This is a genomic window from Nocardiopsis sp. FR4, from assembly GCF_009830945.1.
Taxonomy (GTDB): Bacteria; Actinomycetota; Actinomycetes; order Streptosporangiales; family Streptosporangiaceae; genus Nocardiopsis.
The window spans coordinates 1-113,904 of sequence record NZ_VWVV01000013.1 but is presented as its reverse complement, the minus strand read 5'-3'; the positions used below and the strand labels follow the sequence as shown (position 1 = coordinate 113,904).

Genomic DNA, 113,904 nt, shown 5'->3' with positions numbered 1-113,904 from the left:
CGAGGACTCGGAGAAGTACTCCCGGTTCAGGGACTCGGGAGGGAAGTAGTGGTTGCCCTCGACCATGACGGTGTGCTCTGCCTCGGCCAGCACGGTGCCGCCCCATACGGCTCGAATCATCCTCGCCCCCTCTTCTTCGGACACCAGCCGTTCCCGGCCGTCGTCGACCGGAACCAGTACAGCCGCTCCCGGGCCCGGGGAGTACCGGAGTGTCAGCCACCTGACAGCGCCGTGCGGTCCGCTCCGGGCCGCCCCGTTCCACGGTTTCCCACGCCGGTCGTCAGCGGGTCTTTGACAGGGAGTGTCAGCACGGGAACAGTGCCGAACGGGTCACCTCCTCCTCATGGTTGTGTCGGGGGAGGCCTGAGAAGCCTGACCGACGAGTGACAAGGAGACGACCGATGCCGAGAATTCCGGTACACACCGTCGAGGACGCCCCCGCCGAGGCGCGCGAGGGCCTGCGGTCACTGGCCCAGAAGATGGGCAAGGTGCTGAACATCCACGGGGAGATGGCGCACGCCCCGGTCGTCCTGGCCGCCTACCAGGGAATCCAGAAGGCCATCGAGGAACACGGCACCTTCGACGCGCGCACACGCGAGGCCATCGCCCTCGCGGTGGGCGCCGCCAACGACTGCGCCTACTGCCAGTCCGCGCACACCGCCGCGGGCCGCGCCGCGGGCTGGAGCGAGCAGGAGACCGTGCGGATCCGCTCGGGCCGCGTCGACTTCGACCCGGACCTGGACGCGCTGCTCTCCGTGGCCCGCGAGATCACCTCACAGCGGGGCGAGGTCGAGGAGAGGACCTGGAAGAGCGCCCGGGAGGCGGGCTGGAGCGAGACCCAGCTCACCGAGCTGTTCACCCACGTCGCGCTCAACCTGTACACGAACTACTTCAACCACTACGCGCAGACCGAGCTGGACGTGCCCAAGGCCCCCGGCCTGGACTGAACCGGGGAGCCCACACGGCCCGCGCCCCTCCGGCCGGGGCGCGGGCCGGTTGCCGCAGGCGGGCCGGGGGTAGGCGGATCCCATGGCCGCTGTCAGCGAATACGCCCTGCTGGGGGACTGCCACAGCGCCGCCCTCGTGGCGAGGGACGGTTCGGTCGACTGGTGGTGCCCCTCCCGGTTCGACGCGCCCAGCGTGTTCACCCGCCTGCTCGACCCGGACGCGGGGCACTGGTCCATCCGGCCGGACGCCCCGTACACGGCGGCGCACCGCTACGTCGGGGACACCATGGTCGTAGAGACCGAGTTCGACACCGGCGCGGGCCTGCTGCGCCTGACCGACGCGCTGGCGCTGGGCCCCGGCGAACGCGGTCACGGCATCGGGCGCGCCTCACCGCACGTCCTGGTGCGCCAGGTCGAGGCGGTGCGCGGTGAGGTGGAGGTCCTCCTCGACCTGACCCCGCGCCCCGAGTACGGCCGCATCGTCCCGCACCTGACCCCGGCACCGCACGGTATCGAGATCGTCGGCGGTGCCGACCGGCTGCTGCTGACCGGGGACCGCCCCCTGCGGGCCGACGACGGGAACGCCACCGGGCACTTCACCCTGCGCGCGGGGGAGAGCGCCTCCTTCGCCCTGCACCACCGCCACGCCGCCGACGCCCCCGTCGCCCCGCTCGACGCACGCGCGGCCCTGCGCGAGACCGTCGCCGGATGGCGGTCGTGGACCGCTCTGCACCGGGGCTACGAGGGGTCCTACCGAGCCGAGGTGACGCGCAGCGCCCTCGTGCTCCAGGCCCTGACCTACCAGCCCACCGGCGCGGTCATCGCCGCCGCCACCACCTCGCTGCCCGAGGAGGTCGGCGGCGGGGCGAACTGGGACTACCGGTTCGGCTGGCTGCGCGACGGCGGATTCACGCTCAGGGCCCTGTGGGTGGCCGCCTGCCCCGACGAGGCCGACCGCTTCTTCGAATGGATCGCCGCCTCGGCCGGCGCCCTCGGAGACGGGCCCCCGCCGATCATGTTCGGGGCCGGCGGCGAACGCGACCTGACCGAACACACCCTGGAGCACCTGGCCGGGTACCGGGGCAGCAGGCCCGTACGCGTCGGCAACGACGCCTGGGACCAGAAACAGCTCGACGTCCTCGGCGAGGTCCTGGAGTGCGCCTGGGTACTGCGCGACCGGCTCGGCGACCTGTCGCCGACGACCGCCGCGTTCCTGTGCGGGCTCGCCGACCGCGCCGCCACCACCTGGACCGAGCCCGACGCCGGCATCTGGGAGGGCCGCGAGGGGGAACGCCACTACCTGACCTCCAAGCTGATGTGCTGGGTCGCCCTGGACCGCGCCGTCAGGCTGGCGGACCGCCTGGGGGCGTGCGCCCACACGCGGCGCTGGGAGGCCGCGCGCGAGGAGATCCGGACGCGGATCCTCACCCGCGGCTGGGACGCGTCGGTCGGAGCCTTCACCGGGGCGTTCGGCTCCGACCACCTCGACGCCGGAGTACTGCTCATACCGATCGTCGGCTTCCTGCCGGGCGACGACGAGCGGGTCGTGGCGACCCTGGAGGCGGTCGAACGGGAACTGGCCACCGGCCACCTGGTACAGCGCTGGACGGGCGCCGGGGACGAGGGCGCCTTCGTCATCTGCTCCTACTGGCTCGCCGAGGGATGGGCGCTGGCCGGGCGGGTCGACCGGGCGACGGAGGTCTTCGAGGCCACGACCGCCCACGCCAACGACGTCGGACTGCTGTCGGAGGAGATCGACCGCCGTGACGGCGCCCTCCTCGGCAACTTTCCCCAGGGGCTGTCCCACATCGGTCTGATCAACGCCGCCTGGGCCATCTCCCAGGCCCACGGGCGATCCTGACCGGGCCCTTCGGGACGCGCGCTGGACCCCGAACGGGCTGGGAAAACCGCCGCGGAGCGCACCCGCCCGCGGGTGCGCTCCGCGTGCCGTGCCGGACCCGTCGGAGGGGCCACCGCACGCCCTCAGTCGCTGGCGGAGGGAGGCGGGGCGGTCCCCGCCCTCGCGCGCCACGCACGTCGCAGCGCCGCGGCCGCGCCGCCGGTGACGAGGACGGCCAGGGCCAGGGCGACCCACCCGGGGCCGACCTCCTCCAGCAGCCGCAGGAGTTCGGCCTGCAACCGGGTGGCGGCGTCGATGACGGGGTCGGCGGTGGCGCCGCCGGAGAACACCCGCAGTTCGTACCAGCCGTAGTAGGCGACATAGCCCCCGGCCAGCACGAGCAGGGCGCCCCCGGCCCGGGTCACGTAGGGCAGGGCCCGGCGCAGGCGTGCGGCCACCGAGTCGCGGGCCAGCGCGGTGGCCACCGTGACCACCCCGACGACCAGGCCCATCCCGGCCGCGTACGCGCCGAACATCCCCAGCACCCCGAGCACGCTGGTGGAGCGCAGCGCGCTTGTGGTCAACGCCAGGAACGGGCCGATGGTGCAGGACAGGGACGCCACGGCGTAGGTGGTTCCGTAGACGGCGGCCCAGCGCAACGACCGCACCGGCCTGCCGGGAGTGGGCTTGGGCAGCAGCAGGACGATCTCGCGCCCGCTCAACAGCCACGCTCCCAGAGCGACCAGCGCCACGCCGAGAACGACCGTGACCCAGGGCAGGTACCGCTCCACCGACAGCGCCAGCGGCGTGACGAGCAACCCGAAGCCCGCGAAGACGGCGACGAATCCCGCGGTCATCGCGGCGGTCGTGCCCAGCGCGCGCCCCAGGGAACGCCACCGCCCGTGCCCGCCGTCCCCGGGCCGGTCCTCCTCCGAGGCGACCAGGAGCGCCAGGTACCCCGGGAGCAGGGCGAAGCCGCACGGGTTGAGCACGGCGAGCATGCCCGCCACCAGGGCGATCGCGTACGGGAGCTGGCTCACGAGTCGGGCCCGTCCGCGCTCAGGAGTTCCGCTTCGACGTACTCGTCCAGGTCGTCCTCGGTGAGGGTGCCCGACACCGTCAGGTGGGTTCCGTCCGCACGCACGAACGCGAACGCGGGCTGGCTGGCGACCCCGAACCCCGACCAGAGCGAACCGTCGTCGTCGACCAGGTGCCGCATCTGTCCGGTTCCGGTCTCGTCAACGAACGCGCGCATGGCCTCGACCTCGCCGCGTCCCGCCACCCCGAGGAACTCCACCCGGTCGCCGTGGCGTTCGGCTGCCTCGGCCACGCCGCCCGCCTCGGCGCGGCAGACCGTGCACCAGGGGGCCCAGAACCACAGCACCACCGGTTCGCCCTGGAGGGAGGAACCGGTGACCTCCTGCCCGTCCAGGGTCTGGGCCTGGAAGTCGAGCGCCGACGCGGCCCGCTGCCCGCCGGCCGCGCTGTCGGCGCCCTCCGAGGCCGCTCCGCCCCCGGCGTCCCCACCGGAGTCGGGGGACCCGCAGGCGGTCAGGGCGAGAAGGGCCGCCGACGCGGTCGCCAGGATCGGACGGGGAGGAAATCGCATGGTCACCTCATGATCTCTGTCTGCGGTGTGAACGCCACCCAGGCGAACCAGAAGGTATCGACGTGGTCGACGGGTGGCAGTCTCTGGCCCGTGAGTTCACCCTCCACCGCCTGGCCGAGGATGTTCCAGCGGCTCCCGGTCTGGTGATCGGTGAACCCGCCGTCGGCGGGTTCGAAGGTCAGGCGGTCCTCGCCCAGGTGGGGGCGGAAGGCTCCGGTCGCGGCGATCTCGCGCCCCTGGGCGACCTCGGAGTCGTCCAGCGCCGAGGCCACGCCGGGCTCGGCCCACACGGTCACCGGTTCACCCGCCACGTCCACGTCGACCACTCCCCGTTCGGTGAGGTGGTCCAGGGGGACGGCGAGCGCGTCCGCGCCCTCGCCCAGTCCGACGACGCGTGTCTTGGCGGGCATCCGGGCGTCGGCCTCCTCGTCCAGCAGGAAGGGCTCGCTGTCGGGGTCGTCGTAGCCCGCGTAGGGGTTGCGGCCGTAGTCCCGGGTGTGTCCGGTGTCCTGGCTGAGCACGCCTCCCTCGGGATGAGTCTCGCGCCACCGGTCCCACGGCAGCACGGTGACGCTGACGCGCTCCAGTTCGGTCCCGGTCAGGGTTCCGGCCACGGCCCGGCCCTCGATCTGGGGCCACAGCGAGTGGGTCTGGCGGTCGAACATGACCAGGTCGGAGTTGTACAGCATGCCGGACACGCCGAAGTCCAGGGTCCGGTCGCCCGCCCTTCGGTCGAAGGCCAGCGCCGAGTCGCACAGCGGGCAGTAGGTGATGGCCACCGGTACGCCGTCGACGGTGTCGTTGACGATCTCGTGCCAGATGAGGATCCGCACCGGGTAGGCCCGGTGGTCCTCGCCCAGGGAGAGGGCCAGGACCGGCTCGGCCCCCTCCAGCCAGTCCACGTCCCCGGCCGTCTCGAACCGGGGGTCGTCCAGGGCCGGGATGCCGTCGGGCGGGGGACCGCCGTCGACCAGCCGGTCCACGTCCACCAGGGGTTCGGGGAGTTCCTCGGCTCCGGGGTCGTCCAGTGCCGAGACCACGTCCTCCAACGGTCCCGTTCCCGAGGGGACGGAGCGCGTGCCCTCCTCCCCCTCGGGAGGCGGTACCCGGCATGCGGCCGCACCGAGCACCAGCACGGCCGCGACGACGGCCGCGCGTGCCATGGTCCCCGTGCGTGTCAGGGTTCGCCGCATCCTCACCAACCTGCCCCGGTCGTTTCCGGTACGGCCTCGGCCGAGGCCGTACGTCCAGCCTGCACCGTGTACGGGAAACAGGGCGTGATGTGTCAGCGGACGAACACTTCTGAGGGGGAGGCCCGCGAAGGGGCCGGTGCCCGCTCCGCGCCGTCGACCCGTTCCGTTCCGGACGCGTGGCCCGGCCGGCGAAGGTACGCACGGCGACCGTCACCCACTGTTCTTCGCGAGGCCCTCCGGGTCGAGTATCTCGATGGCGCCGTACCGCACGTGGATCAGCCCCGGTGCTCGAACTCCTGGAGGACCTTGTTCAGGGAGGGGCGGCGAACCCCCAGCGTGCCCGCGAGGGAGGCCTGCGGGATGTCGAGGACACCGCCGGTGGCCTCGACGAGCAGCTACGCTCGCTCCAACAGCCCGGTGTTGCAACGACCGGTTGAACCTACCCTGGCTTCTCTCCAGTCGCACGGCGATGCCGGCCATCCAGCGGCGGGCGAGGGCCGGATGCCGCCTCAGGAGCCGTGCGAAGTGGTCCGGAGCCACACACAGGCAGACACTCTCCTCCACCGCCCGAGCGGTGCAGGGCATGGGCGTGCGCAGCAACGACTGGATGTCCCCGTCCACGTCGCCGGGACGCAGTACGCGTAGGACCCCCTGACGCGAGCCGTTGGAGCCGGTCTCCGGTTCGAGTCGGCCGGACCGGACGATCCAGGCACCGGTGCTGGGCCCGTGGGACTCGAAGGCGGTCTCGCCGCGCCGCAGCCGTCGCGTACCCAGGCTGGCGGCCAGCGCGGAGATGTCCGACCTGCTCAGCGGGGAGGACGTGCCGCCTCCCACGTGTTGGGCGATCCACACCGCTTCCTGGGGGAGCCCCGCACCGCTGGGTGTGTGCTGCCGCTCCGGCATGGTCACCACCGCGTCCTCACCTGGTTGATGGTCACAGCGGGCGGTGTTCCCCCTGGGCACACGCGTCCACGAGGACTGTCACGTCGCTGACAGTGAGAGACCGCCGCTGGTATCCGGGCCGCCAGGGTGATGCCGAACCTGTCCTCGGGGACGTGGTCCCCGCTCTCCGTACCAGGAGGTACACCTCATGCCGTCGACCACGCGGTCCGCCTCGGACACCGGAACGAACATGGTCACCCGCGCCTGGAAGGGTGTGGTGGCCGGAATCGCGGGCGGAATCGTGTTCGGGATGCTCATGGCGATGATGGGCATGCTGACGATGATCGCCTCGATGGTGGGCAGCGACAGCGCCGTGGTCGGGGCGGTGGTCCACCTGATGATCTCGGCCTTCATCGGCCTGGTCTTCGGGCTGGTCGCCGCTCCTCTCGTCGATCGGTTCTGGGCGGTGCTGGGCGCGGGGGCCCTGTACGGGATGGTGTGGTGGGTGCTCGGCCCACTGGTCGCCATGCCGATGATGGCGGGCATGCCGCTGTTCACGGTGGACCAGACCGCGGTGATGAGTCTGATGGGCCACATCGTCTACGGGATGGTGGCCGCGGTGGCGCTGTTCTTCCTCAACCGCCGTTCCGCGTGACCCTCCTCGCCCCGGGGATGCTGTCAGCCGTCTGACACTTCCCCTGGACCCGCGACGAGGCGCAGGCGAGGGTGCGGGAGCGGGAACACCGACAAGGGGCCGTTCCAGAGGAGGAGGAACGCTGCCCGGGGAAGGCGGGAACATGGCCGAGGCGGTCGACGTCGTGGTGATCGGGATGGGACCCGGGGGTGAGGCTCTCGCCGGCACGCTCGCCTCAGCCGGGCTGAGTGTGGTCGGCGTCGAGGAGAGGCTGGTCGGCGGTGAGTGCCCCTACTGGGGTTGCGTCCCGAGCAAGATGATGATCCGCAGCGCCGGCCTGCTCGCCGAGGCCCGCAGGGTCCCCGGGATGGCCGGGGAGAGCCGGGTCCGCCCCGACTGGTCCCCGGTCGCACGGCGGATCCGGGAGGAGGCGACCACTGACTGGGACGACCGGGTCGCGGTCGACCGCTTCACCGGTCAGGGAGGGCGGTTCGTGCGCGGTCGGGGGCGCCTCGCGGGACCCGGAACCGTTGTCGTCGACGGAGAGCACACACGGGAGTTCAGGGCCTGCCGGGCGATCGTGCTGGCCACCGGAACCGAACCCGACGTGCCTCCGATCCCCGGACTGTGGGGCAGCGGCTACTGGACCAACCGTGGGGCGGTGGAGACCACCGAGGTCCCCGAGAGCCTGTGCGTACTCGGGGCGGGCGCGGTAGGAGCGGAGCTGGCCCAGGTCTTCTCCCGCTTCGGTAGCCGTGTCACCGTGGTGGAGGCGGCCGACCGCCTCCTGCCCGCGGAGGAGCCCGGGGCGGGCGATCTCGTGTCGCGCGTGTTCGAGGCCGAGGGGATCACGGTGCGCACCGGGTCCCCGGCACGGAAGGTCTCCCACGACGGCACGGGCTTCGTCCTCGATCTGGACGGTGAGCGGGTCCGGGCACGGCGTCTGCTGGTGTCCACGGGGCGTCGGACACGTCTGGAGGACCTCGGTGTGGAGACGGTGGACGTGGACTCCCGGAAGAGGTTCGTCGAGGTCGACGAGCGCATGCGCGCCGCACCGGGTGTGTGGGCGGTCGGCGACGTGACCGGTAGGGGCCAGTTCACCCACGTCTCCGTCTACCAGGCGCGGATCGCGGCGGCCGACATCCTCGGTGAGGACGTCGGCGGCGCGGAGTACCACGCACTTCCGCGCGTCACGTTCACCGATCCCGAGATCGGGTCCGTGGGGCTGACGGAGGCCCAGGCGCGTGAGCGGGGCGCTGATGTGCGCACCGCCCGTGCCGAGGTGGCCTCGTCGGCACGGGGGTGGATCCACAAGGCCGGTAACGAGGGGTTCGTCAAGCTTGTCGTCGACGCCCGGAGCGACACGCTCGTCGGGGCGACGTCGGCCGGCCCCACCGGGGGTGAGGTGCTCGGCGCTCTGACTCTGGCCGTCCACGCCAGGATCCCGGTGGAGCGACTGCGCTCGATGATCTACGCCTATCCGACCTTCCACCGTGCGATCGAGGACGCCCTCGGCGAACTGGGCTGAGGGCCCTGTTCCGCGACCGGCCGCTGACGCCCCCGTGGCCGGGTGCGGCACGGGGAGGCGGCGGGAGGGCACGGCCTCAGCCCAGGGGGAGGTACTGGTAGCCCAGCCCCAGGACGAGACCGTAGACCAGGTGTCCCATCAGGCTGCCGGGCGGGGTCATCGACCCGAAGTTGCGGGCCGCGGCACCGGGGTCTCCCTCCCGACCGCGGCGCATCGCCGGGTGGACGGCGCCCACGCTGCTCAGCATCACCAGTGCCAGGACGGTCAGGAGCACCCCCCCAGCCCAGTCCGCTCACCCACGTGGCCGCGACGCCGAACAACAGTGTGGCGTACACCCAGGCGGCGGCCAGAACCACACCGTCGGCGAGGTGGATCGCCGTTCCGGCGGCACGGGCCCGTGTGGTTCCGGGCTCGGCGACGGTACTGCCGAGCAGGTCGAGGATGTCCAGGCGCGACACCCCCATCCTGCCGCCCATGACCATGAACAGGGTGAAGGCGGCCATGGCGACGAGCCCCCAGACCACCACACCGGGCCAGGAGACGGCCCCGGGGCCGTTCCGGAGCGAACAATGGTGAACCACCTCTCGGTCCGTGTCGGCCGCGTCCTGTGAGGGGCCGATACCGGTCGTCTACCCCACGGGTGGTACCCCCCATACCGGCCCGCGGCCGCTCGGCCGTCCACCGTGCGAACGGCCGCCTCCACGGGTGTCGCCTCCCCGTCGGTGACCGACAGCCGTCGCGCGCGTCCGGGGAACGGGCATCGGGTTCTGACGTGCAGTAGCGTCGAGGGGGACAGGGTCGTGCACAACGGCGTCCGCCGCCGCGTGGCGCCTTGGAGTGAGGAACCGCCATCCCATGCCCGCTGAGATGCCGCCGACGATGAACCGCGCCCTGCACCTGCTGGGTGGTCGGGAGGACCCGCGCCTGCAACAGGCCGCGTGGGTGGCCCGCTGCGTGGGCCGCGGCGCCGCCGCCCCGCTGACCGGCGAGGACGTCTCGGCCCTGGCCTCCACCCTGCGCAGGCGCAGCGTGCCCCGCGCGGGGGTGGTGTTCGGGGCCGGGGCCGGCGGGGCGGGGGTGTGGATCGTGCGCTCGGGGCACGTGGAGCTCGTGGCCGGAGCCGGGACCAGACGGGTCGTGGTGCAGATCCTGCGGGCCGGGGACGTGGACGGCGACATCCAGCTGTTGCTGGGCATGCCCCTGCCCTACACCGGGCGCGCGGTGGAGGACGTGGAGCTGCTGGAGCTGGATCCGCAGGAGTTCGAGCGCCTGCTGGCCACCCATCCGGCCATCGCCCGGCGCTGGCTGTCCAGTGTCGCCGAGCGCCTCAACACCAGCCACATGCGGATCCTGGGTCTGCTCGGCCGGTCCCTGGCCCAGCAGACCGCCCAGTTGCTGTTGGACGAGGCCGAGACCGACGTGATCGCCCTGCCGCAGCGCACCCTGGCCGCGATGCTGGGCGTGCGGCGGCCCTCGCTGAACAAGGTGCTCAAGGAGTTCGAGCGGGAGGGGCTGGTGGCGGTGCGCTACGCGGCGATCGACCTGCTCGACCGCCCGGCCCTGGCCAGGCGGACCAGGGGACGGGGCTGACACGCCCGCGGAGCGTCTTTCCGCCGACGAGGGGCATGGACGGTGCGCCCCGGCGCGGTTGACGGCTTCCGTGGAGTGGAAAGTCCAAGGGGAGGAGGAAGTCCGGATCCGATCCGATCCATAGGGGAGGCGTGATGCGCATCGGAGAGCTGGCGCGCCGGGGTGGGGTGAACCCCGGGACCGTCCGTTACTACGAGCGGATCGGGTTGTTGCCCGCTGTGCGGCGTACGAGCGCGGGCTACCGTGTCTACGACGAAGCCGACGTCGAACGGCTGGGGTTCGTCAGGGCCGCCCAGCGGCTGGGAATGCGCCTGGACGAGATCGCCGAGGTCCTGGCGCTGCGCGACGCGGACCAGCGCCCCTGCGCCTATGTCCGCGGCGTGCTTCATGACCACGTCGCCGACATCGATCGCCGTCTCGGCGAACTCCAACGCCTGCGTGAGCAACTGTTGGACCTGGACGCCCGAGCCGACCAGTTGACCCGGGAGGCCGACGCGGCTTCCGCCTCGTGCCCTCTGATCGACCACGTCCACCGACAGGGCGGGACACACACTTGACCTTCCACCCGACTGGAAGGTCTAGCGTGCCGACCAGGAGGTGAGAACCATGGCGAAGAGCCAGGTGGAGGTGTTCACGACCGGATGCGCGGGCTGCGAGCCCGTGGTCGGGATGGTCAGGGAACTGGCCGGGCCCGGTTGCCGGGTACAGGTGCGTGACCTGCGCCAGGACCCTGAGGCGGTGACCAGGGCGGCCGAGTACGGCCTCACCGGCATCCCCGCCGTCGTGGTGGACGGCCGGGTGGCCCCCTGCTGCCGGGAACGGAGCGGCCCGACACGTGAGGGCCTGCTGGCCGCGGGGGTCGGCGGTTGTTCCTGACCGGCCCTCCGGTACGACACGAGCGGTTCGGCCGCGGCGACGAGAGCGACCGCGGCCGAACCGGGATCGGCGGGCGCGGAACGCGTGACCGTCTCCCCGCGTGAGGTCAGTGGTCGTGGGCGTCGATGCGTTCGCAGCAGGTCAGGGCGGTGCGGTTGTCGGCGGCCAGAGCGCGGGCGAGCACGACCAGGTCGGCCACCCGTGGGTCGACGACGCGGTAGTAGGCGCGTCGGCCCTGGCGGCGCGCCCGCACGTACCCGCAGTCGGCCAGGCAGGACAGGTGTGTGGAGACCCGCCCCTGGGACAGACCCACGTGCTCGACGCACTCGGTGACCGTGTGTTCGGTGCGCAGCAAGAACTCCAGCAGGCGCAGCCGGGTGGGGTCGCCCAGCGCGCGGAAGAACTTGGCGACCGTGTCCACGGCCGCGCCCTCCTCGGGCAGTAGCGCCTGTGGCCCGACCGGTTCGGGAGTGGTGGTCTCTCGTGTGCTGTCCAACGTGCTGACACGCCCTCTCCGCTTCTCCGTCGTATTCGCTCAAGCAGATACTATGCTGGCGGAATAACATCCGCAAAAGCGAATATGAGCAGGTGGCAGGGGTAGAGGGCCTGCGGAGGAGGAACGATCATGGGATTCGATCTGGCGGTCATCGGCTCAGGTGGGGCGGCTTTCGCCGCCGCCATCGCCGCGCGCCGCAAGGACCGCTCGGTGGTGATGGTCGAGCGCGGCACGGTCGGGGGAACCTGCGTCAACACCGGATGCGTGCCCTCCAAGGCGCTGCTGGCCGCGGCCGAGGCACGCCACGTCGCGCTGAGCGCGGAGCGCTTCCCCGGTGTCCGCGCGAGCGCCGAGCAGGTGGACTTCGCCGCGCTGATCGGCGGCAAACGCGCCCTGGTGGAGGGCATGCGCGCCGACAAGTACGTGGACCTGGCCAAGGAGTACGGCTGGGACATACTCACCGGACAGGCGCGGTTCGTCCAGGGGCCGGCGCTGGAGGTCGACCTGGCCGAGGGCGGCACCCAGCGCGTCGAGGCCGACCACTACGTCATCGCCACCGGCTCGGCCCCCTGGGCCCCGCCCGTCGACGGACTGGACGAGGTGGACTACCTGACCTCGACCACCGCCATGGAACTGGACCGACTGCCGGAGTCACTGCTGGTGGTGGGCGGCAACTACATCGGCCTGGAACAGGCCCAGCTCTTCGCCCGCCTGGGCACCCGCGTCACCGTGGTGGAGGCCCTGGAGCGCCTCGCACCCCACGAGGAACCCGAGGCCAGCCAGGCCATCGAGGGGATCTTCGCCGACGAGGACATCACCGTGCGCACCGGCGCCACCCTGACCCGGATCCGACGTGAGAACGGCCAGGCCGTGGCCGACCTCGGCGGACAGGAGGTGCGCGCCGAGCAGGTGCTGGTCGCCACCGGACGCCGCCCCGTCACCGAGGGCCTGAACCTCCAGGCCGTCGGTGTGGAAACCGGTGCACGCGGCGAAGCCGTGGTCGACGAGCACCTGCGTACCGCCAACCCCCGGATCTGGGCGGCCGGGGACGTGACCGGGCACCCCCAGTTCGTCTACGTCGCCGGAGCCCACGGCGCGGTGGTGGCCTCCAATGCCCTGGAGGGCGCCGACCGGGTCCTGGACTACACCCACCTGCCCAGGGTGACCTTCACCAGCCCCGCCATCGCCGGGGTCGGACTCACCGAAGCCCAGGCCGAGGGACAGGGGTTGGACTGTGAGTGCCGCGTCCTGCCGCTGGAGAACGTGCCGCGCGCGCTGGTCAACCGCGACACCCGGGGCCTGGTCAAGATCGTCGCCGAACGCGCGACCGGCCGCGTGGTCGGAGTCACCGCGGTGGCCGAGGGGGCCGGGGACGTGATCGCCGCCGCCGTCTACGCGGTGCAGGCCCAGATGACGGTGGAGCACATGGCCGAGACCTGGTGTCCGTACCTGACCATGGCCGAGGGGCTCAAGCTGGCCGCCCAGACCTTCACCCGCGACGTGGCCATGCTCTCCTGCTGCGCCTCCTGACCACCGAGAGAACGATCATCGGCTTGTCCCGGACTCCGGGGGCCACCGCGGAACTCCGAGTGAACAACGAGGAGGGAAATGGATCCCATGAAGAACAGGCGGGGGCCACGTGATCGACGACGGTGGAAGCACGCGGCGAACGCGCTACTGGCGGCAGCGGCGACCGCCCCGCCCGCCTACGTGCTGTCCGTACTGTCCACACCCCGGCTTATGGTCCGCCCACCCGGCTACGGTGAGCTGTACATGGTCTACCGCCACCGGCGAAACCTGCTCGCGGTCTCCGCCACGGCGACCCTCATTCTCGCCGCCCGGACACGCGATGGACGCGCCTCCCCGACCGCGGCCATAGCCGCGGGGTTGCTGCTGGGAGCCATGGTTGCGGTGGGGCCCCTGATCTACGACCCGTTCCTGTTCTCGCGGCGGCGTGACCGGCTCCGGCTGCGTCCGGGGTCGGAAGCGGACCGGGTCTTCGTTGACGCGGACACCGAGGTGCTGGGGCTGTTCCTGGGGGGTGAGGCCCGGGCGTACCCGGCACGGGCCCTGGCCCGCCCACACGCCGTGACGGACTCGCTGGGCGGTGAGCGGGTCACCGTCAGCTACTGCGGGCTGACCAACAGCGCTATCGCCTACCGTCACTCCGAGACCGGCTCCAGCCGAGACCTGTCCGTTGTCTCCGCCCCCAACGACAACATCCTGTACTGGGATGCGACGACGAAGAGCCTCGTGCAGCAGCTCCTCCCCGAGCGCCCCTACGGCGGGAGCCAGGGTGATCCGGTCACGGTTGTACCGGTTACCTACACCACTTGGTCGGCGTGGCACCGCCTGGTGCCAGAGTCCACCATCGCCGAACCGGTGACGATGTCACCGCGCGACCGGCTGATCACCCGTGTCATGCGAGCCGCCCATATGCGCACACGCACCGGGGAATGGCCGTTCTTACCAGTACGCGGCGGCGCGGACACCACTCTCCATCCCAAGGCCCGCGTGTTCGCCCTGCGCCAGGGAGACGACGCCCGCGCCTACACCCGCGGGTTTCTCGACCGCCACCGGGCGGTCAACGACACCGCGGGCGGGTGCCCCGTCGCGGTCCTCTACGATCCGGCCACCGACATCGCGGCGGGCCACCAGCGCCATCATGACGGACGGACGCTGACCTTCGACCCCGGCGACGCCAACCAGTTCCGCGACCGGGAGACCGGCACGGTCTGGAACGTTCTGGGCCGTGCCGTCCACGGCCCCCTGGCCGGACAACGGCTCGAACCCGTCGCCTTCTCCTTCGACAAGGTGTTCTGGTTCGGCTGGCGGTACCACCACCCAGGAACGGCGTTGCACCGCCTCACTGACGAGCGCGCCGAGCCCGAGTCCGCCCACACAGGGCCCGGTGTCGGGACGGCACCGCGGCGCTTCACCAGCGACTGACACCGGGGTCCGCCGGTCCGCCCACCCCTTCTTCACCTGTCCTGGTCCCACACGAGGAGAAAGGTAAGGAGCTATGAAGAACCTGGTAACGGAGTTGGCCAAGGACTTGGTCACCGCGCCGCTGGCCGGTTACCTGGCCTCCAGGGTGGTGGAGCCGGTCAGCATGAAGCTCTACGAGCACGAGAGCGAGGCCGACCGCGCGTGCGAGGACCAGGCACGGCCTGGCATGCCCTTTCGCATCGCTGCCGAGAAGACCACCCGTCTACTAAGACAGGATCTGAGCGAGCCACAGCTCGATAAGGCGGGCATGGCCTTCCACTACGGACTCGGCGTCTCCTGGGCACCCGTCTACGCCCTGATCCGCCGCACTACCCCTCTGGGCCCCGTCAACGCCGGTCTGGCCTCCGGTGCGGCGATGTCTCTGAGCGTCGACGAAGGGCTCACTCCGCTGCTGGGATTTTCCGCGTCCAACCGCGACTATCCCCTGGTCACCCATGCCCGGGGCTTCTTCACCCATCTGGCCTTCGGGCTGGCCACCGCCGCGGTCACCGAGACCGTCTGGTGCCTGACTCGCCGACGGCCGTGAGCGCTCGCACAACCGGCCCATGTAACCGGTCACCGAAGAAGAGAGAACGGAAGAGGGAGCGAAGGCCATGTCACCATGATCGACGGTCGGCCCAGCGGGGAACGCCTTATCGGACCCGCACCGCCTCCCAGGAGTAGCCAGACACCGTGTGGCGATCTGCTCGCCGGATGATCGAAAGGAGGTGGTGACCGTGATGGACGGCATGGGCGTGGGGATGGCCTTCATGGTGCTGTGGGCCCTGGTCGGAGTGGCGCTGCTGGTGCTCATTGTGCTGGGAATCATCTGGCTCCTGCGGCGGTAGGGGGCCGGTGCGGTTCCCTGACCGGAGTCGGCAGACCACTGACCGACACGGCAGGAGCTCGACCGGCTCCCGCACGCGCGGACCAGAAACAGCTGGTCGACAGCGGGCAATCACGCGGGGAGATCCGTTGAATCCAACACCACCAAGCGGTGTCGGCGGAGCGGTGCCGGCGCTGCTGGCCTGCTGCGGGGTGCAGCTGCTCGTGCTGGCCGCGCTGTTCGTGCCCGCGGGCTTCCTCGCCCGTCATGCCGTCATCGGCACAACGGGGTCTGTCTTCGCCACTGGCTTGGTGTGGTGGGCGGTGCGCGACCGCCGCCCACGTCTCACCCGCACCGACGACAGCCTTCCAGGCGGCAGCGGTGAGACAGGCGTCCACCACTGGACAAGGACGGTCAGCGGTCCGCCCGCCCGCGCCGCCGCGGCCGTACCGTCCACGACAGGACACGAGACACCGCACAACCTGGCCTCACAAAGGAAGGGAACGAGGGCATGTCTGTGGATTTCGACGTGATCGTCATCGGAGCCGGACCGGGAGGGGAGGCCGCCGTCTCCCGACTCGCCGAGGGAGGGCTGCGCGTGGCCCTGGTCGAGCGCGAACTGATCGGCGGGGAGTGCGCCTACTGGGCCTGCATCCCCTCCAAGACGCTGCTGCGCCCGCCCGAGGCCCGTGCCGAGGCCGCGGGCGCGGCCGGTCTGGAACGCCCGGACCTGGACTGGTCGGACCTGCGTGAGTACCGCGACTACATGATCCGCCACCTGGACGATTCCGCCCAGGTCGAAGGCTACCGCGAACAAGGCGTCACCGTCGTCAAGGGAGTGGCCCGCCTGGTCGGGCGGAACCCGTGGCGTATCGAGGTGAACGGCCAGCGGCTGAGTGCCGAGCACATCGTGGTCGCCACCGGCTCCGATGCGCTGCGCCCGCCCATCGACGGCCTGGACCAGGTGGAGGTGTGGACCAACCGGGAAGCCACCACCCTGCGGGAGATCCCCCAGCGAGCCGTCATGGTCGGTGGCAGCGCGGTCGGTGTGGAACTGGGCCAGTTCCTGGCCCGTATGGGCACCCGCGTCACCATCGTCCAGCGCGGCCCGCGCCTGCTGGACCGCGAGGAACCGCGCCTGAGCGAACTGGTCGCCGAACGGCTCGGCAAGGACGGTGTCGACCTCCGCCTGGGCCGACAGGCCACCGCCGCCCACCGCGACGGTGACCACACCGTGGTCGAACTCGACGACGGCACCCGGGTGGACACCGACGTGATCATCCTGGGCACGGGCCGCCGTCCCCGCACCGACGACCTGGGCCTGGACACCGTCGGTGTCGAGACCGACGACCGTGGCGCCCTCGGCGTCGATGAGTACTGCCGTGCCACCGAGGACGGGCTGTGGGCGCTCGGCGACGTCACCGGCATCGCGATGTTCACCCACGTGGCCCTATACCAGGCCCGTGTGGTCGCTGACACCATCCTGGGCAGATCCCGCCGCACCGACTACACCGCCGTTCCGCGGGTGGTCTTCGCCCAACCCGAGATCGCCGCCGTCGGACTGACCGCCGCACAGGCCCGCGACCAGGACCTCTGCCTGGCCACCAGCGAACTCGACATCGCCGCGTCCCTGGCCCGTCCCTGGACCTATGAGACCGACCCCCTCGGCACGCTCGGCCTGCTCGCCGACCGCGACCGCCGCCTCCTCGTCGGAGCCTGGGCCGTCGCACCGCTGGCCGGGGAGTGGATCCACCAGGCCGCTCTGGCCATCCGCGCCCAGATCCCGATCGACACCCTGCTCGACGGCATCGCCCAGTTCCCCACCTACAGCGAGGCCTACCTCAAAGCGATCGAGCGCCTTGGGTTGTGATCCGACAGACCACCGTGGCGGCACCCTCCCCCAACCACCCAACGGGCTGTCACGGCCTCTCCCGAAGCCTTTTACTGAAGGGACCTGTGGCGGTGTAGCGCGCCGCCACCCACTGGACGCACCGTGAATGCGCCCATGCGTTTCCGCCCGTGACGTTGAGGGAAGCGCGGAAAAGAGCTCTACGGGAGGTGGACATGGTCCAGGTTCCACAGGTCGTGGTCTTCGACGTGAACGAGACGCTCAGCGATCTGACCCCGCTGGGGAACAGGTTCGAGGAAGCGGGGCTGCCCGCGCACCTGATGCCCGTGTGGTTCGCGGGTGTGCTACGTGACGGCTTCGCGCTGACCGTCTCGGGAGCCTACGCCGACTTCGCGGACGTGGCCGCCGACGTGCTCCGGGACATGCTGTCCGGAGCCGACGATCGGCACAAGGATGTGGAGGCGGTGGTGCGCCATGTCCTGGACGGTTTCGGGGAGTTGCGCTGCCACCCCGACGTCGCACCGGGGATGCGGCGGCTGTGTGAGGCGGGGATCCGCCTGTTCACGCTGACCAACGGCGCTGCGGCGCTGACCGAGCGCCTACTGGAAAGCGAGGGCTTGTTGGCGTTGGTGGAACGACGGTTGGACGTGAGCGCTCCCCGGGCGTGGAAGCCCTCCCCGGCCGCGTACCAGTACGTGGCCGGGGAAGCCGGTGTGCGGCCCGAGCTGATGGCGCTGGCCGCCGTGCACCCGTGGGACGTGGACGGCGCCCAACGTGCGGGCCTGGTCGGCGCCTGGCTCAACCGAGGCGACAAGCCGTACCCTCGCGTCATGGCCGCCCCGCGGGTCCAGGCACCTTCCCTTCCGGCCCTGGCGACCGCGCTGCTCCAGGAGTAGGTCCTCCGTCCTCCGGTGCCCTCCTATTGGGCCGACGCGTCAACCGAGACCGGGGGCCGCCACACGAGTGGAAAACCCGAGAGTGAGGTGTCGCAGATTCCCGGTTCTGAACGGCCGGGGCCGCAGTGCGGGGTCCGCTGCCACGGTCAGGTGATGGTTGGACACAGCGGAGGGTTTTGTAACCGTCGTCGGCTCCACTCCGGTCTAAGCTGTACAGAACCTCGTAAGAGGTTGAGGACAAGTACCTGAGTTATCGACTCGCCGCCTGAAGTCATCACAAAGACGCTGTCCGGAAACCTCGGGGCACCTCACCTGGAGTGTTGCCTGGCTCCAGAGCGGCACCTAGTCGTGAACACGCAGCCTTGGTGAAGCTCCCCTCTCACCCATCATCGGGGCGAAAGCAAGACTCGTTCAGCCCAGAGTCAACTGATACACGGCTCGGCTACGGCCAGGCCCCTTGAAGTCGCTGATGACCGAGACGCCGTTGACCTCGTGGTCACCGGGGACGTTCTCGAAACCGAGGGCGGTCCAACTGGTGTGTGCCGCCTCGTTCTCAGGTTCGGACGTGAGGTACAGGCGTTGACAACCCCACGTCTCAGCCTGGGAGCGCACGCTCTCCAGGAGTGCTCGTGTGATGCCGCGGCGTCGGTGCTGCGGATGGGTCATGACATCTTGCACGTAGATATCCGCAGGGTCGTCCTGGCTACGGAAGGCGATCACCGCTCCGGCGACGGTGTCATCGTCCTCGACGGCGATGGGACAGGTGGAGGAGAACAGCGTGGCGTAGAGCCAGTAGTCGGACAGGGTACGAGCGGAAATGTACGGATCGCCGAGTTCCATCAGGCGCAGGACGTCGCCAATTCGCTCAGGTCGGAGGGGCGTGATGATCACGGGCGTTCCTCGGTATGGATCTTGTGGACGATGGTGGTCAACTGCTGCGCCATGTCAGCAGGGGCGACGGCGTCGGCGACGCTACGGCCGACGATGACGATATCCCAGTCGTTGCTGGTCGTAAGGGTGTCATCGGCGGTGCTGAATCCGCCGGAGACCGCGACGGGGAGCCGGCTGCATGCACGGATTGTTCTGGCGGCGGCCAGGGGGTGGTTACCGCCGACGCCGAGATCGATGTTGGTGGTGATGACGAATCCGTCGACACCGGTACGTTCCATGTCGCGCAGCCAGGAAGGGGTGAGGTGCTCAGGTGTCACGTCGAGTGTGAGCGCGACTCCGAGGCGACGCGCGGCCCCGACTGCGGCGGACACGCTGGCTATCGAAGCCGGTCCGATGAGAAGGACGACGTCGGCGCCCGCCTCGGCTGCGAGTTCGACTTGATCGCGGCCCCAGTCGGCGGACATCATTTCGGCTACCACAGCTGTTTCCGGTGCATGCCGCTTGATCGTCTCGATCGCGGTGACGCCCGCTCGCTTGATCAACGGGTCGCCGACCTCCAGGAAGTCGACCCCGGCAGCAGCTGAGGCGGTGGCGATCTCCACAGCACGGTCGAGGCTGTGAACGTCGAGAGCGATCTGGACGGAGTGCTGGCCGCGGCGGCGCCGGTACCGTTCACGAGCGTTCATCGCTCCTGGACAGGGCTCGTTCAGTCGCTGAACGGCGTGAGCCTCCTTGGCGGTGAGCCAGTGAGGGGAGTCCATTCCCTGAGACACCAGGGGTTCTTCAAGATAGGACGGCAGCTTGATCCAGCCTGTCTGGATCTCTCTGAGCAACCCAAAGAGGGCCCTGTCATCGGGCGGGGGCGCTTCGTGGGTCGATTCCCCGCTGAGGAGCCGAATTCTCGTCAGGAGTTTCACGGCGGAGCCAGGGGCAGAGCCCCAACTCCTGTCACCGTTGACGCTGGTGATCACGGCGTGTGCCAACTCCGGGTTCGGCAGCGGAGCCTGAGGGCCTGCCAGGAGTCCCTGCAGGGCGCGTTCGCGAACATGCCAGTTGCCGTCCGCGAGTAGGACTCGGACATGATCCCGCGCGGCTACCGCGTCGAGGGTCCCGACCGCTCGGGCAACGGCGGCACGGACCTTGTAGTCGTCATCGCTCACGAGGCGTTCGACGATGCGGTGCACATGCCCTGGACCAAGTGCACGGCGTTCCAGTAGAGCCTCCGCGAGCCCTGCGCGTACTCGCCAGTCCAGGTGGTTCAAGAGCTGCCGAAGCAGACCTGCGTCGTCGCGCCCCGCGCCGATGAACAGATCGAAGTGCCGCGCCAGGAATGCGGCCTCCTCGGTACGGTCCAGGTCGATGCAATCCGCGATGCGTGTGCTGACACGGATGTCGAGAGCTTGCTCAACATGGTGGGCGACGTCGTTCCAGATCTCGAACCCGTGGGTCCGCAGTTGCTCGACGATCCAGGGTGCGTACTGGCCGCCGAGCGCCTCCGCGATATTCGGTGTCGCGAGCAGCGCACGGGTGAGCTGGTGCGTCGGCGCCTGAGCACATCGGTGGGCACAGGATCGAACGACCTCGGCGGGGAGGAGAACTCCGTTGACCGCAGCGGTCTCGAGCAGCATTGGCAACGTGGTGTTCAAATCGATCGACGGTGCCATGGCGATGACCTCGATCAGCTTCGGCGTAGAGCAGTCGAGGGCGCACACGAGGAAGTCGAATACGCCCCGACCCGATGCCGAACGAGTGGCCTGGTCAGCCAGGTCGTTGAAGGCCGTAACCGTCGCGACGGACCGCCCGAGGGCTGTCATCCGGTCGGCGATGTGGACAGCGAGAAAATACTCCTGGAACACGTCATGTGTGAATCGTGTCCGTCCATCGGGCCTGTGCTCGACGAACGCAGACGCCGACTCCTCATCGGGAGAAGTAAACCTCCAAACTGGTTCGGGCTTTTGACTGGGGTCGATCAGCGGGCCCGGAACCACCTCGGGTATCAGTTCGCAGGCCAGTTGCGTGAGGCGATCCATGTCCGCGCCAACGTGGCGGGAAGTCCGGCTGAGAACCGTGCGAACGCAGTGGTCGACGAGCCGGAACGCATTGATCGTGCCGAGCCTCGTCTGTGTTTGTGCAGCGCCTCCAGCGCTCCGCAGCATCTGCAAGTACAAGGGTGTTCTCGCCAGAAACTGCAGCGATTCCGGCAGGTCGGCGAACGGGACCTGGTCCACGTGAAGCTCGTGATCCCACAGTTCTCGCGCCTCGGCCACTGTCCATGGCGCAAGGGTGTGGGATGCCTCGGATGATTGCGTCAAGGCCCCGAAGACGGCCGCCGACAGGACGGGAAAGGGCGATAGATCGGGGATGGGAGGCGTCCTCGCCACCATGAGAAACCGCAGGTGATGGGAATTAACCTGTCGCAGAATGCCGTCGACCAGACGACCGATGACGGTGAGCTGTTCCTCGGTGTCGACTCCGTCGATGACCACGACGCACGTGCGATCGAGAGTGTCTGACATGCGCTCCAGGGTCAGCAGAGCATCTTCACCGCTGGGTAGCGAGGCGTATCTCAGTATCTCTGTGGCCAGTCCTGTTATGGGGAGCGCTCTTGAGGAGCAGCTGTGGAGCTGGAAGTCCACCTGCTCCGACCACCTGCGCGCTAGGTGCTGAGTAAGCAGCGTCTTTCCACTGCCAGTGCCTCCGGTGAGGAAGAAGACCCGCGCTTGGGAATCAAGGAAGTGCCTGAACCGTTCGACGGCAGTCTGGTCGGGTCGGTACGTCGGCTCCATGGCAGTGGTTCGAGCAACGGCCAGGAGAGCGGCCGTCCGTTGCCCTGAGCGGTTACCGAGACGGGCGGTGCCGTCCTCCGTCGCTCCGCCTTGTGGCACGTTCGGGGCGGTTGGGTTGTCGGTGGTCTCGGAACGAAGGATGAGTTCGAATCGATCGGCCACCTCCGGTTTGGATCGGGTGAGATCCGTGTCGAGGAGCTGCTGTGTGTCGTAACGCAGCTTCGCCTTGCTGCCGCGCCGCTCCCAGTTCGACACGGCCGCGTCGTTGACCCCGAGATGGGCGGCGAATTCGCGAACGCTCATGCGCTTGGCCTCACGAAAGGCGCGCGCCTCGCGGCCGGTCCATCGGGCCACCACCGAACCCATGGGTTCGAATCCCTTCCGTTTCACACCGCGCCGTCATCGTGCACCTTACGGTAGCCAGCCGACAACGTAATTAGGGCAGGACTAGGACGGCACCCCATAGCCGTGATCTCCGCCGCGGTGACAGCGTGGGCTTGTTCGGTCGGAGTCGAGCCGAACAGCCCCACCCCCGAAGCTCTTCAGGCCTGCACCGTGCGAGTCACGTTGGCCTTGTCGAACCACTGCGAAGGAGTTGCGCCTGTGGTCTCACCCGGAGCCCGCTCATCGCCGACCACGCCTCTGACGGCGTCGGCGCATCCCACAGAACAACCGTGTTCCGCCCGTAGGGAGCCGTTTGTACAGACGGGGCGATTCGTCGTGTTGGAAGGGCTGTCTGGCGTCGGTAAGAGCACCACCGCTCCACTGTTGGCCGCTGCGCTCGGCGCGGAACTGGTGGACACACAGCTTTCCCACCTCGCAGAGGCGCGCCGCCACATCGACCGCCAGCGGTCGGTCAACGCTCGCCTGCACTTTTGGATGACGGTCAACTATTCCGTATCCGACGTCGTGGACAAGCACCTGCGGACAGGCCGCAACGTCGTGATCGAGAGCTACTTCTACCGCACGCTCGCCACCCACGCGGCGATGGGGGCACGGTATCTACCGCCGGTCGACTGGGACCGGGCCGTCGTCCCGGACCTGGCGATCGAACTGACCTTGCGCGAACCATACCGTCAGCGACGCCTAGCTGGACGCGAACGTTCAGGGACAAGCCGTTACTGGGACAGGCTGGTCGAATCGGGGCTGGCCACGCTGCGCAGCGTCTACGACTCGTTCGACCTCACCCCGGTCGACACGACGGGACTCACACCCGTGCAGGTGGTCGACAGGATCGAACGCCTGTTGACCAAGCCGCGCTCCATGACACTGACTGGAGCGGGCGATGCCGACTGAGATCCCCGCACGTGCGTTCGAGCTCGCAGAAATCCACGGAACGCCGCTGTTGATGTTCTCACCCGATCGACTTCAGTCCGCAGCGGACAGACTACGGACCTTCACGGACCGATTGCCGCTCCCCACAGAGATCTACTACTCGTACAAGACGAACTACCTGCCCCATCTGTGCGCTCTGCTCGCAGAGCAGGGGATCGGCGCGGAAGTCACCTCGACCCTTGAATACGAGCTGGCCCGCCAATACCGCACCCCCCAGCGGATCGTGGTGAACGGCATCGGCAAGGTGACGGGCCTTCTCCAGCGCGCCACGACCGGTGACCTACCGCGACTGGTGAACCTGGAGACGGACACCGAGATCGAACACCTGAACACACTCACACGCGAGGGCGAGCTCCTGGCGGTCGGGCTGCGCGTGTGCTTGCCAGGTGTCTCGGGTGAGCGCGGCAGCGACCCCTCGATCCACTGGCGGCGCGGCACCGCCAAATTCGGCTGGAGTAGTTCCGGTAGTGAGATCATCCGCGCAGCGGGCGCCGTGGCATCCACCCCTGGAACGGTCTTGGAGGCACTCCACGTACACGCTGGCAGCCAGATCGTGTCCCCTGGCTTCTACGACACCGTCTTGACCAAGACTCGCACCCTGCTCCAGCGGCTACGCGCCGCGGGCGTCACCACGGTCACCACACTCGACATCGGAGGCGGCCTCGCCTCCGGGCGGGTCGGCAAACGCCGGACAGGGCCGCTGTTCGAAACGCTACACGCGGCTGGGTTCCGGATCCCTGTCCGGGAGCAGCGGGAACCCGACCTGGACGGCATCTCCGCTGTGTTCCAACGACACATTGATCGACTGAGTCGACTCGGTATCCGCCGCCTCGTCCTGGAACCCGGCCGGTTCCTCGCCGAACCCACGATGACCGCGGTCGCCACCGTCGTCGCCATCCGGAGAGACGGACCTCGGCAGCATGCTGTCCTCGACCTCGGCACGAACGCGTTGCACTGTTGGCGCGCGGACGAGAGGAGGCCGATCATCTTCGACCACCCCGACACATCTGGTTCCACGGTTCCGTGGACCGTGGTCGGACCTCTGTGCCACCGCGGCGACAGCTTCGGCACCGTATTCGGCCCCACTGAGCTTCGCCCCGGTACCCGCGTGTGCCTCGATGCCGTCGGCGCCTACTCGGTCGGCGACTGGATTGCCAACACCTGGTTGCGTCCCCCAGTGGTCTCCACCGACGGAACCGTGCTGTGGCGACGGCAGGACACGACTGACTTCTTCGCTTTGGCCCAGGGCAGGGGAGGACCGGTCCATGTCGGATGATCCGCAGCCCACCGCCGTTGAGCTGAAACGCCTGCTCGAAGCCTGCCGAAGCGCTTTCCAGATGTGCGCACACCCGAGCGTCAAGGTGGCCGCCGCCGTCAGCGACAGCGAGGGCGCGATCCACAACGGAGTGCAGGTGCGGTCGACCAACTGCAGTCACTGCGCCACCTGCGCCGAACCGGTTGCTCTCGGCGCCGCCCTGGCCGTCGGCGCCACCACTTTCACGGCTTGCGTGGCCATGGTCCGCGACAACACCGGCATTCATGTCTGGTCACCGTGCGGCACCTGTCGGGAGCTCCTGCGCGACTTCGGCGTGCGCACCGTCGTGGTCGCCCAGACCCCGGACGGACACCCGATCACCGCCACACCCGACGAACTCCTGCCCTGGCCTTGATAGCCACCACCGGAGGAACCAACACGATGCTCACCGAGATCACCGGGATTCACCGGATCCGCATGCTGTACCTGCAGCTGTTGTACCGCTGTAACTTCAGCTGCCGCCACTGCTTCCATGGCGAACTGCTCGCCGACCCCGAGCACTACACGCTCGAGCAGGCGCAGACGATCCTGCGCCGCTTCCGAGACACCTACCAGCTCGAGGCCGTCACCCTCCTCGGCGGCGAGCCTCTCCTCTACCGCGACATCGTCGACCTGTGCCGCTACGCCAAGAACGACCTCGGCCTACGAACCGAGATGTGCAGCAACGCTCACCGCGGCTTCCGCAACACGGTGACCCGCCTCGCCCCGGTCCTGGACAAGTTCCGGGTCTCCCTGGATGGCCTGGCCGACACGCACGACAGGATCCGTCAGCGGGGCAGCTTCACCGGCGCCATCGAGATGATCGACCACGCCCGAAACCTCGACGTCCCCACCAGCGCCACCATGACCGTCACGGCGCACAACCTCGACCAGATCGTCCCCCTCGCGCGACTGCTTCAACAGCACGGAGTCACCGAGCTGAAACTGCACGCGCTGCGCCTGGTGGGCAACGCTGTCGACAACCCCGACCTCGAAGTGGCCAGCACCTCCCGCTACGGCCGGTTGCATGAGCAGATCGCCCAAGCCGACCTGGACATCGCGATCATCTACGACTCCGACCTCTCACCCGCCCCCGCCGGGACCGCCTGTTCGAACCTGGTCACCGACGGCTGGCTCGACCGCATCGAATCCGATCCGCGTGGTGGACTGACCGTGTCCTGTAAGGCCGTGGGTCGCGACGCCAACGCCTTCCGATGGGACAAGCACGCCGAGGAGATCGTCCACGAGCCCCGAGAGAACGACGAATTCGCCCTGGCCATCCCCGACGTGGTCTATGTTGGTGGCTGAACGTGACCGCGCCGCCATACAGAGACCCGATGACTCATGCCGTGGCTGCCTCCCCCACTGAGAGCGTCTGGCAGGCGACCAAGACGTTCTTCCCGCTGTTCCTCGACCAGATCGAGATGTGTAGGGCGAAGACGGTGTGTGTGGTCGGCGCGTCCGACGGCAAGTACGTGCTCCCCCTCGCCCGGCGCGGGCTGCGCGTGATCGCCATCGAACGCGATGCTCTCGCGCTCGACGGCGGTCCTATCACCCTGCCCGGACCTATACCAGGCACCATGGCTGGTCTTCGCAGGCGCCTGGCTGCCGAAGACCTGAACCATCAGGTGACCATCGTCGAGACCGACATCCTCGAGCCCTCCGAGACTGTCGAGACCGTCGACGCTGTGTGGACCAGCTGCTCCTGGCACTACAGCGTCAACCACCGCCGCTCCCTGGCCGACTTCGTCGCAGCCATGCAAAACCTCACCCGCGCGGACGAGGGGCTGTTCGGAGCCGAGTACATGATGCCCGTCGAACCACGCCACTTCGCCTGTGAGCACTACCCAGAGGCCGGAGAGCTGCGCCGCTACTTCACCGACTGGGACATCGCCTGGGAAGCGTACACGCCCGCCTTCGTCGAAGACCCCCACGTCGAGCAACTACACCCGCATGTCCATCGCATGGGACTGCTCATCGCCTCACGACCGACCAAGGAACCGATCTCAACATGACTCCTGAATTCGAAGCCCGCTTCCTGGCCATCAGCCCCGACGCCATCGCCACCCGGCTCCGTGACCGTGGGGCCACCTGCACGATGCCGCGCACGCTCATGCGGCGCGTGGTCCTGAAGAACCAGGACATCAGTGACCGCGGCGGATGGCTGCGGCTGCGTGAGCAGGGCGACAGGACAATGCTCACCTACAAACAGGTCAACGACGCCGACGGCGCCTCCGGTATCGACAGCATCCTGGAGGCCGAGGTCGAGGTCGCCGACTTCCACGCCGCCCAACACCTGCTGGAGGCCATGGGGTTCGCGGCACTGCGCTACCAGGAGAACTACCGCGAGGAATGGCAGCTCGACGGCGTCACCTACGACATCGACACCTGGCCGGACCTGCCTACCTACCTCGAGGTCGAAGGCCCCGGTGAGGAGGCTGTTCGCGCCGCCGCTGCCATGCTCGACCTCGACTACGCGACCGCGACCTTCGGCAGTGTCGACGAGGTCTACCTCAAGGTGCTCAACCGCGACATCCTCGCCGAGTCCCGCCTCGTGTTCACTTCACCGCTTCTGGACGCTGAAAGCGCTCTGAGCGCTGACTGACCAGAGCATCCGCCAATCGTGCAGGGCGCGTTCAGCGAGTTGCTAGCCGAGCCACCAGCATGGCCCACCTTCGGTGAAGGTGAGGTTCACATGGGGAGCGTGGGGCTGAGTGGACGACGGAGACCGCAACGCCTTGAACGCGGATAAGCCTCTGGTTCGGTTGAAGGAGACCTTGACTGAGGTCGATTCCCGCTTCGGGTTCATCGAGGAGTGCGCTGGGGGAATTCAGGCCCGCGATACGCGCTTCCTAAACGGATTCACGCTGAAAAAGTATGAGGAAGGAGATGCGAATGGGGTGTTCATAGTTTTGTCTGTCGACTGGCAGACACGCTAGAGCGACCAGTATGTTCGTGGCGATAATGAACGAGAACCGGCTGGCTCTGTAGCTCCGCTGCGCAGAGAAGGGCGCCCGGGCGGGACGGGCGCCCTTTCACCGCTCCCAGTCGCGGGTCCACCCAGGTCGGTCACGGTACGCCTGAGCGATCGTGCGGATGGCTTCTCCGAGACCGTTCGCCCGGCCGTGGGCGCCGCTGAAGCTCCAGTCTTCGCTGTCGAGGTCCATGACCCCTTCGTAGAGCTCTAGAAGCGTCAGCTTCGCCTGAACATCCGCGAGGATACTCGTGGGGGTGACCATCAACCGGTAGTGGTCGTAGGCACCGTCGTGTTCGGTATTGACGTCGGAGTGCGCGGCCGCGATGGTCACGCTATGGAAGGCGTTGGCGGCGCGCTCGTCGGCTTCGATTTGTGAGCGCAGCCAGCTGATGAGGTCCTGCATCAGTCCTCCAGTGTAATGAGGACACGCGGCACCTCGTAGCTATCGATAACCCATGTCACGGACTTGACCCGATACTTTTCGCTGTTGATCTTCACTCGGTCTCCTTGCCGAGGAACGGCGGGGAGATCGATCTTGTGGTTGAGGTATCGGTCGGTGTGCTCGAACTGGACTTGTATGTCCCCTCCTCTGATTGGCGGTCGGAGTCACCGGTGACCGGAAGGTCAGCCCTTCTCGCCGTGCTCGAACCGCGCCGAACGGGCAGCACGGTAAGCCTCGAGGAGGCGGGGTGTCCGATGCGCAAAGCGTGGGTACAGACCTTCGTCTACCCAATCCCCCACATGGTGCTGAGGGCAGACACCGATTTGGCCGTACAGCTTGAGAATCACTCGACCACAGAACCAGCAGTCGGTCCACCACCAGCTATCGCTCCTAGGCTTGCGGGCGAACCCGGGGTTGCTTCCCAGTAGGAAAGCCGTGGGCTTGAGCCCGACCTGCCACTGTGGCGGACCTCCGCCTATGTTGAGCCACCCTTCTTGGTTGTCCCAAACCCATTTTCCAGGTCCATCCATGTACTCGCTCATGGTTGTTATTTGGGACATTTCTGGTGCTGGAACTTCAAGTTTGGTGAAGTAAACGAAGGCTCGAATTCCGGTGCCTTCCGCTAGTCCTTGAGCCTTCTCGATCTCTTCGTCAGAGGGAAAGGTGCCCTTGATTTCGAGCCAGAATTCGAGGTCGGTGTTGGGATAGACCAGGAAGTCGGGCAGGTAGGGTTTGCCGTCGATGAGGTATCCCTCGGGTTCGTACTCCCAAGTGATGCCGAGGTGGTCGAAGAACACTGCCCAGCGCGCTTCAATGCGGGATCGGAACCGATATCCGGCGTAGTGGGTTTCGATGGGTCTGATGTTCATGGCCCCTCCTGCGTCCATAGTGCTGACGGAGCAAGGCAAGTTAGTCCTGACGGTCCGGGAAGCCGCTGTAGACCTCGCAGGTGAGGACTCCATGAGTATCCCGTTCGCAGACCTCATTCAACCGCTCGCCGGTGACATCTTCCAGACCCGTCCGACCAGCAGCGGCCATGACGGGACTGTCACCGCCGTTATCACCAGTGACGAGGGGTGTTTCTTCGTCAAGGGTGTGCCCAACAGGCCGGCTCGACTCGGCCAAACGGGAAGCGCGGATCAACCCGTTCATCCGTGAGATCTGCCCGACGATACCAAGCAACTCGCCACCGGAAGTGTGCTCGACTTGGACCAAGGCGGCGCGGTCCCTGAACTCCAGCAACCTGAAAGCTCCAGTCGAGCCCAAAGCAGGCTCTCAGGACTGGCGTGTCTCCCAGTAGTGCCTGAGCATTTCCCCGGGCCAACGGGGTTGCCTCACCTTTCCCCGGGGGCCGAACTCGACGAACCACGGGGCGATATCCAGAACAGGCGTTCCATCGACCGCGTCCAAGTCCTCAACATGAAGGTCGTGCCCTTCAATCCGGAGCAGGCGCGGTTGAGAGATGGCGATCCTCGCGGGCCGCCGGTGGTTGCGGTGGACGAACGTTCCGGTCTCCGGCCAGTCCGTGTTCCCCCTCGGGTGCCGTGCACCGAGGTGAACATCGGCCTCCGACCCCTGGCTGAAGCGCCACACCACCTGAATATGGGAGAACTCGTCCAGACCCTTGAGGGTGCTCACCGGCAAGTCCTCGTTGAGGCGGATGATCGACCGGACACCTCCCCAGTAGTCATCCGCGACCTCGGTGCGTCCTCCGACCACGGTCGCGACGGGGGTGAGCGTGATCTCCACGAGTAGTCCTCCGGAATCGACGGCTGTAAGGCCGGATCAGGCTACACGGAGCATCTCAGCGGCCTTGCTGTCGACTTCGCGCACCGCGTCGATTCCACGTCCGCGCACGCTGCTGAGCACCGTGCGCATGGTCTGTACCGTGTTCCTGGCCCGACCCGACCGCACACCCTCCATCGCGTCCAGCGCCTCCGTCCATGTGGCGCAGGCCGCTTCGATCTCTCCGCGAGCCGCCTGGATCTCGCCCAGATATCCGAGGGTCACAGCGTGGGTCCGGGAGAACTCCGCGGGGCGCAGCCGCACACTGCGCTTGAACTCGCGCTCCGCAGAACCGAGATCACCCATGACTTGCAGGGTTCGGGCAGTCTCATGAGCCAGGCTGGCCTGGGTGAAGAACCACACCCGGCCCGGCTCGTCATCGCCCTCACCGGCGTCGGCAAGGTCGTTCTCAGCGATGAGGAGGGCCTTCGCTGATGCCTTGTGCTCACCCACCGCGGCCAGACTGCGGGCGTGCACCACTCCGAGCAAAGCCCGTTCACGTGGACCAGCAGCGCGATAGCAAGCGCAGTCTATGGAAGCCGACGTCAACTTCGCTGCCTGGGGGAAGTGCCCGAGATCCATGGCCTGGTGTGCCAGCGCTCGGAGTACGTGACCGGCCAGGGCCCGGTCTCCGGCTTCGGCGGCGAGCTTGACCGAAAGCTGCAAGAAGCGCTGGGCCGTACCGTGCCGGTTGGCATCGAAGGAGGACCAACCAAGGACGTACACCAGTTCACTCGCCGCGGCGAACAGATCGCTGCGGATCCGGTCGGGGGCACGTCTACGCAGTGCCGGGAGGACCTCTTCGGTCAGGAACATGGTGGCGGCCGAAGCTCCATAGCCTCCACCCCGTTGTTGGTCCAAGCGCTGGAAGAGACGGGTCGCATCCTGGATCGCCTCGACGTCTCCTCGCGTCACCACCCCCTGCTTGGCCGGGCGGGCCCTCGCACGGTCCACACTCTCCCGCCACCAGGACTCCCCAGGGAGAGTGAGCCCAGCAACTGAATAGACAGCGGTGCCGATGAATTGCCTTCTGTGCACGTCGCTCCCAAGCTCGGCCAGCGCGGCCAGAGTATCGGCCTCCCAGGAGCTCTGGGTCGGCCACTCGTCGGGGCGGCCCAGCCCGATGTCCTCCAGGCTCAAGGGACGCCCGAGCCCTCGAGAGAGCGTCTCGCACAGCACCTCTGGGGCGCGGCCCTGCGGTCGCGTGCCCGTGACCCACATGGAGATGGTGGAGCGCCCCACACCCAGCAGGTCAGACTGCCTCATCTCTCTCGCGACGCGCAAGAAACGGGCAGCGACTTGCTGCTGTGACCAGCCAAGCTCGGCGATCACAGCCTTCAATTTCACGTTGGGGCTGCGCATTCCACCCTCCGAAACACCTTTGGCAGCTTTGGCAGGGTCCGTAACCACGCACCCATACCGGCGGGAGCGTGGAAATGGTTGTCTCACCGTAACGGCCTGTGTCGCTGGCATGCGGGGTTTTTTTCTAGCTCTCCGTGGCCAGTACCGGCCGCACGCTTTGGCCTCGTTGCACGACGCGTGATGCGGAAGCCCTCGCTTCACCCTCTTCACAAAAGAGGTGTGAGGAGGGCCTAGACAACAGAAAACGCCCCGGTGCCGGTTAGCGGCGGCTCCGAGGCGTGAGGCCCCACCTGACCTGAAATGACCTGAGGTGAGACATGTCCGAGCATAGCGAACCCGCTACCTACGGCACCACACGACGGCAGTTCGAGGACGCCAACCCCGGCTGGACCATCGAACGAAGGCCCCAGGCGGTACCGGGGCGGCGATGGGTCGCCCAGCCCCTGGCTCTGCTCACCGCCCGCCAGATCGAGCGGGGATGGTGCGGAGCGGTCTACGGGCCCGACATCCCCACCGTCCACAAGCGGCTCACCAGGGAACTGGCGACCCGCGGTGTGGAGGAGCGCTGATGTTGGCCCCACCACGCGAAGACCTCCTCTGGCAGGGACGCAGCAGCTTCCCCGGAACCCCCACCTCCATCGGCGACAGCCGCGCATGGGTGCGCACACGGCTGGTCGAGCAGGGCATAGAGCCGCCCGCAGACCTGGAAGTGGTCCTGTCGGAGCTGGCGACCAACGCCATCCGGCACACCCGCAGCGGCACCCCGGGCGGTCGGTTCGCCCTCCGGGTCCTCGCCTACCCCGACCGGGTCCGCATCGAGGTGCGCGACGGCGGCCCCTTCGAGGACATCCATCCCCTCCATCCCGCCACCCCCGCCCTGTTGGACGAGCACGGGCGCGGCCTCCTCCTGGTGGAGGCGTTCTCCACCTGCTGGGGGCGCCTTCCGAGTCGGCGCGGCGTGTACGCGGAGGTGGCCCGGTGACCCCCACCCTCACCATGGTGCCCCTACACGCCCAACCACCCCGCCCCTCCACAACGGCGCAGACCGCCATGCGGCAGATGGAACAAGCCGTGACCACCGCCGGATACACCCCGCTGGTCGACGCGGCAGGCTGGTCGATCGACGCCCGCCTGTACACCCGCAGGGCCTGGGAACAGGGCTCCCCCGTCGGCATCGGCGCACCCGTGGCCGCGGTGTGCCTGCGCCTGCACCAACCCACCCACGGCCGCCTGGAATGGGTGGCGGAGTTCCCCGCTCGCGCTCCAGGCGCATGGGAGATGCCCGACCCCACCAGGTCCACCCGGCGCCTGGCGATCCTGGGCGACGCCACGCTTCCCGTGCACCCTATGGACCTGTGCCTGGTGGACTACCTGGTCAACCAGATCCGGGAGGGGCACACGTGACCATCAGGTTCCCCCGCCCAACCCGTACTTGGGCTAGGCCCCTCCTGCTTCGCAGGGACTTCGAGGCCACACGCTGGCGAGCAGCCCAACAAGGGTTCGTCCTCACCCGCGAGCGCCGCCTCCTGGGCGCCCTGTACGCCCTCACCTCTCTGGGTGGGGTAACCGAGATCTTCCATGACCTCGCCGAGGTCCGCGCCTACCTGGATGGCCACGACCCCGACCGGGCTCCAGCCCCTTGAGCTGGTGCGGCGATGACGCATCCCTTTCCGTCCCGAGCTGAGGGGTTTCCGCCGTCGCACCTGGCCCGGGTTCCGCCACGGCCTGGCGGGACCCGGGCCCCCAACCACGAAGGACCACAGGTGTCACCACCACACACATGCCCCAGGCCAGCCCAAGCGCCCCACGGGCACAGCACTGCCATGCCTGCGGCCCGGCCTCGCTCACGAACGCTCTCCACCCCAGCCGCCTACGCCACCACCGCCCTGCTCGGAATCTTGTTCGCCCCCGCGGCCCTGGCGATACCGTTCACTCGGTGGCCCCTTGCCACCGAGGCCTGGATTCTGGTGTGGGGCGCGCACGCGGTGATGCTCGCGGCGACAGTCACCGCGGCCTGGCAGATCACTCACCGCCTGGGGACTGGTGTCCGCGACGGCCTGGGACTGTTCCCCTCCTGGGCCAGGACCAGCCGCCTGTTGCTGCGCATGGAGTACCAGCACCAGCCGATGCTGGTGTTCTCAGTCGGGGCGTGCGCCTTCCTCTTGGTGCGGGTGGGCTTCTTCCCGCTGCTCCTCAACGCCTGCGCCCCTGAAGCGTCGGGCACGCTCCTGCCCACCCTGATCTTCCTCGTGCCCGTGCAGATCAGCACTGCACTCATCACCGAGTTGGTGCTCGTCGGCCTGGTCGTCACCCTCCTGGGCGCCGCACACAGACCAGCGTGGGAGGCCTACCTGGTGTCGGCCCTGGCCCGGGTCGCGCTCGGCCTCGGCGCGGGATGGGCCGCCCTGGCGCTGGCCCCACTCGGCCTGACCTCGGTATGGCTCTACCGGCGCACCCGCAGGCTGACCCCGCTCATCATCGCCCACGCCAGCATCGCCCTGGCCCACACCCTGACGGTGGTGTGGATCAGCTCGATCAGCGACCTCGCCCACACCCCGGCCCTCACCCCGTTCATGGCCTTCCCCCTGCTCTGACCGCCCTACCGGAGAAAACCCCTATGCCCACACTCACCTCCCACCCCTACACACCGCTCCTGGACCGCGCCCAGGCCCTGGCCGCCACACAGGACCAGGACTGGGTCACTCCCGCCCAGGCACGCGACATCACCGGACTCACCCGCCGCCAGCTCACCACCGCGGCCGACACCGGTGCCATGACCGTCAACCGCCCCCGACCCCGCAGCCCGCGCTCCTTCCTCCGGGCGTCCCTGATCGAGCACGTGGCCCAGACCCTGGGCCAGCCGTTAACGGTGTTCGACGCGGTGCTGCACCAGGCAGCCGAGGACGGCATCCGCATGGACCACGCCACCTACCGCATCGACGAAGCAGCCCTACGCTCCTGCGAGGGACACACCGGGACCTGCTGGCGTGGAAACCCGTGACCACCTCGTGGACCCCACCGACAGCGCCCTGTGCGCATGGCACCGAGGAGACCACCAGCGCCCTCAACCTCCTCCAAGGCGAGCGCCCGGCCATGGAAGCCCGCCGTGCCCTGCACCAGGAGATGGGAACCACCGTCCGCACCCTGTGGGCCACCAGCTTTCCGCTGACCTCCTACCAGCGCTTCCAGCTCCACGTCCACCGGCTACGCGCAGCCTCAGGGTTCTCCACCCGCGTGCTGGTGCCCCAGCACCGCAGGTACCTGGAGTGCGCGGGACCGCTCTCCGAACTCGTGGTCTACGAAGGCCATGCCGTCTACCTGCCCCACTTCACACCGCAGGGCCACCCCAACGGCGCCACCCGCGTCAACGACCTCGGCTTGGCCGACGCGCTCACCGAACAGCTCGATGCCCTGGACACAGCTGCGCTCGCCCTCGACGTCTTCGCCCGCCCACACAGGTAACAAGGGCTGAGCACTACAGACCGCCAGCTCACCCCCAGAGCAGGCTCCGACTCCGCCGGTGGCGCACACCCGCCCCACTGACCGGGCTCCTGCTCAGTGGGACCGACTTCGTCCCGCTGACCTCGGATGAGGAACCCACCGCTTCATCATCCGCACACCCCGTTACTCCCGGAAAGCGCATGTGCCACGAACGTTTGACCACGCACCTTCACCGGCTACTCGACATGATGCCCGGACCGGACTTCACCGCGCAGGCCGTCGCCGCACTCGCTGACCTACCGACCCCTCACGCGGCGGCGGATCTGAGCGAACTGGTCGACGCGACCCTCCTCGGCAAAGAGGACGACCATTGCCAGCACTGCTGACGAAAGCGGCCTCCTCCAACCATCGGACACCGAAGAGACGACCACGACCACGACCACCCGAGGACGCATCCTCAGAGCGCGTACGCCAAGTCCTGCGCACAGATAGGATCGAGATCGTGAATGACGCGCACGAAACCACCTACGGCGACCTGCCCGAGCAGATGCGGGTCCGGCGGCAGAAGCTGGACCGGCTGCGCGAGGAAGGCATCGACCCCTTCCCCGTGGCCTTCCCCCGCACCACGTCGATCAAGGCCGTGCGCGACAAACACACCAACCTCGACCCGGACACCCGCACCGGCGAACACGTTGCCATCGCCGGTCGGGTCATGCTCTACCGCACCGGCGGCAAGCTGTGCTTCGCCACCCTACGCGACGAGACCGGCGACCTGCAGATCATGCTGTCGCTGGATCAGGTCGGCCAGGAGCGCCTGGACGCCTGGAAGGCCGACGTCGACCTCGGCGACCACGTGGGCGTGGAGGGCGAGGTCATCACCTCCCGCCGCGGCGAGCTGTCCATCATGGTCAGCTCCTGGACGCTCACCGCCAAGTGCCTGCGCCCGCTGCCGGAGAAGCACAAGGGCCTGACCGACCCCGAGGCCCGGGTGCGCCAGCGCTACGTCGACCTCATCGTCAACCCCGAGTCCCAGCAGATGGTCCGCAGCAGAGCGCGCATGGTGCGCACCCTGCGAGCGGAGCTGGAGCTGCGCGGCTTCATCGAGGTTGAGACCCCCATGTTGCAGCAGGTGCACGGAGGCGCGACGGCACGGCCGTTCATCACCCACATCAACGCCTACGACATGGACCTCTACATGAGGATCGCCCCCGAGCTGTTCCTGAAGCGGCTCGTGGTCGGCGGCCTGGAGCGGGTCTTCGAGATCAACCGCAACTTCCGCAACGAGGGCGCGGACTCCACGCACAACCCCGAGTTCACGATGCTGGAGTTCTACCAGGCCTACGGCGACTACAACGACGGAGCCGCGATCACCCAGGCCCTGATCCAGGGAGCGGCCCAGTCCGTTTTCGGATCCACCGTGGTCGAACGACCTGACGGGGAGTTCGACCTCGGCGGGGACTGGCCCCACATCACCCTCTACGGATCGGTGTCCGAGACGCTGGGCCAAGAGATCACGGTTCACACCCCTCTGGAGAAGGTGCGCCAGCTCGCCGACGCACGCGGCATCGAGTGGAACCCTGAATGGGGCCCCGGCAAGCTGGTGGAGCACCTCTTCGAGGAGCTCGTGGAGCACACCCTCGTGCAGCCCACGTTCGTGCGGGACTTCCCGCTGGAGACCAGCCCGCTCACCCGCCAGCACCGGGACGAGCCGCTGCTCACAGAAAAGTGGGACCTCATCGGCTTCGGCATGGAGCTCGGCACGGGCTTCTCGGAACTGATCGACCCCGTCGAGCAGCGCCGCCGCCTCACCGAGCAGTCGCTGAAGGCGTCCGGAGGCGACCTCGAGGCGATGCAGTTGGACGAGGACTTCCTCCGAGCGCTGGAGTACGGGATGCCACCGACCGCTGGTGTGGGCGTGGGCATCGACCGCCTGCTCATGGCCTTCACCGGTAAGAACATCCGGGAAACCGTGCTCTTCCCGATCGTGAAGCCCGCCGGAGACTGACCAGGGGCACAGGCGGACAGGCCTACACCGGGTGGTTCCTCGGACTGCACTCACAGCAGCACCCGTGAACCCGAAGGGGTACTCACCGTCAATACCACCGTGGCCTGGTGCATCACATGGTCCGAAGGCGGTGCTCCAGGTGCACAAACTCTGGAACGGGCGGTGACACACGCTGGCCGTAAGAGAGGCCCAGGCCATCGCCGGGTGACGCTCCGGAAAGCGGTGACTTGCCGAGACAAGGTGTTCGGCGGAGACACGGTGGTCCAACGGACCAACACGGCTCATCCTCCGCTTTCCGGCAAAGAGGCGGCACACGGCGTGTACGGGTGTTTCGGCAACCCTTCCGGAGAGTAAGTCCTCCAGGCTTGCCGGCCTGTCCCTCTCCTTGCCGGGAGTTTGCCGACGCCGTTTGCCGACAAGCCGGTAAACCTTTGTGACCAGCGCAGATGCCCTTGTCGGCCCGTCGTGGAGCAGAGTGGTACAGGGGTGTGCCACGGTGGTACACGTGCACGGTCAACCTGGTACGTCTGTGAACACAGCCGCCGAGCAGTACGGTGCGACTGCCCGTCGAGGGGCGTTCTTCGAACGCCGTGTGGGCCAGGCTGTACAGGACTGGTTGCAGAGTCTGCCTGGGGTGTACCACCTCTTCCATGACCTGGTACACCTGGACCGCCTCACCGGGGCGGGGTTGCCTCCGCTGTCGTTGGGGTCCACCAACATCGACCACCTTGTGCTCACCGGGGCGGGCTGGTTGCTCATCGACGCGAAGGGGTGCGGCGCCGGAGTTCTGGGCACCGACGACGAAGGCAGGGGCCAGTTGATCGCGCCCAACGGGGAACGGGTAGCCCAACCGTGGATGGACACCAGTCGCTCCTACTCACAAGCCGGGGCCGCCTACCGCCTTACCGACGGTAGGAAGGGCCAGTTGGTATGGGTGGTCCCTGCGGAGACCGTCATCGACGAGACCTCGGCCGCTCGGGCGCGCATCTTCGAAAAAAGCGGAACGCTGTGTGACCTCGGAGAGGTCGTCTCCGGGGCCTTGACCACGATGTTGCCCGAGCCTGCGCCAGTCGACCCCCAGGTGTTGGAGCGCTTGAACGGTCATCTCGCCGTGTCTTGACCCAGAAAGCCCTCCTGCCCACGGCTCCAAGGCCGGTAGGTGTCACAGGGCGGACGCTCTCAGAGGGTTGACACCACGGTTGTCCCCGCGGTTGTCCCCACGGTTGACTGAGGGCTACAGGTACCACTACAAGAACGGGTTCAACCTTTCTGTAGCCATCGAACGTGTCAAAGCCTGGTGGGACAAGGGATGAGGCGCTGTCGGCAAACCCCGACATCTTCCTTTTCTACTTATACAAAAGAGGAAGGCCTTCATCCTTATCCTTCCTCTGCCACACCCAGACCGCGCTCCCACTCTGACTCCCCTGCATCCATGATCGTGCTGTACTGCCTTCCTTCTGCCCTTCTTGCGTACTCGTCCAACCAGCCGGGACTCATCGCTTCTCACCATCCCCGCTCTGTCTCTTGCTCCGTATCTCCACCGGTAGATGCCCATCCAGGGGACCATCCCTGTCACCGTTCACTGGAACTCCTGTATGACGACACTCGGCCCACGAGGCCCGATGTTTCCATGGAGCCGTCAGATGAACGCTGTCATGCCACCCGGGTCACGCCTGAGGGGCGAGCTGACAATGAGGAAAGTAAGCTCCTGAGGATCGACCTGAGAGCTTCGTGGAGTGAGGGGAAGCTTCTGGCCGTCCGAGGCGCGTCCTCTGTGTTCAGTGGGCGAAGGCAGGACATTTCTCCCCCCTGAAAAAACCTTCATCTTCAAAGGCAGAGGGGAACTCTCGACCTGTTCGGTCACATGCTTACCTTCGTTGGGCTTCCTCCTTATGACGGACTTGTGTCTACATCGAGGAGGACCACGGTTTGCCGATCCGCACCATCGAAGCCAGCGAGCTGGCGCAAAACACCCTGGCGGTGCTCTACCAGCACCGCCTGGTCGCGAGTCATCAGCTGGCCCGCCTGCTCACACCGGAGGCGGCCTCACACCGGTACATGCTCCACCTCCTGAAGCATCTGGAACGGAAGGGATTGGCTGACCGTGTGGTGCCCCCGGGCCGCCGACCGCACCGGTGGTTCCTCACCCCTGTCGGGGCGCGCGCGGTGCAGGAAGCTGATGAGGTGCTGGTGCGCCCCTACCGGATGAGCCCCGAACGCGCCGCGGGTCCGCTCGCCGAGCACATGCTCGCGGTGGTCGAAACGGGCCTGGCCTTCTTTGAGCACGCCCGCCTACTGGGAGACGACTTCGAACCTCTGTACTGGGTCCCGGAGGTGGCGCACCGTTACGTCAAGGGCAACGGCAGGTTCAACGACACCCACGTGATCAGCGACGCCCTGCTGCACTACGTCATCAACGGCTCCGACGGGGTGCGCTGGCAGATCCAGTTCCTGGTGGAGGTGGACCGCGCCACCATGCCCGTACACCGGCTGGCGGGCAAGCTCGTGTCCTACGCCCGCTACTTCGATTTCCATCCTCTGCGCAAACTCAGGAGCGCCGCGGACGGGCCAGCACGTCCCGCGTGGCAGGAGCGGTATCCGCGCTTTCCGCGGGTGCTCCTGGTCCTGGACGGAGCCAACAAGCGGCGCTTGGCCAACCGGCGAACCGACCTGGCGGCCTACGTGCGCTCCTCGCAGTACCTGATCGTTCCCCGGCCGGGATTCTCGATCGGATGCGCGACGATGCCTGACCTGGTGGAGCAGGGGCCCCGAGCCCGGATCTGGAGAAACCTGGTCAGTGAACACGAGGATGAGCAACGGACGGATTTCGCCCTGGGCGCGGGACCACGCCGATGACCCTGTAGAAGCCCTCCTGACCGGATAGTGCGGTCAGCCGGATTCAGCAGCGGGGGTACAGGATGGGCCTGTACCCCCGCTGTGCCGTCAGATCACCTCGCTGTCAGGAGTCAGGCGGTGATCATGGTCGCGCTGCGGTGACGGATACTGCTCAACGCCTCGAGGGCGGTGTCGTCGGCCTCCGGCAGGGTGTGCAGGTAGCGCTCGGTGGTGGTGATGGAGGCGTGTCCCAACCGGTCCCGGACCACGGTGAGGCTGGCGCCTCCGGCAAGCAGCCACGACGCGTGCGCGTGTCGGAGCTGGTGCGGGGTCACCACCTTCGGCAACCCGGCCTTCTCCCTTGCCGGGTGCCAGATGTTCTTGCGGAACCAGTCCGCTGGAATGTGTCCATCTGTGGTGACCTCGCGCCTGCGTCTGGGCTTGTCCTTGCCCTCCGCGCGCCGGACAGCCCGGTAGCGGGCGAACGCGGCACGGCAGTACTCACAGCGGCACCTGCCGTTCGTATAGGCCGTGGTCGTACCGTGCTGGTACCTGCGCCCCCGGTCGTTGGGCGCCGTGAGCCCCAGGTCAACACCGTCGGGGACCCCGGGCACCGGGGCGTTGTCGTCCTGCTTCGGGAAGGAGAAGAGCAGGTCGTCATCGCGGATGCCGTGCGCCAGGGCGAAGGCGAGAACCTTCGTGATGAGGGGGCGGCTGAGCTTGAAGCGGCGGAACTTGCGGTCCTTCGGGTAATTCTTGACCAGGAATCGCCCGCCGGTCGGGTGCGACTTCGCGGTGAGTTCCACGACGGACCGGCTGACGGTGAGGATGCCCGTGGCCCGGTCGATGTCCTTGAGCCGGATCTCGCTCAGCTCTCCCCAGCGCAGCCCCGACTCGATGTCGAACTCCACCAGGAGCCGGAACCGCTCGCCCTCGATCGCGTCGTGGAAGTCGGAGAACTGCTCGGGGGTGATGATCTCGAACTGCTTCTTGCCGACCGTCGGCAGCACCACGCCCTTGCAGGGGTGGGTGAAGATGACCTGGTTGACGACGGCCGAGGTGAAGATGGCCGACAGGATGGTGGTCATGCGGTGGATGGAGGAGGCGGCCAGGCCCTCCTTCTGGCACTGCCGGACCCAGCTCTGGACGTGCTGGGGCAGGATCTCGTTCATGCGCATCTTGCCGAACTCGGGTACGAAGCGTCTGTTGACGGCGTAGGTGACGTTCTGTCGGGTGGACTCCTCCATGACGTGGTTGGGCAGCCAGGTGTTCAGGACGAAGTCGGCGAACCGCTGTCGTCCGTGCTTGGTGCTGGTGACGCGTCCCTCGGCGACCTTGGCCTCGGCGCGCTGCCACGCCCTGTCGGCTTCCTTCGCGGTGGCGAAGGTACCCGCTGAGCGCTCCTCCCCCTTGATGTCGGTGTAGTACGCGGTGAAGCGTGTCCCGCCCTTGGCGCTGGTGCGGGCGCGTGAGAACCCCATGTGGGCAGACCCCGTTCCTGACCGTGATCTGACCGTGTGACCGTGCGGTGGAGCGCGGCACCCGGCGTCACTTGGCGAACGGCAGAAAGCCGCTCAACAGGGGTAAGCCCGTTTCGGGGAGTCTCGTGACAGGTCGTTCCAGCGGTCGGATGATCGCTGATAAGGATGAGGCCCCAGGTTCAAGTCCTGGTACGCCCACACGGTTTGTGTAGTTCAGAGCCTTGTTCTCCCATAAGGAGAGCGGGGCTCTTCCTCTTTCGGCCCTCATTTGCCCCTGGGGCCCACGGCGTCCCTGTCAGAAGCGCACTCCCCCGGCGCCGGGCGGTACCGACGAAACGCCAAGTCGACAACGGACCGAATCGCCATGTCGACCCGACCGTAGCCGCCCCTCCCCGCTCGGACGGGGTACGCCCATAAGCTCCGGGAGTTCCGCGGCGGCCACCCGGTGGGCCCGGGGCCAGTCGGCGGGGAACCCGTGCCTCCGGGGTTCCGTGAGCCGTGGTCCGACCCGTGTGCGAAGTGGGACCGGTCGTCGTCCAGACCGGCCGAGGCGGGCGGCTCGACAAAACCCGGGAGTGGGAAAAGGCCTTCTCCTCCCCGGCCGTTGGTCCCTTTTGTATTGATTTCACCATCAGGAGAAACAAGCCTCCACAGCCACGTCCCGTGGCGGGGACACCGCCGCCGGCACGCCGGTCGTCGCAGGAAGGGGAGCAGGTGTTCCTCCCGTGCTCGGAAAGAGGAGAAGCTCAGTGATCTTTCCGTGTACCCCGACGCGGGGCGTTTCGGCGGCGGCCTTTTCTCGGCCTCGCCACGGATTCCTCGAACCATGCAAGGCACCCATGATGCCCGCTGTCCTGTCGGTGCCTTCGCTCAACACGATCACACCGACGTCCCATGAGGAATACGAGGGGTTCATCGGCTGGGTCCTGAGTCTGATCTCCGCACTGGGGGAGGTGGGCGTCGGCCTCGCCCCCGCCATCGAGACGCTTTCCCCCCGGTGCCCAGCGAGCTCGTCCTGCCGGTCGCCGGTTACCTCGCCTACTCCGGGGAGATGAACTTCGCCCTCGCCCTGTTCTGCGCGACGGTCGGCTCCATGGTCAGCGCGTGGATCCTCTACGCCGTGGGCGCCGACCCGGCCGTCCGCGCCCGCGGAGACCACGCCGAAGTTCACCCCGGCCTTCCCCGAGCCCTCCTTGTGCAGTTCCAGGAGGAACTCGACCTCGGCCTCGACGACCTCGATGCCGATCTCGTGGCCCTCACCCTCCTTCCTCGCGGTGTCGAGTTCCTGACGCAGCCGGCCGATGGCTTCGGCCAGTCCGATGCTGGAGGACATGTGCTGACTCCCGGGGGTGCGGCTGTCGGGCCTACGACGCGAAGGGTGAGTGTTATGGATCACACCGTCATGAATAGTCTTGCATGTCGGCCTGCTGTTAACGGGACGTCTTCGCCTGTGCCTAACTGATCTCGGACGCTTCGCGCGGACCCGGGCGCACCTCCGGGTCGACCCGGTGACATGTCGATTCGCCGACAGCGGCCGATCATGGCTGGTCACGAGGCCCACGCCACTGAAAGTGCCCTCCATCTAACCGACCGTTCGGTTGGTACATGCGCTCCGAGCTGCGAAAAACCGCCCCCGGTGTAGAAAGTGCCCTGAGTCACATGGCATGGTGTCCTGAGGCTCAGGCCGATGGTCGCCCCCGTCGCCGCGTGCGGCTCCGGGGGACGGGAGGCCCCACCGTCGTGGCCGCCCCGGCCGGGAGCCGCGAGAGGAACCCGACCCCGGTCGGCAGAGAACATACGGAGCACCCATGGCACATTCCGATCCCCCGGCCACCCAGCCGGCCGGCGCCGCCGACACCAGGGAACGGCGCCGCGTCCTCGCGGGCACCATGGTCGGAACCACCATCGAGTGGTACGACTTCTTCATCTACGCCCAGGCCGCGGGCCTGGTGCTCGCCCCCCTCTTCCTGGCCCCGCTCTCCGGTGCCAACCCCGCGCTGGCCCAGGTGCTGTCCTTCGCGACGATCGGCATCTCCTTCCTCTTCCGCCCCCTCGGCGCGATCGTCGCCGGTGCCCTCGGGGACCGGTTCGGCCGCAAGCGGGTCCTGGTGGGGACCCTCGTCATGATGGGCCTGGCCACCTTCCTCATCGGCGTCCTGCCCACCTACGCCCAGATCGGCGTGGCCGCGCCCGTCCTGCTGATCCTGCTGCGCATCGCCCAGGGCTTCTCCGCGGGCGGCGAGTGGGGCGGCGCGGCGCTGATGTCGGTGGAGCACGCGCCGGTCAGCAAACGCGGCTTCTTCGGCGCCTACCCCCAGATCGGCGTCCCCTGCGGCATGATCCTGGCGACCTTCGTCGTGTGGGTGCTCACCGCCACCATCGGCGCTGACGCGTTCCTGGCCTGGGGCTGGCGCATCCCCTTCCTGCTCTCCTTCGTGCTGATCATCGTCGGCCACCTCATCCGCAAGTCGGTCGAGGAGTCGCCCGTCTTCCAGCTGATGCAGAAGCGCCGGGCGCAGGCCTCCGCGCCCCTGGGCCGACTGCTGCGCCGCAACAGCCGCGAGGTGGTGCTGTCGGCGCTGATCTTCGTCGCCAACAACGCCGCCGGGTACCTCGTCATCGCCTACCTGGCCACCTACGCCTCCCGGCCGGTGGAGGAGTTCGGCCTGGGCATGGAACGCGGCCCCGTGCTGCTGGCCACCACCCTCGCCTCGTTCGGCTGGCTCGCCTCCACGCTGTACGGCGGCATCCTGAGCGACAGGCTCGGCCGGGTGCGGACCTTCCAGCTCGGCTACGTGCTGCTGGCAGCCTGGGCGGTGCCGATGTGGTTCCTGGTCGACACCGCCAACATCTACCTGTACTTCGTGGGCCTGCTCGTCTTCACGCTGACCCTCGGCTTCAGCTACGGACCCCAGTCGGCCCTGTACGCGGAGATGTTCCCGGCCGAGATCCGCTACTCCGGCGTCTCCATCGGTTACGCCCTCGGCGCGATCCTCGGCGGCGCCTTCGCGCCCATGATCGCCGAACTCCTGCTCACCGAGACCGGGGCCTCGTGGTCCATCGGCGCCTACATCGTCGTGCTCGCCGCGGTCTCCTTCGCCGGCGTCTCGTTGGTCAAGGAGCCCAAGGGGGTCGACCTGCACGTGGAGGGCACCGACCCCGACCCCACGCCGTAGCGCGCCCGCGCGGGGCGACAGGCCGGTTCGCCGACCTGTCGCCCCGTCGTCATGTCGACTCGTCGACTCGTCGGTCCCGCGGCGCGGTCACCCGCCCCCCGGTCCCCGACCTCTGCCGCGACGGACCGCGGCGGCCCCGCTCCAGTTCGAAGGCGGTGTCGACCAGGGCGATGTGGGACAGGGCCTGGGGGAAGTTGCCGATCAGCCTTCCGGTGTCGGGGTCGTACTCCTCAGACAGCAGCCCCAGGTCGTTGCGCAGGGACAGCAGGTGCTCGAAGCGGTCCCTGCCCTCCTCGGCGCGGCCCTGCATGATGAGGTTGTCGGCGAGCCAGAAGGTGCAGGGCAGGAACACGCCCTCGCCCGGCGGGAGGCCGTCCACCCGCCGCGTCGCCTCCTCCATGGAGTAGCGCTGCACCAGGCCGTCGCGGCACAGCTCGCGTTGGACGGCCGCCACGGTCCCCCTCATGCGTTCGTCGGTGGCGGGGAGGAACCCCACGCTGCTGGTCATCAGCAGCGCGGCGTCCAGGGACGAGGACCCGTAGTACTGGGTGAAGGTGCGGCGCTCGGCGTCGTAGCCGTTCGCGCACACGTCCCGGAAGATCTCCTCGCGCAGGCGCCGCCAGTCGTTCACCGGGCCCTCCAGCCCGAACATCTCGATCCCCTTGACGGCTCGGTCCACGGCGGTCCACGCCATGATCTTGGAGTGCGTGAACTGCCTCCGGGGACCGCGCATCTCCCAGATCCCGTTGTCGGGGTCGCGCCAGTGCGACTCCAGGAAGTCCATCAGGGAGCGCTGGAGCCGCCAGGCCGGCTCCTGGGGCGGGATCCCGTGGATCCTGGACTGGTGGAAGACGTCCATCACCTCGCCGTAGACGTCGAGCTGCCACTGGCGGGCCGCCTCGTTGCCGATCCTGACGGGGACGGACCCCTCGTAGCCGGAGAGCCACTCCAGCTCCAGTTCGGGCAGCCTGCGCTCCCCCTCGATGCCGTACATGATCCGCATCTGCGCGGGCTCGCCCGCGACGGCGCGCAGCAGCCACTCGCGCCACGCGACGGCCGCCTCCGTGTACCCGGACTCCAGGAGGGTGAGCAGGGTCAGCGTCGCGTCGCGCAGCCAGCAGTACCTGTAGTCCCAGTTGCGCACGCCGCCGAGCTGCTCGGGCAGCGAGGCGGTGGCGGCGGCCACCATGCCGCCGCCCGGGGCGTGTGTCAGGGCCTTGAGGGTGATCAGGGACCTGACGACCGCGTCGCGGTACCGGCCCTCGTAGCCGCACCGGGACGCCCACCCCCGCCAGAACAGGTCCGTGTGCGCGATGACCGCACCGACGTCGAACGGTTCCGGCTCCGGGGAGCGCGGCGGCACCCAGGTGAGGCCGAAGTCCGCGCGGTCCCCCGCCGCGATCGTGAACTCCGCGGCCGGATCCGCCCCCGGCCCGAACCCGAACTCCACGTCGGAGTCCAGGTAGCAGTCGTCGGGGCCGGCGACGAGGTGCAGCCGCCGCCCGTCCCGGCGCACCCACGGCACGACCGAACCGTAGTCGAAGCGCACCACCGCCTCGGAACGCATGCGCACGCGTCCCTCCACACCCTCCACACGGCGCACCATGCCCGTGCGGTGAGTGCCCACGGGCATGCAGTCGACGACTCGCACCGTGCCCTCGGCGCAGCGGAACTCGGTCTCCAGGACCAGGCTGTCGGGCCGGTACCGGCGCGCCGACATCCGGTGCTCCCCGACCGGGGCCATGGTCCAGCGGCCGTTTCCCGGGCCGCCCAGGAGCGCCGCGAAGCAGGCCCCCGAGTCGAACCGCGGTAGGCACAGCCAGTCCACGCTCCCGTCCGCGCCGACCAGGGCGGCGGTCTCCATGTTTCCCAGGAACGCGTAGTCCTCGATGGGAAGGGCCAACCGGTCCTCCGTTCCCTCGCTCCGCGGCCGGGGCGGTACCGTACCACCGCCCCGGCCGCGATCTCACGGACGTGCGCGGGACCGTGACGGGTCCCGCGACGCCACCGTCACCGTCCGCCCGGGATGAAGTCCTGGGCCTTGGACTTGACCCCCTGCTTGACCACATCCCAGGCCTCCGGGTCGCCCTTGGCCAGGGCCTTGGCCACGCTCTCCATCTGCTCCAGCGTCGCGTGCGGCGGGATCGGCGGGATGGTCGGGTCGGTGACGAACTCGACCACGCAGGGCCGGTCCGCGGCCAGCGCCCGCTCCCACGCCCCCCGGACGTCGCCGGGGTCGTTGACCTTGATCCCCAGCATCCCGATGCTCTCGGCGAACCCGGCGTACGGGAAGTCGGGGATGCGCTGGGAGGGGATGAACTGGGGCGCGTCGCCCATGGCGCGCAGCTCCCACGTCACCTGGTTGAGGTCGCCGTTGTTCAGCACGGCGATGATCACCCGGGGGTCGTCCCACTCCTTCGCGTAGTGGTTGATGGTGATCAGCTCGTTGAGGCCGCTCATCTGCATGGCGCCGTCGCCGACGAACGCGATCACCGGACGTTCCGGGTGGGCGAACTTCGCCCCCGTGGCGTACGGGGCGCCGGGGCACATGGTGGCCAGCGTCCCCGACAGGGAACCGCGCATCCCCTTGCGGAACTTCAGGTGACGCGCGTACCAGTTGGCCACCGAGCCCGAGTCCGCGGTCACGACGACGTCGTCGGGCAGCATCGGCGACAGCTCGTGGAAGACGCGCTCGGGGTTGACCGGGTCGGCGTCCACGTGGGCCCGCCGCTCCATCACCTCGTACCAGCGCCTCACGTCCTCCTCGACCTTCTCCCGCCAGGAGCGGTCGGCCTTGCGGTCGACCAGAGGCAGCAGCATCCGCAGCGTCTCGGCGGCGTCGCCGACCAGGTTGCACTCGAACGGGTACCGCATACCGACCATGGCCGGGTCGATGTCGATCTGGACGGCGCGCGCCTGGCCGAACTCCGGCATGAACTGGGTGTAGGGGAAGCTGGAGCCCACCATGAGCAGGGTGTCGCAGTCCCGCATCAGCTCGTAGGAGGGCCGGGTGCCCAGCAGTCCGATCGCACCGGTGACGAAGGGCAGGTCGTCGGGCAGCGCGTCCTTGCCCAGGAGGGCCTTGGCCACTCCGGCGCCGAGCTTGTCGGCCATCTCCGCGACCTCGTCCGCCGCGCCCCTGGCGCCCTGGCCGATCAGCATCGCGACGCGCTCGCCCGAGTTGAGGATCTCGGCGGCCTGGGCCAGCCCCTCGGCGGACGGGGTGGACTGCGGTGCGGGCATCCCCAGGCTGGAGGGCACCATCTTGAACTCGTGCTCGGGCGGGGAGTACTCCAGCTCCTGGACGTCGCCCGGAATGATGATGGCCGTCACCGTCCGCCTGCTGGCGGCGATCCGGAACGCCCGGTCCAGCACGTTGGGCAGCTGCTCGGGAACGGTGACCATCTGGAGGTAGTCGCTGGCCACGTCCTTGTACAGCGACATCAGGTCGACCTCCTGCTGGTAGGAGCCGCCCATCGCGCTGCGGTCGGTCTGGCCGATGATCGCCACCACCGGCACGTGGTCGAGCTTGGCGTCGTAGAGGCCGTTCAGCAGGTGGATGGCCCCCGGTCCGGAGGTGGCCGCGCACACGCCCACGCGGCCGGAGAACTTGGCGTACCCGGTGGCCTCGAAAGCCGCCAGCTCCTCGTGTCTGGACTGGATGAAGCGGGGGTTGTTCTCGGCTCTGTCCCACGCCGCGAGCAGGCCGTTGATGCCGTCGCCCGCGTAGGAGAAGACGTGCTCCACCCCCCATTCCCGCAGACGCTTCAGTACGTAGTCGGACACCAGTTCCGCCATGACCGTTTCCCTCCTGGGATCGACACCGTGATCGGCTCCGCGCTCGCGGCGTCCCCGCCCGCTACCGCGGGCGGGTCCACCCGCACCGTCTCCTCCGGTCACGGGAGCCCTTCGCTGCCGCGACTACCCGACCGCTCTCGGTGTCATTCACCTTCGGGGTCATCGCCGCGTCATCTCTGTCCCACGGGACGCGGACACGAGGTTTCGTCGGAACGGAGACGGTTAGGGGCGGCGGGTGGCTCCGCGTCCGCCGCGGAGGCCGCCTTCCGCGTTCCCGGATCCGATGGACGGACACCATGCCGACGGAATGGACGGCCCGAGAGGCCGTGAACCTGCCAACGCCCCGGCGGGAATCCGCGCCGACGGTCACCGGCGTCGACGCCGAGGCACTCGCCCGCGACCTCGCCGCGAGGGTGGACGGCGAGGTCCGCTTCGACACGGCTTCGCTCGCCACCTACGCGACGGCCGCGTCCAACTACCGACAGGTCCCCGTGGGGGTCGTCGTGCCCCGCACGGTCGAGGCCGGGGCCGAGGCCGTGGCGGTGTGCCGCGAACACGGCGCCCCCGTGCTCTCCCGGGGCGGCGGCACGAGCCTGGCGGGACAGTGCAGCAACGCGGCGGTCGTGATCGACTGGTCCAAGTACTGCACGCGCGTGCTCAGCATCGACCCCGACGAGCGCACCGCCGTCGTCGAACCGGGCATCGTCCTGGACCACCTCAACGAGCGGACGAGCCGGGTGGAGGAGGGACTGGTCTTCGGCCCGAGCCCCTCCACCCACAGCCACTGCACGATCGGCGGCATGATCGGCAACAACTCCTGCGGGTCCAGCGCGCAGGCCTACGGCAAGACCGTGGACAACGTGCTCCGGCTGGAGGTGCTCACCTACGACGGGTGCCGGATGTGGGTGGGGCCCACCTCCGACGAGGAGTACGAGCGCATCGTGGCCGAGGGCGGGCGCCGCGCCGAGATCTACCGCGGCCTGCGCCGGGTCCGGGACCGCTACGCCACGGCCGTCCGGCGCAGGTTCCCCGACATCCCCCGCCGCGTCTCCGGCTACAACCTCGACTCCCTGCTGCCCGAGAACGGGTTCGACCTGGCCGCCGCGCTCGTGGGCTCCGAGGGCACCCTGGTGACGGTCCTGCGCGCCGAGGTGAGCCTGGTCACCGAACCCGCGGCCATGGCGATGGCGGTGTGCGGCTACTCCGACATCTTCGCCGCCGCCGACGCCGTCCCCGAGGTGCTGGAGTACGAGCCCTACGCGCTGGAGGGGCTGGACGACAAGCTCATCGGCTACGAGAGGCGCAAGCACCTGTACCCCGACGCGGTGGCCCGGATGCCCGAGGGCCCCGGCTGGCTGATGGTGCAGTTCGGCGGGGAGAACCGGGAGGAGGCCGCCTCCCGTGCCCGGGACTTCGCCGACGCCGTGCGCTCCTCCGGCAGCACGGGGGACACCAGGGTCTTCGACGACCCCGAACACGTGGCCGAGATGTGGAAGGTGCGCGAGGCGGGCCTGGGCGCCACGGCCCGGGTCCCGGCCGAACGCGACACCTGGGAGGGCTGGGAGGACTCCGCGGTGCCCCCCGACCGCTTCGGGGACTACCTGCGCGACCTGCACAGGCTGATGGAGGAGTTCGGCTTCGCGGACCGCTCCTCCCTGTACGGGCACTTCGGGCACGGGTGCCTGCACACGCGCATCCCCTTCGACCTGCGCACGCGCGAGGGGATCACCGACTTCCGGGGGTTCGTCGAACGCGCCGCCGACCTGGTGGTCTCCTACGGCGGTTCGCTCTCGGGCGAGCACGGGGACGGCCAGTCCCGCGCGGAGCTGTGGCCGAAGATGTTCGGGCCGGAGCTGATGCCCGCCTTCTCCGAGGTCAAGCGGATCTTCGACCCCGACGACCGGATGAACCCGGGCAAGCTCGTCTCCCCCGACGGCGGCGGTCCCCGCCGGCTCGACGAGGACCTGCGGCTGGGCACCGACTACCAGCCCGCCCCGACCGACACCTACTTCGGCTACCCGCACGACGACGCCGACTTCAGCAGGGCCGTCCTGCGCTGCGTGGGCGTGGGAGAGTGCCGCAAGGACAGCGGCGGGGTCATGTGCCCCAGCTACCGGGTCACCCGGGAGGAGGAGCACTCCACCCGGGGCCGCGCCCGGCTCCTGTTCGAGATGCTCGAAGGCGACGTGGTCGAGGGCGGATGGCGCTCCGAGGAGGTCGACCACGCCCTGGACCTGTGCCTGGCCTGCAAGGGGTGCAAGACCGACTGCCCCGTCAACGTCGACATGGCCACCTACAAGGCCGAGTTCCTCGCCCACCACCACGCCGGGCGTGTGCGTCCCGCCGCGCACTACAGCCTCGGCTGGCTCCCCGTGTGGGCCCGGGCCGCCTCCCTGGCGCCCGGGCTGGTGAACGCGCTGAGCTCCCGACCGCTGCTGACCCGTCTGGGCAAGCGCCTCGGCGGTGTCGCGGCCCAGCGCCCGGTGCCGCCGTTCGCCCCGGTCCGCTTCAGCGACTCCCTGCGCAGACGGGGTTCGCGCGGCGGTGAACGCGGCGAGGTGATCCTGTGGCCGGACACCTTCACCGACAACTTCCACCCCGCCGTCGGATCGGCGGCGGTCCGGGTCCTGGAGGCGGCGGGTTTCCGAGTCCGGGTGCCGCCGCGGACCCTGTGCTGCGGACTGACCTGGATCTCCACCGGCCAGTTGGGCGTCGCGCGCCGGGTCCTGCAACGCACGGTGTCCACCCTGCGCGACGACATCCGCTCGGGTACGCCCGTCATCGGCCTGGAGCCCTCGTGCACGGCCGTCTTCCGCGCCGACGCACCCGAGCTGTTTCCGCACGACCAGGACGTCGAGCGGCTGCGCTCCCAGGTCTTCACGCTCTCGGAGTTCCTCAACCGGTACGCCCCCGACTGGGATCCGCCCCGCCTGGGCCGGGCGGCCGTCGCCCAGCCGCACTGCCACCAGCACGCGGCCCTCGGCTTCGAGGAGGACGCCCGCCTGCTGGAGCGCGCGGGCGCCGACGTGGACGTCCTCGACGTCGGCTGCTGCGGCCTGGCGGGCAACTTCGGCTTCGAGGAGGGGCACTACGAGGTCTCCATGGCCGTCGCCGAGTCGGGTCTGCTGCCCGCCGTGCGCGGGGCCGACCGGGGGGCCGTCCTGCTCGCCGACGGGTTCAGCTGCCGCACCCAGATCGAGCAGGCCGGTACCGGACGCGAGGCGGTCCACCTCGCCGAGGCGCTGGACCTCGCCATGCGCGACGCCCTGCCGGAGCAGCGGCCCGAGCGCGCCGCGACCCGCTTCGCGCCCCCGCGCCGCGTTCCCCCCTACGACGCGCACGAGATGCGGGAGGCGGCCGAACGCGTGGGCCGCGCCTCCGTCCGCGTCCCCGAGCCCGAGGAGGGGAGATGATGATGCGGGACGCGGCCGATCCGTCCGTCAGCGGGGTGGGCGCGGCCGTCTACACGGTCCCCACCGACCGCCCCTCCGCGGACGGTACGCTCACCTGGGACTCCACCACGATGGTGCTCGTCCGCGTGAGCGGGGGCGGACACGAGGGGCTGGGCTGGACCTACGGGCCCGCCGCCTGCGCCTCCGTCGTCCGCGACCTGCTCGCCGACCGGGTGCGGGGCCGTCCCGTGCTCGACGTCCCCGCCTCCCTGGAGGCCATGGTCCGCGCCGTGCGCAACGCGGGCAGGCCGGGCGCGGCGGGCTACGCCGTCTCCGCCGTCGAGACCGCGCTGTGGGACCTCAAGGCGCGCCTGCTCGGCCTGCCCCTGTACCGGCTGCTCGGCGCCGTCCACCGGAGCGCGCCGCTGTACGGCAGCGGCGGCCTGACCAGCTACACCGACGACGTGCTGCGCGAACAGCTGGAGCACTGGGTGCACGGGCAGGGCTTCACCAGGGTCAAGGTCAAGATCGGGGAGTCGTGGGGCGCGCGCGAGGACCGCGACCTGGAACGGCTCCGCCTGGCCCGGGAGGCGGTCGGAACCGGGACCGAGCTGTTCGCCGACGCCAACGGCGGCTACACCGCCAAACAGGCGATCCGGTTGGCCGGCCCCCTGGCCGACCTGGACGTGCGCTGGCTGGAGGAGCCCGTCTCCTCCGACGACCTCGACGGCCTGCGGCGGGTGCGCGACTCCGTCACCGCCGACGTGGCCGCCGGGGAGTACGGCTTCGACCTGGCCTACTTCCAGCGGATGTGCGCGGCCGGGGCCGTGGACTGCCTCCAGGCGGACATCACCCGGTGCGGCGGCGTCCTGGAGCTGCGGCGAGCGGCGGCCGTGGCCGCCGCGCACGGTCTGGAGGTCTCCGCGCACTGCGCCCCCTACCTGCACCGCCACGCGGTGCTGGCCCTGCCCAACCTGCGCCACGTGGAGTGGTTCCACGACCACGTGCGCATCGAGTCCCTCTTCTTCGACGGCGCCGACCCGCCGGCGGAGGGCGTCCTGCGGCCGGATCCCGACCGGCCGGGACACGGGCTCACCCTCCGGGAGGCCGACGCGGAACGCTACCGGACGGGTTGACCCGGAGCCGGCAACACGCGCGCGGCGGGGCGGAAGCCGGTTCCGCCCCACCGCGCGCGTCCCGTGGCCGCCGCGGAACCCCTCACAGCAGCGCCAGGACCGGTCCTGCGGCGATCCCCGCGCCGAGGGAGACCGCCGCCGCGGCGACCGCGACCCCGGTGCTCCACGGAGCGGCCCCCCGCTGCCGCGCCCCCGCCTCCTCCGGGGAGGAGAAGAGCGGCAGGACCCACCGCAGGTAGTAGAAGAGGCTGGCCAGGGTGTTCACCGCGGCCACCACCATGAGCCAGCCCAGCCCCGCCTCCAGCGCTGCCGCGAACAGGATGAGCTTGCCGACGAACACCGCCGTGGGCGGGGTCCCCACGAACCCCAGCAGGCACACGACCAGGCTCAGCGCGAGCCAGGGCCGATCGCGGAAGAGGCCCCGGTGATCCTCCAGCGTCCGGGTGCCGAGGGCGCACACGACCGCGAACGCCCCTAGGTTGGCCGCCGCGTAGGCGCCCAGGTAGAACAGCAGGCCCGGCCGGGCGAGCTCCGCCCCGCCGGCCGCGGCGGCCATCAGCAGGTAGCCCGCCTGGCTGACCGTGGAGTAGCCCAGCAGGCGGCGCGCGTCGGTCTGGAGGAAGGCGGCCAGGTTGCCCAGGGTCATCGACGCCGCGGCCAGGATCGCGAACAGCACGGCCCAGTCCGGAGCCGACCCGGGCAGGACCCCGTCCGCCAGGCGGTACAGGGCCGCCAGCGCGCCGACCTTGGGCACGGTGGTGACGAAGGCGGCGACGGGGGCCGGAGCGCCCTGGGCCACGTCGGGCACCCAGAAGTGGACGGGCACTCCTCCCGCTTTGAACAGCAGTCCCGCCAGCACCGCGACCGCACCGGTTCCGACGAGGGCCCGGGGAGCCCCGGGCAGGGCGTCGGCCAGGCCCGCGTATCCGGTCGTGCCGCCCGCGCCCAGCAGCAGGGCGGTCCCGGTCAGCAGCAGGATCCCCGCCAGGGCGCCCAGCAGGTAGACCTTCAGGGCGGCCTCGGTGCCCGTGCCGTCCTTGGCGAAGCCCACCAGGGCGTAGAGGGGGATGCTCGCCAGCAGGTAGGCCGCGGCGAGCACCAGCAGGTCGTCGGCGCCCGCCAGTGCCACCGTTCCCAGGGCGGCGAGCAGCGACAGGACGTGGAACTCCGACGCGCGCGGATGGGAGGCGGGGGAGTCGGCGGCCAGGAGCACCGTCGCCAGGGTGCCCGCGATCACCGTGACGCGCACCGCGTGTGTGACGGTGTCCACCGTGTAGCCGCCCGAACCGGAGGGGGGCGCCGCGGCGGCGGCCAGTGCCGCGGCCAGCGCGGCCAGCAGTGCCGCGACCACCAGCAGGCGGACGCGCCCCTGCCGTTCCCGGGGCGTCCAGCTGCCGAGCAGGAGCGCGCCCACCGCCGCGAGCGCCATGACCAGCTCGGGCAGCAGGGAGAGCGGGTCCGTCATCTCCATGCCGCTCACCCGGAGACCAGGGCGGCGACGGCGTCGGCCGCCGGCGCGATCAGGTCGAGCAGGAAGCGCGGCGTCAGGCCGATGAGCACGGACAGGGCCAGCAGCGGAGCGATCGCTGCGGTCTCGCGCAGGGACAGGTCGCCGACCCGGGGGGTGAGCGGCCCCGGTCCGCCCAGGAACAGCCGCTGCAGCGCCCGCAGCAGCAGGGCGGCCGTGACGAGGACGCCCAGCAGCGCCAGGGCCGTGGGCACCGGGACGGCTCCGAGGCTGCCCGCGAAGATCTGGAACTCCGCGATGAACCCCGACAGGCCCGGCAGCCCCAGCGATCCGAAGGCGGCCACCGCCGCCAGCGCGGCGAAGCGCGGCGCGCCCGCGGCCAGGCCGCCGTACGATCCCATGTCGTAGCTGTCCCCGCGGGCGCGCAGCACCCCGGCCAGCAGGAACAGCGCGCCCGTCAGCAGGCCGTGGCTGACCATCTGCGTGACGGCGCCGGTGACCGCCAGGGACGCCGCGTCGGCCTGCTGCCGCGTGGCCAGTCCCGCAGCGCCCAGGCCCAGCAGGACGTACCCCATGTGGTTCACGGACGTGTAGGCGACCATGCGCTTGAAGTCGGTCTGCGCGAGCGCGACGAGCGCCCCGTAGAGGACCGAGACCACGCCGACCACCACCGCGACCATGGCGTACTCCCGCCAGGCCCCGGGCAGGACCGGCATCGCGATCCGCACGAACCCGTAGGTGCCCATCTTCAGCAGCACACCGGCCAGGATCGCCGAGCCGGCCGCGGGCGCGTCCGTGTGCGCCGGGGGCAGCCAGGTGTGGAAGGGCACCGTGGGCGTCTTGACCGCCAGGCCCGTCCCGACCGCCAGCAGTACCAGCCCGGCCGCCGCTCCCCCGCCCGCCAACGGGGTCTGCTCCGCCAGTTCGACCATGTCGAAGGTGCGCGGGTCGGAGGCCGCGTACAGGCCGATGAAGCCCAGCAGCAGCGCCAGGGACCCCAGGAAGGTGTAGAGGAAGAACTGCAGCGCCGAGCGGGCGGGCCGCCCGTGGCCCCACCCGGCGATGACGAAGTACATCCCCACGATGGACAGGTCGAAGAAGACGAAGAACAGCAGCAGGTCCAGGGCGCTGAACACCCCCAGGGACACCGTCTGCAGGAACAGGAAGAGGACGGCGTGGGCCCGGGCGCGCCTCCTCTGGTGGAGCGAGTACACCGCGCACGCGAGGAAGAGCACCGACGTCATCGCCATCAGCGGCAGGGAGATCCCGTCGGCGCCGACGTGGTACGACGCGCCGACGCTGGGGATCCACAGCAGCCGCTCCTCGTAGGCCGGTCCGGATCCGCCGACGCCGGGTGCGCGCACGGCGGACGGGTAGGCCGCCCACAGCCCGAGGACGAGGACCAGGTCCAGGGCCGCCGCCCCGACCCAGGTCCAGGCGACCACCGTGTCACGCGGACGCGGGAGGGCCAGGAGCGCCAGGCCCGTGAGCAGGGGAAGGAACACGACGACGGAGAGCACGCCTCACCTCAGCAGGACGACGACGGCGGCCAGGACCACGAGTGCGACGACGGCCTGGACGTAGTACTGGTGCAGCAGGCCGGTCTGGGGGCGCAGCGCCCACGAGGCCAGCACGCGGGTGCCGGAGACGACCGAGCGCACCGCCCCGTCGGCGCCCGCCTCACCCCGGCGTCCGGCCAGCGAGGCGGCGCGCGCCACCAGCCCGGCGCAGGAGCGCACGCCCCGGGCGAGCACCCGGTCGTCGAGCACCGCCAGGCCGCCGGACAGTGACGCGGCCGCGCGGACGCCGCCACGTACCCCGCCCGCGACCACGCGGTCGTCGAAGGCGGCCAGAGCCCGGGCGAGGACGACCACGGGGCGCACGACCAGCGCGCGCGCCACCGCCTCCAGACCGAGCCACCCCGCCAGCAGCCGCCGGCCGGGAAGGGGCGCGGTGCGCTCCCGGACCACCGCCCACGCCGTCACGCCGGCCACCGAGGCGACCAGCAGCCCCGACAGGGCCGTCCCGCCGGCCGTGGGCCCGGGTTCCTCCGCGGCCCCCAGCAGGACGTGCCACCACCGCGACACCGGGGGCAGGGCCATGGCGCCGAGGCCGACCGCGGCGGCGGCCAGAGCGGCGAGCGGGACCGCCTCGGCGGCATCCGGGCGGCCGGGGCCGGGCCGGGCGCCCTCCCCGCGCACCGGGGACCAGACGACGGCGAGCACCCGGGCGGCGTAGGCCGCGCTGACCGCCGACGCCGCCAGCCCGGTCGCGTACAGGGCGGGGCCCAGTTGCTGCGCCGCGGCGAGCGTCTCGTCCTTGGCAGTCCACAGCGGCAGCGGCGGCAGCCCGGCCACCGTCAGCGCGCCGACCGTGAAGGCGGCACCGGTCCAGGGTACGCGCCGTGCCGCGCCGCGCAGGTCGCGCAGTTCCTGGGTGCCCAGAGCCGCGAGCCATGCTCCGGCGCACAGGAACAGCGAGCTCTTGGCCGCGGCGTGCGCGGTGAAGTGCAGCATGCCGCCGCCCACACCGCCCGCGCCCGCGGCCAGGACGACGAACCCCATGTGGGAGGCGGTCGAGGCCGCGAGGAGTTGTTTGAGCCGGGACTGGTGCAGGGCCACCGCTCCCAGTGCCAGCGCGGTCGCCGCCCCGGTCCAGGCCAGGACCGGCCCGGCCCACCCCGTGGCGGCCAGGGCGGGTTCTGACCGCAGCAGCAGGTAGGCGCCGGCGGCGACCATCGTGGCCGAGTGCAGGAGGGCCGAGACCGGGCTGGGACCGGCCATCGCCCGGGAGAGCCAGAAGCTGAACGGCAGCTGCGCCGACTTGCCCAGCGCCGCGAGGACCACGCCCGCCACGGCCGCGTCACGCCATCCGCCCTCCAGCGCCGCCAGGCCGGAGAGCCGCAGGCCCTCGGCTCCCCCCGCCAGCGCCGCTCCCGCGGCCAGGTACAGGCCGAGGTCCCCGGCCCGCGTGGTGACGAAGGCCAGCGTCGCCGAGCGGACGCGGAAGGCCTCCTTCCACCAGTAGCCGATGAGGGCGTAGGAGAGGGCGCCCATGACCTCCCACGCCGCGAGCAGAGTGAACAGGTTGGTGGCGGTCACCGCGGTGAGCATCGCCGCGGTGAAGAGCAGCATGAGGCCGAAGAAGCGCCCGCGCGCCTGGTCGGCCCCGATCTCGGCGGTGGCGAAGAGCACGACCGCCAGCGCGACGGCGGACACGGTGAGCACCGCGACCGCCGACAGGCCGTCCACCGCCAGACCCGCCGGGACGCCCGCGAGCATCGGAACGGCCGTACCCGGACGGGTCACCGCCGCGGCGGCGGACGCGGCCAGGGCCAGGGCGAGGGCGCCGACGGCGCAGGGCGCGGCGACCGCGTCCGCCCGGCGTCCCGACAGCAGCAGGGCCGCGCCCGCCACGGCGGGTACGCCCACCAGCGCCCACAGCGCTGCCGTCACCGTTCACCACCGCCCCCGTGACCGCCGTGGTCACCCGGGCCTCCGCGGTCGGCGAGGTCGGCGGCCATGTCGACCATGTCGACGTCGCGCGCGCGGAACAGCGCGGTGGTGACGGCGAAGCCCATCGCCATCTCCACCGCCATCGCGGTGACCGCGACCAGGACCAGGACCTGTCCGTCGGGGCTCTGCGGCGAGGTGTACAGCCACAGGGCGGCCGCGGTGACGATGACGGCGTTGACCATCAGCTCCAGGCCCATCATCACCATGACCACGGACTGCTGGCTGAGCGCGCCGAACAGGCCCACCGAGAACAGGGCCGCCGCCAGCAGGAGGTAGGCCTCCAGCATCATCGGCCCAGCCCCCCGCCGATCGGGTCGTCGGGGTGCTCGCGCCGGAGGTCGTCGCCGTAGCGGTCGTAGCGGCCCCGGGAGGTGGCGAGCACGGTGGCGGCCACCATGGTCGCGAACAGCACCATGCCCACGAGCATCATCACCAGCATGTGCCGCCCCATGACCGCCTCGCCCAGCGCGAACGCCGGGTCGGCGGGGGGCGCTCCCCCCGCCTCCGGCCAGGGCACGAGCACGACCCCCGCGGCCAGCAGCAGGAACACCCCGGCGGACACCGCCAGGGCGCCGTTCCTGTTGTGCACCATCGACATCGGCATGAGCCCGGCCGGGTTCATCATGTACATGACCATGAAGACGGCCATGACCATCATCTCCATGACCATCATGAGGACCACCAGCACACCCAGGTAGGACAGCCCCAGGAGCAGGACCGCCGTGCCGGTGAACAGGAACGAGGCCAGCAGGGCGAAGGTCGCCCGGGCCATGGAGTCCACCGCGAACACCGCGGCCCCGGACGCGACCGCGCCCACGGCGCAGACCGCAAACACCACCGTCTCGGTCACCGTTCCTCCTAACGCACGAGTACGTACACGGCGACCGCGAGCGCCTGCAGCAGGGTCACCGGGACGAGGACCACCCAGGCCGCCTCGGCGAACCGGTCCATCCGCACCGCGGGCAGCCGGTGTCCCAGCCAGACCAGGAGCCCCAGGACCCCGGCCGTCTTGGCCAGCGTCCACACCCAGCCGGGCAGCAGCGGACCGGCGTCGCCGCCCAGGAAGAGCGGCACCGCCATCGCGGCCACGAGCGCGAGGAACATGTACCGGCCCACGCCCAGGACCAGCCGGTCCACCCCCGACAGTTCGGCGACCGCGCCGCCCGCCAGGTCGCGCCCCACCGGCGCTCCGAAGGGCCCCCAGAAGGCCATGGCCATCGCCGAGACCAGGTAGACGGCGAAGGCGGCGGGCATCAGCGCGGCGAACCACACCTGCTCCTGGGCGGCCACGACGTCGCCCACGCGCAGTGAGCCCGCGCCCAGGGCCGCGCACGTCAGGGCGAACATGTGCGGCAGTTCGTAGGACAGCCCCTGGACGAGGAACCGGTAGCCGCCCACCAGGCCCCAGACCGAGTTGGACCCCCAGCCCAGCATCCACAGCGCGGCCCAGACCAGCACCTCCATGGCGTTGAACCAGACCACGCCCACGGACAGGTCACTGACGGCGGTCGGACCGAGCGGAACGACCAGGGCGCCGAGGACGGCGGCCACCGGGACCAGGGCGCCGCCCAACCGCCACAGGAGCACGTCCGCACCGGGAACCGTGCGGCGCCGCTGCACCAGCAGGCGGGCCGACTCCCGGGCCGGAGCGGCCAGCGCCGCCGAGGGAGCGGCTCCGGCGGCCCGCGCCCGCAGCGCCGCCGTCCCGGCGGCCGCGCCGTAGCCCAGGGCCAGCAGCAGGGCGGGGACGAGCGGGGCCGCCCACAGCGGCGCGGTCGTACCGTTCACGCGCTCCCTCCCGGGGCGTAGGCGCCGACGGCTCCGGTGTCGGGTGCCAGGGAGGCCACGATGAGCCGCACCGCGGCCAGCTCCTGCCCGATGACGAGTCCCGGAAGGAGGTCCAGGGCGGCCCGGGAGGCGTCGGCCCGGTAGGGCGGGAATCCCCCGTCGGGGTCCAACCAGCGCGACCAGCGGTCCGCGACGTCGCCGCGCAGCCCGGCGGGCGCCCGGCCGTCCGCCTCCCCCAGCCCGGCGGTGGCCCAGCGCAGTAGGCGGGAGCGGCGCACCCGGAGCGTCCAGCGGCGCAGCCGCTCCCGTGTCCGGGGGCCGTCCTCCCCGCGCAGGAGGGCGTCGCGCAGGCGGCGCCCCTCCAGCGCGGCGGCGGGCCACCCCGCGACGGCCAGCAGGTTCTGCGCGGCGTCCAGGGAGGCCGCCCGAGCGGGCTTCCCCTCCCAGAAGGAGGAGGAACCCCCCTCCCGGGCTCCGACCAGCCGGACGCGCGCCTCCTGCACCACGTCCCCCTGGACCACCGTGCTCAGGGACAGTCCGGCTGGCCAGGCGGGCAGGGCCGGGCCCAGGGAGACGTGCAGGCGGTCCAGGGTGAGCCCGTCGCGGTCCTCGCCCCGGTCGGCCATGGGCAGACCGCCGGGCATGTCCTCCCCGCCCTCCTCCCGGGCCCGTCCGCGGGCGGCCCCGTCCCGCTCCTCGGCGTCGCGGCGCTGGGCGGCGGTGTCCAGGAGCTCGGCGCGGGCGCGGTCCAGGACCCCGGCCGCACGCTCCGGGGCGGCGGCGGCCGCCCGGACGCGCGGACCGGGCATCTGGTCCCAGACTCGGTCCAGCACCGGCGACAACTCGGCGCAGGGGTGTCCGCAGGCGACCAGCATGTCGGCCTCGGCAGGGGAAGCGGCCTCGTACCAGCCGCGTTCGCGCAGCTCCGCCTCCACGGCCAGCCGCGCGCCGGTGCCCCCGACAGCCGTCACGACGAACGCGCGCGGAACGGCGCGGCGCAGCAGCCATCCGGTCACGTCCATCGGAACGCCCCCTCCCGCCACGCGTAGACGACGGCGGCCACCAGGACCGCCAGGAAGGCGAACATCTCCACGACCGCGGGCACGCCCTTGTGCGCCACGACGAGCACCCACGGGTACATGAAGACCATCTCCATGTCGAAGGCCAGGAAGAGCAGCGTCACCGTGTACCAGCGCACGTGGTACCGGGAGACCGCGTGCTCGGTCACGGGTGCGCCCGACAGGAACGGCTCCACCGTCACAGGGCCGCGGCCCGGGCGCAGCGCGGCCGAGAGCCCGTAGAGCCCCAGCACCAGCGCGATGGCCAGCCCGCCCAGGACGAGCACCGGCGCGAAGGCGTCCACGCTTCCTCCTCTCCACGCCGGGGGCGTCTGCCCGCAGGAGGTGGGGTGAAACCCGGCAGGGCACGGTGTCGGTGCGTGGTGCCCGTCCGCGGTGGAGGCGCCGTCCGGCGCCAGATTACGGGGGTGCGGGCGCGGATCCGGGGCGGGAAACGCGCTGACCGGGGAATTCTTCGGTCGGTGGATTCCGGTGCCCGGCTTGTCCGGGCCTTTCGGGGCATGAGTACGAGTGACGGGCGTAACTGCGGGTAGGGGAGTTGCCACTGTCTCTGTGACCACGGGGACCCAGAAGACGGAAGTGACCACTGTGGAGGGAACCATGTCCAACCGGACACCGGCCCAGGGTGAAACCCGACTGACCCGGCAACCGATCCGCCTCGCCGCGCTCGTCGTCGGTATCGTCTTCCTGCTGGTGGGAGTGATGGGGTTCATCCCGGGTCTGACCACCAACTACGGCCAGATGCAGTTCGCCAGCCACGACTCCGAGGCCTACCTGCTCGGGATCTTCCAGGTGTCGATCCTGCACAACCTGGTCCACCTGGCCTTCGGCGTGGCCGGGGTGGCGATGGCGCGCACCGCTGCGGCGTCGAGGATCTTCCTCGTCGGGGGTGGTGTGCTCTACCTGGTGCTGTGGCTGTACGGCCTGGTCATCGACCTCGACAGCGAGGCCAACTTCGTGCCGTTCAACACGGCCGACAACTGGCTGCACCTGTTCCTGGGGCTGGGCATGATCATCCTTGGAACCCTTCTGAGGCCCACGACCACGACGAGGCGCTGACCACCGCGACGGCACGGCACCCGCCCGCCGCCCCGGCCCCTTGAGGGCACCGGGGCGTCGGGCGGCCGCTTTCCGGTCACCCGAGCCGGGAACCACGGATCCGGGCCCCGGCCCTCCTCAGGAGGACCGGGGCCCGGACTCGTGTGCCCGCCGGTTCAGGACCGGTCGAGCCACTCATAGGCGGCACTGGTGGCGCAGGCGTAGACCGCGTGGTGCAGCAGGTCCACCGCGACCTCCTTCGCCCCCCAGTCCCAGAAGGGCGGCGAGGTGCCCGTGGCCGGGAGGGCGACCTGTTCGCCGCCCCACACCAGGGCCAGGTGGGCGGCGGTCGCCGCGGGGCCGTGCAGTCCGGCGGCACCGAGCAGTCCGCGGACGGCCCCCCACGCGGTCCCGTACCCCCAGTGCACCGCGGTGGCGAACCGCTGCTCGCCCGCGTCGTCGCTCGGCCGCACGCCGAGCACCCTCCCGGCCGCGTCGGCCGGTGCGGAGCTGCCTCCCCGGCCGCGCAGCCTGGCCTCGGCGGTGCTGGAGACCGTCATGGCGGCGGTGCCCGCCAGCCCGGCCAGCAGACCGCGGCCGACGGCGGACGAGGTGTGTGCGAGTGCTCCGGCCAGTTCCATGCCGTCCGCCTCAGCGCTGGGTCACGTGCCGCTGGTTGGGCACGCAGTGGGTCATCGTCAGGCCCGACACGTCCCGGGGGCCGTTCTTGCCCAGGTTGGCCAGGCGCTGGCGGTCCTCGTCGGTCAGGTCCTGGCTCTGCAGCGGCTCCAGGTGGGTCACGTCGCTGGGGCTGATGCCCAGGCCCTCGCCCACACGCAGACCCAGCTCGTCCTCGACCATGAGGAAGTGCCACACCATCCGCTCCTGGATGGGCCGGTCGCACTGGGAGAGCAGAGCCGTGAAGTTGTGCACGAGGTCGTCGCGCTCCCACTGCTCCATCAGCAGGTAGCGCTGTCCGGCCTGCTTGTAGTCGTTGGTGCGCGGGATGCGCTTTCGGGTGAGCCTGCCCCGGATCTCCGGCCCCTGCTCGTCGTGCGTGGGGTACTGCCCCTCGCGCAGGCCGCCCGTGATGGACGGCTCGTAGTTGACGTGCGGGTTCTCCCCGGCGGTGTCCTGGTAGTAGGTCATCAGGCCGTCGCGCTGGTTGGTGCGCACGTTCGCGTTCTTGGCCTGGTTCACCGGGAGCTGGAGGTAGTTGGGCCCCACCCGGTAGCGCTGGGTGTCGCTGTAGGAGAAGGTGCGGCCGACCAGCATCTTGTCGTCGGAGAAGTCCAGGCCGTCCACGAGCACGCCGGTGCCGAAGGAGATCTGCTCGTTCTCGGCGAAGTTGTTCGACACGTTGCGGTTGAGCACGATCCGGCCCACCGGCTTGGGCGGGAAGTCCTGCTCCGGCCAGGTCTTGGTGTCGTCCAGGGGGTCGAAGTCGAGTTCGGGGTGCTCCTCGTCGCTCATCATCTGCACGAGCAGCTCCCACTCGGGGTAGTCGCCCCGGTCGATCGCCTCGTGCAGGTCCCTGGTCGCGTGCCCGGTCTCGTGCGCCTGGATGTTGGCGGCGTCGGCCTCGGTCATGCTGCGCACGCCCTGCTTGGGCATCCACGTGTACTTGACCAGGACGGTCTCGCCCACGTCGTTGACCCACTTGTAGGTGTTGACGCCGAAGCCCTGCTGGTGCCGGTAGTCCGCCGGGATGCCGCGCGGGCTGAAGAGGTTCACCAGCATGTGCATGGACTCGGGGGTCTGCGACATGAAGTCGAAGATGCGGTTGGGCTCCTGGCGGAAGGTCACCGGGTCCGGCTTGAGGGCGTGGATCACGTCGGGGAACTTGATGGCGTCGCGGATGAAGAACACCGCGAGGTTGTTGCCGACCAGGTCCCAGTTGCCGTCCTCGGTGTAGAACTTGACCGCGAACCCGCGCGGGTCGCGGGCGCACTCGGAGGAGTCGCGGCCGCCGATGACGGTGGAGAAGCGCAGCGCGATGTCCGTGCGCTTGCCCTGGCCCTGGAAGAGCTTGGCCCGCGTGTAGCGGCTGATCGGCTCGTCGCCCCACTTGCCGTAGGACTCGAAGTAGCCGAAGGCGGTCGCGCCGCGCGCGTGCACCACCCGCTCGGGGATGCGCTCCCGGTCGAAGTGGCTGATCTTCTCCAGGAACTGGTAGTTCTCCAGCGTGGCGGGCCCCCGCTCGCCGACCGTCCGCTGGTTCTGGTTGTCATAGACGGGGTGGCCCTGGCGGTTCGTGAGCACCTCGCGGTCGTCTCCCGGCGCCGAGCCCTGGCTGGATACGTCGGTCATGTGACTGGTCCCCCCACCACGTCGTCACTTTCGGTCTCCAGAGTCCCCCTGCCCATCGGTAGACCCGGCGATTCACCCGAGGCGAAGTTCTTACCAAGCGAAGACCGGGAGGGGAGGTTCGCGCTGCTCGGATCCGCTTTCGGGCGGCCGCCGACCGGGGTTTCACGTGAAACACCCCCGCCCCGGCCCGGGGCTCCCGCCCCGACCGCCGGAGCCTCTGCCCGCCGCCACGGGATCCCCACGGATCCGCCAGGTGCGGCGTGTCCTCCCCGGCGGGGGACGACTTCCGCGCCACGGTGGAAAACCGGGTTGTGTCCCCTTTGTCCGTGGGTGGCGTGTCCGCGGGCGGCGGCGGGCCAGGAGGCGTCGACGGCCCCCGAGGGCCGGTTTCGGAGGCGAGCATGGGCGTACGCACGTGGATCGGGTCGTGGCCGGTGTACCGGCAGCTCACCGGCGAGGACCGGACGGGCCGCGGGGCCGCCGTGCGGTCCGCCCGCACGGAGAACCTGCGCGCCCGCACCGAGGAGGCCGACCGGGTCGTGCGGTCCGTCTGCCCCTACTGCGCGGTGGGCTGCGGGCAGAACGTCTACGTCAGGGACGAGAAGGTCGTCCAGATCGAGGGCGACCCCGACTCCCCCGTCAGCCGGGGCCGCCTGTGCCCCAAGGGGTCGGCCAGCCTCCAGCTCACCACTGGCTCCAGCCGCCAGGAGAAGGTCCTCTACCGCCGCCCCTACGGCACCGACTGGGAGGAGATCGACCTCGACACCGCCATGCGCATGGTGGCCCACCGGGTGGTCCGCACCCGTGACGAGACCTGGGAGGACGAACACGAGGGGCGCCGCGTCGCCCGCACCCTGGGGATCGCCAGCCTCGGCGGCGCCACGCTGGACAACGAGGAGAACTACCTCATCAAGAAGCTCCTCACCGCGCTCGGCGTCGTCCAGGTGGAGAACCAGGCCCGGGTCTGCCACAGCTCCACCGTCGCCGGGCTGGGCACGAGCTTCGGCCGCGGCGGTGCGACCATGTTCCTCCAGGACCTGCAGAACTCCGACTGCATCGTCATCGAGGGCTCCAACTTCGCCGAGGCTCACCCCGTCGGCTTCCAGTGGGTCATGGAGGCCAAGGCGCGCGGCGCCGTGGTCATCCACGTCGACCCCCGCTTCAGCCGCACCAGCGCCCTCGCCGACCTGCACGTCCCCATCCGCGCGGGCACCGACATCGCCTTCCTCGGCGCGATCATCAACCACGTCCTCACCGAGGAGAAGTACTTCCGCGACTACGTGCTCGCCTTCACCAACGCCGCGACCATCGTCGGCGAGGACTTCCGGGACACCGAGGACCTGGACGGGCTGTTCTCCGGTTTCTCCGAGCAGGACAGGACCTACGACGCCAGCAGCTGGGGCTACGAGGGCGCGGAGGTGGCCGCGGCCTCCGGCAACCGCGACCAGCGGCGCGAGGAGCGGCTGGGGGAGCAGACCGACACCAGCAGGTCCGGGCGCCCCGAACAGCAGGGCTCCGGGGGCGCGGTGGTGCGGAAGGCCCCCCGGGAGGACCCCACGCTCACCGACCCCCGCTGCGTGTTCCAGGTCCTCAAGCGCCACTACTCCCGCTACACGCCGGAGATGGTCGAGGAGGTCTGCGGCATCCCCCGGGAGACCTTCCGGCGGGTGTGCGACCACCTCACCGGCAACTCCGGCCCGGACCGCACCAGCGCCTTCTGCTACGCCGTGGGCTGGACCCAGCACACCGTGGGCTCCCAGTACATCCGCGCCGCCTCCATCCTCCAGCTGCTGCTGGGCAACATCGGCCGTCCGGGCGGCGGCATCCAGGCGCTGCGCGGCCACGCCAGCATCCAGGGCTCCAGCGACGTGCCGACCCTGTTCGACCTGCTCCCGGGCTACCTGCCCATGCCGCACGCCCACGAGGAGCAGAACCTGGACACCTACGTCCTGGCCGCGGGCAACCCGCGCAAGGGGTTCTGGGACGGCATGCGCGCCTACACCGTCAGCCTGCTCAAGGCCTGGTGGGGCGACCACGCGACCGCCGAGAACGACTACTGCTTCGACCACATCCCCCGGCTCACCGGCTCACACAGCCACTACGACACCGTGATGGCCCAGATCGACGGGAAGTGCAGGGGCTACTTCCTCATGGGGGAGAACCCCGCCGTGGGGTCCGCCAACAGCCGGGCCCAGCGCATGGGCATGGCCGAGCTGGACTGGCTGGTCGTGCGGGACTTCTCGCTGATCGAGAGCGCCACCTGGTGGAAGGACGGCCCCGAGATCGAGTCCGGGGAGAAGCGGCCCGAGGACATCGGCACCGAGGTGTTCTTCTTCCCCGCCGCCGCGCACACCGAGAAGTCGGGCACCTTCACCAACACCAACCGGCTCCTGCAGTGGCACGACCGCGCCGTGTCCCCCAGGGGCGACCAGCGCAGCGACCTCTGGTTCATGTACCACCTGGGCCGGATCATCCGCGAACTCCTCGCCGACTCCGACGACCCCAAGGACCGCCCCGTCCTCGACCTGACCTGGGACTACCCGCTGGAGGAGGACGGCGAGCCGGACGCGGCGGCGGTCCTGCGCGAGATCAACGGCCACGACTCCCGGGGGCGTCCGCTCAGTGCCTACACGGAGTTGCGCGACGACGGGTCGACCTCCTGCGGCTGCTGGATCTACTGCGGCGTCTTCGCGGACGGGGTGAACCAGGCGGCGCGCCGCAAGCCGCACACCGAGCAGGACTGGATCGCCGCCGAGTGGGCCTGGGCCTGGCCGGACAACCGGCGCGTGCTCTACAACCGGGCCTCCGCGGACGCGGACGGCCAGCCGTGGAGCCCCCGCAAGAGCCTGGTGTGGTGGGACGCCGAGAAGGGGCAGTGGACCGGGCACGACCGGCCCGACTTCGAGAGGGACAAGGCCCCCGACCACCGACCGCCCGAGGACGCCGAGGGGGCGGCGGCGCTGACGGGTCGGGACGCCTTCATCATGCAGTCCGACGGCAAGGGGTGGCTGTACGCGCCCGCGGGGCTCAACGACGGGCCCCTGCCCACCCACTACGAGCCGCAGGACACGCCGTTCCGCAACCCGCTCTACGGCCACCAGCGCAACCCGACGCGCCTGACCTACCCGCACCGGTACAACCCCTACCACCCCGAACCCGGCACGCCGGGCTCGGAGGTCTTCCCGTACGTGGTGACCACCTACCGGCTCACCGAGCACTTCACCGCGGGCGGCATGAGCCGGTGGACGCCCTACCTGGCGGAGCTGCAACCGGAGTTCTTCTGCGAGGTCGGCCCCGAACTGGCCGAGGAGCGCGGCCTGGAGCACGGCGGCTGGGCCACCATCGTCACCGCTCGCAACGCCATCGAGGCCAGGGTCATGGTCACCGACCGGATGGCCCCGCTGCGGGTGCAGGGGCGGATCGTCCACCAGATCGGGATGCCCTACCACTGGGGGCCCAACGGGTACTCCACGGGCGACTCCGCCAACGAACTGGCCTCCATCTCCCTCGACCCCAACGTGCACATCCAGGAGGTCAAGGCGCTCACGGCCGACATCCGGCCGGGGCGGCGGCCCCGGGGGCACGAACGCCTGGAACTGGTGCGGGAGTACCGGGAGCGGGCCGGAATCACGGAACTGACGGGACTGGAGGTGTGAGCGTGTCCCCGGAGAGCAGCGGCAACGGACAACCCGCACGCGTCGGGTTCTTCACCGACACGAGCGTGTGCATCGGCTGCAAGGCCTGCGAGGTCGCCTGCAAGGAGTGGAACACCGTCCCCGAGGACGGCCTGGACTTCACGTCCATGTCGTTCGACAACAGCGGCGGGCTGAGCGCCGACACCTGGCGCCACGTGGCCTTCATCGAGCAGCGCGAGCCCCTGGGCCACCAGGACCCGGGGGTGGGCCGCCCCGGAACCGTGGACCTCGGCATGCCCTCCTTCGAGCTGCCCGGCGCGGGCACCGGGGCCGACGGGCGCGGCGAGTTCCGCTGGCTGATGTCCTCGGACGTGTGCAAGCACTGCACCAGCGCCGCCTGCCTGGACGTGTGCCCCACCGGCGCGCTGTTCCGCACCGAGTTCGACACCGTGGTGGTGCAGGAGGACATCTGCAACGGCTGCGGGTACTGCGTGCCCGCCTGCCCCTACGGGGTCATCGACCTGCGCGAGGACGACGGCCGGGCCTGGAAGTGCACCCTGTGCTACGACCGGATCGGCGACGGCCTGGAGCCCGCCTGCGCCAAGGCCTGCCCCACCGACTCCATCCAGTTCGGCGACCTCGACGAACTGCGCGAGCGCGCCGAGAGGCGCGTGACGGCCCTCCAGGAGGCCGGGGTGTCCTCCGCCCGCCTGTACGGCGAGGACCCCGGCGACGGGGTGGACGGCGCGGGCGCGTTCTTCCTGCTGCTGGACGAACCCGAGGCCTACGGGCTGCCGCCGGACCCGGTGGTGACCACCCGCGACCTGCCGTCGATGTGGCGGCACGCCGGGGTCGCGGCCGCCGCGCTGCTGGTCGGAGCCGTCGCGACGTTCGCCGGGAGGCGCTGATGAACACCTCGGACGCGACCAAGGACGGCATCCGCGGCCAGCGCCCCGGCCGCGAGGCGATCACCGGGGCCGCCGGCGTCGTGGGCGAGGAACAGCGGCGTCAGCGCGGGAACGGCCGCCGCCGGGGCGAGCCCACCCGGGTGCCCGAAGCCGAGTTCCGGTCCTACTACGGCAAGCCGGTGCTCAACCAGATCGTGTGGGCGGCCCCCGACATCGGCGGGTACCTGTTCCTGGGTGGCCTGGCCGGGGCCTCGTCGGTGCTCGCCGCGGGCGCCGAGCTGACCGGCCGCCCCGGCCTGGCCCGTCCGCTCAAGTACACCGCCCTCGGCGCGATCTCCGGTTCCACGGTGGCGCTCGTCCACGACCTGGGCCGACCCGAGCGCTTCGTCAACATGCTGCGGGTGTTCAAGCCGACGTCGCCGATGAGCGTGGGGTCGTGGATCCTCCTGGCCTACGGGCCCATGGCCGGGGCCGCCGCCGTGGCCTCGGCCACCGGGTGGTTTCCCCGTGTCGGCCGCCTGGCCACCCTCGGCGCCGGGGCGGTGGGCCCGCTGGTGGCCACCTACACGGCCCCGCTGTTCTGCGACACCGCCGTGCCCGCCTGGCACGACGGCTACCGGTACATGCCGTTCGTGTTCGCCTCCTCCGCGGCCTCGGCCGCGGGCGGGATGGGACTGGTCACCGCTCCCCCGGGCCAGAGCGGTCCCGCCCGCCGGGCCGCCGTGGGCGGCGCCCTGGTGGAGACGGCGGTCTCCACCGTCATGGAGCGCCGCATGGGGCTGTCCGGGGAGCCCTACCGCACGGGCCGGGCGGGCGCCCTCATGCGCGCGGCCAAGGCGCTCACCCTCGCCGGTGCCGCCGGGGCGGTCCTGGGCCGCCGCAGCCGGGTGGCCTCGGCGGTCAGCGGCGCGGCCCTGCTCGCCGGTTCGGCCTGCACCCGGCTCGGGGTCTTCTACGCGGGCAGGCAGTCCGCCGCCGACCCGAGGTACACGGTGGTTCCGCAGCGCCGCAGGCTGGCCGAGCGGGAGGCCGCGGAGGAGGAGCGCGGGGACGCGGCCGCCGTCCCCCGAGCACGGAAAGCGGAGGAGTGAGGGGCCGGGCGGGGCGCCGGGCACCCGGAACCGGCGGGGTCCCGGGCGACGCGGGGGTGTCGGATCGCGGAGGTGCCGGGGCGCGGGGCGTTCCGGCCCGTACGCGGGGCGGGGCCGGACGGAAAACGCGGTGGCACCGCCGGAGGGGGTTCCGTATCTTCGTCGGCATGGAGGGGTACCGGGAACCTGCTGAACGTGGTCGACGTCGAGGCGACGTGCTGGCAGGGCCCTCCCCCCGGACAGGCCAGCGAGATCATCGAGATCGGACTGACCGTCGTCGACCTGGACGCACGGCGGCGCGTCGCCAGACACGGGCTCCTGGTGCGGCCGGAGCGGTCCTCCGTCAGCGACTTCTGCACCGGGCTGACGGGGCTCACCCGGAGCGAGGTGGACGGCGGGGTCGGTTTCGCCGAGGCGTGCCGGTGGCTCGCCGAGGAGCACCGGGCGAGGACCCGCGCCTGGGCCAGCTGGGGTGACTACGACCGCGACCAGTTCACCCGCCAGTGCCGTACGACCGGTACCGAGTACCCCTGCGGGCTCCGCCACACCGACGCGAAACGGGTCTTCGGCGCCGCCCACGGGATGGAGCGGGCCCCCGGCATGCACCGGGCGCTGGCGATGGCGGGCCTGCCTCTGGATGGCCGCCACCACCGGGGAGAGGACGACGCGTGGAACATCGCCGCGCTGGTCCTGGGGCTGGCGGACCGGGGCGCGTGGCCCGTGGCGGACTGACGCCGGCCCGGCGGGACGTCACAGCCGGGGACGCCGCGGGACCCCGTCCGGACCGGAGGCGGAGGCCCCGCCACGGAGGCGGGGCCGGCGGGCTACGCGTGAGGGCAGGCGTGGTCGCGCACGATGTCGAGGAGCGCCTCGGCGTCGGACCGGGTGGTGACGCGGTCCGGGTGGGAGACGTGCGTCCACACCATCTCGATGTACTCCAGGGCCGCCTCCTCGCCCTCGCCGGTGAGCCGGGTGCACAGGTCGACGGCGTGGGCGGTGACGTCCTCCTCCGACGGGTAGACCCAGCCGGGGTCGAGGTCCGCCAGGGCGGAAACGTAGGCGTCGGTGTCGTCGATCCCGGGTGCCGGTCCGGAGGAGGAGTTCTCGGAGACCTGTTCGGGAGCGGCGGCGGGCGGGTCGCCGGGGCGGACGCCGAGGTACGCCAGGAGGCCGCCGACCAGCCCGAGGGCGACGAGGAGGCCGACGCCGATCATCCGCTTCCGGGCGGTGGCGAGGTTGCGCTTGGACTGTCGGGGGGTGGGGTGCACGGGGGGCTCCTTCACGGACACGGTGTGTGGGAAACGCTCTCGCACCCCGGGGCGTTTTGTCTCCCCCCTCTCCGGACGCGGCCGCGCCGTGCCCCGCCCGGGCGCTCCGTTCAGGCGTCGCGGACCTGGTCGGGGCGGGTGACCACGGGCGGCTCCACCGACCACGGGAAGTTGATCCACCGGTCGGTGTGCTTCCAGACGTACTCGCACCGGACCAGGGACCGCGGCTTCTCGTAGATGACCGCGCTGCGCACCTCGGCGACGTGCTCGGCGCAGAAGTCGTGGACGAGTTTGAGGGTCTTGCCGCTGTCGGCGACGTCGTCGGCGACCAGGACCCTCTTGCTGCTGAGGTCGACCGCTTTGGGGACCGGAGGCAGCATGACGGGCATGTCCAGCGTGGTGCCGACCCCGGTGTAGAACTCCACGTTCATGACGTGCAGATTCTTGACGTCGAGCGCGTACCCCAGCCCGCCCGCGACGAAGAGGCCGCCGCGCGCTATGGACAGGATCAGGTCGGGCTCGAACCCGTCCTCGGCGATCTCCCCGGCCAGGTCGCGGATCGCGGTTCCGAAGAGTTCGTAACTCAGGTCCTCGCGCTCGTCACTCACGGGTTCCCCGTCCTCCCCATGGTCTCCACCGGCCCCGCCATGTTAGCCACACCGCCCCCCGCGGCCACGTGTCCACGGAAGCCGAGTGTCATGTGTCACATTCGAGACATAATGCCAAAAAACACGGGGAAAACTGCGACGTTTTCTTGACTTTTGCCCCAGTGTAGCGAACAGATGGCAAAAAACCGCACCATATCTCCGTACACATCTCCCTGACTACTGGAGGTTGGAAGCCATGGCTGACGACCGGGACCTTCTCCCCTCCGAGCGGCCGGTGCGGCTGCTCGACGAGACCGGGAGCCCGGTGGCCGGGGCGTCGCTGCCCTTCCCGGACCCGGAGCGGCTGCTCGCCGCCTACGCCTCCCTGGTGGTCGGCCGACGCGTCAACGACCAGGCCAGCGCCCTCGTCCGCCAGGGCCGCCTGGCCGTCTACCCCTCCTCGCACGGGCAGGAGGCCTGCCAGACCGGCGCGGCCATGGCCCTGGCCGAGGGCGACTGGCTGTTCCCGACCTACCGCGACACCGCCGCCGTGGTCGCGCGCGGCGTGGACCCGGTGGAGGTCCTCACCCTGCTCAAGGGGGACTGGCACGCGGGCTACGACCCCTACGCCCACCGGGTGGCTCCGCAGGCCACACCGCTGGCCACCCAGCTGCCGCACGCCGTGGGCGTCGCGCACGCCGCCCGCCTGCGCGGCGAGGACACCGTCGTCATGGCCCTGTGCGGCGACGGGGCCACCAGCGAGGGCGACTTCCACGAGGCGCTGAACTTCGCGGCGGTGTTCCGCGCGCCCGTCGTGTTCTTCGTGCAGAACAACGAGTACGCGATCTCCGTCCCGCTGGCCCGGCAGACCGCCGCGCCCTCCCTGGCCCACAAGGGAATCGGCTACGGGATCGCCGCCGAGCGGGTGGACGGCAACGACACCCCCGCCGTCCTCGCCGTGCTCGACCGCGCCGTGGCCCGGGCCCGCGCCGGGGAGGGCCCCCAGCTGGTGGAGGCGCACACCTACCGGATGCAGGCGCACACCAACGCCGACGACGCGACCCGCTACCGCGACCAGGACGAGGTCGAGCCCTGGAAGGCCCGGGACCCGCTGCTGCGCATGGAGGCCTACCTGAAGCGCAGGCGGCTGCTCACCAAGGCCCGCCGGGCCGAGATCACCGACCGGGCCGAGGCCGTGGCCGCAGCCATGCGCGAGGGCATCGCCCGGGACACCGACCCCGAGCCCGCCGAGCTGTTCGCGCACGTCTTCGCCGCCCCCACGCCGCAGCTGGCCGAGCAGGCCGAGCTCCTGGCCGACGAACTGAGCAGAGAGGGCCACTGACATGGCGACCGGACCCACCAAGCTCTCCATGGCCCAGGCCCTCAACCAGGCCCTGCGCGACGCCATGGCCGAGGACGAGACCGTGTACGTCTTCGGTGAGGACGTCGGCCCGCTCGGCGGCGTCTTCCGCATCACCGACGGGCTCACCGCCGAGTTCGGCGAGGACCGCTGCTTCGACACCCCGCTCGCCGAGTCCGGCATCGTGGGCATGGCCGTGGGCATGGCGATGAACGGCATGCGCCCGGTGGTGGAGATGCAGTTCGACGCCTTCGCCTACCCCGCCTTCGAGCAGATCGCCAGCCACGTGGCCAAGACCCGCAACCGCACGCGCGGCCGGGTCGGCCTGCCCATGGTCATCCGGGTCCCCTACGCGGGCGGCATCGGCGGGGTCGAGCACCACTGCGACTCCTCCGAGGCCTACTACGCGCACACGCCCGGCCTGACCGTTGTCACCCCCGCCACGCCCGCCGACGCCTACTTCCTGCTGCGCGGGGCGATCCGCTCCGAGGACCCCGTCGTGTTCATGGAGCCCAAGAAGCTGTACTGGGGCAAGGAGGAGGTCGACCTGTCGGCCCCCGAACCGCCGATCGGCCGCGCCGTGGTGCGCCGCCCCGGCACCGACGCCACCCTGATCTCCTACGGGCCGTCGGTCGCCACCGCGCTGGAGGCCGCCGAGGCCGCCGCCCAGGAGGGCCGCAGCCTCCAGGTGGTGGACGCGCGCTCCCTCGTGCCCTTCGACGACGACACCGTCTGCGAGGCGGTGCGCTCCACCGGCCGCGCCGTCGTGGTCGCCGAGGCCAGCGGGTACGCGAGCGTGGCCTCGGAGATCGCCGCCCGGGTGACCGAGCGCTGCTTCCACTCCCTGGCCGCCCCGGTGCGCCGGGTCACCGGCTTCGACATCCCCTACCCGCCGCCGAAGCTGGAGCGCTTCCAGCTGCCGAGCGTGGACCGGATCCTGGACGCCGTCGACGACCTGCAATGGGAGGACCAGTGACGACGCAGACCTTCGACCTCCCCGACCTGGGCGAGGGCCTCACCGAGGCCGAGGTGGTGCGCTGGCTCGTCGCCGTCGGCGACACCGTGGCCGTCGACCAGCCCGTCGTGGAGGTGGAGACCGCCAAGTCGATCGTGGAGGTGCCCTCGCCCTACGCCGGAACGGTCAGCGCCCTGCACGGCGAGGAGGGGAGGGTCCTGGAGGTGGGCAGGCCGCTGATCAGCGTGGCCGCCGCCGACACGGAACCCGCGCCGGCCTCGGCCGCAGGGGAGCGCTACCGAGAGGAGGAGCGCGCCGGATCGGGCAACGTCCTGATCGGCTACGGCACGCCGGAACAGGGCGGCTCCGGGCGCCGCCGCCGCCCGCGCCACCGCCCGCCCGCGCGCCCGGCCCAGCCGCCCGTCCCCGACGCCCCGGCGCCCGCGCGCCCGCCCCTGGTCACCTCGCCGCTGGTGCGGCAGATGGCCCGCGAGGCCGGGATCCGGATCGCCGACGTGACCGGGACCGGTCCGGGCGGGCTCATCACCCGGCGCGACGTGCGCACGGCCATCGAGGCCGCACAGGCCGCGCCCGCCGCCGCACCGGCCGCCCCGCCGGCCGCGGCCCCCGAACCCGCTGGCGGCGTGGACCCGCGCACGGGGCTGGCCGAGTCCCGGCGCGCCCCCATGGGCGGGTTCCGCAGGAGCGTGGCCGAGGCCCTGTCCCGCAGCCGCCGGGAGATCCCCGAGGCCACCGTGTGGGTGGACGTGGACGCGACCGAGCTGGTCCGGCTGCGCCAGGCCGCCCCGGACGGCCCCGGACTGCTGTCCTACGTGGCCCGGTTCGTGCTGGCCGGTCTGCGCGCCTATCCCGAGCTCAACGGGCTGGTGGACGCCGAGCGCGGGGAACTGGTGCAGTACGACGGCGTGAACCTGGGCCTGGCCGTGCAGACCGACCGCGGCCTGGTGGCCCCGGCCGTGCTGGGCGCGCACCGGCTCACCACCCTGGAGCTGGACGCCGAGATCCGACGGCTCACCGCCGCCGCCCGGGAGGGCCGGGTGAGCCCGGCCGAGATGACCGGGGGCACCTTCACGCTCAACAACTACGGGTCCCTTCGGGTGGACGGCAGCGCCGCCATCATCAACCACCCGCAGGTGGCCATCCTGGGTCTGGGCCGGATCATGGACCGACCCTGGATCGTGGACGGTGAGCTGACCGCCCGCAAGATCACCCAGCTGTCGTTCGCCTTCGACCACCGCGTGTGCGACGGCGGCGCCGCCGCGGGCTTCATGCGCGTGGTCGCCGACGCCATGGAGAACCCGGCCGCGGCCGTCGCCCGCCTGTAGCGGCCGCCACCGACGGGCGCCCCGGGGAGTCGGCACCCCGGGGCGCTCCACGGGCAGGGGTTCCCCGGTCACCACGGACCCGTCCGCCACGGCCGTGCCGTCGCGCGGCGGTCAGTGCGCGGGGTGTCCTCGTACGGGCAGGAGGTCGGACACCACGATGTGGGCTCCCCGCTCCAGGAGCCGTTCACGGACACCGGTACGGTCCACCCCGATCACGAGGCCGAACCCCCCGCGCCTGGCGGCCTCCACCCCGGCGACGCGCAGCACCCCGGCGCCGTCGCGGCCTCAGGGGCCCGGCCGCTCCTCGGACGCGGGTGGCGCGGTACGGGGTCCCGTCCCGGGCCCGCGGGAGAGCACGGCGTCGAGGTAGGCGGTGACGGCGTCCCGGTTGCGGGTCAGGCACCGGATGCGCCGGTCCATGCGGTCGCGCTCGCGTTCCAGGGCGGCGATCATCTCCGGGGTCGCGTCGGGGAAGTGGATGGAGCGCGTCCCGTCCAGGCACGGGAGGATCTGCCGGATGATCCGGGTGGGGAGCCCGGCGTCGAGCAGCCCGCGGATCTGGACGACCCGGTCCACGAAGCGCTCGTCGTAGTCCCGGTAGCCGTTCGCGCACCGTCCCGGGGTGATCAGCCCCTGCTCCTCGTAGTAGCGCAGCAGCCGCCGGGGGGTACCGGTGCGCTCCGCCAGCTCTCCGATGCGCATGTGGTCGGCCTCACTTTCGCCGTGCTTGACCCTCACACCGATGTGAGGGTTCGAGCATACGCTGCATGAGCACATCATCCACGGGTTCCCGGAACGGGACCGAACGCACCAGACTCCCCCTGCCCGCGCTGCTGGCCCTGGCCACGGCCGTGTTCGTCACCAGCCTCACCGAGACCCTGCCCGCCGGGGTGCTGCCCGTTATGGGCGCCGACCTCGGCGTGACGGAGTCCGCGGCCGGACAGGCGGTCACCGTCTACGCGGTCGGCACCGCGCTCACCGTCATCCCCCTGGCGGCCGCCACCGCCGGATGGCGGCGCAGGCGCCTGCTGCTGGCCGCCGTCGCGGTCTTCGCCGTCGCCAACACGGTCACGGCGCTGTCCGACGACTACCCGCTGACCATGGCGGCCCGCTTCACCGCGGGGGTCGCCGCCGGGCTGTGCTGGGCCATGCTCGCCGGGTACGCCCGCCGCATGGTGCCGAACCACCTGAAGGGCCGCGCGGTCGCGGTGGTCATGGCCGGGATCCCCGTCGCACTGTCCCTCGGGGTACCCGCCGGGACCTTCGTCGGAGGGGCGCTGGGCTGGCGGACGGCCTTCGTTCTCATGAGCGCCCTCACCCTCGTGCTGCTCGTGTGGATCCTCCTCGCCGTTCCCGACCAGCCCGGTGCGGAGCGGCGGGCGCGCGTCCCGGTCGCGCGGGTCGTCGCCCTGCCCGGCGTGGCGGCGGTCCTGTTCACCACGCTGGTGTTCGTCCTGGCCCACACGGCCCTGTACGTGTACGTGGCCGCGTTCCTGGAGCGGGTCGGTATGGGCGGCTCCGCGGACCTCGTGCTCCTGGTCTTCGGCACGGCCTCCCTCGCGGGGGTGTGGATCGTGGGCGCCCGGATCGACCGCCTCCTGCGCGAACTCACCGTCGCGGGCGCCCTGCTGGTCGCGGCGGCGGTCACCCTCCTGGGACTGCTGTCCGGCTATCCCGCCGCCGTCCTGGTCGCGGCGGCGCTGTGGGGCCTGGGGTGGGGCGGCGTTCCCACCCTCCTACAGACGGCCGTCGCCGACGCGGGCGGCGACACGGCCGACACCGCCCAGTCGGTGCTCGTCACCCTGTGGAACGCGGCCATGGCGGGCGGCGGACTCCTGGGCGGGGCCCTGGTCGCACTCCTCGGCACGGCGTCTCTGCCCTGGGCCGTCCTGGCCCTGCTGACTCCGGTGCTGGCCGTGGTCCTCGCCGCGCGTCGGCACGGTTTCCCCTCGCGGAGGACGATCACCGCACCGGGGTCCCCGGGCCCAGGGGCAGGCCCAGCGGCCACCAGCCGAGGAACAGCAGGGTCCAGCCCACGAGAATCGTGAGGCACAGGGGCAGGGTGAGCGCGATCAGCGTTCCGATGCCCGCGTCCCGGCGGCAGCGCTGGAGGAAGCCCAGCACCATGACGAAGTACGGGCTCATCGGGCCGATCACGTTGGTGCTGGAGTCGGCGATGCGGTAGACGGCCTGGGTCGTCTCGGGCGGCACGTCCAGGAGCATGAACATGGGCACGAGGACCGGGGCGATGAGGGTCCACTGCGCGGAACCGCTGGTGATGAGCAGGTTCAGCGCGGCGGCGAACACGATCATGCCGACGAAGAGCAGTACGGGGTGGACCCCGGCAGCGTCCAGCACCGCGGCGCCGCGGATGGCGACGACGTCCCCGATGCCGGTCCAACGGAAGTAGGCCAGGAACTGCGCGGCGGCGAAGAACAGCATGGCCACCGGGGCCAGGTCGCGCACGCCCGCGGCCATCGCGTCGGGCACTTCCCGTGCGGTGGACAGGCTGCCCGTGGTGCGCCCGTACGCGGTCCCGGCCAGCAGGAACAGCAGCGCCAGGACGCTCCCGGCGCTCGGCGGCCGAGAGCGCCATGGAACCCAGATGTTCGGTGTCCCCGGAGGGTTCGGGGGCCGCGGCGAGGGCGTCTCCGTTCCGGCTGAGCACGAACTCGGTGACCGCCGTGATCAGCGCGGCGAGCACCACGGAGGAGCACACGGTGAAGAAGTAGTTGTCCAGCGCGGTGACCGTGTACCCGGGGTCGAGGATCCGGGCGGCCTCGGTGGTCAGCGCGGCCATGAGCGCGTCGGTGGGTGTGAGGAGCAGCGACGCGTTGTACCCGGCGGAGACGGCCGCGAAGGCCACGACCAGGCCGAGCACCGGGCTGCGCCCCGCGGCTTTGAACAGCGGCGCCCCGAGCGGGATGAGCACGACGTAGGCCGCGTCGGAGGCCACGCTGGCGGTGATCCCGGTCAGCGCGACGGCGAAGGTCAGCCACCGGGCCGGGACCCGGGTGACCGCGCCGCGCAGCATCGCGTCGAGCAGACCGCTGCGTTCGGCCACCGGGACCCCGAGCATGACGGCGAGAATGATCGCCAGCGGCGGGAAGGCGGCGAAGTGCTCCACCGTGTCGCCCACGATGACCTGCACGCCCTCCGCGGAGAGCAGGCTGCGCACCTCGACGAGCTCCCCGTCCGCGGGTGAGACCGCGAAGGCCCCGGCGGCGCTGAGCAGGCCACTGAGCGCGATCACCAGACCGGCCATGGCCACGAAGAGCCAGAACGGGTGCGGCAGCCTGTTGCCGACCCGCTCGACCCTCCGCAGGGTACCCAGCAGCGACCGCAACGGCAGCGCGGGACGCGTGGAATCGGTCGCGGTCACCGGTGCTCCCTCCCGTGGCGGCCCGGTGCCGCCCCACGGCGCGTCCATTGCAGGGGCGCCGGGGGAGGATGTCAAAAACTTTCAGTGGCCGGAAGTCACCTTTCGTGCGCGTCGGCGGTCGCGGCGGTGCCCCCGGCCGCGTCGCGACCGGGGGCACCGCATGTCGACTCGCCGACGTGTCGGTTCGCCGTCAGGGCGACACGTCTACTCCTCGCCCTTGGCCACCAGGGTCAGGACGTCGTAGGTGGCCACGGCCTCGCCGTCCTGGTCGGTGACCAGGGCGTCCCACCGGACCTCGCCGTAGTCGGCGTTGGTGCGCGGGGTGATCTGCTTGGCGGTCAGCGTCACCCGGATGGTGGCGCCCTCCTTGACCGGGGTGAGGAAGCGCAGGTTGTCCACGCCGAAGTTGGCGAGCACCGGACCGGGGGCCGGGTCCACGAACAGGCCCGCGGCCAGGGACACCACCAGGTAGCCGTGCGCCACGATCCCGCCGAACAGCGGGTTGGCGGCGGCGGCCTCCTCGTCGGTGTGCGCGTAGAAGGTGTCCCCGGTGAACTCGGCGAAGTGGTCGATGTCGGCGCGGGTGACGGTGCGCTCGGCCGACTCGATCGTGTCGCCGATCCGCAGCTGGGCCAGGTTCTTGCGGAAGGGGTGCACCTCGCCGACGGTGCGCCGCGAACCCGTGGTCCAGTGGCCGGTGATCGCGGTGACCATGTCCGGGGAGGCCTGCACGGCGGTGCGCTGCATGTGGTGCTTGACCCCGCGCACGCCGCCCAGCTCCTCGCCGCCGCCCGCGCGGCCGGGGCCGCCGTGCACCAGCACCGGCAGCGGGGAGCCGTGCCCGGTGGACTCCTTGGCGTCCTCCCGGTTGAGCACCAGGATCCGCCCGTGCCAGGGCGCCAGGCCCAGGACCACCTCGCGGGCCACGTCCGGGTCGTTGGTGACCACCGAGCCGACCAGGCTGCCGCTGCCGCGCGCGGCCAGCTCCACGGCCTCGGCCACCCCGTCGTAGGTGATCACGGTGCTCACCGGGCCGAAGGCCTCCACCTCGTGCGGCTCCCGGGCGCCGGGGTGGGCGCGCAGCAGGACCGGCGACATGAAGGCCCCGGACTCCGCGTCCGCACCGACGACCTCGACGTTCTCGGGGTCGCCGTAGACGATCTCGCAGGAGGTGCGCAGCGCCTTGACCGCCTTGCGCACCTCCTCGCGCTGGTCGAGCGAGACCAGGGCGCCCATCCGCGCGTCGGGGTGGTCGGCGGCGCCCACGACCACCTTGGACAGCCGGTCGGTCAGGGCCTTGACGACGGCCCCGGCCATCGGTTCGGGGACGATGACCCGGCGGATGGCGGTGCACTTCTGCCCGGCCTTGACGGTCATCTCCGTCACGACCTGCTTGACGAACAGCTCGAACTCGGGGTCGTCCTCGGAAACGTCCGGGCCCAGGACCGAGCAGTTGAGCGAGTCGGCCTCGACGTTGAGCTGCACGCCTCCGCTGACCACGTTCGGGTGGTTGCGCAGGATGGCGCCGGTGGCGGCGGAACCGGTGAAGCCCACGATGTCCTGGGGGCCCAGGGCGTCGAGCAGCCCCCGGTGGCTGCCGACGAGCAGTTGCAGGGAGCCCTCCGGCAGCAGGCCCGACTCGACCATCCGCCGCACGACCGCGACGGTGAGGTAGGCGGTCTGACCGGCGGGCTTGACGATGCTCGGCATCCCCGCGAGGAAGGCGGGGGCGAGCTTCTCCAGCATGCCCCACACCGGGAAGTTGAAGGCGTTGATCTGCACGGCCACCCCCGGGCGGGAGGTGTACACGTGCTGGCCGACGAACGTGCCCTGTTTGCCGAGCGGCTCCAGGGGGCCGTCCAGGATGACGGTGGAGTTGGGCAGCTCGCGGCGGCCCTTGCTGGAGAAGCTGAAGAGGGTCCCGATGCCACCGTCCACGTCCACGGCGGTGTCACGCCTGGTCGCCCCGGTCCGGTGCGAGAGCGCGTAGAACTCCTCCTTGTGCTCCATCAGGTGCTTGGCGACCTCCTTGAGGAGGTTGGCGCGCTGGTGGAACGTGAGCGCGCGCAGCGCGGGGCCGCCGACGCGGCGCGCGTGGTCCACCATCCCGGCGATGTCGGGGCCGTTGGCCGAGATCCGTGCGACGGTCTCGCCGGTGTTGGCGTCAGCCAGGGGCGTGCCCTCGTCCGCGGGGGTGAACCACGCCCCCCGGGCGTAGCTCTGCAGTGTTTCGGACACCTGACGGTCCTCTCCTCCGATGGGTCTCTCGCGAACAGTATTACAGACCGATCGGTCAGTAAATAGGGCCTGTGCGAAGAAGCCGGTTCCCACCTGGTGTTTCCCGGGTGGAGCGACTGTTCAGCCACCCCGGATGTCGCGTGCCGTCACACCGAACTCCGCACGCAGCATCCGCCCCAGGTGTCCCGCGTCCAGCAGGCCCCAGCGCGCCGCGATCGCCGACGCGCTCCGGTCGGCCAGCATCGGGTCCGCCAGGTCCCGGCGGATCCGCGCCAGCCGCTCCGAGCGGATCCAACGGGCCAGGGTGAACCCCTGCTCGCGGCACAGCTTGTGCAGGTAGCGCGCCGACATGCGGTGCGCCGCGGCCACCGACTCCACCGACAGGCCCGGATCCGACAGGTTCGCCAGACAGTACGCCCGAACACGGGCCAACGGGTCCCCGTCCTCCTCGGCGGGTGCCTCCGCGAAGGCCGCGCACACCAGGGATACCAGCGCCGCGGCGAGGTGGTGCCTGGCCGCGGCGCCCGCCCCCTCCGCTCCGGACGAGACCCCCTGGAACAGCGCCGAGACCACCCCGCTCAGGCCGCCGTCGGCCCGCACCGGCATCGCCACCCGCCGTCGCAACAGCTCCGCGTGCGCCCCGAACAGATCGCTCGGCACACCCGCCACCACGGTCTCGTAGGGCTCCCAGAACGGCAGTTCGTAGGGGCGTCCCGTCTCGTACACCACCAGGTCGCCGGGGCGCAGCAGGCACTGCCGGCCGGCCTGGCCCACTCCGGCGCGGCCAGCGCCGTGCCACGCCACCTTGATCAGGTCCGGATCCGAGGAACCCATCACCGCGGAGTCGCGCCGCACCACCACCGGCTCGGCCCGGATCCGGGTCAGCACCAGCGGGCCGACCCGGGTGGAGGAGAACGTGCCTCGGAAGGGGCGCTCCTCGCCGGCGCGCATCCGCAGGGGCGCGAACGCCCGGGAGGCCTCGGCCTCGAAACGCTCGATGGAGTCTGCGGACGCCACACCCTGCTCCCTTCCCCCACGCGCCTGACATGCGCGAACCTCCCCGGGGCTGACCCCGGATGTTATCCCCGTCACCCTCTCCCGACAAGGCGTCCCGGGCCCGTGCGGAAAACGGCGATCGCCGGTGCGCGGAAAGGCGGTCGGCGGGTGCTCCCCCGGCGTAGCTTCCGCACAACCCCAGCTCCGTCCGGGAGGAAAGCACCATGGGCACAGCCACCACTGCCGAACACGACTTCGTGGTCGTCGGCTCCGGTTCCTCGGGCAGCGTCGTCGCCAGGCGCCTGCTGGACGCCGGGCACACGGTCCACGTCCTCGAGGCCGGCCCGGTCGACAGCGAACCGGCCATCCACGACCCCCGCGGCTGGCCCGCCCTGTGGCACTCCCCGCTGGACTGGGCCGTCATGACCCTCCCGCAGAAGCACGCGGCGGGCCGCTCCCTGCACTGGCCGCGCGGGCGCGTCCTCGGCGGGAGCAGCTCCCTCAACGGGATGATCTACATCCGGGGGCACCGGGCCGACTACGACTCCTGGGCCTACGCCGGGTGTACCGGCTGGGACTGGGAGTCGGTCCTGCCGCTGTTCCGCCGCTCGGAGGACCACGTCGACGGGGCCGGACCCTGGCACGGCTCCGGCGGTCCGCTCCCGGTCACCCGCATCGCCGACCCGCATCCCACCTCCCGGGCCTTCGTGGCGGCTGCCGAGGCCCTGGGTTTCCCCGTCACCGACGACTTCAACGGCGAGCACATGCTCGGCGCGGGCTTCAACCACACCACCATCCGCGACGGCGTCCGGATGAGCGCCTGGCGCGCCTTCGTGGAACCCGTCCGCCCCCACCCCGGCCTCACCGTCACCACCGGCGCCCCGGTGCACCGCGTGCTCCTGGAGTCGGGCCGCGCGGTCGGTGTCGAGTACGAGCTCGACGGCCGCCTCCACCGGGCCCGGGCGGCGCGCGAGGTCGTGCTCAGCGGCGGGGCGATCGGCTCGCCCCAGGTGCTCCTGCACAGCGGCATCGGTCCCGCCGGACACCTCACCGAGGTGGGCGTCGAGGTCCGGGTGGACCTGCCCGGCGTCGGCGAGAACCTGCACGACCACCTGCTGGTCAGCAACGTCTACGAGGCCGACCGCCCTCTGCCGCCCGGCACCGGGAACCTGCTGGAGAGCCAGCTGTTCGCCAGCACCGACCCCGCCCGCACGGTCCCCGACCTACAACCCCTCTTCATCCACGTGGTGCTGCCCGCGGACGGGTACCCGGTGCCGGAGCACGGCTACACCATCGCGCCCGGTGTCGTCCGGCCGCTCTCCCGCGGAACGCTGCGGCTGGCCTCCGACGACCCGTCCGCCCCGCCCCTGGTCGACCCCAACGTCCTGGCCGAGCCGCACGACCTCGAAAGCCTGGTCGACGCGGTGGAGATCTGCCGGGAGATCGGAGCCTCGACCCACTTCGACGCCTGGCGCCGGGCGGAGGTGGCTCCGGGACCCGACGCCCGGACCCGCGACGACCTGCGCGACTACGTCCGGCGCGCGGTCACCACCTACCACCACCAGGTCGGCACCTGCCGCATGGGCCCGGACTCCCTCTCCGTCGTGGACCCGGCCCTGCGCGTCCACGGCGTCGAGGGACTGCGGGTGGCGGACGCCTCCGTCATGCCCTCGGTGCCCTCGGGCAACACCAACGCCCCGGCGATCATGGTCGGCGAGAAGGCGGCGGACCTCATCCTCGCCGACCACCCCTGACGCGCGGCGGCGCCCCCGGAGCCCGCGGGCCCCGGGAAACACACGGACACCCCACCACCCCAGCAGACCCACGAGCCCCGCAAGAGCCGCGGAAGGAAGACGAGGTGCCCCGATGAGGACCGACATGCTGATCGACGGGAAGTGGACCGCCGGAACCGGGGGCACCGCCCTGCCCACCCTGGACCCGGCCACCGGCGAGGTGCTCGCCCACGTGCCGGAGGCATCCGAGGGGGACGTGAACGCGGCCGTGGACGCCGCGGCCCGCGCCTTCGCCTCGGCCGATTGGGCGGGCATGCTCCCCGCCGAGCGGGCCCGGCTGCTGCTGCGCCTGGCCGACCTGCTGGAGGCCCGCGCCGAGGAGTTCGCCCGCCTGGAGACCACCGATCAGGGGCAGCCCCTCGCGGTCAGCGCCGGATTCGCCGTCCCCAACGCCGTGGAGCACCTGCGCTACTACGCGGGCTGGGTCACCAAGATCACCGGGATCACCGCTCCCCTGTCCGTGCCGGACGTGGACTACCGCACCCGCCGTGAACCCCTCGGCGTGTGCGCGCTCATCACCCCGTGGAACTTCCCGCTGATGATCCTGGTGTGGAAGCTGGCCCCCGCCCTGGCCACCGGCAACACGGTGGTGGTCAAGCCCGCCGAGCAGACCCCGCTCACCACCCTGCGCCTGGCCGAGCTGGTCAAGGAGGCGGGCATCCCCGACGGCGTCGTCAACGTCGTCACCGGCGGCCCCGAGGTCGGCAAGGCCCTGGTCCGCCACCCGGGGGTGGCCAAGGTGTCCTTCACCGGCTCCACCGAGGTCGGCCGCGAGATCGCCGCCCAGGCCGGGCGCGAGCTCAAGCACGTCTCCCTCGAACTGGGCGGCAAGGCCCCCTCGATCGTCACCTCCGACGCCGACATCGACGCCGCCGTCGCGGGCAACCTCATGGGCGGACTGCTCAACTCCGGCCAGGTGTGCGCCGCCTACACCCGCTTCTACGTCGACTCCGCGCGCCACGACGAGTTCGCCGAGAAGCTCGCCGCCGGGGCCGCCGCCATGAAGCTCGGCCACGGCCTGGCCGAGGGCACCCAGATGGGCCCGGTGGTCTCCGCCGAGCAGCGCGACCGGGCCGAGCGCTACGTGCGGATCGGCCGGGAGGAGGGCGCCCACCTGCACGACCGCGCCCCGCTGGAGGACGACCGGGGCTACTTCGTGCGACCGGCCGTCTTCTCCGGGGTCACCGACGACATGCGCATCGCCCGCGAGGAGATCTTCGGCCCGGTCCTGGCTGTGCTGCCCTACGACGACCCCGACGAGCTGGCCGCCCGCGCCAACGACACCGACTACGGGCTCGCCGCCGTCATCTGGTCCCGCGACATCGGCGTCGCCAACCGCCTCGCCGCCCAGGTGCGGGCGGGAACCGTGTGGATCAACATGCCACCGGTCCTGGACGCGGCCGCGGCCTGGGGCGGCATGAAGGCCTCCGGGCTCGGCCGCGAGATGGGCTGGTCGGCGATCGAGGCCTTCACCCAGGTCAAGAGCGTGTGGACCAACCTGGCCTGAGCACTCCCACGTGCCGGTCCGCCCGGAACGGGGGCGCGGCGGACCGGCACGCCCCTCACCGCACATCCGAGCACACTCCCCTTGGAGGCCCCATGGGTTCCGCGACACCGCACCCGCTCGACGCCCTCACCCCCGATGAGATCACCGCCGCGCGCACCATCCTCATCCGTACCGGTCACGCCACCCCCGCGACCCGGTTCGCCTACCTGGGACTGGAGGAGCCCGCCAAGGCCGACCTGCTCGCCCACGCGCCGGGAGACCCCGTGGACCGCCGCGTCCGCGTCCTGCTCCACGACACCTCGGGCGGCCCCGCCCACGACCTGGTCGTGTCCCTCACCCGCGGGCGGGTGGACTCCGACCGGACGCTGGACGCCGTCGCCGACGGGCAACTGCCCGTCCTCGACGAGGAGTTCGCCCTGGTGGAGGAGGTCCTCAACACCGACCCGCGCTGGCTGGAGGCGCTGAGCGCGCGCGGGCTTGACCCGGCCTCGGTGCGGGTGGCCCCGCTGTCCGCCGGGGTGTACGACGACGAGTACCCCGAGGAACGGGGCCGTCGCATCCTGCGCGGACTCGCGTTCGTCCAGGAGCACGGGGCCGACCACGCCTGGGCGCACCCGGTGGACGGACTGGTCGGCTACGTGGACGTCCTCAACCGCACCGTGGACAAGGTGCTCGACTTCGGACCCGTGCCCGTACCCACCGAGAACGGCAACTACACCGAGCCCGGCGTCACCGGACCCCTCAGAACCACGCAGAGGCCCATCGAGATCACCCAGCCCGAAGGCCCCAGCTTCACCCTCGACGGCAACCGTCTGACCTGGGAGAAGTGGTCGCTGCGGATCGGGTTCGACGCCCGGGAGGGCCTCGTCCTGCACCAGATCGCCTTCCACGACCAGGGGCGCGACCGGCCCATCGTGCACCGGGCCTCCATCGCCGAGATGGTCGTCCCCTACGCCGACCCCTCCCCCGTGCGGTCCTGGCAGAACTACTTCGACACGGGCGAGTACATGGTCGGCCGGTACGCCAACGCCCTCCAGCTCGGCTGCGACTGCCTCGGCGACATCACCTACATGGACGCCGTCATCGCCGACGAGGGGGGCGAACCCCGGGTCCTGCCCAACGCCGTGTGCATGCACGAGGAGGACTTCGGCGTGCTGTGGAAGCACTCCGACCTGTGGGCCGGCTCCTCCGAGACCCGACGCCAGCGCCGCATGGTGATCTCCTTCTTCACCACCGTCGGCAACTACGACTACGGGTTCTTCTGGTACCTGTACCTCGACGGCACCATCGAGTTCGAGGCGAAGGCCACCGGCATCGTCTTCACCTCGGCCCACCCGGGCGGGGACTACCCCTACGCCTCCGAGGTCGCGCCCGGCGTGGGCGCCCCCCTCCACCAGCACCTGTTCTGCGCCCGCCTGGACATGCTGGTCGACGGTCTCGGGAACAGGGTCGAGGAGGTCGACGCCGCACGGGTGCCGGTCGGACCCGACAACCCGCGCGGCAACGCCTTCGTCCAGAAGCGGACCGTACTGGACACCGAGGCGCGGGCCCAGCGCGACGCGGACGCCTCCGTGGACCGGGTCTGGCACGTCTCCAACCCCGGCTCGCGCAACCGTATGGGCCACCCCGTCGCCTACGCCCTCCAGCCGGAGGGCAGGCCGGTACTGCTCGCGGACCCGTCCTCGTCGGTGGCGGCCCGCGCGGCGTTCGCCACCCGCCACCTGTGGGTGACCCGCTACGACCCCGCCGAGCGCTACCCGGCAGGCGACTTCGTCAACCAGCACCCGGGCGGAGCCGGGCTGCCCGCCTACACCGCCGCCGACCGGAACGTGGACGACGCCGACCTGGTCGTCTGGCACACCTTCGGCCTGACCCACGCACCGCGTCCGGAGGACTGGCCGGTCATGCCGGTCGACTACACCGGGTTCAAGCTGCGCCCCGTGGGCTTCTTCGACCGCAACCCCACCCTGGACGTGCCGCCGACGGCCGCCGCCCACGGCTGCTGCTCCCCGGCTCGGGAGCCCCACGGCTGCTGCTCCGGGACGGAGGCCCGCCATGAGTGAGCACACGGCGGAACACACGGCGGACCCGCCCGCCGCCGGGGGGCTGCGCGGCAGCCTCGGCGTCGCGGGCGTGGTCTTCCTGGTCGTCGCGGCGGCCTCCCCCCTCGTCGCCATCGGCGGAGCACTGCCGGTGATGATGGCGATCGGCAGCGGCGCGGGTGCGCCGGTCTCCTACATCGCGGTCACCGTGGTCCTGTTGCTCTTCAGCGTCGGCTATGCCGAGATGAGCAGGCACGTGCGGGAGGCCGGAGCCTTCTACTCCTACGTCACCGCCGGGCTGGGGCCGGTCCTGGGCACGGGCTCGGCGGGCCTGGCGCTGCTCTCCTACACCGCGGTCCAGGCCGCCGTGTACGGGCTGGCCGGGGCCGTCCTCGGCTCGACGGTCACGGGCTTCGGGGGGCCGGACCTGCCCTGGTGGGTGTGGGGCGGTATTCTGCTCGCCCTCGTCGCGGTCCTCGGCTACCGCAGCGTCGACCTGGGGATCCGTGTCCTCGCGGTCCTGATCGTCCTCGAGGTCGGGACCGTCGCCGCCCTGGCGGGCGCGGTCCTCCTCCGGGGAGGGGCGGACGGACTGAACGCGGTCCCCTTCACCCCCGGGGCCTTCCTCTCCGGCTCGCCCGGCATCGGTCTGATGTTCGCCGTGGCCTGCTTCATCGGCTTCGAGGCGACGGCGGTCTACGGACAGGAGGCGCGCGAACCGCACCGGACCGTGCCCCGGGCGACCTACACGGCCGTGCTGGTGATCGGCGGCTTCTACACCCTGGTCAGTTGGGCCCTCGTCATGGCGGTCGGGGCCGGGAACGCGCGCGCCGCCGCCGTCGACGACATCGACGGCTTGGTGTTCTCCGTCGCCGAGCGGTACGCGGGGACCCCTCTCGCGGCGGCTCTCCAGATCCTCTTGCTGACCAGCCTGTTCACCGCCTTGCTGGCCTTCCACAACACGGTCGCGCGCTACGTGTACGCACTCGGCGGGCGCGGCGGCGCGCTCGCTCCGCTGGGCAGGGCGCACCCGGTCCACGGGTCACCGCACGCCGCGTCGCTCGCCCAGACCTGCACGGCCGCCGTCCTCATCGGGGTGTTCGCGGCGACCGGGATGGACCCGGTGGCGCAGGTGTTCACCTGGATGAGCGGTCTGGCGACGCTGGGGGTGCTGATGCTCATGGTGCTCGTCAGCATCGCGGTCGTGGTCTTCTTCGGCCGTGGCTGGCGGCGCGGACGGCCGTGGCGCACACGGGTCGCCCCGATCCTCGCGGTGGTCGGTCTGGTCGGGACCGTGGTCCTGGTCCTGGCCAACTTCACCACGCTGATCGACGGGTCCGCGGGTCTGGCCGTCATGCTGGTTCTCCTGCTGTGCGCCGCCTTCGCCGTCGGCGCGGTGTCCGCGCTGTCGGGACGGACCATGGAGACGGACGACAGCGGGAGCGTGGGCTGACGTCCGGGAGGGCCGCCGGCGTGTCGTATCGCCGACGCGGCCGCGGCCCGGGGCGGTGTGAAGGCCTCCGGGCCCGGCCGTGAGACGGGCCGGGTGCCGATCGAGGCCCCCACCCGGGTCAGGAGCGGGTGGACCGGCCTGGCCCGAGTCCCTCCCCCGGCCCGCCGCGAAGAGGGGCGCGGCGGGCCGGGCCTGCCCGCCCCGCGGCCCCGGCCGGAAATGCGGAGAGCGCCTGCGGCACGGTAACGATCGCCCCCCACGCGACAGAAGGAGGATGACACCGCACGGAAGGAAGTCGATGACCAGTGGAGCGGACGCGGAGGAGCCCGCGAGGGGCGAGTTCACCCGGTTCTTCGAACAGCACTACGACGACGTCCACCGCTACGCCCTGCGCCGCTTGGGGCCGGACGTCGCGGACGACGTCGCGGCCGAGACCTTCGGCGTCGCGTGGCGCAGGTACGACCGCCTGCCCAAGGAGCATCCGCTCCCCTGGCTCTACGGGGTGGCGCGCAACGTCGTCCGGTCCCGGCTGCGCCGCGACCGGAGGCGGGGCGAGGTGCTGAGCCCCGACGCCGCCGAGACCGCGGGTGACGCCGACACGACCCGCCAGGTGGAGGAGCGCGACGCCGCGCTGCGCGCCCTAAACCGGCTCAGCGCCGGCGACCGGGAACTGGTGATGCTCCTGGCCTGGGAGGGGTTGGAGCTGGCCGAGGCGGCACGGGTACTGGGGTGCTCCAGGGCCACCGCCCGCGTACGGCTGCACCGGGCGCGCCGCCGGATCGAGCGCTTCCTGGACTCCCCGCCCCCCGGCGCCCCACCCGGAACGCGTTCGGCGCCGGCCGCCGGGACTTCCGCGCACACCCGAGTTTCCGTGGAGGAGAAGTGAACCGTACCCGCGTCAACCCCGCCCCCCGCAGTGACGTCGACACCGTGCGCCACCTGCTGGCCGCGTACGACCCGGCGGCCGGGACCCGGCCCGACCCCGCGCACCGGGAGCTCTCCCGGATCGAGGTGATCGCCTCGGGCGGCGGACGGCGCCGGGTCCGGGGTCTGCTCCCCGCACGTCCCGGGCTCCGCCTCGCGCTGGGCGCCGCGGCCGTGCTCGCCGCCGCGGCCGTGGCCGTCCCCCTGGGCTGGGGCGGCGCCCAACCCGCCTACGCCGGACCGCCGCCCGCACCGCTGGAGGTTCCGATGGCCGGACTGTCGGAGGGCCGCGAGCGCCTGTCGGCCCTGGCGGAGGCCGCCGGGGAACAGCCCCCGCCGCCGAGGGACGGCGAGGTCGCCTACGTGCGCACCTTGGAGTGGACCTTCACCTACTCCCAGGACGCCGACACCGGAGAGGAGGGATGGGGTGTGGTCCCGACGAGCGAGCAGGTGTGGCGCACCCCCCACGAGTCCGGGCGCAGTGTCTCGACCCCGAGTGCGCCCGAGCACCAGGGCGGCGATCCGGGACCGCTCGCCTGGCTCTTCGAGCGGGGGCCGGAGGAGTTCGAGTGGGGCGGCGGAAAGGGCGGTGACGGCATGTTCTTCACCTGGGAGCCCGGCGACCTGGCCACCGATCCCGACCGGCTCGCGGAGCAGCTCACCGAGGGTGCGGGGGCGGAGTTCCCGTCCACCGCGGCCGCCCTCTTCTACGCCCTCCAGGAGCTGTACGGGGAGGCCCCGGTCGACCCCGGGGTTCAGGCGGCCGCGCTGCGTGCCCTGGCCGGACACGAGGAGGTGCTGTACGCGGGGGAGGCCCGGGACCGCGAGGGCCGCGAGGGGGAGCTGTTCCTGGTCGAGGAGGACGACGGGGCGGGCAACGTGCTGGAGCGCAGGATCATGTTCGACTCCGACACCGGGATGCCGCTCTACCACGAGACGGTCGCCGTGGAGTCGGCCGCCGAGCCGGACGGGGAGCTGCCCCGGGTGAACCAGTACACCGTGCTGGCCGAGGCCGCGTGGGTTCCCCGGGTGGGTGACACGCCCCCGGTGGACTGACCGGGTGCGGCACCGACCGCAAACCCTGACCCGCCGTACCGAAACGATTCGTCGCTTTGTCGACATTCGGATTGACGCGGCGACGAACCCGCAGGTCGACGTGTCGACACGGAGGAACCGGGCCCTACCCGGCGGGGCCCCGCCGGGTAGGGCCCCTACCTGGAGAGGGCCAGGACCTCGGTGCCCGGGAGGTCGGCGAGCAGTTTCCCGGGTACCAGGAGCTTGGAGCGCCGCACCCCGCTGCCCACGACCACCTCGGCCTCGGCGGCGATGGACTCGTCCACCAGGACCGGCCACTCCGCGGGCAGGCCGAGCGGTGTGATGCCGCCGTACTCCATCCCGGTCAGGCCGGTGGCCTCCTCCATGGGCGCGAACGAGGTCTTGCGGGCACCCAGGTGGCGGCGGACGGTCCCGTTGACGTCGGCGCGCCGGGTGGCGAGCACCACGCACGCCGCGTAGGACACCTCGCCGCCGCGCTTGGCGGCGACCACCACGCAGTTCGCACTGGTGCCCATCGGCATCCCGTAGCGCTCGCAGAAGGCCGCGGTGTCCGCGAGACCGGGGTCGATCTCCGCCACCCGTACGTCGTCGCGCCCGCGCACCGCCGCCAGCACCGGATCGGCCAGGAGGTCGGGGCGCTCGTCCGCCCATACCCAGGTCAGTTCACCGGACATGGCACACCTCGCTGTCGTCAGTGTCCTCGGAGTCCGCCGGAGGTCTCCTGGCGAGGGGACGCCCAGGAGCGGCACGGCCCAGGTTAGCGGCCCCGCGGCGGACCGTCCGAGCCCCGGCCGTCGGAGGTTCACATCCGGGGCACAACGTTTCGGTACCGGGGGTGCTGCGAGTTGAACCCGAAGCCGTCCCCGTTGTCCGTATCCGGCCTGATGGCGAGCGATATGCGGCAGGACGGACGCATAGAATCCGACTTATGGAGACCCCCACTCCCGATCCCCTCTTCGGCATCACGCTGCACGAGCGCTACATCCTCGGCAAGCGTGTCCGCAGCGGTGCCTCGGGGACCGTCCACGTCGCGCACGACCTCGGCAGCGACCAGACCGTCACGGTCACCGTCCTGCACCCCTGGCTGGTGGGGGACCACGGTGCCGTGCACGCGTTCCTCGGCCGTGCCCAGACACTGGAGGGGCTCTCCCACCCGGGCATCGCGCGGGTGCTCGACCACGGGCGCGACGGCGGGCACGTGTACGCGGTCACCGAGTACCTGCAGGGTCAGACCCTCGCCGAGGCGCTCCGCGGCGGAGAGCTGCGCTACCCGCCGCAGGCGGCCCTGGCCATCACGGTGGAGGTGCTCACCGCCCTGGACGCCGCACACAAGGAGGGCGTCGTCCACGGAGAGCTGGACCCTGACAAGGTGGTGGTGGACGGCGCGGGCGGGGTGCGCCTGACCGGCTTCCCCCTGCTCTTCGACGCCGAGGAGGACGCCGGACCGGAGACGCGCACCGACGTGCACGCCGTCGGCAGGATCCTGTACACGCTGATGACCGGCTCCTTCGTCGGTCCCGACACCCCTCCCCTGCGGCCCTCTTCCGTGCTCCCCGAGACATCGTCCGACCTGGACATGCTGGTGGCCAACGCCACCGACGCCAACCCGCGCTACCGGCCCCGGGACGCGGGGCAGTACCTCACCCTGGTCGAGCAGGTGCTGCGGTCCTTCTCCTCCGCCCCCGCCGATCTCACCGAGGCCGACACCCAGCCCATCCCCGTCGTCGGCGGTGTCCGCCAGGAAACGTACGCGGACCACGCGGACCAAGCGGACTACGCGGACTACGCGGACTACGCGGACTACGGGGACCACGGGGACCACGCGGACGACGGCGGCTACGGTGACGCGGGGAGGCCGGGGCGCGGTGCCCCGGTCCCGCTGTGGCGACGCCTGCCCGTGCTGGTCGGCGCGGGCGTGCTGGTCCTGTCCCTGTTCGCCGCCGGGTGGGCGCTGGCCCCGGACAGCGGCGTCGAGCTGCCCGACCTCGTCGGCGTCTCCGCGGAGGAGGCCGAGGAGAGCCTCGGCGCGCTCGGCCTCGACCTGATGGTGCAGTTCGAGGAGACCTACAGCGACTCCGTCGACTCCGGGGCGGTCGCCGACACCACCCCCGCGCCCGGTACCACCGTGGAACCCGGCGCCGAGGTCCTGCTGTGGGTCTCCGCGGGTCCGCAGTACGTCGATGTCCCCGACGTGGTCGGCGGCACGGAGAACGAGGCCCGCGAGACCCTGCGCGGGTCCGGGTTCACCGACCTGGAGGTCGTGCAGGAGCACTCCGCCGAGGAGCCGCCGGGCACCGTTCTGGCCACCGAGCCCGCCGCGGGTGAGCGCGGCGACAGGGAGGAGCCGGTGGTCCTCCACGTGAGCGAGGGCGTCATCGTCCCCGCCCTGATCGGCATGGCCCGGGAGGACGCCGAACGCGCCCTCGCCGGTCTGGGGCTGACCGTGGGGGTCGCCGAGGACCACCACGACACCGCGCCCGTCGGCGAGGTGAGCGGCCAGACCCCCGAGCCCGGCACGATCCTGCCCGAGGAGGGCCTCGTCACCCTTACCGTCTCCCTCGGCCCGGAGCCGGAGGAGGACGAGGAGGACGAGGCGGAGGAGACCGCGGAGGAGACGGCCTCCCCCTCCCAGGGCGACGGCGGCGGCCGGGGCAACGGCAACGGTCACGGCAACGGCAACGGGCGCGGGGACCGCGCGGGGGACTCATCCGACTCCTGCGACGCCCCGGAGTGGAACCCCGACACCGTCTACGACAACGGCGACCGGGTGCAGTACCAGGGGCGCGAGTACGAGGCGCGCTGGTGGACCCAGGGCATGACCCCCGCCGCGGGCGAGCAGTGGGGCGTCTGGGAGGACAAGGGCTCCTGCTGAGCGGTTCAGCCCCGGGCGAAGTCCCCGGCGTGCTCGCGGGCCCACTCCCGGAACGACAGCGCGGGGCGGCCGGTCACCTCCTCGACGTCCCGCGAGACCGGCTCCGGGGTGTGGACGAGGGAGGCCCAGTAGGCCATTCCGGTGTCCGCGAAGTCGGCGCCCATGGCCTCGGCGAGCTCGGCCCGCGCCTCCTCCTCGGGCTGCTCCTCCCAGCGCACCGGAATCCCGGCCTCCTCCCCGAGGATCCGCGCCTGGTCGGCCTGGGCCAGGGACTCGGGTCCGGTGACGAGGTAGCTCCTGCCCGCGTGCGCCCCGTCCAGCAGGGCCCGCACCGCCACCGCCGCGACGTCCCTCTCGTGCACCAGGGAGCGCGACGCCCGACCGTACGGGGCGCGGACCACGCCCGAGCGGACCTGTTCGGCCCAGCCCCGGGTGTTCGCCGCCAGACCGGTGACGCGCAGGAAGGTCCACTCGCGTCCGGAGCCGCGCAGGGCGGCCTCCAACCGCCCCCACACGCTGCCCGGGCCCTCCTCGGCGGCCACCGCCGAGAGGTAGGCCACCCGGGGCGTGTGCCGGGTGAGGGCGGCCACGGCCTCCTCCGTCCCGTCGGTGCCGAAGCCGGGCCAGAGCAGGTAGGCCCCGGCCGTGCCCCGGGCGGCCGAGGACACGTCCGCCGGGTCGGTGACGTCACCGCCGACGACCTCCACCCCCTCGGGCAGGCGCGCCCGCCGCGGGTCGCGCACGAGCGCCCGTACGGGGACTCCCTCGGCCAGTAGGCCGGCAACCACGTGGTGCCCGGTGTTTCCGGTGGCTCCAGTGACCAGGATCGGCTGGTTCATCGTCCTCCTCCTGTCGGGGCGGGACCCGGGCCCCTCGGCCCGGGAGGCGGCGCGGCGGCGCCCGGGAGACCACACTTCTACATCAACGAAGGTTGAGGTCAAGGGAGGGCCTCCCGCTTCCGCCCCGACGGTCCGAGCGTGCGTGTGGGCCCCCGGTACACCGATTCGGGACCGAATGTATGTGCCCGCTACATGTGAAACGCGTCACCACCGATCTACCTTCGGAGCGGTACCCCACCCCCCACCCCGGCGGTCGCGCCGGACAGGCGGGTGCCGACTGGAGGAGAGAAATGCGCAAGACCCCCCTGACCGCCGCCTCCTGCGCGGTCGTCCTCGCCATGGCCGCCTGCGGAAGCCCCGGCGGGGCCGCCGGGGGCGGTGCGGACGCACCCGTCAGGGTCGGCATCGTCTACTCCGCCACCGGTCCCCTGGCCAGCTACGGCGAGCAGTACCGGCAGGGCTTCGAGGCCGGGCTCGCCCACGCCACCGGCGGCACCATGGAGATCGACGGCCGCCCCGTCGAGGTCGAGTACGCCGACGACGCCGGCGACCCCACCAAGGCGGTCTCGGCCACCCGCGACCTCATCGGCACCGGCCACGACATCATCGCCGGGTCCACCGCCTCCGGCATCGCCGTCCAGGTCGCCCCGCTCGCCGAGCAGAACGACGTCCTCTTCATCTCCGGGCCCGCCGCCACCGACGCCATCACGGGCATCAACGACCACACCTTCCGCTCCGGCCGCCAGACCTACCAGGACATCCTCACCGCGAGCACCTTCATGGACGACCCCGACGGCGCGGACGTGGTGGTCCTCGCCCAGCAGAACGCCTTCGGCCAGGACAACGTCTCCGCGGTCACCGAGGTCCTGGAGGCCCAGGGCGCCAGCGTCGACGGCGTCCTGGCTCCGCCGGACACCACCGACCTCACCCCGTTCGCCGAGCAGGTCAGCCGCGCCGAACCCGACCTGGTCTTCGTCGCCTGGGCGGGCGAGACCGCCTCCGCCATGTGGCAGGCCCTGGACCAGCAGGGCGTCCTCGACTCCACCGAGGTCGTCACCGGCCTGGACATCAAGCCGTCCTACCCCGTGTTCGGCGAGGCGGGCGGGCGCATCTCCTTCCTCTCGCACTACTTCGACGGCGCCTCCGACACCGAGGTCGCCCGGATCATGAGGGAGAACGTCGAGGCCGGGGGCGGCACCGTCGACCTCTTCACCCCCGACGGCTTCACCGCCGCCCAGATGGTCGTGCACGCGGCCTCCGCCGGGGACGACGTCCGGGACCGCATCGGCGCACTGGAGGGCTGGACCTTCGACGGGGTCAAGGGCGAACTCACCATCCGCGCCGAGGACCACGCCCTCCTGCAGCCCATGTACCAGGTCCGGCTGGTCGGCGAGGGCGCCGAGGCCCGTCCCGAACTGGTCGCGGAGATCCCCGCCGCCGACGTCGAGCCCGCGGCGGCCCGGTAGCCGTGGCCCCCGACACCGCGAAGAGCGCCGGGGCGGCCGGGGCCGCACCGGGAACCGCCCCCGGCCCCGACACCGCCGTCCCCGTCCTGGCCCTGGACCGCCTGCGCTGGTCGGTCGGCGGCGCCGTCATCGTCGACGACGTCACCATGCGCGTGGAGGAGGGCGAGTTCGTCGCCCTCATCGGCCCCAATGGCGCTGGTAAGACCTCCCTGTTCAACCTGGTCAGCGGACTGACCCGGCCCACGGCGGGCACCGTGCGCCTGGCCGGGGCCGACGTCACCCGCCACGCGCCCCACCGCCGCGCCCGGCTCGGCATGGGACGCACCTTCCAGACCTCCAGCGTCTTCGGCGACCTCACCGTCGGCGCCAACGTCGGCCTGGCCGTGCAGGCCCGCACCGGGGAGTCCCGCCGTTTCTGGCGCCGGGCCACCCCCGACGGCGGCGCCGAGGCCACCGGGGTCCTGGACCTGGTCCGCCTCTCCCACCGCGCCGACGCCCCGGCCGCCGACCTGTCCCACGGCGACAAGCGCAAGCTCGAACTCGCGCTCCTCCTGGCCCGCCGCCCCCGGCTGATCCTCCTGGACGAGCCCATGGCCGGGGTCAGCGCCGGAGAGGTCGGCGAGCTCACCACCGTCATCCGGGACGTGCACCGCGAACAGGGGTGCACGGTCCTCATGGTCGAACACCACATGGAGGTGCTCCTCGACATGGCCGACCGCCTGGCCGTCATGCACCACGGCGCCCTGCTCGCCCTCACCGACCCGGACTCGGCCATGGCCGACCCCCGGGTGCAGGCCGCCTACCTCGGGGACGGGGCGTGAGCGCCGCGGCGCCGCTCCTGGAGGCGGCCGACCTGCACGTCTGGATCGAGGGCTCGCACATCCTCCAGGGGGTCTCCCTCACCGTTCCCGACCACGGCGTCACCGCCCTCCTGGGACGCAACGGCGTCGGCAAGACCACCACCGTCAGGGCCCTGCTCGGCCTGGTGCCCCGCACCGGCCGGGTGTCCTTCGACGGCGAGGACATCACCGCCCGCCCCACCCACGCCATCGTCAGCAGGGGCATCGGCTACGTGCCCGAGGAACGCGGCATCTTCAGCGCCCTCACCGTCGCCGAGAACCTGCGCCTGGCCGAACGCCGCCCCGGCGCGCCCCGCTACGCGCTCGTCCACGAACTCTTCCCCGAACTCGCCGCCCGGGCCGACCAGCCCGCGGGCACCCTCTCCGGAGGCCAGCAGCAGATGCTCGCCATCGGCCGCGCCCTGCTCAACGACGACAGGCTCCTCATCGTGGACGAACCCACCAAGGGCCTGGCGCCCCGCATCGTCCGCGAGGTCGCCGACGCCGTCGCCCGCGCCGCCGAACGGGTGCCGGTCCTGCTCGTGGAGCAGAACCTGTCCCTGGTACGCAGAACGGCCGACCAGGCCGTGGTCCTGGACGCGGGCCGCGTGGTCCACACCGGGCCCGCCCCCGGACTCCTCGACGACGCCGACCGCGTCCGCGCGCTCCTGGGCGTGGCACGCGCCGCCGCGGCCGGGGGACCCGAGGGGAGGCGGACCGCGTGAGCACCGTCCTCCTCCTCGCCGTCACCGGGCTCGGCCTGGGCGCCCTCTACTTCCTCATCGCCTCCGGGCTCTCGCTGATCTTCGGCCTCATGGACGTGCTCAACTTCGCGCACGGCGCCTTCCTGGCCATCGGCGCCTACGGCACCTGGTGGGCCGCCGACCACCTGCCCGGCGCCGGACCGGCCGGGTTCGGCTTCGCGGTCGCCGTGGCCTTCGGCGTCGCCGCGGGCACCCTGGCCGCCGCCCTGGTCGAACTCTGCGTCATACGCCCGCTCTACGGCAGGCACCGCGAGCAGATCCTCGCCACGGTCGGCCTGAGCCTGGCCGTTCCCGCGCTCCTCCAGGCGGTCTGGGGCGCCGACCCGCTGCCCTTCCCCAAGCCCGGACTGGTCCGCGGCGCCGTCTCCTTCCTGGGGGTCAACATCCCCCGGGACCGCTTCCTGCTCATCCTGGCCGCCGCCGCGGTGTTCGCCGCCCTGTGGCTGTTCAACTCGCGCACCCGCTACGGCCTCATCGTCCGCGCGGGCGTGCAGGACCGGGCCATGGTCACGGCCCTCGGCATCGACGTGCGCCGGTCCTTCACCCTGGTCTTCGCCATCGGCGGCGCCGCCGCGGCCCTGGCCGGGTCGCTGGGCGGCCTCTACTTCGGCGTGGTCACCCCCACCCAGGGGCTGTCCCTGCTGATCTTCGCGTTCATCGTCGTGGTGATCGGCGGGACCACCTCGCTCACCGGCTGCGCCATCGCCTCGGTCGCGGTCGGCCTCATCCAGCAGTTCGCCAACTACTACACCGTCGCCGGACTCGGCGACATCGCCGTGGTCATCGTCCTGGCCCTCGTACTGCTCACCAGGCAGGGCGGCCTGACCGCGCGCAAGTCCGCGGAGAGGGTGGCCTGATGACCGACACCGACGTGACCGCCCCGGCCGCGGGGACGCCCGCCGCCAGCCCCGAGCCCCCGGCCCCGGGAGGCGCGCGCGGGCGCCGCCTCCCCCGGTGGGCGGCCCCGGCCGCCGCCCTGGCGGCGGCGCTGTCCCTGCCCTTCTCCACGCTCCACCCGCCGGGGCTGTTCGAGGGCGCGCTCAACAGCCCGCCCACCCTGCACCTGCTCGCGTTCTGCCTGGTCTTCGGCGGCCTGGCCACCAGCTACGACCTGCTCTACGGCCGGGTGGGCCTGCTCTCCTTCGGCCACGCCCTGTACTTCGCCTGCGGCGCCTACACCGCCGCACTGCTCATGCGGCTGCTCGAACTGCCGCTGCTGTGGGCGGCACCGCTCGCCGTCGCGGGCGGAACCCTGCTGTCCCTGCTCCTGGGCGCGGTCTCCCTGCGCGTCAACGGCATCGCCCTGGCCATGGTCACCCTCGCCTTCGCCCAGGCCGGGTCGATCCTCGTCTCCCGCGACCCCGGCCGCACGACCGGCGGCGAGGAGGGGCTGTCCCTGGACACCTCCCTGGTCCCGGCCGCGTTCGTGGGCGTGGCCAACACCGTCAACCTCTACTGGGCGGCCCTCGCCTACGCCGTGGTCGCCGTCGGCCTCGTCTGGTGGCTGACCGCCTCCCCGGTCGGCCGCGTCTGGCAGGGCATCCGCGCCAACGAGCAGCGCGTCGCCGTCCTGGGCGTCAACCCCTACCCCTACAAGCTGGCGGCCTTCACCGTCGGCGGCGGCCTGGCCTCCCTCGGCGGGGTGGCCTACCTGCTGGTCACCGGAGGCGTCACCCCCGCCATCACCACCGCCGAGTTCACCCTGACCCTGCTGGTCATGGTGGCCCTGGGCGGCGCGGGCAGCCGCTGGGGCCCGCTGCTGGGCGCGGTCCTGTACACCTACGCCGACCACCGCCTGCTCCAGCTGGGCGGCTCCGACGTCTTCGCCGCGCTGCCCGCCTGGCTCGCCGCGCCGCTGTCCCAGCCCCTGTTCGTCCTCGGCGTGCTCTTCGTGCTGATGGTGTTCTTCGCCCCCGGAGGGCTCGCCGCCCTCCCCGGCCGGGTCCGCTCGGCCCTGCGCGACAGGAAGGGCCCACGGGTATGACCGACCACCCGCGCCGGACCGGCGCCCCCTCCGGGACCGAACCGGGCGCGTCCGCCGACGCACCGGTCCGGGAGGACGAGTACACCGTCCCCGTCCCCGGCGGCGACCTGGCCGTCACCAGGTGGGGGGACGGCCCCGGCACCCCGGTCCTGGCCGTCCACGGCATCACCGCCAACGGCCACGCCTTCGCCCGGGTCGCCGCCGAGCTGTCCCGGCTCGGCGGCCCGCCGCTGCTCGCCCCCGACCTGCGCGGGCGCGGACGCAGCGGCCGCCTGGCCGGACCCCGCGGCCTGGCCGCCCACGCCGACGACCTGGTCGCCGTACTCGACGACCGGGGGGTGGGAGCCACCGTCCTGGTCGGCCACTCGATGGGGGCGTTCGTCGCCTGCCTGGCCGCCGTGCGCCACCCCGAACGGGTCGCCGGGGTGGTGCTGGTCGACGGCGGACACGGGCTGCCCCTCGCCCCGGGGACCGACATCGACGCCGTCCTCGGCCCCGCCATGGCCCGCCTGCGGAGGACCTTCGCGAGCCCCGACCACTACCGGGAGTTCTGGCGGCGCCACCCCGCCTTCGCGGGGCGGTGGAACACCTGGACGGACCGCTACGTCCTGCGCGACCTGGTCGGGGAACCGCCCGCGATGCGCTCGGCCTGCGACGAGGCGGCCGTGCGCGCGGACGGTGGACAGGTCCTCGCCGACCCCGAGACCCTCGGCGCGCTCGCCCGCCTCCGGCGCCCCGCCCGCCTGCTGTGGGCGGCGCGCGGCCTCATGGACGAGAGCCCGGGCCTCTACACCCGCGAGCGCCTGGCCGGGCTCCCCGGACACGTGGCCACCGTCGAACTCCCCGACGACAACCACTACAGCCCGCTGTTCTCCCCGACCGCGGCCCTGGTCGCCGCGCACGTCGACGGGATCGTCCGGGAGACCGCCGACGCCCGTTGAGGGCGGGAGGGCAGACTTCCCGGACGCACACCGGCCCTCCCCCGCCGCCTCACACCGCGCCCGGCCTTCCGGGCGGGAGCGGAGCCCCCGGTGCGCGCGGCGGTCCGGACCCGCGTGGATCGCGGGCGGGCCGGGCCAGCGCCCCAGGCCGTGACCGCGGACGGTCCGGGTGCCCCGCGGTCACCGCGGTCGTCGGACCGGCCGGAGCGTGCTCAGCTTCCGCCCAGATCGACGCCCCGGTCCAGGAGGCCGTGCAGATGCAGGGCCAGCTGCAGCTCCAGCGCCCGGTCCGGGTGCTGCCAGTCCGCCCCGATCAGCTGCCCGATCCGCTCCAGGCGCTGGGCCACCGTGTTGACGTGGATGTGCAGCTCGTCCTTGGCCCGCGACAGGTTGCCCCCGGCGGCGAAGTAGGCCCGCAGCGTCTCCACCAGCAGCGTGCCCCTCCTGGCGTCGTACTCCAGCAGGGGGCCCAACGCCGCCGACACGAAGCCCGGCACGTCCCGCTCCTGGCTCAACAGCAGACCCGAGAAACCCAGGTCCCCCGTGGTGGCCACGTCCCCCTCCCGCCCCAGCGCCCGCAGCGTCTGCAGGCACCGCGACGCCTCCGCGAACGCCTCCCGGAACGCCTCCGGGCCGTTCGTGGGACCGCCCGCCCCCGCGGTCACCGGCCCGTTCACCGCCGCCGACAGCTCGTCGGCCACCCGGCGCCCCACCGCGGAGGCGTCCGTCCCGGGCAGCGCCAGTACCAGGCGGCCGGACCGGCTCCCGGCCAGTCCCCCGGTGGTCTCGGCCACGTGGGTCGCCGCCGAGCGCAGCCGACCGGGGTCACCGCCCGGCGCCTCGGCCACCACCAGCACGTGCGGAGCCTCCAGGTCGGCGCGCAGCAGCGCCGCCCGCTGCCGCAGCGAGGCCGGGTCGCGCGCGGGCACCTCCAGCAGCTCGTCCAGCAGGTCGCCGCGCACCCGGTGCTCGGTCTCGCTCACCGACCGCCGCATGAGCAGCAGCAGCGCCGTCACCATCGCCGCGCGCTCCAGCACCCGCTGGTCGGTGGAGTCCAGCTCCACCCCGCGCAGGACGAGGGTGCCCAGCGGCTCGTTGCCCGCCGCCGCCGACGCCACCCACGCTCCGCCCGACCGCACCGCCCTGCCGCTGGCCAGGGAGGTACGCACCGCCTCGGCCAGGTCCCCGTTCCCGGAGTCCCACGGCGCACCGCCCCGGGCGGTCCGCTCCACCACGCCCTGGGGAGTGGCCGTCACCGACTCCTCCGAGGTCGCGTCGTGGATCAGCACCGTGCCGCCCAGCACCTCGGCCACCGCCGCCGCCACCTCGCGCACGCCGCCGCCGCGCAGCACCAGGTCGGTCAGCCGGTCGTGCGCCGCCGCCGACCGCTCCACCGACGCCGTGTGCCGTTGCAACCGCTCGTTGACGGTGTGCAGCTCGTCCAGGGCGCGTCGCGTGTCGTCGATCAGGTTCGCGCTGTCGATCGCGATGGCGGCGTGCGTGGCCAGCGACGACAGCAGCGCCACCTCCGAGTGCGCGAAGGGCCGCTCGCGCCGGTTGGCCGCGAACAGCACGCCCACGTCGCGCCCGTTCATCTTCAGCGGTACGCCCAGGATGGCCACCAGGCCCTCCTCGCGCACCGCGTGGTCGATGTTCTCCGCGTGCTCGAACCGGGGGTCGGCGAAGTAGTTGGCCGTCACGTACGGCAGCGCCGTCGTGGCCACCAGACCGCCCAGCCCCTTGCCGTGGGCCAGCCGCAGCCGCTGGAACGACGCCGACACCGACCCCGACGTCATCCGCATGTAGGTGCCGCCCGCCTCCGGATCGCTCAGGGTCAGGTACGCGATGTCCGTGCGCAGCAGGTTGCGCGCCCGCTCCACGATCGCCCGCAGCACCTGGTCCAGGCTGCGCATCCCCGCCAGGTCGTTGGCGGTCTCGAACAGCGCGCCCAGCTCCGACTCGCGCCGCTGTCGGTCGCGCATCACCGAGCGCACCCGCAGCGCCGTCAGCTTGGTGGCCTCCAACGCGGCCACCACCTCCGGGTCCTCGCCGTTGGCCCGCGCGCGCAGCACCGGCCGCTCGTACTCCACCGCGGGAGCGTCGCGCAGCAGCAGGTCCAGGAACAGCGCCTGGCCGTCCTGGTCGGCCGCTCCGCCGGGGCCCGCCGGTCCGACGTCGCCGGGAAGCCCGGAAGTGGGGGTGTTCAGCTCGCGCTCCATGCTCCGTCCACGGGCAGGGACGCTCCGTTGACGAACGACGCGTCCTCACCGCACAGGTAGGCGACCAGCTCGGCGACCTCGGAGGGCTCGATCAGCCGCTTGAGCGGGGTCCTGGCCAGAAGGACCTCCGAGACCACCCGCTCCTCGGCGATGCCGTGCGCCGCCGCCTGCTCGGCGATCTGCCGCTCCACCAGCGGCGTGCGCACGTATCCGGGGTTCACACAGTTGGAGGTCACCCCGTGTGCGGCGCCCTCCAGGGCGACCACCTTCGAGAAGCCCTCCAGGCCGTGCTTGGCGGTCACGTAGGCCGACTTGTAGGCCGAGGCGCGCAGCCCGTGCACCGAGGAGATGTTGACGACGCGGCCCCACCCCCGGGCGTACATGTGGGGCAGGGCGCCGCGCACCACGCGGAACGGCGACTCGACCATGAGACGAAGGATGAGGGAGAAACGCTCCGGAGGGAAGTCCTGCACGGGCGCGACCGTCTGTACCCCGGCGTTGTTGACCACGATGTCCGCGCCCCTGGCGGCCTCCTCGGCCGCGTCCAGGTCGGTCAGGTCCAGCACCACCGCCTCGCCCACCCCCTGCTCGGCCAGCGTGCCGAGGGCCTCCCCGTCCAGGTCGACCAGGCGGACGCTGGCTCCCGCGTCGGCCAGGCGCAGGGCACAGGCCCGGCCGATGCCGCTGGCCGCCCCGGTCACCAGGGCGGTCCTTCCGGTGAGGTCGACCCGCGTGGTGTGGGCGGCCCCGGCCGCGTGCGGGCCCCCCGCGGTCTCGGGGGAGGGGGACTGGGCGGCCTGCCGCGCCGCGCCCGGCAGGAACTCGTGCGTCGTCATGGCAGCAAACTAGGCCCGCCCTCCCCTCCCCGGGATAGGTGCGGCGGACACACCCCGGACCAGGGATATGTGGTCAGCGCCCATGACACCCGGTCCTCCTGTGGGGTTCCCACTGGCCGCCGGCCGGCGTTCGGTGCCCGGAGCCCATGTGGTCGAGATCACTACGGGGCTAGGCTCCCTGCCACGGTCCCCCGCTCACCGTTCCGACCCCCCGGAGGCACACCCCCATGGACTTCCCGGCACCACCCGCGTACCCCGCACCGTTCCCGAGGCGGTCGCGCTTCCCGCTCGCCGTCCTGGCCGCCCTCACCGTCGCGTTCGCCGCCCTCCTGGCCGCCCCGGCCCCGCGCGCCTCGGCCGCCGCGCTCACCCCGGTGCCCTCGTTCGGCACCAACCCCGGAAACCTGGCGATGTACACCTACGTGCCCGACGGTCTGCCCGACGGCGCACCCCTGGTCGTGCTGCTGCACGGATGCTCGCAGAGCGCCGCCGCCTACCACGGCCACTCCGGATGGCCCGCGCACGCCGACGCGGACGGCTTCGCCCTGCTCTACCCCGAGCAGAGGTCGGCCAACAACGCCAGCGGCTGCTTCAACTGGTTCGAGCGGGGCGACACCGCCCGCGACTCCGGTGAGGCGCGCTCGATCCGCTCCATGGTGGAGCACGCCGTGTCCGCGCACGGCCTGGACGCCGACCGGGTGTACGTCTCCGGACTCTCGGCCGGGGGCGCCATGGCCGGGGAGCTCCTGGCCGCCTACCCCGACCTGTTCGCCGGGGGCAGTGTCATCGCGGGGATCCCCGTGGGCTGCGCGAGCGGCATGATCGACGCGTTCGGCTGCATGAACCCGGGGAAGACCAACACCCCGCAGCGCTGGGGTGACGCGGTCCGCGCCAAGAACCCCGGCTGGAGCGGTCCCTGGCCGCGCGTCGCCGTCTGGCACGGCACCTCCGACACCACCGTGGTCCCCGCCAACGGGACCGCCAGCGTGAGCCAGTGGGCCGACGTCCACGGCCTGTCGGGCACCCCCGACAGCACCGAGCGGCTCCCCGGGCCCACCACCGCCGCCTACCACGGCGGGGACGCGCGCGGCGCCGCCGTCGCCCACTTCACGGTCTCCGGCATGGGCCACGGAACCCCCGTCGACCCTTCCTCCGGCTGCGGTACCGCGGGCGCCTACTTCCTGGCCGCGGTCTGCTCGACCGGCCACACCGTCGACTTCTGGGGCATCGGGGAGGGAGGCGGAGGCGACCCCGGCCCCACCGACCCGCCCGCGGAGGAACCGACGGAGGAGCCCACGGACCCGTCCGGGTCCGGGACGTGCGTGACCGACAGCAACTACGGCCACGTGTCGGCGGGCCGGGCCGTCCAGCGGCTCGGACAGACCTACGCGGTCGGGTCCGGCGACGCGCTCGGTCTGTGGAACGTCTTCGTCACGACGTCGCTGGCCCAGACCTCGACCGCCCACTGGGAGCGCGTCCCCGGCTGTTAGCGGGGTTCCGAGCGGCGGGGGCCGGGCGCCTACCGGCCCCCGCCGCCGCGCACCAGGCGGCCGAAGTGCCCCACGGCCGCGCCCAGCGCGAAGTGCGCCGCCTGGTGCTCGGTCATCGGCACCACCCCGGCCGGGACGGTCACCCGGAAGGGGAACTCCTCGTCCGGCCGGATGCGGAAGTCGTCAATCACTCCCTGGGACAGGAGCATCGTCAGGGCCTCACGGACCTGGCCACTGCGGTTGTCTGACGCCCAGATCGACATGGCCACCACACTAGCCCCCGGAACGGGCCGATATCCGGAAACGACGGGGCATCCGGAAGGACCGTGCTTCCGGAACGGCAAGGGCGGGCCGTGGTCACGACCCGCCCACCCGAGGACGGGCACGACCCCCGTGGTGCCCGTCCCCACCGCCGACCGCTGCCGTCCGTCGTCCCCCGACGGCGGACGCGGTGACGGAGCCCGTCCGGCCTCAGCCGCCCTCGGGCAGCTGGGCCTGTCCCGCGAGCACGTTCGCGGTCAGGCGGCGCAACGCCAGCCTGGTGGCCTCGAACTCCTCCTCGGGTAGGTCGATGACCCTGCCGATCGCCTCCGGAATCCCCTTGGCGCGCGTCCGCATCCGCCTGCCCTCCTCCGTGAGGGCGACGCGGACGGAGCGCTCGTCGCGCGGATCCCGGCCGCGGCTCAGCAGACCCCGGGCCTCCAGCCGCTTGAGCAGCGGCGTGAGGGTGCCGTAGTCCAGCTGCAGCACGGATCCGAAGTCCTTCACCCAGCACTCACCGCGCTCCCAGAGGAGCATCATCACCAGGTACTGGGGATAGGTCAGCCCCAACGGCTCCAGCAGGGGCCGGTACAGGTTGGTGACCGCACGCGACGCGGCGTAGAGCGCGAAGCACATCTGCTCGTCGACGGGAGGCAGGGAGAAGTCGCCCGCAGGGGCGGGGGATCGGTCGGGCATCGACACCATGGTAGTTACCTCATGGCCGATATTCAAAGCCCACAATTACCTTGCGCACAAAGAAGAGTGGTACGGCGTGCCAAACTGGTGCCTACGGGAGAAATCGCAGCTCGCGACAGCTCTTACGGGCCCGCCTCCTGCTCGCTGTTTCAGAGCGCCGGTGACCGCCGGAGCGGGGCCGCAATCCCGCTCCGGAGTTCCGGTCCACCGAAACCCATTCGGTCACGGGCGGGGCAGCAGGCGTTTGACCACCTTGCCCGTCGCGTTGCGCGGCAGCTCCTCCAGCACCACCACGTCGCGCGGCACCGAGAACCGCCCCAGCGCCTCGCGCACGCGCATGCGCACCTCGTTCGGATCCACCAGCGCGCCCTCGTGCGGCACGACGAAGGCCGCGAACCGCTGCCCGAACTCCTCGTCGGGCACGCCGGTCACCACGACCTCGCGCACCGACGGCAGGGTGACGATCACCTCCTCCACCGGGCGCGGGAACACGTTCTCCCCGCCCGAGACGATCATGTCGTCGTCCCGGCCCATCACGTGCAGCAGTCCGTCGGCGTCCACGAGGCCCCGGTCCCCGGTCTCCATCAGCCCGCCCGCGACCCTCCTGCTCCGCCCGTTCGTGTAGCCGTCGAAGAGCATGTCGTTGCCGACGTGGATCGACCCCTCCGTCCCCGGCGGTACCTCCTCGCCGTTCCCGCCCAGGACCGCGATCCGCGTTCCCAGGGGAGGCCGGCCCGCGGTGGTGGGGGACCGGCGCATCTCCTCCGGGGTGGCGATCGTCGCCCACGACACCTCGGTCGATCCGTACAGGTTGTAGAGCACGTCCCCGAACGCGTCCATGAAGTCCGTGATCAGCTGCGGGCTCATCGCCGAACCGCTGCACGCCACCACCCGCAGCGACGAGGTGTCGTACCGCTCCCGCGTGGCCCTGGGCAGGTCCATGATCCGGCGCAGCATCACCGGCACCGCGAACAGCGCGGTGCACCGCTCCCCGCTCACCGTCCGCAGCACGTCCTCCGGCTCGAACACGCGCCGCAGAACCAGCGTGGCCCGCATCGACATGCCCAGCTGCACGCCCGCCAGCCCCCACGTGTGGAAGAGGGGCGCCGAGATCAGGATGCGGTCCGAGGAGCGCAGGGGGATCCGGGACAGCACCGAGGCCGCGTCCTGCGGTCCCTTCGGCGTGGGCCGCCGCGCGCCCTTGGGGGCACCCGTCGTCCCCGACGTGAGCACGACCAGCCGCCCCGGGCGCTCCGGCGGCCTCGGCTCCTCCTCCGGCCCCGGCTCCTCCTCCGGCCCCGGCTCCGCCCCCGCCCGCCACGGCACGCACAGGCCCCCGGCCGGGGGCACGCCCCAGGCCGTCATTCGGAGCACCTCCGGCGGCAGATCCCCGCACAGGTCCCCGAACTCGGCGTCCGCCACGACCACCGACACCCCGTTGTCCGCCACCGCGGCGGCCAGCTGGCCCGCCGACAGCCCCGTGTTGAGCAGGACGGTGTCCGCGCCCAGGCGCCCGCAGGCCGCCATCGTCTGCACGAAGCCGCTGTGGTTGCGGCACAGCACGCCCACCCGCGCGTCCGGTCCCACACCCGCGCGGCGCAGCCGCACGGCCAGCTCCCGGGCGCGCAGGTTCATCTCGCGGAAGGTCGCCGGCCCGTGCTCGTCGACGACCGCCACGGCGTCGGGCACGCGCTCGCCGGCCGCGGCGTAGCCGCCGGCGATCGTGGCGCCCCACGTGCGCAGGGCACGCAGCTGGCGGACGACCCGGTCGGGGCGGCCGATGCTGAGCACACCGGCGCGGACCAGGACGCGCACGGTTCTGAGGACGTGGAGCGGACGCGGGGGCGCGGACGGTCCTGCGGCGGTGGACGCCATGGGAACTCCAGGGGCGGACCGGGACGGGCGAAGCCTTCCGCGCCTGCCCGGGAAGCCTTCGCCTCGTGACTCCCCGGAAGTACTGCGACCGTAAGCGAGGAGCTCCGGCCGTTTCTCCGTTCCCGGCTGAGTCCCCGCCCGCGCGTAGTTGTCACCGCCGGACGAAGCCGCGCGCACCGGGTCCGCCTCCGGGCCCCGGTGCGCGCGGCGCCCGCGCCGGTCACATGTCGACGGACATCTCCTCCCCCGTCGGCTCCGGCGAGCCCTCCTCCGGCTCCAACGACACCCGCAGCTCGTCCGGCTTGCCCATGTTCTCGGCCATCCCCGAGTACCGGCCGTTCGACGACGGCTTGAGCATCCCCGCCGGACGCACGCCCCCCTCGTCCGCCCACCACATCTGGTAGGCCATGCCGGGCGGCGCCGTCGGCAGCCCCTCCACGACCAGCATCGCCGCGTCCTCCTCGTAGGAGGCGAAGACCGTGGCCCGCGCGTCGCCGAGCGGGGCCTCGACCATGTTCGTGTCGGGTGCGGCCAGCAACGCCTCCATCTCCGCGGCGTGTCGGGCCTCCTCGTCCATCCGCTGGTTCACCGATACCAGGGATCCCGCCAGCACCACCGCGACCAGCGCGCACGCCGCCGCCACCAGCCACGGCAGCCACCGGGTTCGTTCCGGGAGCAGTCGGACCGCCCCGCCGCGCGCGCGTCCCGGCTCCTCCGCCAGGGGAGGCAGCTGCCGGGTCCGCAGGGCGGCACCGCGGATCCCCTCCCACACCTCGGGCCGGGGCTCCCGGGTCTCCGCCTCCGCCAGCCGCACCGCCGTCTCCCGGAAGTCCGCCAGGTCGCGGCGGCAGTCCTCGCACTCCGCCAGGTGCCGCTCCGCGGCCTCCGCCTCCTCCGGATCCAGGGCGTTGACCGCGTAGCCCGCCGTCAGCCCGTGCACACCCGCCCCGCTCATACGCCCACCCCCAGGCAGTCACGCAGCCTGATCAGGCCGTCACGCAGTCGTCCCTTCACCGTGGTCAACGGGACCCGCAGCAGGTCGGCCGCCTGCCGTTGCGTGTACCCCGTGTAGTACGTGAGCCGGACAGCCTCGCGCTGTGTCTCGGTGAGCCCGCCCAGGCACCGGCGCACCCTCTCCCGCTCCAACCGGTGCTCGACCTGGTCGGGAACGGCGTCCCGAGGTGTCGCCTCGGGCTCCAGTCGGCCCGCGGCGGCGAGCCGGTCCGAGGCGGCCTGCTCCGAGCGCACCCGGTCCACGGCCCGCCGGTGCGCGATGGTCAGCACCCACGCGGGCACCGTCCCGCGCGAGCGGTCGAACCGGGCACAGGTGCGCCAGACCTCCAGGAACACCTCCTGGCAGACCTCCTCTGCCTGCGCCTCGTCCACCAGGACCCGCCGGGCGATGCCGAACACCGTTCCCGACAGCTCCCGGTAGAGCTCCTCGAACGCGGCCAGGTCGCCCGCGGCGGTCCGCCGGAGCAGCCTGGCCAGGGAGTCGACCCCGCCCGGGCCGCCCCCGCCCGCCTCCTCGGGGCTCGAGGCCTCCCCCGCGTCCCAGCCGACGGTCCGTCGCATCGGCCACCTCCTCCTCGTGCCTTCCCAGGGCATTCGGTGCCGCGGGCGGGCTCGGAACCCCAGACTGACGGACGTTACCCACTCGTTACCACCCGTGCCGTCGCCTCCCCCGCACCGGCGCCGAACGAGGGGCATGTCCGAGACCACCCGCCGCGGACCGGCCGCCGTCGCCGGACTCGTCGCCGCCACCGCCGCCTTGGCCGCGGCTGAGGTCGTCGCCGTCGCGATGTCCCGCCCCGCCAGCACACCCCTCCTGGCGGTGGGGGACGCGGTCGTCGACCTCGCCCCGCCGCCCCTGAAGCAGTTCGCCGTCGACACCTTCGGCACGGCCGACAAGCCCGCCCTGCTCATCGGGGCCGCCGTGCTCCTGGCCGCCGCGGCGGCCCTCATCGGAGCGGCCGCCGCGCGCAGGACGTCCGCGGGTCCGGCCGGGGTCGCCGCCTTCACGGCAGTGGGCCTGGCGGCGGTGCTGACCCGGCCCGGCAGCGGGACGCCCGACGCGCTGCCCACCCTGGCGGGTGCCGCGGCTTGCGTCGGCGTCCTGCTGTGGCTGCTCCGGGCCGCCCGCCCCCGGGGGACCCCCTCCGCGGTTCCCCCCACCGCCACGGACCCCGGTGGCGCCTCCGGTCCCACCGACCCCGGCGGGTTCGACCGGCGCCGTTTCGTCCTGCTCGCCGGAGCCGCCGCGGCGGTGTCCGCGGGCGCGGGCGCCGGAGCGCGGGCTCTGGCCGCGTCGGGGCCCGGCAGCGGACTCACCCCCGCCAACGCGGTGCTCCCGACCCCGCGCGACCGGGCCGCGCCGCTTCCCGAGGGCGTCGACCTCGAACTGGTCGGGCTCACACCCTTCTTCACGCCCAACGCCGACTTCTACCGCATCGACACCGCCCTGTCCGTGCCCCGCGTCGACGCCTCCGCGTGGTCCCTGCGCATCCACGGCCTCGGGGTCGCCCGGGAGCGCGTGCTCACCTACACCGACCTGCTCGACCACCCCGAGCTCAGGGAACGCGACATCACCCTGGCGTGCGTGTCCAACCCGGTCGGCGGATCCTATGTCGGCAACGCGCGCTGGACCGGCGTGCCGCTGGCCACCCTGCTCGCCGAGGCGGGGGTCCGCTCCCCCGCCGACGGGGGGCCGGCCGACCAGCTCGTGTCCCGCTCCGACGACGGGATGACCATCGGCACGCCGGTGGCCGACGTCATGGACGGCAGGGAGGCCCTGCTCGCGGTCGGCATGAACGGGCACCCGCTCCCCCACGAGCACGGGTTCCCCGTCCGCATGGTCGTCCCGGGGCTGTACGGCTACGTCTCCGCCTGCAAGTGGATCACCGAGATCGAGCTGACCACGTTCGACGCCTTCGACGCCTACTGGGTGCCCCGCGGTTGGTCCGCGCGCGGCCCGGTGAAGACCCAGTCCCGCGTCGACACGCCCCGCGACGGCGCCGACCTGGCCCCGGGCCGGATCACCGTCGCGGGAGTGGCGTGGGCCCAGAACACCGGCGTCGACCGGGTGGAGGTACGCGTTGGCGACGGACCGTGGGCGCGGGCGAGGCTCGCCGAGGAGGACACCGCCGACACCTGGCGGCAGTGGGTTCTGGACTGGGACGCCGAACCCGGGGAGTACACGCTCGCCGTCCGGGCGACGGACCGCGAGGGCCGCACCCAGACCGCCGACCGGACCCCCGTCGCACCGGACGGGGCCACCGGACACCACACGGTCACCGTGACCGTGTCCTGACCACCGGGCCACCGCGGCCCGGTCACCCAGAGAAACCCACAGGAAGGGCGCACCATGCGCGGAATCTCCGTGAACCAGCTCAGCCGGCTCGTCGCCGCCGGGGCGATCAGCCTCGTCGCCGCCTTCGGCCTGGCCGCCTGCAACGACGGTGCCGCCGGGGGAGGCGACAGCGTGGAGAGCGAGGAGATGTCCGACGAGGAGATGTCGGACGACACGTCCGGCGAGGAGGAGATGTCCGAGGACATGTCGGACGAGGACATGTCGGACGGGGGTATGGAGGACGAGGAGATGTCCGGTGACATGTCCGATGAGGACATGGAGGAGGACGGCAACTGAGGCGGTTCACCGTTCGGTCCGGGAACAGCGCGGCCGACCGTGGTGACGGCCGTCCGGGAGCGTGACCGGCCGGGCGTGCGCCAGAGCCGTGGCCACGGGCCCGGGGCCGCCGCACGGCGGCTCCGGGCCCGTCCCGGCGCCAGGCGGGAAACGGCCTCCCTCCCTCGGTACGGAGGCGTCTCCCGGTCCGGATCAGTTCGTCACGGTGATGGGGGCTGACGGGTCGTCGGTGTTGGTCACCGCGTAGGTCGCCTTGAAGGGCGCCTGCGTGGCGTTGACCGGGCAACCGAACCCGCCGGTCACCGCGACCGGGGCCGAGGTGTCAAAGGCCAGGGTCGAGGCCGGGTTTCCGTTGGTCCAGGTGCCGCTGATGCCGACGGGGCCGTTGGGGCTGACCGTAGCCGTGCACGAGGACAGCCCGCTGGTGGTCACCACGATGCCCCCGGCGGGGATCTCCATGGTGCCCGTGGTCGGTGACCCGTACTGCATGGACATCTGCCACACCGGGTCGTTCACCGTCACCGTCGCGTACACGAAGGGCACGTTGGTCGAGCAGTTCGTGAAGTTCGGCGCGTTGATCGGGCCGGAGACGGCTCCGTCGGCGTTGTGGTTGTCGGGCGCCTCGGGCACGAGGTTGTTGCCGTTGCCCGGGGAGGTGGACGAGGCCCGGCAGGTCACCACGACGCTGCCCGCGGTGAAGGTGGCGGTACCGCTCAGCGAGGCCTCGAAGGCCGCGCCGGCGGGCTCCACGGTGGTCGGACCCTGCTGGGCGGCGGCGCTGCCGCTCCAGGTCAGCGCCAGGGCCGCGGCCGCGGCGGTGGTGAGGAGGGCGCGAGCGGGGGATATCGGTCGCGGAACCGACATGGGTACTCCTAGGGTGTGACGGCCGTACAGGCCGGCGGGTTCGGGGGGTACGCGCCGATTCGGTTGACGTGGTTTTCCTTGCGGTGGGCGGGGCGCCCGTCCCGGGGGGACGTCCGCCCCGGCGCCGGGAACCCCGCTCCGCTGGTGCGGAGGGGCGGCCCCGGCGGTGGGAGGGTACGGGCCGGTTCCGCCGGTGTCAGACCTCGGACCTGTGGACCGGCGGGTCCCGCCGTACCTGTTCGTCCGGACGCCGCCGCCCGGATCGCCGTCCCCGGCGTCGTCCGCCCCGCCTTCGGGGCTGCCGGGCCACGGGCCGCCAGGCGAAGGCGAGGCCACCCCCGGCCAGGGCCAGCAGCGTGCCCGCGACCAGGCCGCCCAGGTTGGAGAGGATGAGCGCCCCCAACCCCAGGAACCCGGCGAGGGAACCCGTGATGACGTGCTGGTTCGGGGTGAACCAGGTGACCAGGCCGAGAACGGCGAGCATTCCGCCGAACAGCAGCGAGGAGACCCCGCCGATTCCGGTCTGGAGCATCAGTTCCACCGGCATCGCCACGAGCGAGGCCATGACGGTGCCGGAGAGAATCATCAGGAGCCCTCCCGCGAAGGGACGGCGTTTGCGCCATCGGCGCCACGTGGTGCCCAGGCTCCGCAACGACCTCAGAAGCACTCGTTCTTCCCCAGACTGATACCCAGGCTCAGCCCGGCGAGCCGGAAGGTTCCGGCGCTGGCGGCCTTCGCCGTCTGCTCCAGGTCCTCCACGACGATGGTGTCGGACTGCATGCCGAACAGGTCGTTGAAGCCCCGGGCCCCTGTGGGTCCCTTGTCGAGGGTGCCCGCGTCGCGGCCGATCTCGATGTTCTCGAACTCGGCGTTTCCATCCATCTGGGACATGTCTATGAGCAGGTTCTCCGCGATGACGGGAGTGCCCTTGTCCCCGGCGGTCAGCCGGAGCGATATCTCGCCGATGATGGGGAACTCGGTCAGTACCGACTGGCACAGTCCCTCGATCTCGGCGTCCCGGATCCCGGCCACCGCGACCGGGACGGCCTCCTCACGCACGGTCTGGTCCAGCCAGCCGTACTGGACGAAGCCCTCCCCGTCGAGCCTGTCCGCCGAGATCTTGAAGTCCTGACCGGAGACGGTGAACGAGGCGGCGATCGCGCCCTGGGCCATGGCGATCAGGATGCCGCCCACGGCGACGCCTGCCGGGACGGAGAAGAGCGCGAAACGCTTCCAGCTGATGTGGCTCTCAGGAGTACTCGCGGACTCCTCGGCCACATCGGGGGATGTGGTGTCCATGCATGTCCTTCCCTGGGTGCATGGCCGCGCTGCGCCTGCCCTCCCCCGATGGCACGCGGCCTGGTCGTGGTCGCCCCCGTGCGTCGGGGTGCCACCGGACCAGAATCCGTTCCAGTAACGAGGCACATCATGTATCGGTGCCGGAGGAATTTCAAGAGCCTTTTTCCGGTCTTCTGTGAGTTCCCTGGTAAACGCCCTTGCGGTTGACATGGCACCGATGTGAAGTGCGGAAACGATGTACTTGCGATCCTGTGTTCGTCTCTGGCCTTTCCACGCTCCGCTTGCTGGTGCCGGGGTGTGCCCGGGATCGTCCGTTCCTTGTCATTGTGGTGAGTATTCCGAACGGCCCTTTTTCGCAGCGGGGTGAGTGAGTGTTCTTGGAGTGATCCGCGGTGGCCGAGGGAAGAGCTGGTCGGCTGTCGGGAGCGGGCACCGCGGGCCAGAGGCGCAAAGGAGCGGAAACATGGGAAGAGCGGATGGTGGGAGGTGGGGAGAGGAACGTCCCGAAGGTTCCGTGCGCACGTGGCCCGGGGCCTGGAGGAGGACGCAGGGACGGGAGGGGAAGGAGAGCTCGGTGAAAGCGATGCGCGAGCAGAAATCTGTGAGCGGCGACACACGGGTGCTGTGGTTTGCTCAGCCCTCCCAGTAGGGGTAGTGTTCTCCGAGTCGCCAACGGGACGGCGAGCGGCCCTCAGGGGCGGCTCGGAACCGGACCGGGCCTGGCGGCAACCTCCTTCCTCTCCGAAGCGGACTGGTTCGAGCAGTGCTCCGAACCGGGTAGGCTCGGAGAGCGCTTCCACGGAAAGCCCCTCCGGGGCCGCTCGCGGAAGCGCAGCAGGAAAAACGGGTCTTTACCACGGACCAGGAACACCGAAACCGCCGGTTTGGCGGGGCACGGAACACCTGATAAAGTAAAGGCACAACAAAGCGGAAACGCACACAGCGCCTTCCACGGAAAAGCGACAGACCGGTTTCGGCGGGTCG

At 71.4% G+C, this 113,904-nt stretch carries 102 protein-coding genes and 3 pseudogenes (1 of these 105 only partly in view); 58 read left to right on the top strand and 47 right to left on the bottom strand.

Features of this window, described 5'->3' with window-relative positions; genetic code table 11:
• Positions 1-120, bottom strand: partial view of a DUF427 domain-containing protein gene (locus FYW95_RS14475; RefSeq protein WP_159943352.1) — the 5' portion only. Its footprint begins 177 nt before the window's first position; only the first 120 of its 297 coding nucleotides appear in the window; its start codon is at positions 118-120; the stop codon falls past the left edge of the window.
• A 281-nt stretch (positions 121-401) separates the two neighbouring features.
• On the opposite strand from FYW95_RS14475, the gene FYW95_RS14470 reads away from it, so the two are divergent.
• The gene (locus FYW95_RS14470; RefSeq protein WP_160050421.1) at positions 402-947 is read left to right on the top strand and encodes a carboxymuconolactone decarboxylase family protein; all 546 of its coding nucleotides are present in this window, start codon (positions 402-404) and stop codon (positions 945-947) included.
• Between the two features lie 82 nt (positions 948-1,029).
• Positions 1,030-2,808, top strand: a complete 1,779-nt coding sequence (locus FYW95_RS14465) for a glycoside hydrolase family 15 protein (protein WP_159943350.1) — start codon at positions 1,030-1,032, stop codon at positions 2,806-2,808.
• A gap of 122 nt (positions 2,809-2,930) precedes the next feature.
• Here the strand turns inward: FYW95_RS14465 and FYW95_RS14460 are convergent, their stop codons facing one another.
• The 3 genes from FYW95_RS14460 to FYW95_RS14450 are packed head-to-tail and all read right to left on the bottom strand — an operon-like array spanning position 2,931 to position 5,589.
• Entirely contained in the window at positions 2,931-3,827 is an 897-nt protein-coding gene (locus tag FYW95_RS14460) for a cytochrome c biogenesis CcdA family protein (RefSeq protein ID WP_160050420.1), read from the bottom strand.
• Positions 3,824-4,396 (bottom strand): redoxin domain-containing protein, encoded by a 573-nt coding sequence (locus FYW95_RS14455; protein WP_160050419.1) that lies wholly within the window; start codon positions 4,394-4,396, stop codon positions 3,824-3,826. Before FYW95_RS14455 ends, FYW95_RS14460 begins: the two co-directional genes overlap by 4 nt.
• Positions 4,397-4,398: 2 nt before the next feature.
• Positions 4,399-5,589 (bottom strand): DUF3179 domain-containing protein, encoded by a 1,191-nt coding sequence (locus FYW95_RS14450; protein WP_236567859.1) that lies wholly within the window; start codon positions 5,587-5,589, stop codon positions 4,399-4,401.
• Positions 5,590-5,873: 284 nt separating this feature from the next.
• On the opposite strand from FYW95_RS14450, the gene FYW95_RS28205 reads away from it, so the two are divergent.
• Entirely contained in the window at positions 5,874-6,026 is a 153-nt protein-coding gene (locus FYW95_RS28205) for a hypothetical protein (protein ID WP_236567858.1), read from the top strand.
• Between the two features lie 76 nt (positions 6,027-6,102).
• Here FYW95_RS28205 and FYW95_RS28915 read toward each other — a convergent pair.
• Positions 6,103-6,492, bottom strand: a pseudogene (locus tag FYW95_RS28915) (cyclic nucleotide-binding domain-containing protein); the annotation flags it as partial.
• 187 nt (positions 6,493-6,679) lie between these two features.
• On the opposite strand from FYW95_RS28915, the gene FYW95_RS14440 reads away from it, so the two are divergent.
• Together FYW95_RS14440 and FYW95_RS14435 are read left to right on the top strand one after the other, a co-directional pair.
• Positions 6,680-7,126 (top strand): hypothetical protein, encoded by a 447-nt coding sequence (locus FYW95_RS14440; protein ID WP_160050417.1) that lies wholly within the window; start codon positions 6,680-6,682, stop codon positions 7,124-7,126.
• Between the two features lie 142 nt (positions 7,127-7,268).
• Positions 7,269-8,633: a dihydrolipoyl dehydrogenase family protein gene (locus FYW95_RS14435; protein ID WP_160050416.1), complete on the top strand. Its 1,365-nt coding sequence runs from the start codon at positions 7,269-7,271 to the stop codon at positions 8,631-8,633.
• A gap of 76 nt (positions 8,634-8,709) precedes the next feature.
• Here FYW95_RS14435 and FYW95_RS14430 read toward each other — a convergent pair whose 3' ends face one another.
• On the bottom strand, positions 8,710-8,907 hold the full coding sequence (locus tag FYW95_RS14430; RefSeq protein ID WP_159943344.1) for a hypothetical protein: 198 nt from the start codon (positions 8,905-8,907) through the stop codon (positions 8,710-8,712).
• Between the two features lie 581 nt (positions 8,908-9,488).
• Between FYW95_RS14430 and FYW95_RS14425 the strand changes: the two genes are divergently transcribed.
• The 3 genes from FYW95_RS14425 to FYW95_RS14415 all read left to right on the top strand — a co-directional run bounded on the left by FYW95_RS14425 (position 9,489) and on the right by FYW95_RS14415 (position 11,099).
• Positions 9,489-10,223, top strand: a complete 735-nt coding sequence (locus tag FYW95_RS14425; RefSeq protein WP_305081032.1) for a Crp/Fnr family transcriptional regulator — start codon at positions 9,489-9,491, stop codon at positions 10,221-10,223.
• Between the two features lie 134 nt (positions 10,224-10,357).
• A complete protein-coding gene (locus FYW95_RS14420; protein ID WP_159943343.1) occupies positions 10,358-10,780 on the top strand; it encodes a heavy metal-responsive transcriptional regulator in 423 nt (140 codons plus the stop codon).
• A 49-nt stretch (positions 10,781-10,829) separates the two neighbouring features.
• On the top strand, positions 10,830-11,099 hold the full coding sequence (locus FYW95_RS14415; RefSeq protein WP_159943342.1) for a thioredoxin family protein: 270 nt from the start codon (positions 10,830-10,832) through the stop codon (positions 11,097-11,099).
• A 106-nt stretch (positions 11,100-11,205) separates the two neighbouring features.
• On the opposite strand, the gene FYW95_RS14410 is transcribed toward FYW95_RS14415, so the two are convergent.
• Positions 11,206-11,595, bottom strand: a complete 390-nt coding sequence (locus tag FYW95_RS14410; RefSeq protein WP_159943341.1) for an ArsR/SmtB family transcription factor — start codon at positions 11,593-11,595, stop codon at positions 11,206-11,208.
• A 129-nt stretch (positions 11,596-11,724) separates the two neighbouring features.
• Here FYW95_RS14410 and merA point away from each other — a divergent pair, with 129 nt between their 5' ends.
• From merA to FYW95_RS14380, 5 genes are all read left to right on the top strand, one after another.
• Complete coding sequence (gene merA / locus FYW95_RS14405) at positions 11,725-13,125, top strand: mercury(II) reductase (protein WP_159943340.1); 1,401 nt, start codon at positions 11,725-11,727, stop codon at positions 13,123-13,125.
• Between the two features lie 210 nt (positions 13,126-13,335).
• Positions 13,336-14,544 (top strand): DUF3179 domain-containing (seleno)protein, encoded by a 1,209-nt coding sequence (locus tag FYW95_RS14400; RefSeq protein ID WP_159943339.1) that lies wholly within the window; start codon positions 13,336-13,338, stop codon positions 14,542-14,544.
• A 73-nt stretch (positions 14,545-14,617) separates the two neighbouring features.
• Positions 14,618-15,130 (top strand): DUF1440 domain-containing protein, encoded by a 513-nt coding sequence (locus tag FYW95_RS14395; protein ID WP_160050415.1) that lies wholly within the window; start codon positions 14,618-14,620, stop codon positions 15,128-15,130.
• A 790-nt stretch (positions 15,131-15,920) separates the two neighbouring features.
• Complete coding sequence (locus FYW95_RS14385) at positions 15,921-17,279, top strand: dihydrolipoyl dehydrogenase family protein (protein ID WP_159943337.1); 1,359 nt, start codon at positions 15,921-15,923, stop codon at positions 17,277-17,279.
• A gap of 194 nt (positions 17,280-17,473) precedes the next feature.
• Positions 17,474-18,154, top strand: a complete 681-nt coding sequence (locus FYW95_RS14380; RefSeq protein ID WP_160050414.1) for a haloacid dehalogenase type II — start codon at positions 17,474-17,476, stop codon at positions 18,152-18,154.
• Between the two features lie 411 nt (positions 18,155-18,565).
• On the opposite strand, the gene FYW95_RS14375 is transcribed toward FYW95_RS14380, so the two are convergent.
• Both FYW95_RS14375 and FYW95_RS14370 read right to left on the bottom strand, forming a co-directional pair.
• Positions 18,566-19,045, bottom strand: coding sequence for a GNAT family N-acetyltransferase (locus FYW95_RS14375; RefSeq protein WP_236567856.1), 480 nt, complete (start codon positions 19,043-19,045; stop codon positions 18,566-18,568).
• On the bottom strand, positions 19,042-22,197 hold the full coding sequence (locus tag FYW95_RS14370; RefSeq protein WP_159943335.1) for an orotidine 5'-phosphate decarboxylase / HUMPS family protein: 3,156 nt from the start codon (positions 22,195-22,197) through the stop codon (positions 19,042-19,044). The genes FYW95_RS14375 and FYW95_RS14370 overlap by 4 nt, the downstream gene beginning before the upstream one ends.
• Positions 22,198-22,299: 102 nt before the next feature.
• Between FYW95_RS14370 and FYW95_RS14365 the strand changes: the two genes are divergently transcribed.
• From FYW95_RS14365 to FYW95_RS14335, 7 genes are all read left to right on the top strand, one after another.
• Positions 22,300-23,127: an AAA family ATPase gene (locus FYW95_RS14365; protein WP_370462396.1), complete on the top strand. Its 828-nt coding sequence runs from the start codon at positions 22,300-22,302 to the stop codon at positions 23,125-23,127.
• The gene (locus FYW95_RS14360) at positions 23,117-24,442 is read left to right on the top strand and encodes a diaminopimelate decarboxylase family protein (protein ID WP_159943333.1); all 1,326 of its coding nucleotides are present in this window, start codon (positions 23,117-23,119) and stop codon (positions 24,440-24,442) included. Before FYW95_RS14365 ends, FYW95_RS14360 begins: the two co-directional genes overlap by 11 nt.
• Positions 24,432-24,836, top strand: a complete 405-nt coding sequence (locus FYW95_RS14355; protein ID WP_159943332.1) for a cytidine/deoxycytidylate deaminase family protein — start codon at positions 24,432-24,434, stop codon at positions 24,834-24,836. Before FYW95_RS14360 ends, FYW95_RS14355 begins: the two co-directional genes overlap by 11 nt.
• The gene (locus tag FYW95_RS14350; RefSeq protein WP_201294859.1) at positions 24,833-25,768 is read left to right on the top strand and encodes a radical SAM protein; all 936 of its coding nucleotides are present in this window, start codon (positions 24,833-24,835) and stop codon (positions 25,766-25,768) included. Before FYW95_RS14355 ends, FYW95_RS14350 begins: the two co-directional genes overlap by 4 nt.
• Before the next feature lie 41 nt (positions 25,769-25,809).
• The gene (locus tag FYW95_RS14345) at positions 25,810-26,475 is read left to right on the top strand and encodes a class I SAM-dependent methyltransferase (protein WP_236572190.1); all 666 of its coding nucleotides are present in this window, start codon (positions 25,810-25,812) and stop codon (positions 26,473-26,475) included.
• On the top strand, positions 26,472-27,065 hold the full coding sequence (locus tag FYW95_RS14340; protein ID WP_159943329.1) for a class IV adenylate cyclase: 594 nt from the start codon (positions 26,472-26,474) through the stop codon (positions 27,063-27,065). Before FYW95_RS14345 ends, FYW95_RS14340 begins: the two co-directional genes overlap by 4 nt.
• Before the next feature lie 109 nt (positions 27,066-27,174).
• Positions 27,175-27,399, top strand: coding sequence for a hypothetical protein (locus FYW95_RS14335; protein ID WP_159943328.1), 225 nt, complete (start codon positions 27,175-27,177; stop codon positions 27,397-27,399).
• Positions 27,400-27,495: 96 nt separating this feature from the next.
• Here FYW95_RS14335 and FYW95_RS14330 read toward each other — a convergent pair whose 3' ends face one another.
• The 5 genes from FYW95_RS14330 to FYW95_RS14310 form a co-directional block, all read right to left on the bottom strand.
• A complete protein-coding gene (locus tag FYW95_RS14330; RefSeq protein WP_159943327.1) occupies positions 27,496-27,840 on the bottom strand; it encodes a DUF6221 family protein in 345 nt (114 codons plus the stop codon).
• A gap of 221 nt (positions 27,841-28,061) precedes the next feature.
• The gene (locus tag FYW95_RS14325) at positions 28,062-28,748 is read right to left on the bottom strand and encodes a PDDEXK family nuclease (protein WP_159943326.1); all 687 of its coding nucleotides are present in this window, start codon (positions 28,746-28,748) and stop codon (positions 28,062-28,064) included.
• A 40-nt stretch (positions 28,749-28,788) separates the two neighbouring features.
• Positions 28,789-29,121 (bottom strand): hypothetical protein, encoded by a 333-nt coding sequence (locus FYW95_RS14320; protein ID WP_159943325.1) that lies wholly within the window; start codon positions 29,119-29,121, stop codon positions 28,789-28,791.
• Between the two features lie 33 nt (positions 29,122-29,154).
• The gene (locus FYW95_RS14315) at positions 29,155-29,628 is read right to left on the bottom strand and encodes an SAM-dependent methyltransferase (RefSeq protein WP_159943324.1); all 474 of its coding nucleotides are present in this window, start codon (positions 29,626-29,628) and stop codon (positions 29,155-29,157) included.
• A gap of 36 nt (positions 29,629-29,664) precedes the next feature.
• Positions 29,665-31,026, bottom strand: a complete 1,362-nt coding sequence (locus FYW95_RS14310; protein ID WP_159943323.1) for a helix-turn-helix domain-containing protein — start codon at positions 31,024-31,026, stop codon at positions 29,665-29,667.
• A gap of 317 nt (positions 31,027-31,343) precedes the next feature.
• On the opposite strand from FYW95_RS14310, the gene FYW95_RS14305 reads away from it, so the two are divergent.
• The 10 genes from FYW95_RS14305 to FYW95_RS14260 all read left to right on the top strand — a co-directional run bounded on the left by FYW95_RS14305 (position 31,344) and on the right by FYW95_RS14260 (position 39,328).
• Positions 31,344-31,595 (top strand): hypothetical protein, encoded by a 252-nt coding sequence (locus FYW95_RS14305; RefSeq protein WP_159943322.1) that lies wholly within the window; start codon positions 31,344-31,346, stop codon positions 31,593-31,595.
• Entirely contained in the window at positions 31,595-32,008 is a 414-nt protein-coding gene (locus tag FYW95_RS14300; RefSeq protein ID WP_160050413.1) for an ATP-binding protein, read from the top strand. The genes FYW95_RS14305 and FYW95_RS14300 overlap by 1 nt, the downstream gene beginning before the upstream one ends.
• A gap of 89 nt (positions 32,009-32,097) precedes the next feature.
• The gene (locus FYW95_RS14295; RefSeq protein WP_160050412.1) at positions 32,098-32,430 is read left to right on the top strand and encodes a hypothetical protein; all 333 of its coding nucleotides are present in this window, start codon (positions 32,098-32,100) and stop codon (positions 32,428-32,430) included.
• 494 nt (positions 32,431-32,924) lie between these two features.
• Positions 32,925-33,620 carry a CPBP family glutamic-type intramembrane protease gene (locus FYW95_RS14290; protein ID WP_160050411.1) on the top strand — a complete coding sequence of 232 codons (696 nt, stop codon included), beginning with the start codon at positions 32,925-32,927 and terminating at the stop codon, positions 33,618-33,620.
• Positions 33,621-33,643: 23 nt separating this feature from the next.
• Positions 33,644-34,027 carry a hypothetical protein gene (locus FYW95_RS14285; protein ID WP_159943318.1) on the top strand — a complete coding sequence of 128 codons (384 nt, stop codon included), beginning with the start codon at positions 33,644-33,646 and terminating at the stop codon, positions 34,025-34,027.
• A complete protein-coding gene (locus tag FYW95_RS14280) occupies positions 34,024-34,488 on the top strand; it encodes a DUF6879 family protein (RefSeq protein WP_159943317.1) in 465 nt (154 codons plus the stop codon). The genes FYW95_RS14285 and FYW95_RS14280 overlap by 4 nt, the downstream gene beginning before the upstream one ends.
• A gap of 179 nt (positions 34,489-34,667) precedes the next feature.
• Complete coding sequence (locus FYW95_RS14275) at positions 34,668-34,853, top strand: hypothetical protein (RefSeq protein ID WP_159943316.1); 186 nt, start codon at positions 34,668-34,670, stop codon at positions 34,851-34,853.
• Entirely contained in the window at positions 34,838-36,472 is a 1,635-nt protein-coding gene (gene lysX / locus FYW95_RS14270) for a bifunctional lysylphosphatidylglycerol synthetase/lysine--tRNA ligase LysX (RefSeq protein ID WP_255495460.1), read from the top strand. Before FYW95_RS14275 ends, lysX begins: the two co-directional genes overlap by 16 nt.
• A 529-nt stretch (positions 36,473-37,001) precedes the next feature.
• Complete coding sequence (locus FYW95_RS14265) at positions 37,002-37,592, top strand: nuclease-related domain-containing protein (RefSeq protein ID WP_159943315.1); 591 nt, start codon at positions 37,002-37,004, stop codon at positions 37,590-37,592.
• A gap of 809 nt (positions 37,593-38,401) precedes the next feature.
• On the top strand, positions 38,402-39,328 hold the full coding sequence (locus FYW95_RS14260; protein WP_159943314.1) for a replication-relaxation family protein: 927 nt from the start codon (positions 38,402-38,404) through the stop codon (positions 39,326-39,328).
• 110 nt (positions 39,329-39,438) lie between these two features.
• On the opposite strand, the gene FYW95_RS14255 is transcribed toward FYW95_RS14260, so the two are convergent.
• Together FYW95_RS14255 and FYW95_RS27725 are read right to left on the bottom strand one after the other, a co-directional pair.
• Entirely contained in the window at positions 39,439-40,788 is a 1,350-nt protein-coding gene (locus FYW95_RS14255; RefSeq protein WP_160050410.1) for a tyrosine-type recombinase/integrase, read from the bottom strand.
• A 631-nt stretch (positions 40,789-41,419) separates the two neighbouring features.
• A complete protein-coding gene (locus tag FYW95_RS27725) occupies positions 41,420-42,121 on the bottom strand; it encodes a trypco2 family protein (protein WP_201294858.1) in 702 nt (233 codons plus the stop codon).
• Positions 42,122-42,596: 475 nt separating this feature from the next.
• Here FYW95_RS27725 and FYW95_RS14245 point away from each other — a divergent pair, with 475 nt between their 5' ends.
• Positions 42,597-43,964: an MFS transporter gene (locus FYW95_RS14245; protein ID WP_159943312.1), complete on the top strand. Its 1,368-nt coding sequence runs from the start codon at positions 42,597-42,599 to the stop codon at positions 43,962-43,964.
• Between the two features lie 49 nt (positions 43,965-44,013).
• On the opposite strand, the gene FYW95_RS14240 is transcribed toward FYW95_RS14245, so the two are convergent.
• Complete coding sequence (locus tag FYW95_RS14240) at positions 44,014-45,867, bottom strand: glycoside hydrolase family 15 protein (RefSeq protein WP_159943311.1); 1,854 nt, start codon at positions 45,865-45,867, stop codon at positions 44,014-44,016.
• 107 nt (positions 45,868-45,974) lie between these two features.
• Entirely contained in the window at positions 45,975-47,762 is a 1,788-nt protein-coding gene (locus FYW95_RS14235; protein ID WP_159943310.1) for a thiamine pyrophosphate-requiring protein, read from the bottom strand.
• A gap of 296 nt (positions 47,763-48,058) precedes the next feature.
• On the opposite strand from FYW95_RS14235, the gene FYW95_RS14230 reads away from it, so the two are divergent.
• Both FYW95_RS14230 and FYW95_RS14225 read left to right on the top strand, forming a co-directional pair.
• A complete protein-coding gene (locus FYW95_RS14230; RefSeq protein WP_159943309.1) occupies positions 48,059-51,175 on the top strand; it encodes an FAD-binding and (Fe-S)-binding domain-containing protein in 3,117 nt (1,038 codons plus the stop codon).
• On the top strand, positions 51,172-52,290 hold the full coding sequence (locus tag FYW95_RS14225; protein ID WP_236572188.1) for an enolase C-terminal domain-like protein: 1,119 nt from the start codon (positions 51,172-51,174) through the stop codon (positions 52,288-52,290). The genes FYW95_RS14230 and FYW95_RS14225 overlap by 4 nt, the downstream gene beginning before the upstream one ends.
• A gap of 82 nt (positions 52,291-52,372) precedes the next feature.
• On the opposite strand, the gene FYW95_RS14220 is transcribed toward FYW95_RS14225, so the two are convergent.
• The 8 genes from FYW95_RS14220 to FYW95_RS14185 are packed head-to-tail and all read right to left on the bottom strand — an operon-like array spanning position 52,373 to position 60,424.
• The gene (locus FYW95_RS14220) at positions 52,373-53,761 is read right to left on the bottom strand and encodes an NADH-quinone oxidoreductase subunit N (protein ID WP_160050409.1); all 1,389 of its coding nucleotides are present in this window, start codon (positions 53,759-53,761) and stop codon (positions 52,373-52,375) included.
• Positions 53,762-53,766: 5 nt separating this feature from the next.
• Entirely contained in the window at positions 53,767-55,278 is a 1,512-nt protein-coding gene (locus FYW95_RS14215) for a complex I subunit 4 family protein (protein WP_160050408.1), read from the bottom strand.
• A gap of 3 nt (positions 55,279-55,281) precedes the next feature.
• On the bottom strand, positions 55,282-57,213 hold the full coding sequence (locus tag FYW95_RS14210) for a proton-conducting transporter transmembrane domain-containing protein (RefSeq protein WP_159943306.1): 1,932 nt from the start codon (positions 57,211-57,213) through the stop codon (positions 55,282-55,284).
• On the bottom strand, positions 57,210-57,563 hold the full coding sequence (gene nuoK / locus FYW95_RS14205; protein WP_159943305.1) for an NADH-quinone oxidoreductase subunit NuoK: 354 nt from the start codon (positions 57,561-57,563) through the stop codon (positions 57,210-57,212). Before nuoK ends, FYW95_RS14210 begins: the two co-directional genes overlap by 4 nt.
• The gene (locus FYW95_RS14200) at positions 57,560-58,123 is read right to left on the bottom strand and encodes an NADH-quinone oxidoreductase subunit J (protein ID WP_159943304.1); all 564 of its coding nucleotides are present in this window, start codon (positions 58,121-58,123) and stop codon (positions 57,560-57,562) included. Before FYW95_RS14200 ends, nuoK begins: the two co-directional genes overlap by 4 nt.
• A gap of 8 nt (positions 58,124-58,131) precedes the next feature.
• A complete protein-coding gene (locus FYW95_RS14195) occupies positions 58,132-59,061 on the bottom strand; it encodes a complex I subunit 1 family protein (RefSeq protein ID WP_160050407.1) in 930 nt (309 codons plus the stop codon).
• Positions 59,058-60,083, bottom strand: a complete 1,026-nt coding sequence (locus FYW95_RS14190; RefSeq protein ID WP_159943302.1) for a hypothetical protein — start codon at positions 60,081-60,083, stop codon at positions 59,058-59,060. Before FYW95_RS14190 ends, FYW95_RS14195 begins: the two co-directional genes overlap by 4 nt.
• Positions 60,074-60,424, bottom strand: coding sequence for an NADH-quinone oxidoreductase subunit A (locus FYW95_RS14185; RefSeq protein ID WP_159943301.1), 351 nt, complete (start codon positions 60,422-60,424; stop codon positions 60,074-60,076). Before FYW95_RS14185 ends, FYW95_RS14190 begins: the two co-directional genes overlap by 10 nt.
• Before the next feature lie 316 nt (positions 60,425-60,740).
• Here FYW95_RS14185 and FYW95_RS14180 point away from each other — a divergent pair, with 316 nt between their 5' ends.
• Positions 60,741-61,199, top strand: a complete 459-nt coding sequence (locus tag FYW95_RS14180; protein WP_201294857.1) for a DUF4383 domain-containing protein — start codon at positions 60,741-60,743, stop codon at positions 61,197-61,199.
• Positions 61,200-61,354: 155 nt separating this feature from the next.
• Here FYW95_RS14180 and FYW95_RS14175 read toward each other — a convergent pair whose 3' ends face one another.
• Both FYW95_RS14175 and FYW95_RS14170 read right to left on the bottom strand, forming a co-directional pair.
• Complete coding sequence (locus FYW95_RS14175; RefSeq protein WP_160050406.1) at positions 61,355-61,819, bottom strand: hypothetical protein; 465 nt, start codon at positions 61,817-61,819, stop codon at positions 61,355-61,357.
• A gap of 10 nt (positions 61,820-61,829) precedes the next feature.
• Positions 61,830-63,488, bottom strand: a complete 1,659-nt coding sequence (locus FYW95_RS14170; protein ID WP_160050405.1) for a catalase — start codon at positions 63,486-63,488, stop codon at positions 61,830-61,832.
• A gap of 401 nt (positions 63,489-63,889) precedes the next feature.
• On the opposite strand from FYW95_RS14170, the gene fdh reads away from it, so the two are divergent.
• From fdh to FYW95_RS14150, 4 genes are all read left to right on the top strand, one after another.
• On the top strand, positions 63,890-67,144 hold the full coding sequence (fdh, locus tag FYW95_RS14165) for a formate dehydrogenase (protein ID WP_159943298.1): 3,255 nt from the start codon (positions 63,890-63,892) through the stop codon (positions 67,142-67,144).
• Positions 67,141-68,031, top strand: a complete 891-nt coding sequence (locus FYW95_RS14160; protein WP_160050404.1) for a 4Fe-4S dicluster domain-containing protein — start codon at positions 67,141-67,143, stop codon at positions 68,029-68,031. The genes fdh and FYW95_RS14160 overlap by 4 nt, the downstream gene beginning before the upstream one ends.
• Positions 68,031-69,122 carry an NrfD/PsrC family molybdoenzyme membrane anchor subunit gene (gene nrfD / locus FYW95_RS14155; protein WP_160050403.1) on the top strand — a complete coding sequence of 364 codons (1,092 nt, stop codon included), beginning with the start codon at positions 68,031-68,033 and terminating at the stop codon, positions 69,120-69,122. The genes FYW95_RS14160 and nrfD overlap by 1 nt, the downstream gene beginning before the upstream one ends.
• Before the next feature lie 195 nt (positions 69,123-69,317).
• Entirely contained in the window at positions 69,318-69,854 is a 537-nt protein-coding gene (locus FYW95_RS14150; protein ID WP_201294856.1) for a 3'-5' exonuclease, read from the top strand.
• A 92-nt stretch (positions 69,855-69,946) separates the two neighbouring features.
• Here FYW95_RS14150 and FYW95_RS14145 read toward each other — a convergent pair whose 3' ends face one another.
• Entirely contained in the window at positions 69,947-70,390 is a 444-nt protein-coding gene (locus tag FYW95_RS14145) for a flagellar basal body-associated FliL family protein (RefSeq protein ID WP_159943295.1), read from the bottom strand.
• Between the two features lie 110 nt (positions 70,391-70,500).
• Positions 70,501-70,998, bottom strand: coding sequence for a phosphoribosyltransferase (locus FYW95_RS14140; RefSeq protein ID WP_159943294.1), 498 nt, complete (start codon positions 70,996-70,998; stop codon positions 70,501-70,503).
• A 235-nt stretch (positions 70,999-71,233) separates the two neighbouring features.
• On the opposite strand from FYW95_RS14140, the gene pdhA reads away from it, so the two are divergent.
• The 3 genes from pdhA to FYW95_RS14125 are packed head-to-tail and all read left to right on the top strand — an operon-like array spanning position 71,234 to position 74,638.
• Positions 71,234-72,319: a pyruvate dehydrogenase (acetyl-transferring) E1 component subunit alpha gene (gene pdhA / locus FYW95_RS14135; protein WP_159943293.1), complete on the top strand. Its 1,086-nt coding sequence runs from the start codon at positions 71,234-71,236 to the stop codon at positions 72,317-72,319.
• A 1-nt stretch (position 72,320) separates the two neighbouring features.
• Positions 72,321-73,313, top strand: a complete 993-nt coding sequence (locus FYW95_RS14130) for an alpha-ketoacid dehydrogenase subunit beta (protein ID WP_159943292.1) — start codon at positions 72,321-72,323, stop codon at positions 73,311-73,313.
• Complete coding sequence (locus FYW95_RS14125) at positions 73,310-74,638, top strand: dihydrolipoamide acetyltransferase family protein (protein WP_160050402.1); 1,329 nt, start codon at positions 73,310-73,312, stop codon at positions 74,636-74,638. Before FYW95_RS14130 ends, FYW95_RS14125 begins: the two co-directional genes overlap by 4 nt.
• Before the next feature lie 111 nt (positions 74,639-74,749).
• Here FYW95_RS14125 and FYW95_RS14120 read toward each other — a convergent pair.
• Positions 74,750-74,896: pseudogene (locus FYW95_RS14120) on the bottom strand (hydrolase); the annotation flags it as partial.
• 27 nt (positions 74,897-74,923) lie between these two features.
• On the bottom strand, positions 74,924-75,340 hold the full coding sequence (locus tag FYW95_RS14115) for a MerR family transcriptional regulator (protein WP_160050401.1): 417 nt from the start codon (positions 75,338-75,340) through the stop codon (positions 74,924-74,926).
• A 65-nt stretch (positions 75,341-75,405) separates the two neighbouring features.
• Here FYW95_RS14115 and FYW95_RS14110 point away from each other — a divergent pair, with 65 nt between their 5' ends.
• On the top strand, positions 75,406-76,686 hold the full coding sequence (locus FYW95_RS14110; protein ID WP_160050400.1) for an MFS transporter: 1,281 nt from the start codon (positions 75,406-75,408) through the stop codon (positions 76,684-76,686).
• Here FYW95_RS14110 and FYW95_RS14105 read toward each other — a convergent pair.
• The 3 genes and pseudogenes from FYW95_RS14105 to FYW95_RS14095 all read right to left on the bottom strand — a co-directional run bounded on the left by FYW95_RS14105 (position 76,601) and on the right by FYW95_RS14095 (position 81,275).
• Positions 76,601-77,984: pseudogene (locus FYW95_RS14105) on the bottom strand (AbgT family transporter). The gene FYW95_RS14110 and the pseudogene FYW95_RS14105 sit on opposite strands and share 86 nt — an antisense overlap.
• Before the next feature lie 240 nt (positions 77,985-78,224).
• Entirely contained in the window at positions 78,225-80,258 is a 2,034-nt protein-coding gene (gene paaZ, locus FYW95_RS14100; protein ID WP_159945270.1) for a phenylacetic acid degradation bifunctional protein PaaZ, read from the bottom strand.
• A gap of 120 nt (positions 80,259-80,378) precedes the next feature.
• The gene (locus tag FYW95_RS14095) at positions 80,379-81,275 is read right to left on the bottom strand and encodes an AraC-like ligand-binding domain-containing protein (RefSeq protein WP_159945271.1); all 897 of its coding nucleotides are present in this window, start codon (positions 81,273-81,275) and stop codon (positions 80,379-80,381) included.
• Between the two features lie 203 nt (positions 81,276-81,478).
• Between FYW95_RS14095 and FYW95_RS14090 the strand changes: the two genes are divergently transcribed.
• The 6 genes from FYW95_RS14090 (at position 81,479) to FYW95_RS14065 (ending at position 90,029) form a co-directional block, all read left to right on the top strand.
• Positions 81,479-83,008: a GMC family oxidoreductase gene (locus FYW95_RS14090; protein ID WP_159945272.1), complete on the top strand. Its 1,530-nt coding sequence runs from the start codon at positions 81,479-81,481 to the stop codon at positions 83,006-83,008.
• A 112-nt stretch (positions 83,009-83,120) separates the two neighbouring features.
• Positions 83,121-84,554 (top strand): aldehyde dehydrogenase family protein, encoded by a 1,434-nt coding sequence (locus FYW95_RS14085; protein ID WP_159945273.1) that lies wholly within the window; start codon positions 83,121-83,123, stop codon positions 84,552-84,554.
• A 92-nt stretch (positions 84,555-84,646) separates the two neighbouring features.
• On the top strand, positions 84,647-86,617 hold the full coding sequence (locus FYW95_RS14080) for a primary-amine oxidase (protein ID WP_159945274.1): 1,971 nt from the start codon (positions 84,647-84,649) through the stop codon (positions 86,615-86,617).
• Positions 86,610-88,049, top strand: coding sequence for an APC family permease (locus FYW95_RS14075; RefSeq protein ID WP_159945275.1), 1,440 nt, complete (start codon positions 86,610-86,612; stop codon positions 88,047-88,049). The genes FYW95_RS14080 and FYW95_RS14075 overlap by 8 nt, the downstream gene beginning before the upstream one ends.
• Positions 88,050-88,347: 298 nt before the next feature.
• Positions 88,348-88,935: an RNA polymerase sigma factor gene (locus tag FYW95_RS14070; protein WP_159945276.1), complete on the top strand. Its 588-nt coding sequence runs from the start codon at positions 88,348-88,350 to the stop codon at positions 88,933-88,935.
• Positions 88,932-90,029: a CU044_5270 family protein gene (locus tag FYW95_RS14065; protein ID WP_159945277.1), complete on the top strand. Its 1,098-nt coding sequence runs from the start codon at positions 88,932-88,934 to the stop codon at positions 90,027-90,029. The genes FYW95_RS14070 and FYW95_RS14065 overlap by 4 nt, the downstream gene beginning before the upstream one ends.
• A gap of 155 nt (positions 90,030-90,184) precedes the next feature.
• On the opposite strand, the gene FYW95_RS14060 is transcribed toward FYW95_RS14065, so the two are convergent.
• Positions 90,185-90,703, bottom strand: a complete 519-nt coding sequence (locus tag FYW95_RS14060) for a YbaK/EbsC family protein (RefSeq protein WP_160050399.1) — start codon at positions 90,701-90,703, stop codon at positions 90,185-90,187.
• A 254-nt stretch (positions 90,704-90,957) separates the two neighbouring features.
• Between FYW95_RS14060 and FYW95_RS14055 the strand changes: the two genes are divergently transcribed.
• Complete coding sequence (locus tag FYW95_RS14055) at positions 90,958-92,901, top strand: PASTA domain-containing protein (RefSeq protein ID WP_160050398.1); 1,944 nt, start codon at positions 90,958-90,960, stop codon at positions 92,899-92,901.
• Between the two features lie 5 nt (positions 92,902-92,906).
• On the opposite strand, the gene FYW95_RS14050 is transcribed toward FYW95_RS14055, so the two are convergent.
• Positions 92,907-93,740 carry an SDR family oxidoreductase gene (locus FYW95_RS14050; RefSeq protein ID WP_159945280.1) on the bottom strand — a complete coding sequence of 278 codons (834 nt, stop codon included), beginning with the start codon at positions 93,738-93,740 and terminating at the stop codon, positions 92,907-92,909.
• Between the two features lie 290 nt (positions 93,741-94,030).
• Here FYW95_RS14050 and FYW95_RS14045 point away from each other — a divergent pair, with 290 nt between their 5' ends.
• The 6 genes from FYW95_RS14045 to FYW95_RS14020 all read left to right on the top strand — a co-directional run bounded on the left by FYW95_RS14045 (position 94,031) and on the right by FYW95_RS14020 (position 99,734).
• Positions 94,031-95,206, top strand: coding sequence for a substrate-binding domain-containing protein (locus FYW95_RS14045; protein ID WP_159945281.1), 1,176 nt, complete (start codon positions 94,031-94,033; stop codon positions 95,204-95,206).
• A gap of 86 nt (positions 95,207-95,292) precedes the next feature.
• Positions 95,293-96,027, top strand: coding sequence for an ABC transporter ATP-binding protein (locus FYW95_RS14040; protein WP_159945299.1), 735 nt, complete (start codon positions 95,293-95,295; stop codon positions 96,025-96,027).
• Entirely contained in the window at positions 96,024-96,770 is a 747-nt protein-coding gene (locus FYW95_RS14035; protein ID WP_159945282.1) for an ABC transporter ATP-binding protein, read from the top strand. Before FYW95_RS14040 ends, FYW95_RS14035 begins: the two co-directional genes overlap by 4 nt.
• The gene (locus FYW95_RS14030) at positions 96,767-97,666 is read left to right on the top strand and encodes a branched-chain amino acid ABC transporter permease (protein WP_159945283.1); all 900 of its coding nucleotides are present in this window, start codon (positions 96,767-96,769) and stop codon (positions 97,664-97,666) included. Before FYW95_RS14035 ends, FYW95_RS14030 begins: the two co-directional genes overlap by 4 nt.
• On the top strand, positions 97,666-98,793 hold the full coding sequence (locus tag FYW95_RS14025; RefSeq protein ID WP_159945284.1) for a branched-chain amino acid ABC transporter permease: 1,128 nt from the start codon (positions 97,666-97,668) through the stop codon (positions 98,791-98,793). The genes FYW95_RS14030 and FYW95_RS14025 overlap by 1 nt, the downstream gene beginning before the upstream one ends.
• Positions 98,790-99,734: an alpha/beta fold hydrolase gene (locus FYW95_RS14020; RefSeq protein WP_159945285.1), complete on the top strand. Its 945-nt coding sequence runs from the start codon at positions 98,790-98,792 to the stop codon at positions 99,732-99,734. The genes FYW95_RS14025 and FYW95_RS14020 overlap by 4 nt, the downstream gene beginning before the upstream one ends.
• A gap of 212 nt (positions 99,735-99,946) precedes the next feature.
• Here FYW95_RS14020 and FYW95_RS14015 read toward each other — a convergent pair whose 3' ends face one another.
• Together FYW95_RS14015 and FYW95_RS14010 are read right to left on the bottom strand one after the other, a co-directional pair.
• Positions 99,947-101,953: a helix-turn-helix domain-containing protein gene (locus FYW95_RS14015; protein ID WP_160050397.1), complete on the bottom strand. Its 2,007-nt coding sequence runs from the start codon at positions 101,951-101,953 to the stop codon at positions 99,947-99,949.
• On the bottom strand, positions 101,938-102,789 hold the full coding sequence (locus tag FYW95_RS14010) for a 3-hydroxybutyrate dehydrogenase (protein ID WP_159945287.1): 852 nt from the start codon (positions 102,787-102,789) through the stop codon (positions 101,938-101,940). Before FYW95_RS14010 ends, FYW95_RS14015 begins: the two co-directional genes overlap by 16 nt.
• 227 nt (positions 102,790-103,016) lie before the next feature.
• On the opposite strand from FYW95_RS14010, the gene FYW95_RS14005 reads away from it, so the two are divergent.
• Positions 103,017-104,279 carry an extracellular catalytic domain type 1 short-chain-length polyhydroxyalkanoate depolymerase gene (locus FYW95_RS14005; protein ID WP_160050396.1) on the top strand — a complete coding sequence of 421 codons (1,263 nt, stop codon included), beginning with the start codon at positions 103,017-103,019 and terminating at the stop codon, positions 104,277-104,279.
• Between the two features lie 29 nt (positions 104,280-104,308).
• Here the strand turns inward: FYW95_RS14005 and FYW95_RS14000 are convergent, their stop codons facing one another.
• From FYW95_RS14000 to sigK, 5 genes are all read right to left on the bottom strand, one after another.
• Complete coding sequence (locus tag FYW95_RS14000) at positions 104,309-104,542, bottom strand: hypothetical protein (RefSeq protein WP_160050395.1); 234 nt, start codon at positions 104,540-104,542, stop codon at positions 104,309-104,311.
• 208 nt (positions 104,543-104,750) lie between these two features.
• Positions 104,751-105,245, bottom strand: a complete 495-nt coding sequence (locus FYW95_RS13995) for a MarR family winged helix-turn-helix transcriptional regulator (RefSeq protein ID WP_159945290.1) — start codon at positions 105,243-105,245, stop codon at positions 104,751-104,753.
• A gap of 213 nt (positions 105,246-105,458) precedes the next feature.
• Entirely contained in the window at positions 105,459-107,111 is a 1,653-nt protein-coding gene (locus FYW95_RS13990) for an AMP-binding protein (RefSeq protein WP_160050394.1), read from the bottom strand.
• Between the two features lie 220 nt (positions 107,112-107,331).
• On the bottom strand, positions 107,332-108,066 hold the full coding sequence (locus FYW95_RS13985) for an anti-sigma factor (RefSeq protein ID WP_159945292.1): 735 nt from the start codon (positions 108,064-108,066) through the stop codon (positions 107,332-107,334).
• Positions 108,063-108,686, bottom strand: coding sequence for an ECF RNA polymerase sigma factor SigK (sigK, locus tag FYW95_RS13980; RefSeq protein ID WP_159945293.1), 624 nt, complete (start codon positions 108,684-108,686; stop codon positions 108,063-108,065). Before sigK ends, FYW95_RS13985 begins: the two co-directional genes overlap by 4 nt.
• Positions 108,687-108,819: 133 nt before the next feature.
• Here sigK and FYW95_RS13975 point away from each other — a divergent pair, with 133 nt between their 5' ends.
• Complete coding sequence (locus FYW95_RS13975; RefSeq protein ID WP_160050393.1) at positions 108,820-110,421, top strand: molybdopterin-dependent oxidoreductase; 1,602 nt, start codon at positions 108,820-108,822, stop codon at positions 110,419-110,421.
• A gap of 54 nt (positions 110,422-110,475) precedes the next feature.
• Complete coding sequence (locus FYW95_RS13970; protein ID WP_160050392.1) at positions 110,476-110,757, top strand: hypothetical protein; 282 nt, start codon at positions 110,476-110,478, stop codon at positions 110,755-110,757.
• Between the two features lie 192 nt (positions 110,758-110,949).
• Here the strand turns inward: FYW95_RS13970 and FYW95_RS13965 are convergent, their stop codons facing one another.
• The 3 genes from FYW95_RS13965 to FYW95_RS13955 all read right to left on the bottom strand — a co-directional run bounded on the left by FYW95_RS13965 (position 110,950) and on the right by FYW95_RS13955 (position 112,920).
• Complete coding sequence (locus tag FYW95_RS13965; RefSeq protein ID WP_159945296.1) at positions 110,950-111,621, bottom strand: hypothetical protein; 672 nt, start codon at positions 111,619-111,621, stop codon at positions 110,950-110,952.
• 196 nt (positions 111,622-111,817) lie between these two features.
• Positions 111,818-112,207: a DUF6114 domain-containing protein gene (locus tag FYW95_RS13960; RefSeq protein WP_159945297.1), complete on the bottom strand. Its 390-nt coding sequence runs from the start codon at positions 112,205-112,207 to the stop codon at positions 111,818-111,820.
• Positions 112,208-112,278: 71 nt separating this feature from the next.
• Positions 112,279-112,920 (bottom strand): DUF6230 family protein, encoded by a 642-nt coding sequence (locus tag FYW95_RS13955; protein WP_159945298.1) that lies wholly within the window; start codon positions 112,918-112,920, stop codon positions 112,279-112,281.
• Positions 112,921-113,904: the final 984 nt, after the last annotated feature.

What these genes read in the sequence shown, in the direction of transcription:
- FYW95_RS27725 (WP_201294858.1), bottom strand. Translation starts at nt 42,121, where the DNA reads ATGTCCTCCAGCATCGGACTGGCCGAAGCCATCGGCCGGCTGCGTCAG.
- FYW95_RS14025 (WP_159945284.1), top strand. Translation starts at nt 97,666, where the DNA reads ATGACCGACACCGACGTGACCGCCCCGGCCGCGGGGACGCCCGCCGCC.
- FYW95_RS14190 (WP_159943302.1), bottom strand. Translation starts at nt 60,083, where the DNA reads ATGGACGTGACCGGATGGCTGCTGCGCCGCGCCGTTCCGCGCGCGTTC.
- FYW95_RS14340 (WP_159943329.1), top strand. Translation starts at nt 26,472, where the DNA reads ATGACTCCTGAATTCGAAGCCCGCTTCCTGGCCATCAGCCCCGACGCC.
- FYW95_RS14075 (WP_159945275.1), top strand. Translation starts at nt 86,610, where the DNA reads ATGAGTGAGCACACGGCGGAACACACGGCGGACCCGCCCGCCGCCGGG.
- FYW95_RS14310 (WP_159943323.1), bottom strand. Translation starts at nt 31,026, where the DNA reads ATGCGCAGCCCCAACGTGAAATTGAAGGCTGTGATCGCCGAGCTTGGC.
- nuoK (WP_159943305.1), bottom strand. Translation starts at nt 57,563, where the DNA reads ATGATGCTGGAGGCCTACCTCCTGCTGGCGGCGGCCCTGTTCTCGGTG.
- FYW95_RS14220 (WP_160050409.1), bottom strand. Translation starts at nt 53,761, where the DNA reads ATGGAGATGACGGACCCGCTCTCCCTGCTGCCCGAGCTGGTCATGGCG.
- FYW95_RS14010 (WP_159945287.1), bottom strand. Translation starts at nt 102,789, where the DNA reads ATGACGACGCACGAGTTCCTGCCGGGCGCGGCGCGGCAGGCCGCCCAG.
- FYW95_RS14175 (WP_160050406.1), bottom strand. Translation starts at nt 61,819, where the DNA reads ATGGAACTGGCCGGAGCACTCGCACACACCTCGTCCGCCGTCGGCCGC.
- nrfD (WP_160050403.1), top strand. Translation starts at nt 68,031, where the DNA reads ATGAACACCTCGGACGCGACCAAGGACGGCATCCGCGGCCAGCGCCCC.
- FYW95_RS13990 (WP_160050394.1), bottom strand. Translation starts at nt 107,111, where the DNA reads ATGGCGTCCACCGCCGCAGGACCGTCCGCGCCCCCGCGTCCGCTCCAC.
- FYW95_RS13955 (WP_159945298.1), bottom strand. Translation starts at nt 112,920, where the DNA reads ATGGACACCACATCCCCCGATGTGGCCGAGGAGTCCGCGAGTACTCCT.
- FYW95_RS14440 (WP_160050417.1), top strand. Translation starts at nt 6,680, where the DNA reads ATGCCGTCGACCACGCGGTCCGCCTCGGACACCGGAACGAACATGGTC.
- FYW95_RS14305 (WP_159943322.1), top strand. Translation starts at nt 31,344, where the DNA reads ATGTCCGAGCATAGCGAACCCGCTACCTACGGCACCACACGACGGCAG.
- FYW95_RS13975 (WP_160050393.1), top strand. Translation starts at nt 108,820, where the DNA reads ATGTCCGAGACCACCCGCCGCGGACCGGCCGCCGTCGCCGGACTCGTC.
- fdh (WP_159943298.1), top strand. Translation starts at nt 63,890, where the DNA reads ATGGGCGTACGCACGTGGATCGGGTCGTGGCCGGTGTACCGGCAGCTC.
- FYW95_RS14355 (WP_159943332.1), top strand. Translation starts at nt 24,432, where the DNA reads ATGTCGGATGATCCGCAGCCCACCGCCGTTGAGCTGAAACGCCTGCTC.
- FYW95_RS14055 (WP_160050398.1), top strand. Translation starts at nt 90,958, where the DNA reads ATGGAGACCCCCACTCCCGATCCCCTCTTCGGCATCACGCTGCACGAG.
- FYW95_RS14455 (WP_160050419.1), bottom strand. Translation starts at nt 4,396, where the DNA reads ATGCGATTTCCTCCCCGTCCGATCCTGGCGACCGCGTCGGCGGCCCTT.
- FYW95_RS14115 (WP_160050401.1), bottom strand. Translation starts at nt 75,340, where the DNA reads ATGCGCATCGGAGAGCTGGCGGAGCGCACCGGTACCCCCCGGCGGCTG.
- FYW95_RS14255 (WP_160050410.1), bottom strand. Translation starts at nt 40,788, where the DNA reads ATGGGGTTCTCACGCGCCCGCACCAGCGCCAAGGGCGGGACACGCTTC.
- FYW95_RS14470 (WP_160050421.1), top strand. Translation starts at nt 402, where the DNA reads ATGCCGAGAATTCCGGTACACACCGTCGAGGACGCCCCCGCCGAGGCG.
- FYW95_RS14275 (WP_159943316.1), top strand. Translation starts at nt 34,668, where the DNA reads ATGTGCCACGAACGTTTGACCACGCACCTTCACCGGCTACTCGACATG.
- FYW95_RS14110 (WP_160050400.1), top strand. Translation starts at nt 75,406, where the DNA reads ATGAGCACATCATCCACGGGTTCCCGGAACGGGACCGAACGCACCAGA.
- FYW95_RS14045 (WP_159945281.1), top strand. Translation starts at nt 94,031, where the DNA reads ATGCGCAAGACCCCCCTGACCGCCGCCTCCTGCGCGGTCGTCCTCGCC.
- FYW95_RS14465 (WP_159943350.1), top strand. Translation starts at nt 1,030, where the DNA reads ATGGCCGCTGTCAGCGAATACGCCCTGCTGGGGGACTGCCACAGCGCC.
- merA (WP_159943340.1), top strand. Translation starts at nt 11,725, where the DNA reads ATGGGATTCGATCTGGCGGTCATCGGCTCAGGTGGGGCGGCTTTCGCC.
- FYW95_RS14015 (WP_160050397.1), bottom strand. Translation starts at nt 101,953, where the DNA reads ATGGAGCGCGAGCTGAACACCCCCACTTCCGGGCTTCCCGGCGACGTC.
- FYW95_RS14080 (WP_159945274.1), top strand. Translation starts at nt 84,647, where the DNA reads ATGGGTTCCGCGACACCGCACCCGCTCGACGCCCTCACCCCCGATGAG.
- FYW95_RS14450 (WP_236567859.1), bottom strand. Translation starts at nt 5,589, where the DNA reads ATGCGGCGAACCCTGACACGCACGGGGACCATGGCACGCGCGGCCGTC.
- FYW95_RS13970 (WP_160050392.1), top strand. Translation starts at nt 110,476, where the DNA reads ATGCGCGGAATCTCCGTGAACCAGCTCAGCCGGCTCGTCGCCGCCGGG.
- FYW95_RS14400 (WP_159943339.1), top strand. Translation starts at nt 13,336, where the DNA reads ATGGTCCGCCCACCCGGCTACGGTGAGCTGTACATGGTCTACCGCCAC.
- FYW95_RS14415 (WP_159943342.1), top strand. Translation starts at nt 10,830, where the DNA reads ATGGCGAAGAGCCAGGTGGAGGTGTTCACGACCGGATGCGCGGGCTGC.
- FYW95_RS14285 (WP_159943318.1), top strand. Translation starts at nt 33,644, where the DNA reads ATGCCCACACTCACCTCCCACCCCTACACACCGCTCCTGGACCGCGCC.
- FYW95_RS14235 (WP_159943310.1), bottom strand. Translation starts at nt 47,762, where the DNA reads ATGGCGGAACTGGTGTCCGACTACGTACTGAAGCGTCTGCGGGAATGG.
- FYW95_RS14225 (WP_236572188.1), top strand. Translation starts at nt 51,172, where the DNA reads ATGATGATGCGGGACGCGGCCGATCCGTCCGTCAGCGGGGTGGGCGCG.
- FYW95_RS13985 (WP_159945292.1), bottom strand. Translation starts at nt 108,066, where the DNA reads ATGAGCGGGGCGGGTGTGCACGGGCTGACGGCGGGCTACGCGGTCAAC.
- FYW95_RS14370 (WP_159943335.1), bottom strand. Translation starts at nt 22,197, where the DNA reads ATGGGTTCGGTGGTGGCCCGATGGACCGGCCGCGAGGCGCGCGCCTTT.
- FYW95_RS14130 (WP_159943292.1), top strand. Translation starts at nt 72,321, where the DNA reads ATGGCGACCGGACCCACCAAGCTCTCCATGGCCCAGGCCCTCAACCAG.
- FYW95_RS14245 (WP_159943312.1), top strand. Translation starts at nt 42,597, where the DNA reads ATGGCACATTCCGATCCCCCGGCCACCCAGCCGGCCGGCGCCGCCGAC.
- FYW95_RS14070 (WP_159945276.1), top strand. Translation starts at nt 88,348, where the DNA reads ATGACCAGTGGAGCGGACGCGGAGGAGCCCGCGAGGGGCGAGTTCACC.
- FYW95_RS13960 (WP_159945297.1), bottom strand. Translation starts at nt 112,207, where the DNA reads ATGATTCTCTCCGGCACCGTCATGGCCTCGCTCGTGGCGATGCCGGTG.
- FYW95_RS14020 (WP_159945285.1), top strand. Translation starts at nt 98,790, where the DNA reads ATGACCGACCACCCGCGCCGGACCGGCGCCCCCTCCGGGACCGAACCG.
- FYW95_RS14385 (WP_159943337.1), top strand. Translation starts at nt 15,921, where the DNA reads ATGTCTGTGGATTTCGACGTGATCGTCATCGGAGCCGGACCGGGAGGG.
- sigK (WP_159945293.1), bottom strand. Translation starts at nt 108,686, where the DNA reads ATGCGACGGACCGTCGGCTGGGACGCGGGGGAGGCCTCGAGCCCCGAG.
- FYW95_RS14330 (WP_159943327.1), bottom strand. Translation starts at nt 27,840, where the DNA reads ATGCAGGACCTCATCAGCTGGCTGCGCTCACAAATCGAAGCCGACGAG.
- FYW95_RS14420 (WP_159943343.1), top strand. Translation starts at nt 10,358, where the DNA reads ATGCGCATCGGAGAGCTGGCGCGCCGGGGTGGGGTGAACCCCGGGACC.
- FYW95_RS14230 (WP_159943309.1), top strand. Translation starts at nt 48,059, where the DNA reads ATGCCGACGGAATGGACGGCCCGAGAGGCCGTGAACCTGCCAACGCCC.
- FYW95_RS13995 (WP_159945290.1), bottom strand. Translation starts at nt 105,245, where the DNA reads ATGGTGTCGATGCCCGACCGATCCCCCGCCCCTGCGGGCGACTTCTCC.
- FYW95_RS14325 (WP_159943326.1), bottom strand. Translation starts at nt 28,748, where the DNA reads ATGAACATCAGACCCATCGAAACCCACTACGCCGGATATCGGTTCCGA.
- FYW95_RS14090 (WP_159945272.1), top strand. Translation starts at nt 81,479, where the DNA reads ATGGGCACAGCCACCACTGCCGAACACGACTTCGTGGTCGTCGGCTCC.
- FYW95_RS14300 (WP_160050413.1), top strand. Translation starts at nt 31,595, where the DNA reads ATGTTGGCCCCACCACGCGAAGACCTCCTCTGGCAGGGACGCAGCAGC.
- FYW95_RS14050 (WP_159945280.1), bottom strand. Translation starts at nt 93,740, where the DNA reads ATGAACCAGCCGATCCTGGTCACTGGAGCCACCGGAAACACCGGGCAC.
- FYW95_RS14425 (WP_305081032.1), top strand. Translation starts at nt 9,489, where the DNA reads ATGCCCGCTGAGATGCCGCCGACGATGAACCGCGCCCTGCACCTGCTG.
- FYW95_RS14085 (WP_159945273.1), top strand. Translation starts at nt 83,121, where the DNA reads ATGAGGACCGACATGCTGATCGACGGGAAGTGGACCGCCGGAACCGGG.
- FYW95_RS14360 (WP_159943333.1), top strand. Translation starts at nt 23,117, where the DNA reads ATGCCGACTGAGATCCCCGCACGTGCGTTCGAGCTCGCAGAAATCCAC.
- FYW95_RS14000 (WP_160050395.1), bottom strand. Translation starts at nt 104,542, where the DNA reads ATGTCGATCTGGGCGTCAGACAACCGCAGTGGCCAGGTCCGTGAGGCC.
- FYW95_RS14060 (WP_160050399.1), bottom strand. Translation starts at nt 90,703, where the DNA reads ATGTCCGGTGAACTGACCTGGGTATGGGCGGACGAGCGCCCCGACCTC.
- FYW95_RS14380 (WP_160050414.1), top strand. Translation starts at nt 17,474, where the DNA reads ATGGTCCAGGTTCCACAGGTCGTGGTCTTCGACGTGAACGAGACGCTC.
- FYW95_RS14005 (WP_160050396.1), top strand. Translation starts at nt 103,017, where the DNA reads ATGGACTTCCCGGCACCACCCGCGTACCCCGCACCGTTCCCGAGGCGG.
- FYW95_RS14170 (WP_160050405.1), bottom strand. Translation starts at nt 63,488, where the DNA reads ATGACCGACGTATCCAGCCAGGGCTCGGCGCCGGGAGACGACCGCGAG.
- FYW95_RS13965 (WP_159945296.1), bottom strand. Translation starts at nt 111,621, where the DNA reads ATGTCGGTTCCGCGACCGATATCCCCCGCTCGCGCCCTCCTCACCACC.
- FYW95_RS14180 (WP_201294857.1), top strand. Translation starts at nt 60,741, where the DNA reads ATGTCCAACCGGACACCGGCCCAGGGTGAAACCCGACTGACCCGGCAA.
- FYW95_RS14395 (WP_160050415.1), top strand. Translation starts at nt 14,618, where the DNA reads ATGAAGAACCTGGTAACGGAGTTGGCCAAGGACTTGGTCACCGCGCCG.
- FYW95_RS14435 (WP_160050416.1), top strand. Translation starts at nt 7,269, where the DNA reads ATGGCCGAGGCGGTCGACGTCGTGGTGATCGGGATGGGACCCGGGGGT.
- pdhA (WP_159943293.1), top strand. Translation starts at nt 71,234, where the DNA reads ATGGCTGACGACCGGGACCTTCTCCCCTCCGAGCGGCCGGTGCGGCTG.